This is a genomic window from Ruegeria sp. AP7, from assembly GCF_056539905.1.
The window spans coordinates 57672-168826 of the sequence record NZ_JBQFVT010000008.1 but is presented as its reverse complement, the minus strand read 5'-3'; the positions used below and the strand labels follow the sequence as shown (position 1 = coordinate 168826).

Annotated in this window: 115 protein-coding genes (2 of these 115 cut by a window edge); 47 read left to right on the top strand and 68 right to left on the bottom strand. The window is 56.9% G+C overall.

Annotated elements, in window-relative coordinates; genetic code table 11:
- Together ACR0KN_RS15355 and ACR0KN_RS15350 are read left to right on the top strand one after the other, a co-directional pair.
- On the top strand, window positions 1-1531 hold the 3' portion of the coding sequence (locus ACR0KN_RS15355) for a 2,4-dienoyl-CoA reductase FMN-binding domain-containing protein (protein ID WP_480654750.1). Its footprint begins 497 nt before the window's first position; the window shows 1531 of its 2028 coding nt (coding positions 498-2028); the start codon falls outside the window, past its left edge; its stop codon occupies window positions 1529-1531.
- A 100-nt stretch (window positions 1532-1631) separates the two neighbouring features.
- Entirely contained in the window at window positions 1632-2921 is a 1290-nt protein-coding gene (locus ACR0KN_RS15350; RefSeq protein ID WP_480654748.1) for an MFS transporter, read from the top strand.
- Window positions 2922-2925: 4 nt separating this feature from the next.
- Here the strand turns inward: ACR0KN_RS15350 and ACR0KN_RS15345 are convergent, their stop codons facing one another.
- Entirely contained in the window at window positions 2926-3246 is a 321-nt protein-coding gene (locus ACR0KN_RS15345) for an NIPSNAP family protein (protein ID WP_480654746.1), read from the bottom strand.
- A gap of 72 nt (window positions 3247-3318) precedes the next feature.
- On the opposite strand from ACR0KN_RS15345, the gene ACR0KN_RS15340 reads away from it, so the two are divergent.
- Window positions 3319-3999 carry an ArsR/SmtB family transcription factor gene (locus ACR0KN_RS15340; protein ID WP_480654744.1) on the top strand — a complete coding sequence of 227 codons (681 nt, stop codon included), beginning with the start codon at window positions 3319-3321 and terminating at the stop codon, window positions 3997-3999.
- A 3-nt stretch (window positions 4000-4002) separates the two neighbouring features.
- On the opposite strand, the gene ACR0KN_RS15335 is transcribed toward ACR0KN_RS15340, so the two are convergent.
- Window positions 4003-4443, bottom strand: coding sequence for a DUF4399 domain-containing protein (locus tag ACR0KN_RS15335; protein ID WP_480654742.1), 441 nt, complete (start codon window positions 4441-4443; stop codon window positions 4003-4005).
- A gap of 228 nt (window positions 4444-4671) precedes the next feature.
- Between ACR0KN_RS15335 and ACR0KN_RS15330 the strand changes: the two genes are divergently transcribed.
- Window positions 4672-5577 carry a LysR family transcriptional regulator gene (locus tag ACR0KN_RS15330; RefSeq protein ID WP_010438570.1) on the top strand — a complete coding sequence of 302 codons (906 nt, stop codon included), beginning with the start codon at window positions 4672-4674 and terminating at the stop codon, window positions 5575-5577.
- Between the two features lie 85 nt (window positions 5578-5662).
- Here the strand turns inward: ACR0KN_RS15330 and ACR0KN_RS15325 are convergent, their stop codons facing one another.
- The 5 genes from ACR0KN_RS15325 to ACR0KN_RS15305 form a co-directional block, all read right to left on the bottom strand.
- Entirely contained in the window at window positions 5663-6478 is an 816-nt protein-coding gene (locus ACR0KN_RS15325) for a DUF2189 domain-containing protein (protein WP_480654740.1), read from the bottom strand.
- Between the two features lie 148 nt (window positions 6479-6626).
- Window positions 6627-7529 (bottom strand): OmpA family protein, encoded by a 903-nt coding sequence (locus ACR0KN_RS15320; RefSeq protein ID WP_480654738.1) that lies wholly within the window; start codon window positions 7527-7529, stop codon window positions 6627-6629.
- A complete protein-coding gene (locus ACR0KN_RS15315) occupies window positions 7526-8140 on the bottom strand; it encodes a peroxidase-related enzyme (RefSeq protein WP_480654736.1) in 615 nt (204 codons plus the stop codon). The genes ACR0KN_RS15320 and ACR0KN_RS15315 overlap by 4 nt, the downstream gene beginning before the upstream one ends.
- On the bottom strand, window positions 8109-8819 hold the full coding sequence (locus ACR0KN_RS15310; protein WP_480654734.1) for a GNAT family N-acetyltransferase: 711 nt from the start codon (window positions 8817-8819) through the stop codon (window positions 8109-8111). Before ACR0KN_RS15310 ends, ACR0KN_RS15315 begins: the two co-directional genes overlap by 32 nt.
- Window positions 8816-9538, bottom strand: coding sequence for a competence/damage-inducible protein A (locus tag ACR0KN_RS15305; RefSeq protein WP_480654732.1), 723 nt, complete (start codon window positions 9536-9538; stop codon window positions 8816-8818). The genes ACR0KN_RS15310 and ACR0KN_RS15305 overlap by 4 nt, the downstream gene beginning before the upstream one ends.
- Window positions 9539-9589: 51 nt before the next feature.
- Here ACR0KN_RS15305 and sfsA point away from each other — a divergent pair, with 51 nt between their 5' ends.
- Window positions 9590-10300, top strand: coding sequence for a DNA/RNA nuclease SfsA (gene sfsA / locus ACR0KN_RS15300; protein WP_480654730.1), 711 nt, complete (start codon window positions 9590-9592; stop codon window positions 10298-10300).
- Window positions 10301-10341: 41 nt separating this feature from the next.
- Here sfsA and ACR0KN_RS15295 read toward each other — a convergent pair whose 3' ends face one another.
- Both ACR0KN_RS15295 and ACR0KN_RS15290 read right to left on the bottom strand, forming a co-directional pair.
- A complete protein-coding gene (locus tag ACR0KN_RS15295; RefSeq protein WP_480654728.1) occupies window positions 10342-10983 on the bottom strand; it encodes a GNAT family N-acetyltransferase in 642 nt (213 codons plus the stop codon).
- Between the two features lie 36 nt (window positions 10984-11019).
- Window positions 11020-11187 carry a hypothetical protein gene (locus ACR0KN_RS15290; RefSeq protein ID WP_480654726.1) on the bottom strand — a complete coding sequence of 56 codons (168 nt, stop codon included), beginning with the start codon at window positions 11185-11187 and terminating at the stop codon, window positions 11020-11022.
- Between the two features lie 88 nt (window positions 11188-11275).
- On the opposite strand from ACR0KN_RS15290, the gene map reads away from it, so the two are divergent.
- A complete protein-coding gene (gene map, locus ACR0KN_RS15285) occupies window positions 11276-12088 on the top strand; it encodes a type I methionyl aminopeptidase (protein ID WP_480654724.1) in 813 nt (270 codons plus the stop codon).
- Here map and ACR0KN_RS15280 read toward each other — a convergent pair.
- The 4 genes from ACR0KN_RS15280 to ACR0KN_RS15265 are packed head-to-tail and all read right to left on the bottom strand — an operon-like array spanning window position 12076 to window position 14683.
- Complete coding sequence (locus ACR0KN_RS15280; RefSeq protein ID WP_010438555.1) at window positions 12076-12255, bottom strand: hypothetical protein; 180 nt, start codon at window positions 12253-12255, stop codon at window positions 12076-12078. The genes map and ACR0KN_RS15280 overlap by 13 nt on opposite strands.
- 25 nt (window positions 12256-12280) lie before the next feature.
- Complete coding sequence (locus ACR0KN_RS15275; protein ID WP_010438552.1) at window positions 12281-12916, bottom strand: HAD family hydrolase; 636 nt, start codon at window positions 12914-12916, stop codon at window positions 12281-12283.
- Window positions 12909-13475, bottom strand: coding sequence for a 16S rRNA (guanine(966)-N(2))-methyltransferase RsmD (gene rsmD / locus ACR0KN_RS15270; protein WP_480654721.1), 567 nt, complete (start codon window positions 13473-13475; stop codon window positions 12909-12911). Before rsmD ends, ACR0KN_RS15275 begins: the two co-directional genes overlap by 8 nt.
- A complete protein-coding gene (locus tag ACR0KN_RS15265; protein ID WP_480654719.1) occupies window positions 13472-14683 on the bottom strand; it encodes an NAD(P)/FAD-dependent oxidoreductase in 1212 nt (403 codons plus the stop codon). The genes rsmD and ACR0KN_RS15265 overlap by 4 nt, the downstream gene beginning before the upstream one ends.
- Window positions 14684-14782: 99 nt before the next feature.
- On the opposite strand from ACR0KN_RS15265, the gene ACR0KN_RS15260 reads away from it, so the two are divergent.
- The 4 genes from ACR0KN_RS15260 (at window position 14783) to ACR0KN_RS15245 (ending at window position 16305) form a co-directional block, all read left to right on the top strand.
- Complete coding sequence (locus ACR0KN_RS15260; protein WP_170541899.1) at window positions 14783-15268, top strand: peroxiredoxin; 486 nt, start codon at window positions 14783-14785, stop codon at window positions 15266-15268.
- Between the two features lie 102 nt (window positions 15269-15370).
- The gene (locus ACR0KN_RS15255; RefSeq protein ID WP_010438542.1) at window positions 15371-15616 is read left to right on the top strand and encodes a glycine zipper 2TM domain-containing protein; all 246 of its coding nucleotides are present in this window, start codon (window positions 15371-15373) and stop codon (window positions 15614-15616) included.
- Between the two features lie 11 nt (window positions 15617-15627).
- Complete coding sequence (locus tag ACR0KN_RS15250) at window positions 15628-15975, top strand: EF-hand domain-containing protein (RefSeq protein ID WP_260023385.1); 348 nt, start codon at window positions 15628-15630, stop codon at window positions 15973-15975.
- Window positions 15976-15996: 21 nt separating this feature from the next.
- Entirely contained in the window at window positions 15997-16305 is a 309-nt protein-coding gene (locus tag ACR0KN_RS15245) for a hypothetical protein (RefSeq protein ID WP_170471619.1), read from the top strand.
- Here the strand turns inward: ACR0KN_RS15245 and ACR0KN_RS15240 are convergent.
- Genes ACR0KN_RS15240 through ACR0KN_RS15225 form a run of 4 tightly spaced genes read right to left on the bottom strand, consistent with a single transcriptional unit; the run spans window position 16288 to window position 19045 of the window.
- On the bottom strand, window positions 16288-16593 hold the full coding sequence (locus ACR0KN_RS15240) for a 4a-hydroxytetrahydrobiopterin dehydratase (protein WP_170471617.1): 306 nt from the start codon (window positions 16591-16593) through the stop codon (window positions 16288-16290). The genes ACR0KN_RS15245 and ACR0KN_RS15240 overlap by 18 nt on opposite strands.
- The gene (locus ACR0KN_RS15235; RefSeq protein WP_170471615.1) at window positions 16590-17777 is read right to left on the bottom strand and encodes a GNAT family N-acetyltransferase; all 1188 of its coding nucleotides are present in this window, start codon (window positions 17775-17777) and stop codon (window positions 16590-16592) included. The genes ACR0KN_RS15240 and ACR0KN_RS15235 overlap by 4 nt, the downstream gene beginning before the upstream one ends.
- Before the next feature lie 45 nt (window positions 17778-17822).
- The gene (locus ACR0KN_RS15230) at window positions 17823-18593 is read right to left on the bottom strand and encodes a glycerophosphodiester phosphodiesterase family protein (RefSeq protein WP_010438530.1); all 771 of its coding nucleotides are present in this window, start codon (window positions 18591-18593) and stop codon (window positions 17823-17825) included.
- Window positions 18590-19045: a RidA family protein gene (locus tag ACR0KN_RS15225; protein WP_010438528.1), complete on the bottom strand. Its 456-nt coding sequence runs from the start codon at window positions 19043-19045 to the stop codon at window positions 18590-18592. The genes ACR0KN_RS15230 and ACR0KN_RS15225 overlap by 4 nt, the downstream gene beginning before the upstream one ends.
- Window positions 19046-19341: 296 nt before the next feature.
- On the opposite strand from ACR0KN_RS15225, the gene ACR0KN_RS15220 reads away from it, so the two are divergent.
- Both ACR0KN_RS15220 and ACR0KN_RS15215 read left to right on the top strand, forming a co-directional pair.
- Window positions 19342-20157, top strand: coding sequence for an MlaA family lipoprotein (locus ACR0KN_RS15220; protein WP_010438526.1), 816 nt, complete (start codon window positions 19342-19344; stop codon window positions 20155-20157).
- Window positions 20147-20755 (top strand): MlaC/ttg2D family ABC transporter substrate-binding protein, encoded by a 609-nt coding sequence (locus ACR0KN_RS15215; protein ID WP_010438523.1) that lies wholly within the window; start codon window positions 20147-20149, stop codon window positions 20753-20755. The genes ACR0KN_RS15220 and ACR0KN_RS15215 overlap by 11 nt, the downstream gene beginning before the upstream one ends.
- Window positions 20756-20832: 77 nt before the next feature.
- Here ACR0KN_RS15215 and ACR0KN_RS15210 read toward each other — a convergent pair whose 3' ends face one another.
- Genes ACR0KN_RS15210 through ACR0KN_RS15195 form a run of 4 tightly spaced genes read right to left on the bottom strand, consistent with a single transcriptional unit; the run spans window position 20833 to window position 25002 of the window.
- Window positions 20833-21930, bottom strand: coding sequence for an ABC transporter ATP-binding protein (locus ACR0KN_RS15210; protein WP_010438520.1), 1098 nt, complete (start codon window positions 21928-21930; stop codon window positions 20833-20835).
- Window positions 21931-21935: 5 nt separating this feature from the next.
- Window positions 21936-22835, bottom strand: a complete 900-nt coding sequence (locus tag ACR0KN_RS15205) for a carbohydrate ABC transporter permease (RefSeq protein WP_010438517.1) — start codon at window positions 22833-22835, stop codon at window positions 21936-21938.
- Window positions 22828-23700: a carbohydrate ABC transporter permease gene (locus tag ACR0KN_RS15200; protein ID WP_170387762.1), complete on the bottom strand. Its 873-nt coding sequence runs from the start codon at window positions 23698-23700 to the stop codon at window positions 22828-22830. The genes ACR0KN_RS15205 and ACR0KN_RS15200 overlap by 8 nt, the downstream gene beginning before the upstream one ends.
- A gap of 57 nt (window positions 23701-23757) precedes the next feature.
- The gene (locus ACR0KN_RS15195; protein WP_010438511.1) at window positions 23758-25002 is read right to left on the bottom strand and encodes an ABC transporter substrate-binding protein; all 1245 of its coding nucleotides are present in this window, start codon (window positions 25000-25002) and stop codon (window positions 23758-23760) included.
- A gap of 216 nt (window positions 25003-25218) precedes the next feature.
- Here ACR0KN_RS15195 and ACR0KN_RS15190 point away from each other — a divergent pair, with 216 nt between their 5' ends.
- Together ACR0KN_RS15190 and ACR0KN_RS15185 are read left to right on the top strand one after the other, a co-directional pair.
- On the top strand, window positions 25219-25956 hold the full coding sequence (locus tag ACR0KN_RS15190; protein WP_010438510.1) for a response regulator transcription factor: 738 nt from the start codon (window positions 25219-25221) through the stop codon (window positions 25954-25956).
- The gene (locus ACR0KN_RS15185) at window positions 25953-27395 is read left to right on the top strand and encodes a sensor histidine kinase (RefSeq protein WP_170774698.1); all 1443 of its coding nucleotides are present in this window, start codon (window positions 25953-25955) and stop codon (window positions 27393-27395) included. The genes ACR0KN_RS15190 and ACR0KN_RS15185 overlap by 4 nt, the downstream gene beginning before the upstream one ends.
- 1 nt (window position 27396) lies before the next feature.
- Here the strand turns inward: ACR0KN_RS15185 and fliP are convergent, their stop codons facing one another.
- Genes fliP through fliF form a run of 4 tightly spaced genes read right to left on the bottom strand, consistent with a single transcriptional unit; the run spans window position 27397 to window position 30587 of the window.
- Window positions 27397-28125, bottom strand: a complete 729-nt coding sequence (gene fliP, locus ACR0KN_RS15180) for a flagellar type III secretion system pore protein FliP (protein WP_480654717.1) — start codon at window positions 28123-28125, stop codon at window positions 27397-27399.
- Complete coding sequence (locus ACR0KN_RS15175; protein ID WP_170541930.1) at window positions 28122-28409, bottom strand: FliM/FliN family flagellar motor switch protein; 288 nt, start codon at window positions 28407-28409, stop codon at window positions 28122-28124. Before ACR0KN_RS15175 ends, fliP begins: the two co-directional genes overlap by 4 nt.
- Window positions 28402-28998, bottom strand: coding sequence for an ABC transporter ATP-binding protein (locus tag ACR0KN_RS15170; protein WP_480654714.1), 597 nt, complete (start codon window positions 28996-28998; stop codon window positions 28402-28404). Before ACR0KN_RS15170 ends, ACR0KN_RS15175 begins: the two co-directional genes overlap by 8 nt.
- Complete coding sequence (fliF, locus tag ACR0KN_RS15165) at window positions 28998-30587, bottom strand: flagellar basal-body MS-ring/collar protein FliF (protein WP_480654712.1); 1590 nt, start codon at window positions 30585-30587, stop codon at window positions 28998-29000. The genes ACR0KN_RS15170 and fliF overlap by 1 nt, the downstream gene beginning before the upstream one ends.
- 119 nt (window positions 30588-30706) lie before the next feature.
- Here fliF and ACR0KN_RS15160 point away from each other — a divergent pair, with 119 nt between their 5' ends.
- Genes ACR0KN_RS15160 through ACR0KN_RS15140 form a run of 5 tightly spaced genes read left to right on the top strand, consistent with a single transcriptional unit; the run spans window position 30707 to window position 35325 of the window.
- The gene (locus tag ACR0KN_RS15160) at window positions 30707-31204 is read left to right on the top strand and encodes a flagellar basal body-associated FliL family protein (RefSeq protein WP_480654710.1); all 498 of its coding nucleotides are present in this window, start codon (window positions 30707-30709) and stop codon (window positions 31202-31204) included.
- 9 nt (window positions 31205-31213) lie between these two features.
- The gene (locus tag ACR0KN_RS15155; RefSeq protein WP_480654708.1) at window positions 31214-31675 is read left to right on the top strand and encodes a hypothetical protein; all 462 of its coding nucleotides are present in this window, start codon (window positions 31214-31216) and stop codon (window positions 31673-31675) included.
- Window positions 31672-32265 carry a MotE family protein gene (locus ACR0KN_RS15150; RefSeq protein ID WP_480654706.1) on the top strand — a complete coding sequence of 198 codons (594 nt, stop codon included), beginning with the start codon at window positions 31672-31674 and terminating at the stop codon, window positions 32263-32265. Before ACR0KN_RS15155 ends, ACR0KN_RS15150 begins: the two co-directional genes overlap by 4 nt.
- A gap of 46 nt (window positions 32266-32311) precedes the next feature.
- Complete coding sequence (gene motA, locus ACR0KN_RS15145; RefSeq protein ID WP_480654704.1) at window positions 32312-33181, top strand: flagellar motor stator protein MotA; 870 nt, start codon at window positions 32312-32314, stop codon at window positions 33179-33181.
- A gap of 8 nt (window positions 33182-33189) precedes the next feature.
- Window positions 33190-35325: a hypothetical protein gene (locus tag ACR0KN_RS15140; protein WP_480654702.1), complete on the top strand. Its 2136-nt coding sequence runs from the start codon at window positions 33190-33192 to the stop codon at window positions 35323-35325.
- 119 nt (window positions 35326-35444) lie between these two features.
- Here the strand turns inward: ACR0KN_RS15140 and ACR0KN_RS15135 are convergent, their stop codons facing one another.
- From ACR0KN_RS15135 to betB, 3 genes are all read right to left on the bottom strand, one after another.
- On the bottom strand, window positions 35445-36797 hold the full coding sequence (locus ACR0KN_RS15135; protein WP_480654700.1) for an MmgE/PrpD family protein: 1353 nt from the start codon (window positions 36795-36797) through the stop codon (window positions 35445-35447).
- Complete coding sequence (locus ACR0KN_RS15130; RefSeq protein ID WP_480654698.1) at window positions 36794-39235, bottom strand: GcvT family protein; 2442 nt, start codon at window positions 39233-39235, stop codon at window positions 36794-36796. The genes ACR0KN_RS15135 and ACR0KN_RS15130 overlap by 4 nt, the downstream gene beginning before the upstream one ends.
- A gap of 120 nt (window positions 39236-39355) precedes the next feature.
- The gene (betB, locus tag ACR0KN_RS15125; protein ID WP_480654696.1) at window positions 39356-40810 is read right to left on the bottom strand and encodes a betaine-aldehyde dehydrogenase; all 1455 of its coding nucleotides are present in this window, start codon (window positions 40808-40810) and stop codon (window positions 39356-39358) included.
- A 190-nt stretch (window positions 40811-41000) separates the two neighbouring features.
- On the opposite strand from betB, the gene ACR0KN_RS15120 reads away from it, so the two are divergent.
- A complete protein-coding gene (locus tag ACR0KN_RS15120) occupies window positions 41001-41330 on the top strand; it encodes a hypothetical protein (protein ID WP_480654694.1) in 330 nt (109 codons plus the stop codon).
- 6 nt (window positions 41331-41336) lie between these two features.
- On the opposite strand, the gene ACR0KN_RS15115 is transcribed toward ACR0KN_RS15120, so the two are convergent.
- Together ACR0KN_RS15115 and trhO are read right to left on the bottom strand one after the other, a co-directional pair.
- The gene (locus ACR0KN_RS15115; protein ID WP_480654692.1) at window positions 41337-41837 is read right to left on the bottom strand and encodes an ion channel; all 501 of its coding nucleotides are present in this window, start codon (window positions 41835-41837) and stop codon (window positions 41337-41339) included.
- Window positions 41838-41900: 63 nt separating this feature from the next.
- On the bottom strand, window positions 41901-42806 hold the full coding sequence (gene trhO, locus ACR0KN_RS15110) for an oxygen-dependent tRNA uridine(34) hydroxylase TrhO (protein WP_480654690.1): 906 nt from the start codon (window positions 42804-42806) through the stop codon (window positions 41901-41903).
- A 96-nt stretch (window positions 42807-42902) separates the two neighbouring features.
- Here trhO and pncA point away from each other — a divergent pair, with 96 nt between their 5' ends.
- Complete coding sequence (pncA, locus tag ACR0KN_RS15105; RefSeq protein WP_480654688.1) at window positions 42903-43496, top strand: bifunctional nicotinamidase/pyrazinamidase; 594 nt, start codon at window positions 42903-42905, stop codon at window positions 43494-43496.
- Window positions 43497-43499: 3 nt separating this feature from the next.
- Here pncA and ACR0KN_RS15100 read toward each other — a convergent pair whose 3' ends face one another.
- Entirely contained in the window at window positions 43500-44030 is a 531-nt protein-coding gene (locus ACR0KN_RS15100; protein WP_480654686.1) for a hypothetical protein, read from the bottom strand.
- Window positions 44031-44194: 164 nt separating this feature from the next.
- On the opposite strand from ACR0KN_RS15100, the gene pncB reads away from it, so the two are divergent.
- Window positions 44195-45487: a nicotinate phosphoribosyltransferase gene (pncB, locus tag ACR0KN_RS15095; RefSeq protein ID WP_480654684.1), complete on the top strand. Its 1293-nt coding sequence runs from the start codon at window positions 44195-44197 to the stop codon at window positions 45485-45487.
- Here pncB and ACR0KN_RS15090 read toward each other — a convergent pair.
- The 6 genes from ACR0KN_RS15090 to ACR0KN_RS15065 are packed head-to-tail and all read right to left on the bottom strand — an operon-like array spanning window position 45484 to window position 52897.
- Window positions 45484-46935, bottom strand: coding sequence for an aldehyde dehydrogenase family protein (locus ACR0KN_RS15090; RefSeq protein ID WP_480654682.1), 1452 nt, complete (start codon window positions 46933-46935; stop codon window positions 45484-45486). The two genes, pncB and ACR0KN_RS15090, sit on opposite strands and share 4 nt — an antisense overlap.
- A 40-nt stretch (window positions 46936-46975) precedes the next feature.
- Window positions 46976-48574 carry an ABC transporter ATP-binding protein gene (locus ACR0KN_RS15085; RefSeq protein ID WP_480654680.1) on the bottom strand — a complete coding sequence of 533 codons (1599 nt, stop codon included), beginning with the start codon at window positions 48572-48574 and terminating at the stop codon, window positions 46976-46978.
- A complete protein-coding gene (locus ACR0KN_RS15080; protein ID WP_480654678.1) occupies window positions 48571-49386 on the bottom strand; it encodes an ABC transporter permease in 816 nt (271 codons plus the stop codon). The genes ACR0KN_RS15085 and ACR0KN_RS15080 overlap by 4 nt, the downstream gene beginning before the upstream one ends.
- On the bottom strand, window positions 49383-50330 hold the full coding sequence (locus ACR0KN_RS15075; protein WP_480654676.1) for an ABC transporter permease: 948 nt from the start codon (window positions 50328-50330) through the stop codon (window positions 49383-49385). The genes ACR0KN_RS15080 and ACR0KN_RS15075 overlap by 4 nt, the downstream gene beginning before the upstream one ends.
- A 40-nt stretch (window positions 50331-50370) precedes the next feature.
- Window positions 50371-51390, bottom strand: a complete 1020-nt coding sequence (locus ACR0KN_RS15070; RefSeq protein ID WP_480654674.1) for a hypothetical protein — start codon at window positions 51388-51390, stop codon at window positions 50371-50373.
- Window positions 51391-51409: 19 nt separating this feature from the next.
- Entirely contained in the window at window positions 51410-52897 is a 1488-nt protein-coding gene (locus tag ACR0KN_RS15065) for an ABC transporter substrate-binding protein (RefSeq protein ID WP_480654672.1), read from the bottom strand.
- 170 nt (window positions 52898-53067) lie between these two features.
- Here ACR0KN_RS15065 and panB point away from each other — a divergent pair, with 170 nt between their 5' ends.
- The 3 genes from panB (at window position 53068) to glpK (ending at window position 56304) form a co-directional block, all read left to right on the top strand.
- Window positions 53068-53907, top strand: coding sequence for a 3-methyl-2-oxobutanoate hydroxymethyltransferase (panB, locus tag ACR0KN_RS15060; protein ID WP_170471560.1), 840 nt, complete (start codon window positions 53068-53070; stop codon window positions 53905-53907).
- Window positions 53904-54755 carry a pantoate--beta-alanine ligase gene (gene panC, locus ACR0KN_RS15055; protein WP_480654670.1) on the top strand — a complete coding sequence of 284 codons (852 nt, stop codon included), beginning with the start codon at window positions 53904-53906 and terminating at the stop codon, window positions 54753-54755. The genes panB and panC overlap by 4 nt, the downstream gene beginning before the upstream one ends.
- A gap of 70 nt (window positions 54756-54825) precedes the next feature.
- Window positions 54826-56304, top strand: a complete 1479-nt coding sequence (glpK, locus tag ACR0KN_RS15050) for a glycerol kinase GlpK (RefSeq protein ID WP_480654668.1) — start codon at window positions 54826-54828, stop codon at window positions 56302-56304.
- On the opposite strand, the gene smpB is transcribed toward glpK, so the two are convergent.
- The 10 genes from smpB to ACR0KN_RS15000 all read right to left on the bottom strand — a co-directional run bounded on the left by smpB (window position 56301) and on the right by ACR0KN_RS15000 (window position 64453).
- Window positions 56301-56783 carry an SsrA-binding protein SmpB gene (smpB, locus tag ACR0KN_RS15045; protein WP_170471555.1) on the bottom strand — a complete coding sequence of 161 codons (483 nt, stop codon included), beginning with the start codon at window positions 56781-56783 and terminating at the stop codon, window positions 56301-56303. The two genes, glpK and smpB, sit on opposite strands and share 4 nt — an antisense overlap.
- Window positions 56784-56827: 44 nt before the next feature.
- Window positions 56828-57370, bottom strand: coding sequence for an isopentenyl-diphosphate Delta-isomerase (idi, locus tag ACR0KN_RS15040; protein WP_170471553.1), 543 nt, complete (start codon window positions 57368-57370; stop codon window positions 56828-56830).
- 147 nt (window positions 57371-57517) lie between these two features.
- Window positions 57518-57931 (bottom strand): c-type cytochrome, encoded by a 414-nt coding sequence (locus tag ACR0KN_RS15035; RefSeq protein WP_010438429.1) that lies wholly within the window; start codon window positions 57929-57931, stop codon window positions 57518-57520.
- Between the two features lie 113 nt (window positions 57932-58044).
- On the bottom strand, window positions 58045-59058 hold the full coding sequence (locus tag ACR0KN_RS15030) for a P1 family peptidase (protein ID WP_480654665.1): 1014 nt from the start codon (window positions 59056-59058) through the stop codon (window positions 58045-58047).
- Between the two features lie 82 nt (window positions 59059-59140).
- A complete protein-coding gene (locus ACR0KN_RS15025) occupies window positions 59141-59887 on the bottom strand; it encodes an SDR family oxidoreductase (protein ID WP_480654663.1) in 747 nt (248 codons plus the stop codon).
- A gap of 60 nt (window positions 59888-59947) precedes the next feature.
- Window positions 59948-60367, bottom strand: a complete 420-nt coding sequence (gene arfB / locus ACR0KN_RS15020) for an alternative ribosome rescue aminoacyl-tRNA hydrolase ArfB (protein ID WP_480654661.1) — start codon at window positions 60365-60367, stop codon at window positions 59948-59950.
- Window positions 60368-60629: 262 nt separating this feature from the next.
- Window positions 60630-61277, bottom strand: coding sequence for a queuosine precursor transporter (locus ACR0KN_RS15015; RefSeq protein WP_010438419.1), 648 nt, complete (start codon window positions 61275-61277; stop codon window positions 60630-60632).
- Window positions 61278-61368: 91 nt separating this feature from the next.
- Entirely contained in the window at window positions 61369-62253 is an 885-nt protein-coding gene (locus tag ACR0KN_RS15010; protein WP_480654659.1) for an esterase-like activity of phytase family protein, read from the bottom strand.
- Window positions 62226-63089, bottom strand: coding sequence for a penicillin-insensitive murein endopeptidase (gene mepA / locus ACR0KN_RS15005; protein WP_480654657.1), 864 nt, complete (start codon window positions 63087-63089; stop codon window positions 62226-62228). Before mepA ends, ACR0KN_RS15010 begins: the two co-directional genes overlap by 28 nt.
- Window positions 63086-64453 (bottom strand): MFS transporter, encoded by a 1368-nt coding sequence (locus ACR0KN_RS15000; protein ID WP_480654655.1) that lies wholly within the window; start codon window positions 64451-64453, stop codon window positions 63086-63088. Before ACR0KN_RS15000 ends, mepA begins: the two co-directional genes overlap by 4 nt.
- Window positions 64454-64582: 129 nt before the next feature.
- Between ACR0KN_RS15000 and ACR0KN_RS14995 the strand changes: the two genes are divergently transcribed.
- From ACR0KN_RS14995 to yaaA, 3 genes are all read left to right on the top strand, one after another.
- Window positions 64583-64870: a YggT family protein gene (locus ACR0KN_RS14995; RefSeq protein ID WP_010438415.1), complete on the top strand. Its 288-nt coding sequence runs from the start codon at window positions 64583-64585 to the stop codon at window positions 64868-64870.
- Between the two features lie 78 nt (window positions 64871-64948).
- Complete coding sequence (gene recQ / locus ACR0KN_RS14990) at window positions 64949-66988, top strand: DNA helicase RecQ (RefSeq protein ID WP_480654652.1); 2040 nt, start codon at window positions 64949-64951, stop codon at window positions 66986-66988.
- 33 nt (window positions 66989-67021) lie between these two features.
- A complete protein-coding gene (gene yaaA, locus ACR0KN_RS14985; RefSeq protein WP_480654650.1) occupies window positions 67022-67792 on the top strand; it encodes a peroxide stress protein YaaA in 771 nt (256 codons plus the stop codon).
- Here the strand turns inward: yaaA and ACR0KN_RS14980 are convergent.
- The 6 genes from ACR0KN_RS14980 to ACR0KN_RS14955 all read right to left on the bottom strand — a co-directional run bounded on the left by ACR0KN_RS14980 (window position 67783) and on the right by ACR0KN_RS14955 (window position 77212).
- Window positions 67783-68244 (bottom strand): VOC family protein, encoded by a 462-nt coding sequence (locus ACR0KN_RS14980; RefSeq protein ID WP_010438409.1) that lies wholly within the window; start codon window positions 68242-68244, stop codon window positions 67783-67785. The two genes, yaaA and ACR0KN_RS14980, sit on opposite strands and share 10 nt — an antisense overlap.
- Before the next feature lie 9 nt (window positions 68245-68253).
- Window positions 68254-70467, bottom strand: a complete 2214-nt coding sequence (locus tag ACR0KN_RS14975) for a response regulator (RefSeq protein WP_480654648.1) — start codon at window positions 70465-70467, stop codon at window positions 68254-68256.
- A 67-nt stretch (window positions 70468-70534) separates the two neighbouring features.
- A complete protein-coding gene (locus ACR0KN_RS14970) occupies window positions 70535-72577 on the bottom strand; it encodes a hypothetical protein (RefSeq protein ID WP_480654646.1) in 2043 nt (680 codons plus the stop codon).
- Window positions 72574-75336, bottom strand: a complete 2763-nt coding sequence (locus ACR0KN_RS14965) for a DUF4159 domain-containing protein (RefSeq protein ID WP_480654644.1) — start codon at window positions 75334-75336, stop codon at window positions 72574-72576. The genes ACR0KN_RS14970 and ACR0KN_RS14965 overlap by 4 nt, the downstream gene beginning before the upstream one ends.
- The gene (locus tag ACR0KN_RS14960; RefSeq protein WP_480654642.1) at window positions 75333-76208 is read right to left on the bottom strand and encodes a DUF58 domain-containing protein; all 876 of its coding nucleotides are present in this window, start codon (window positions 76206-76208) and stop codon (window positions 75333-75335) included. The genes ACR0KN_RS14965 and ACR0KN_RS14960 overlap by 4 nt, the downstream gene beginning before the upstream one ends.
- Window positions 76205-77212 (bottom strand): AAA family ATPase, encoded by a 1008-nt coding sequence (locus tag ACR0KN_RS14955; protein WP_170774624.1) that lies wholly within the window; start codon window positions 77210-77212, stop codon window positions 76205-76207. The genes ACR0KN_RS14960 and ACR0KN_RS14955 overlap by 4 nt, the downstream gene beginning before the upstream one ends.
- 64 nt (window positions 77213-77276) lie before the next feature.
- Between ACR0KN_RS14955 and ACR0KN_RS14950 the strand changes: the two genes are divergently transcribed.
- Window positions 77277-77855, top strand: coding sequence for a DUF1285 domain-containing protein (locus ACR0KN_RS14950; RefSeq protein ID WP_480654640.1), 579 nt, complete (start codon window positions 77277-77279; stop codon window positions 77853-77855).
- Here the strand turns inward: ACR0KN_RS14950 and ACR0KN_RS14945 are convergent.
- Window positions 77813-78871: a DMT family transporter gene (locus tag ACR0KN_RS14945; RefSeq protein WP_480654638.1), complete on the bottom strand. Its 1059-nt coding sequence runs from the start codon at window positions 78869-78871 to the stop codon at window positions 77813-77815. The genes ACR0KN_RS14950 and ACR0KN_RS14945 overlap by 43 nt on opposite strands.
- A gap of 95 nt (window positions 78872-78966) precedes the next feature.
- On the opposite strand from ACR0KN_RS14945, the gene ACR0KN_RS14940 reads away from it, so the two are divergent.
- Entirely contained in the window at window positions 78967-79722 is a 756-nt protein-coding gene (locus ACR0KN_RS14940; RefSeq protein ID WP_480654636.1) for a hydroxypyruvate isomerase family protein, read from the top strand.
- A 71-nt stretch (window positions 79723-79793) separates the two neighbouring features.
- Window positions 79794-80024 carry a DUF2798 domain-containing protein gene (locus tag ACR0KN_RS14935; protein WP_010438389.1) on the top strand — a complete coding sequence of 77 codons (231 nt, stop codon included), beginning with the start codon at window positions 79794-79796 and terminating at the stop codon, window positions 80022-80024.
- 45 nt (window positions 80025-80069) lie between these two features.
- Here ACR0KN_RS14935 and polA read toward each other — a convergent pair whose 3' ends face one another.
- From polA to ACR0KN_RS14920, 3 genes are all read right to left on the bottom strand, one after another.
- Window positions 80070-82871, bottom strand: coding sequence for a DNA polymerase I (polA, locus tag ACR0KN_RS14930; protein ID WP_480654634.1), 2802 nt, complete (start codon window positions 82869-82871; stop codon window positions 80070-80072).
- Between the two features lie 104 nt (window positions 82872-82975).
- Window positions 82976-83641 carry a YrbL family protein gene (locus ACR0KN_RS14925; RefSeq protein WP_480654632.1) on the bottom strand — a complete coding sequence of 222 codons (666 nt, stop codon included), beginning with the start codon at window positions 83639-83641 and terminating at the stop codon, window positions 82976-82978.
- A gap of 41 nt (window positions 83642-83682) precedes the next feature.
- A complete protein-coding gene (locus ACR0KN_RS14920) occupies window positions 83683-83868 on the bottom strand; it encodes a zinc-finger domain-containing protein (RefSeq protein WP_170774615.1) in 186 nt (61 codons plus the stop codon).
- Between the two features lie 87 nt (window positions 83869-83955).
- Here ACR0KN_RS14920 and ACR0KN_RS14915 point away from each other — a divergent pair, with 87 nt between their 5' ends.
- Window positions 83956-84948, top strand: coding sequence for an ABC transporter ATP-binding protein (locus tag ACR0KN_RS14915; protein ID WP_480654796.1), 993 nt, complete (start codon window positions 83956-83958; stop codon window positions 84946-84948).
- Here ACR0KN_RS14915 and ACR0KN_RS14910 read toward each other — a convergent pair.
- The gene (locus ACR0KN_RS14910; protein WP_480654630.1) at window positions 84945-85412 is read right to left on the bottom strand and encodes a DUF1203 domain-containing protein; all 468 of its coding nucleotides are present in this window, start codon (window positions 85410-85412) and stop codon (window positions 84945-84947) included. The genes ACR0KN_RS14915 and ACR0KN_RS14910 overlap by 4 nt on opposite strands.
- A 197-nt stretch (window positions 85413-85609) precedes the next feature.
- Between ACR0KN_RS14910 and ACR0KN_RS14905 the strand changes: the two genes are divergently transcribed.
- Window positions 85610-86548, top strand: coding sequence for a DMT family transporter (locus ACR0KN_RS14905; RefSeq protein WP_480654628.1), 939 nt, complete (start codon window positions 85610-85612; stop codon window positions 86546-86548).
- 53 nt (window positions 86549-86601) lie between these two features.
- On the opposite strand, the gene ACR0KN_RS14900 is transcribed toward ACR0KN_RS14905, so the two are convergent.
- The gene (locus ACR0KN_RS14900) at window positions 86602-87714 is read right to left on the bottom strand and encodes an S-(hydroxymethyl)glutathione dehydrogenase/class III alcohol dehydrogenase (RefSeq protein ID WP_010438374.1); all 1113 of its coding nucleotides are present in this window, start codon (window positions 87712-87714) and stop codon (window positions 86602-86604) included.
- Window positions 87715-87843: 129 nt separating this feature from the next.
- On the opposite strand from ACR0KN_RS14900, the gene ACR0KN_RS14895 reads away from it, so the two are divergent.
- Complete coding sequence (locus ACR0KN_RS14895) at window positions 87844-88131, top strand: I78 family peptidase inhibitor (RefSeq protein ID WP_170471504.1); 288 nt, start codon at window positions 87844-87846, stop codon at window positions 88129-88131.
- A 2-nt stretch (window positions 88132-88133) separates the two neighbouring features.
- On the opposite strand, the gene ACR0KN_RS14890 is transcribed toward ACR0KN_RS14895, so the two are convergent.
- Window positions 88134-88859, bottom strand: a complete 726-nt coding sequence (locus ACR0KN_RS14890; protein WP_480654625.1) for an SDR family NAD(P)-dependent oxidoreductase — start codon at window positions 88857-88859, stop codon at window positions 88134-88136.
- A 183-nt stretch (window positions 88860-89042) separates the two neighbouring features.
- Between ACR0KN_RS14890 and ACR0KN_RS14885 the strand changes: the two genes are divergently transcribed.
- From ACR0KN_RS14885 to ACR0KN_RS14865, 5 genes are read left to right on the top strand one after another with little or no spacing between them, the layout of a single operon-like run.
- Window positions 89043-90371 carry an FAD-dependent oxidoreductase gene (locus tag ACR0KN_RS14885; RefSeq protein ID WP_170542064.1) on the top strand — a complete coding sequence of 443 codons (1329 nt, stop codon included), beginning with the start codon at window positions 89043-89045 and terminating at the stop codon, window positions 90369-90371.
- Window positions 90328-90864 (top strand): hypothetical protein, encoded by a 537-nt coding sequence (locus tag ACR0KN_RS14880; RefSeq protein ID WP_170542067.1) that lies wholly within the window; start codon window positions 90328-90330, stop codon window positions 90862-90864. Before ACR0KN_RS14885 ends, ACR0KN_RS14880 begins: the two co-directional genes overlap by 44 nt.
- On the top strand, window positions 90864-92087 hold the full coding sequence (locus ACR0KN_RS14875; protein ID WP_480654623.1) for an MFS transporter: 1224 nt from the start codon (window positions 90864-90866) through the stop codon (window positions 92085-92087). Before ACR0KN_RS14880 ends, ACR0KN_RS14875 begins: the two co-directional genes overlap by 1 nt.
- On the top strand, window positions 92084-92701 hold the full coding sequence (locus tag ACR0KN_RS14870; protein ID WP_480654621.1) for a DUF3833 domain-containing protein: 618 nt from the start codon (window positions 92084-92086) through the stop codon (window positions 92699-92701). Before ACR0KN_RS14875 ends, ACR0KN_RS14870 begins: the two co-directional genes overlap by 4 nt.
- Window positions 92698-93240 carry a DUF3833 domain-containing protein gene (locus ACR0KN_RS14865; RefSeq protein ID WP_480654619.1) on the top strand — a complete coding sequence of 181 codons (543 nt, stop codon included), beginning with the start codon at window positions 92698-92700 and terminating at the stop codon, window positions 93238-93240. The genes ACR0KN_RS14870 and ACR0KN_RS14865 overlap by 4 nt, the downstream gene beginning before the upstream one ends.
- Before the next feature lie 35 nt (window positions 93241-93275).
- On the opposite strand, the gene ACR0KN_RS14860 is transcribed toward ACR0KN_RS14865, so the two are convergent.
- The 3 genes from ACR0KN_RS14860 to ACR0KN_RS14850 all read right to left on the bottom strand — a co-directional run bounded on the left by ACR0KN_RS14860 (window position 93276) and on the right by ACR0KN_RS14850 (window position 96227).
- Window positions 93276-94064, bottom strand: a complete 789-nt coding sequence (locus tag ACR0KN_RS14860; RefSeq protein WP_010438358.1) for an ATP-binding cassette domain-containing protein — start codon at window positions 94062-94064, stop codon at window positions 93276-93278.
- Between the two features lies 1 nt (window position 94065).
- Complete coding sequence (locus tag ACR0KN_RS14855; RefSeq protein WP_010438354.1) at window positions 94066-95190, bottom strand: ABC transporter permease; 1125 nt, start codon at window positions 95188-95190, stop codon at window positions 94066-94068.
- Window positions 95191-95276: 86 nt separating this feature from the next.
- A complete protein-coding gene (locus ACR0KN_RS14850) occupies window positions 95277-96227 on the bottom strand; it encodes a sugar ABC transporter substrate-binding protein (protein WP_029621694.1) in 951 nt (316 codons plus the stop codon).
- 188 nt (window positions 96228-96415) lie between these two features.
- Here ACR0KN_RS14850 and ACR0KN_RS14845 point away from each other — a divergent pair, with 188 nt between their 5' ends.
- Window positions 96416-97414, top strand: coding sequence for a LacI family DNA-binding transcriptional regulator (locus ACR0KN_RS14845; protein WP_170703551.1), 999 nt, complete (start codon window positions 96416-96418; stop codon window positions 97412-97414).
- 2 nt (window positions 97415-97416) lie between these two features.
- Here the strand turns inward: ACR0KN_RS14845 and ACR0KN_RS14840 are convergent, their stop codons facing one another.
- The 3 genes from ACR0KN_RS14840 to ACR0KN_RS14830 are packed head-to-tail and all read right to left on the bottom strand — an operon-like array spanning window position 97417 to window position 100580.
- The gene (locus ACR0KN_RS14840) at window positions 97417-98550 is read right to left on the bottom strand and encodes a Gfo/Idh/MocA family protein (RefSeq protein WP_319545610.1); all 1134 of its coding nucleotides are present in this window, start codon (window positions 98548-98550) and stop codon (window positions 97417-97419) included.
- 13 nt (window positions 98551-98563) lie between these two features.
- On the bottom strand, window positions 98564-99457 hold the full coding sequence (locus ACR0KN_RS14835; protein ID WP_170471485.1) for a TIM barrel protein: 894 nt from the start codon (window positions 99455-99457) through the stop codon (window positions 98564-98566).
- A gap of 19 nt (window positions 99458-99476) precedes the next feature.
- Window positions 99477-100580: a Gfo/Idh/MocA family protein gene (locus ACR0KN_RS14830; RefSeq protein WP_480654615.1), complete on the bottom strand. Its 1104-nt coding sequence runs from the start codon at window positions 100578-100580 to the stop codon at window positions 99477-99479.
- Between the two features lie 129 nt (window positions 100581-100709).
- On the opposite strand from ACR0KN_RS14830, the gene iolD reads away from it, so the two are divergent.
- From iolD to ACR0KN_RS14795, 7 genes are all read left to right on the top strand, one after another.
- Complete coding sequence (gene iolD / locus ACR0KN_RS14825) at window positions 100710-102578, top strand: 3D-(3,5/4)-trihydroxycyclohexane-1,2-dione acylhydrolase (decyclizing) (RefSeq protein WP_480654613.1); 1869 nt, start codon at window positions 100710-100712, stop codon at window positions 102576-102578.
- The gene (locus tag ACR0KN_RS14820) at window positions 102578-103417 is read left to right on the top strand and encodes a phytanoyl-CoA dioxygenase family protein (RefSeq protein ID WP_480654611.1); all 840 of its coding nucleotides are present in this window, start codon (window positions 102578-102580) and stop codon (window positions 103415-103417) included. Before iolD ends, ACR0KN_RS14820 begins: the two co-directional genes overlap by 1 nt.
- On the top strand, window positions 103414-104391 hold the full coding sequence (iolC, locus tag ACR0KN_RS14815; RefSeq protein ID WP_170471478.1) for a 5-dehydro-2-deoxygluconokinase: 978 nt from the start codon (window positions 103414-103416) through the stop codon (window positions 104389-104391). The genes ACR0KN_RS14820 and iolC overlap by 4 nt, the downstream gene beginning before the upstream one ends.
- A gap of 12 nt (window positions 104392-104403) precedes the next feature.
- The gene (locus ACR0KN_RS14810; protein ID WP_170542102.1) at window positions 104404-105261 is read left to right on the top strand and encodes a 5-deoxy-glucuronate isomerase; all 858 of its coding nucleotides are present in this window, start codon (window positions 104404-104406) and stop codon (window positions 105259-105261) included.
- The gene (locus ACR0KN_RS14805) at window positions 105258-106088 is read left to right on the top strand and encodes a class II fructose-bisphosphate aldolase (protein ID WP_480654609.1); all 831 of its coding nucleotides are present in this window, start codon (window positions 105258-105260) and stop codon (window positions 106086-106088) included. Before ACR0KN_RS14810 ends, ACR0KN_RS14805 begins: the two co-directional genes overlap by 4 nt.
- Window position 106089: 1 nt before the next feature.
- Entirely contained in the window at window positions 106090-107079 is a 990-nt protein-coding gene (gene iolG, locus ACR0KN_RS14800) for an inositol 2-dehydrogenase (RefSeq protein ID WP_480654607.1), read from the top strand.
- A 1255-nt stretch (window positions 107080-108334) separates the two neighbouring features.
- A complete protein-coding gene (locus ACR0KN_RS14795; protein ID WP_170471469.1) occupies window positions 108335-110020 on the top strand; it encodes a tryptophan halogenase family protein in 1686 nt (561 codons plus the stop codon).
- 167 nt (window positions 110021-110187) lie between these two features.
- Here ACR0KN_RS14795 and ACR0KN_RS14790 read toward each other — a convergent pair whose 3' ends face one another.
- Both ACR0KN_RS14790 and phnE read right to left on the bottom strand, forming a co-directional pair.
- Window positions 110188-111126: a TIGR01459 family HAD-type hydrolase gene (locus ACR0KN_RS14790; protein WP_170471468.1), complete on the bottom strand. Its 939-nt coding sequence runs from the start codon at window positions 111124-111126 to the stop codon at window positions 110188-110190.
- On the bottom strand, window positions 111090-111155 hold the end of the coding sequence (gene phnE, locus ACR0KN_RS14785; RefSeq protein WP_170774569.1) for a phosphonate ABC transporter, permease protein PhnE. It continues 750 nt past the right edge of the window; the window shows 66 of its 816 coding nt (coding positions 751-816); its start codon lies off the right edge, out of view — the gene reads right to left on this strand; the stop codon is at window positions 111090-111092. The genes ACR0KN_RS14790 and phnE overlap by 37 nt, the downstream gene beginning before the upstream one ends.

Below are 111155 nucleotides of genomic sequence, written 5' to 3'. Positions count from 1 at the left end.
GTATTTCTTGAACCAATTCCTCGTGACCCACACCAACAAGCGCACCGACCGCTGGGGTGGGTCCTATGAAAATCGGATGCGCCTGCCCATCGAAGTGGTACGCCGTACGCGCGAAGCCGTGGGGACCGATTTCATCATCATCTATCGCCTGTCGATGATTGATCTGGTGCCCAATGGGTCGACCCATGACGAAGTCGTTGAACTTGCGCAGCGGATTGAGCAGGCCGGGGCCACAATCATCAACACTGGGATCGGCTGGCACGAGGCGCGGATTCCAACGATTGCCACCAGCGTACCCCGTGCGGCCTTTGCGTGGGTCACAAAGAAACTGATGGGCAAAGTTGGCATCCCGGTGATCACCTCGAACCGGATCAATACGCCTGAAGTGGCCGAAGAGGTTTTAGCGACCGGTTGCGCTGACATGGTGTCTATGGCCCGTCCGATGTTGGCCGATGCGGATTTCGTGAACAAAGCAATCGCCGGTGAGGCAGCGAAGATCGCCCCGTGCATCGCCTGCAATCAAGCTTGCCTGGATCATACCTTCAGCGGCAAGCTGACCTCGTGTCTGGTCAACCCGCGTGCCTGTCATGAGACCGAATTGGTGATCGGCAAGTCCGCGGTACGCAAGACCGTGGCCATTGTCGGCGCGGGACCTGCCGGTTTGTCGACCGCGATGACTGCCGCCCAGCGCGGCCATGACGTAACCCTGTTTGATCGCGCCGCCGAGATCGGCGGACAATTAAACATGGCCAAACAGGTGCCGGGGAAAGAAGAGTTCTGGGGACTGGTCGACTGGTACCGCACCATGATGGACGATCTGGGTGTGACGGTCGAACTGAACCGCGAAGTCAGCGCGGATGATCTCACCAGTTTCGATGAAGTGGTCATCGCCACCGGTGTCACCCCGCGCGATCCGCAGATCCCCGGACAAGAGCAAGACAATGTGCTCAGCTATATCGACGTGCTGCGCGACAAGGCCGAGATCGGCAAATCGGTTGCTGTGATCGGGGCCGGAGGCATCGGGTTCGACGTCTCCGAATTCTTACTGGAAGATGGCCACAGCCCGACCACGGACCTGCCTCTTTGGATGAAGGAATGGGGCGTCACTGACCCGGCCGAACATCGCTCGGGACTGGCACCCGAAGGTCCGCAGCCTGAGGTGCCCGCGCGGCAGGTCACGTTACTGCAACGCAAAGCACAGCGTCACGGCAAGGGGCTCGGCAAGACAACGGGTTGGATTCATCGTGCGACCCTAAAGATGAAAGACGTCAATTTCGTAGGCGGCGTGAATTACGAGCGCATCGATGATGACGGCCTGCATGTGAGCTTTGGCGAGGCCCACGAAGACCCGACTGTGATCCCGGCGGATACGATCGTACTGTGCGCGGGTCAGGTCTCGGACCGTTCACTGGCAGATGAGCTAATTGAACGCGGGATAACACCTCATGTGATCGGCGGCGCAGATGTGGCCGCCGAGTTGGACGCAAAGCGCGCGATCAATCAGGGGACGCGGCTGGCGGCAACTTTCTAAATTGCATCGGATTGGCGCCAATCCGGTTGCCAATCCTTGCTATAGTCTCCCGTTTATCGTGAAGTTGGCACGATCAACACACGTTGTTTGAAACGGGACTATGAGTCAGGAGCCGTTCGTACCGCGCCGCAGCAACCTGCCGATTATAGCCGGGCAAGGTGCGCTGTCCGTCATGGCCTGGTCCATGGCCAGACCGGCGATCGTATTGACTTTTCTTGCGGTGTCACTGGACCTGCCCGTCTTTTTGGCTGGCCTTTTGGTGACCATTCGGCACGCGGCGGGCACGCTTGCGGATATGTTCTTTGCACAGTCGATCACCCGACTTCCCCAAAAGAAGTCAGCCATCGCCCGGGCTGATCTGGCGGTTGCTATATGTTTTCTGATTGTCATTTTCGCCGTTACCTATGGCAGTAGACCGGTAACCATTGCAGCATTTGTTGTTGGGATATTCGTCATCGGCATCTTGGGAGAGATCAAGAGTCTGATGATCATCGATTTCATCAGCGACAATCTGACCTCAAAAGACAGGATGCGAATTAGTTATACGCAGAAGGCGCTTGGAGGCGCTGCAACGATTGCCATTGTACTGTTGCTGCATCAGCTATTTCAGGATACCCCCGCACTGACACGACACAGCACAGTAGTCGGACTTGGTGCCACGTGCTTCGTTTTCTCAGCCGTATTCATGATGACTCTGCAAGAGAGATCGCCGGATCCAGCCGCGAGCACTCCGTCGTCGGCCAACACACGTTCGGAGGCGATGAAGGCATATTGGCGAGAGGCCAAGGTGCTGCTTAAAGAACGCTGGTTTCAGAAATACGTTCTGATCCGGCTTGCTTTTGTTCTGACCGGCCTGTCGGTTCCGTTCTACGCATTGCTGGCGGCAGAGGCGCACCACAGCTCGTCGCAAGGTCTGACAGCGCTTGTTGTATCGTCGGCAGCCGCATTGTTGGTGGCGTCGCCCCTTTGGAGGGCGCTCAGCAGTTATTCCAATCGAGTCGTCATGGTGGCCGGGGCGTCGATGGTTGCCCTTACAGGGATAGGGTTGGTAGCGATCCATCGTTGGGGATTTGATCACAACGTGCATCTGCATGCCGTGTCGCTGTTTATCGTAACTGTAGCCGTCACCGGGCTGGGCAGTGCTCGTGGGCTTTATTTTATGAACGTCGCCCCAAAATCCCAACGGATCGCGGCGCAAGCGATCTCACAAACGCTGGTGCGGGTTGCCGTCGTCGCCATCTCAGCGGCTTTGGCTGCGATTGCCCACATGAATGAAATCGTATGGGCGGTCGCTGCCATTTCGGCCGGTAGCCTGCTTGCGGTTGTGGCGATTCTGTCCTTTGTCGAACCGAGTACTCCGAAGGGCGCGCGGCAGGAAGAAAAGGCGTAGTTCGTTACGTTCTATCATGCGGCACCGAGACACATCTGAGCCAAGTTCGATCCTCTCGTAGTATAAAGCCTTCTTGTTGCGCAAAGGCGTAGTTCTCCTGCCCAAGTGGATCAGCCGACAGACGAGCGCGGTAGGACTCATATTCAGCAAGACTGGGAATATTGTAGATTCCATAGGCTGAGGTCGATGACCCCTCGTGCGGTGCGAAACATCCGATCAGATCAGCCCCGCATCGCGGAATCGCCTGTCCCCAATTGCGCGCGTAGGTCTGAAACTGCTCTTTTTTCGTCGGATCGATCTGGTATTGGATTATACAAGCGAGCATAGACGCCTCCGGTTTATGATTGGCAAAGAATAACCTCTTGGACGCAGCTTATGTTTCGACTATGATCGAAGTATGCGAAACGGACCGGATATTGCACAGATCGCGGCGCTGATTGGCGATCCTGCGCGTGCCAATATGTTAACAGCACTGATGTCAGGCAAAGCGCTGACGGCTGGCGAACTGGCGCGTGAGGCCGGGATCAGCCCCCAAACCGCAAGCTCACACCTGAAAAAGCTGCTTGCAGGCAGCCTGGTCCGGGTGCGTGGACAGGGACGGCACAAATATTACGGACTGTCCGGAGAAGATGTAGCGCATGTGCTGGAAAACCTTATGGGGCTGGCTGCAGGGCGCGGCCATCTGCGGACGCAGACCGGACCAAAAGATGCGGAAATGCGGTCAGCACGGGTTTGCTACAACCATCTTGCGGGCAGCCGTGGGGTGCAGATGTTCACCGCCATGCAGAAACAAGGGTATCTTGAGGCAACGGAGGACGCGGTTCACCTGACCAAAGAGGGCACTCAATTCTGCACCGGCTTTGGCATCGATCTGGAAGGACTCAGCCGCAGCCGCGCACCGCTTTGCCGCCCCTGTCTGGACTGGAGCGAACGAGAAACGCATTTGGCCGGCAAGCTTGGGCGCGCCATGCTGACCCGCATGGAAGAGATCGGCTGGCTGGTGCGTATACCTGACAGCCGCATCATCCGCTTTACCCGAACAGGAGAAACTGAGTTCGACGCACAATTCAGCGCTTAACCACTACTCTACAGTGATTGTAATCACCTCTGAAACGATTGGCGTCGCGTGGGGCACATGACCCGCATCACCCAACACAAGCTGCAAAGTGTGTTCCCCCGGGCTCAATTCCAGCGTGACCTCGGTCTGGCCGCCGCCAAAGTGGATGTGGTTGTCATCTGCGGGCAGCCCATAGGCCAGTTCATCCGCGCCGTCTTCACCCTGCCCCAACGGAGGACGATCAACCAGAAGGTGATGGTGACCCGTGTTTTCCTTTTCGGTTCCGGCAGGAGCAACACCCATGCCACTTAGGCCAAACACGATCGTGACGGGTGATTGTACGGTGTCTCCGTCAGTCAGATTTGCGAAATAAACCCTGGCATCAGGGTTTGACGGCGTTTCTCCTCCGGCCGACGCGAGAGTTGCGGACAGGCACAGGACGGCAGCAGCAAATAGGGCTTTCATGATCTCCTCCATGGTCACAAAAATGCCATTCTCATCATAGCACGATAGAGAAAAAGTCCAGATATCGGTTATTTGTGTTGGGTGTTTGGAATTACAGCATGCCAACTTCGGCGTTTCCCAGTCGCAAACGATCCCTATCAAAACCCTGATATTATCTCATGTCTGCCCAGTTCTCGCCCAGATTGATCGCGATAAAGAGACAACGAACAGAAGACCTGGGGAACGAGAATGGATCGACTGACCGAAATGGAGGCCTTTTCCAACGTGGTGGACCAGGGTGGTTTCACCGACGCGGCCAAAAAAATGGGTATCTCCAAATCAGCCGTGTCCAAACACGTGTCGAGCCTTGAGGCGCGGCTGGGTGCACGACTGCTAAACCGCACCACACGCCGGGTTTCACCGACCGAGATTGGACTGGCCTATTATGATCGCGCCCGGCGCGTGCTCAACGATGCGGGCGAGGCAGATGCGCTTGTAACCTCGATGCAATCCGACCCTTCTGGTCTTCTGCGGATCAGTGTGGCGACGGATTTCGGTGTCAATCACCTGTCACCTGTGCTTTCGGAATTCCTGTCTGCCTATCCCGATATCACCGTGAACATGGTGCTGAACAACCGTTACGTCGAACTGATCTCGGAAGGCTTTGACGTGGCCGTGCGCATTGGGGAACTGGAAGACAGCACCTTGCGCGCCCGCAAACTGACCGAAACCGTAAAACGCATGGTCGTGGCGCCCAGCTATATCGAGCAGTTTGGGCGCCCGCAAAAGATCGACGACCTGAATGAACACAAGCTACTGCACTATTCGAGCCAGTCCTCGGGCAGCGTCTGGAAACTGACCGCGCCGTCGGGCGAGAAACGTCAGGTGCGCACCGCTGGTTGGTTAAGCGTAAATGACGGGCAGTCGCTGTTGAACGCCGCAATCTCGGGCCTTGGGATCGCACATCTGCCAAGCTACCTCTATGCCGACGCGCTGAAATCGGGCGAGGTGGTGGATGCGATGCCATCGCTTCCGGACGAGGTGCAAGGCGTTTACGCAGTTTATCCGCCGGGCCGGTTCACCCAGCCCAAGGTGCGTGCTTTCATTGATTTTCTAGTCGCGTCCTTCGCTGAAAAAGGCCCGATGGATTGGTAGAATTCTCCCAGTGGCACCTAAATGGCCCGCGCTGATCAGTGCGGGTCTTTTTTGTTTTGTCGCTCGTTCGATCTGAATCTGCCGGTCAAACCTCAGCAGGTGATACAGCCCGCTGATACAGGTGCCATGTGGTGTGACCCAGGATCGGCAGTGTAAAGACAAGTCCCAAAAACGCGGGTGCCAGCGAAATCAGCATGGTGACCGAAATGATCGCAGCCCAGCCGAGCATCACCACCGGATTCTCGGAGACGACGCGAACCGAAGTGAGCATGGCAGTGACGAAATTGGTTTCACGATCCAGCAGCATCGGCATGGCGATAACGGTTACCGAGAACAGCACAGCCGACAGAAACGCCCCGACGCAGGTGCCAATCGCAAGGAAGGTCCAGCCCTGCGGCGTGAAAAGCACGATGTTCAAGAACCCCTCAAAATCGGAAAATGACGCTTTTTGCAGAGTGATCGCCAGCCAAAGGCGGATTTGATAGGTCCAGACCCAGAATATGAACAGGGTGACGAAGGCCATCCAGCCCAGCTCACGTTTGCGTTGATTGGCCATGACGGTGAGGATTTCGGACCACCCGAAGTTTTCCCCTTTTTGCAAGCGACGGGACATCTCATAGAGCCCCGCGGCTGCGAAGGGCGCGACCAGCGGAAATCCTACCGCCGCAGGAATGATCATCCAGATCTTGCCAAGCCAAACCAGGCACCAGACGAACAGGATGCCGAAAACCGCATATAACAGGCCGAAAAAACCGCTCATGACCGGGCGTGCGAGGAAGTCGGAAAACCCGGCCTTGAGCGAAGCGGTGATATCTGCCGCTGTCAGCCTGTTGACCTCGGGCATGGCTGGTTGTGGGGCCATGTTGTCCGGCGGTGTGGAATCGTCGGTCCTGGAAGCCATGACGCACTCCTCCCAATGCATGGTGGCGGGTGGGACTGCCTTCCAACAAGTCCGACGGCAAGGCAGATGCCCCGTTCATCTGCAAGTGTGCATCAGGGTGCGGCATCAGGGCAAGAGGGGCGCAGAGCGGTTGCGATGCCTGCGCCCGTCAGTTGACCAGCAACACCGCCTCGACCCGGCGATTAATATCTCGGCCCTCGGGCGTGGCGTTCGAGGTGATGGGCGCAAGATAGCCCACACCCTGCGCCTCGATCCGGTCGGCGGCAACGCCATGCGCTTCAATCAGGCGCGCGCGCACGGCTTCGGCCCGTTTGGTACTGACCGCAATATTGGCTGGCAATGCACCCGTATCATCCGTGTGTCCAACCAGCGCCAACCGGGTCGATGGATTGTCGGCCAGATAACCAGCAAGCAGCGCCAGCGAGGCGAAAGGCCCCTCGCCCAGCGCGACTTCACCGGTGCGAAAGTGCAGGTCATCAAGAATGACATGTCCGGTGCCGCTGAGATCGCTGAGCAACCCGGCCGAGCCTTCAACGGTTTCCTCGGTCACCAATGGCGGCGCGGGCTGCGTGCCCAGTGGGGTCACCCGGATCATCTGCACATAGCCATCCGGCGGATTACGGCTGACCAGCAGGCTCAGCACCTCGTCGCCGCGGGCAGCGGACAGAAAGCGGTAATCGTGGATCGCCACATACATGTCGGGTGTCGGCACCACTTCGGTGCCAAAGCGGAAATCGAACCCGCCACAATTGCGCGCCTCGCATTCAAAAGCGATCTCGAAACCTTGCGCCTGAAGCTGATCCCGCACAGGCGCAAGGATTTGCAGCGTTGTACTGGACCCAGCCTGCAGCCGCCATGTCAGCCGCTCGACGCGCCCTTCGACAGTACGCGACGGGACCGAGCCATCGGCAAACACACCGGTCGGCAAGTCATAGCTGTCCAGCGCGCTGGTGCGGTCAGATATCTGCCGGGAGCCCGCAGGAAAGTTCAACTCCTGCGCCAAGGCAGGCACGGCCAGCAAAGCAATACAGATGAACAGGGTTCGGATCATCGGAACTGGGCGTGATACTCGGGGTTCGGGACCATCGCAGTGGCACTGGCCACGCGGTTGGTCATGTTGAAGAAACCGGTGACATTGGCAATATCCCAGATGTCGTGATCTGAGAAACCGACATCGCGCAATTGCTGGCGATCGGGCTCTTCGATTGTGGTGCTGGCAGTGGTCATTTTGGCGGCGAAATCCAGCATCGCACGTTGGCGCGCATCCAGTTTGGCGACGCGGTAGTTCATGACCAGCATCTCGCCCAGTTGCGGATCACCCGAAAGCTGCCGCACTGCCGCGCCATGGGCCACGAGGCAATAGAAGCATTTGTTGATCGAGGACACCACGACCGCGATCATCTCGCGCTCCAGTTTGGACAGCCCGCTGTCGGCCAGCATCAGGTCATTATACATCGAAGTGAAGGCGTTCAGCTTGTCGATATCGAAGGCATAGGCGCGCAGGACATTCGGCACCATTCCCAGTTTCTCGACACAGATATCGAAGTACTTCTGCGTCTCTGGCGGTAGAGGGTCCACCATTGGCAGATCCAGGGCAGTGGGCATGTCCTGTTTGGTCAATTCGCTCTCCTCAGACGCGCTGGCGATAGTGGTATTCTCCATCGATCTTCATCCCAAGCGAGTGGTAGAGGCCATTGGCCCCCGCGTTCGCCTTGGTACAGATCACGCTAAGCGTCTGCGCGCCATTGTCCAGCGCCCAAAAGGCCGCGGCACGCATGGCCCAGTTGCCCAACCCCTTGCGGCGGTGATCCGGCAGGATTTCCAACGCATGCACCATCGCGATACCGGCGTGGATCGCCACAAAACCCGTTCCTGCGGGTTGATCGCTTTGGCGCAACAAAAGGCCGGTCTTTGGGCCCGGTGCCCGGTACATGATGGCAATCCGCTCGGGGCCGATACCGCCCTGCGCCCAGATCTCGCGCATGATGGCCAGCGGTTCCCAGATGTTGAAAACAGTCACGCGCGGGATCGGGATATCGGTCAATTGCTGCGCCGGGCAGGAATAGATATTGACCGGATCGAGAATGTCGTAGCCGCGTTCGGCAAGCATCGCATCCAGTGCTTCATCTCTCGGTCGCAGGCAGAAGATGCGTTTCTGGCCCATCGCCTGCATGGCGCCTTCAGCCGCATCTATATCGGTGCTGGTTACCTCTCCGATCCGACTGGCGGCGGAAACGCGCGACCCTCCGCCCTGCCCTTGTCGCAGCCGAAAAGGGCCATGCGATTGATAGCCCGCAGCAGGCCATGTGCCGTCTACAACTGCAGCCCAATCGGTGCTCAAAGCTCAATCTCTTTCGCGAGGCGGGTAATGGCGGCATCGATGCGCCCGCCATCAGTGCCGCGCACAACCACATTCGCTCCGAACACACCATTTGTCTGAAACGGATAACATCCGATCGAGAGGTCGCTGAAATCTTTGGCGAGCGCGGCCAAGGTCGACGCTATATCGCCCTCACCTCTGTCCACTCGCAGAGTCTGCGACAACAGCGGGTTGCCTCCGGTAAGCAAAGGTAAAACACTCGCCACCATCGCCTGAAAAACCAACGGTACTCCGGCCATGACATGGACGTTTGCAATCGTAAAGCCGGGCGCGGTCGAGACCGGGTTGTCGATCAATTCCGCCCCGTCCGGGATACGCGCCATACGCAGGCGAGCGTCGTTCAGCTCCAGCCCGGACTTCTCGTAATGCGCTTCAAGCAGCGCCCGCGCGTCGTGGCGAACATCGATATGCGCGCCAAAAGCTCGAGCGATGCAATCGGCGGTGATATCGTCATGGGTCGGGCCGATGCCGCCACTGGTAAACACATGGTCATGGGCCTGGGTCAGCGCCCTGACTGCCGCCTCAATCGCGGGCGCATCATCACTGACAATACGCACCTCTTTCAGATCGATGCCGTGTTTGGTCAGCTCTCCAGCCAGATAATGCATATTGGCATCGCGGGTGCGGCCCGAGAGGATCTCATCCCCGATCACCAACATAGCAGCGGTTGGATTGGCCATGGCGCGCCCTCCCTCTTGATCGACCGTTAGGGCAGGTATAGGCCCTAGGCCATGCGATTTGAAACCCCCCTTGTCCCCGCCCGCCTGATCCGCCGCTACAAACGCTTTCTGGCCGATTGCACGTTGGAGGACGGAAGAGAGGTAACGGCCCATTGCGCCAATCCGGGCTCGATGATGGGTCTGGCGAAACCGGGCCAGAAAATCTGGCTGGAGCCCAACGACGATCCCAAGAAAAAGCTGAAATACGGCTGGCGGCTGGTCGATCATGAGAACGGGCATTTTACGGGGGTCGACACATCCGTCCCAAACAAGGCGCTTCGGGCGGCGCTTGAGGCACGCGAAATCCCCGAACTGTCGGCCTATGAAACCGTCCGCCCCGAGGTCAAATACGGTGAAAACAGCCGCATCGATTTCCTGCTGACCCAACCGGGTTTGCTAGATACCTATGTCGAGGTCAAAAGCGTCACCCTATCGCGCCAACCCGGTCTGGCCGAGTTTCCCGACAGCGTTACAACGCGCGGCACCAAGCATTTGGGGGAGTTGGCGGCCATGGCGGCGCAGGGGCACCGGGCGATCATGCTCTATCTGGTGCAGCGCTCTGACTGTGACAGGTTTGCTCTGGCTGCGGATATCGATCCGGCTTATGCGGCGGCATTTGAAGGGGCGCAGGCCAAGGGGGTAGAACGGATGATCTGCGGAACACGAATTTCTCCGGAAGGGGTTTGGGTCGCCTCAGGTTATGGACAAGCTTACGAGCGCTGACGGATTCTGGCCGCTTTGCTTATACACATCAAAAATCTAGTTTAAGCCGAAAGATCAAGTTCCATTAGCGCACAGGCCCCCTCGTCCTTGATATCCAGGAATGGCCGTTGCCCATTAAGTTCAAAGTCTTCGTAACCGATCGAGTGAATGCCGACAAAGCCTGCTTTTGAAAAAAGGCTTTGTGAAAAACTGTTTGTCGCTTCGGCGAAAGCAATCCGATAACCAGAATTCTCAGCTTGCTTTAGACATGAAACTAACAAGCTTTGTGCAATTCCTCTTCTTGAGAAATCATCACGCACTGCAATCATAAATATATGAAGGAATTTTTCTGCTTGAATGTCGTAGGCATTCGAAAAAACACTTTCCAACTCGTCAATTAGCGCGATGACGGGTTCAGAGTCTAAGTCCAGCGCATCAATCCCGTCGGGGGGTGGCTGACCGAAATCATGCGCTAAAACTGCGCCTACAATTTCACCAGTAGCTTGATTGAAAGCCACAGACGACAATCCTTCTTTTGCAGATTTTGATCCAAACAGCATGGCGATCTTTTCGAGCTTTACAGGCGAGAAGTTAGTTGCAACAGCGGGAGGATCCCGCCGGCTGAAAACATCGCCAAGCAGCTTGGACATTTCACCATTGTCTGCTTCTGACATACGCCTGACCACGATCACTGAACTAGCCATTGGATAAGTCTCCCAAGATAAAGGGCATTAGCGCCCTCATGCACGCACGGCGGTGTCGAACAGTTTCACTTTTGGCGTTAGCACCCGCATCGATCCGAATAGCATATACCAGTCTAGGCCATCTGTCCGCTTCGCCGCCAAATGCAGCACCCATCCCAATTTCACGTTGGCTTTAAGTCTTGAAGTCACCGATTCATTCGCCATCTTTAATTCGCGATCGCGCGCCCTCTGGTACTTTCTGCACAAGCAGCGTAAAAGAAGTGCTGCGTGAAATATTTGGAGTCTCGCACCGATGAAAGAACATCGTGGCCGTCTGACCAAGGATGGCATCCGTATCTACGAACAGAGTGACTTTGCCGGAATGCATGCGGCAGGGGCGCTGGCTGCGCAGATATTGGACGATATTGCTGATCATGTTTTTGTTGGTCAGACCACTGGTGCGATTGACGGGCTGATCACTCAGATGGTCGAGGACGCAGGCGCAGAATCAGCGACCATTGGCTATAAAGGTTATCAGCACGCAAGTTGTATTAGCGTGAACCATGTAGTCTGTCACGGCATACCCGGCGAGAAGAAGCTGAAGGATGGCGATATCCTGAATATCGACGTCACTGTGATCGTCGATGGCTGGTTTGGTGACACCTCGCGTATGTACGTGGCTGGTAAGCTTCCGCGTAAAGCCGAGCGGCTGATTCAGGTGACCCATGATGCGCTGTTCAAGGGCATCGATATGGTCAAGCCGGGTAATACCTTCGGGGATATAGGCCATGCCATTCAGGCCTATGTCGAGGCGCACCGGATGAGCGTTGTCCGCGATTTCTGCGGACATGGGCTGGGCCGTGTTTTCCACGCGCCACCAAACGTTCTGCACTACGGCCGCCCCGGAACTGGCGCCGTGTTGGAAGAAGGCATGTTCTTCACCATCGAACCGATGGTCAATCTGGGCCGCCCCGAAACCAAAACACTTGCCGATGACTGGACTGCCGTGACTCGCGACAAATCTCTGTCGGCGCAGTTTGAGCATTCGGTGGGTGTGACGGCCGATGGGGTTGAGATTTTCACTATATCACCGGGTGGCAAATATCACCCGACTTATTCGTCCTGATCAGTCGCCTGATCGCGTAAAAGTTTCAGCAACAACGTCTCATCGCGCCAGGGAATCACCGCGTCGTTGATAAACACCGGCGCGCGCATCGGTTTGGTCGGCGGCCCGGTGGTGGCGTCGCTGTCTGTCAAAAAGCCCCAAAACGGAGGTGTGATGGCGCGGTCCATGGGCCGACCTTAGCATATTTCTCGGTCAGAGTCCCAAAAGCCCCGGCACGTGTGACATATCCGTGAAGACCTCGGCCCCCAGCGTTGCCAGCCGCGCACCGTCGTCGTGGGCTGCATAGGCGAGGCAGCGCATATTGGCACGGATGGCGGCGGTGACGCCGTTCTCACTGTCTTCGATCACGACCGGCGATTTGGCGCCAAATTGCTGCGCCGCTGTCAGGAACAGGGTGGGGTCAGGTTTACCTGAGCCCAGCACATGGGCCGAAAACATGACCGTGCTGAACCGCTCCCACAGACCGTTCTGACCCAGAGTAATCTGCATTTTCTCTGGCCTGCCATTTGAGGCGACACAATAAGGAATGCTGGCTGCATCCAATTGCGTCAGCAATTCTGGGATGCCTTCAACCAAAGGAGTGCCCGCTCGCAGCCTCTCATAGATTTCCGAGTAGATTTGATCGGTCCAGTCGTCAGGCAGATCCGCACCGAGATCGCGCGCCTTGTCTCGGACACCAGTCATCGTACCACCGACGAAAAGAGACATGCACTCTGCAAGGGTCAGGTGCAGACCATATTGGGCCAGATTGTCGATCATGACCTGATTGGACAGAACCTCGCTATCAACCAGAACCCCGTCGCAATCGAAAATGACCAGATCATGCATATCGGCCCCCAGTTCGCCACATCAGCGAAATGCACGTGTCGCCATATTTTCGCGCGTCATGCAGAGTGAACCCATTTGGAGCAATCATGGGGGCGTTTTCCTCCCACACGATCAGGGCGTCCTGGGCCAGCCAGCCACCTTTGGTGGCCGCCGCCAGCGCCTTTTGACCCAGGTCTTTGCCATAAGGCGGATCAAGAAAGACCAGATCGCATGCGTCGCCTGGGTTTTCCCCCAACCGCGTTGCGTCACGTCTGATCAGAGTGGTCTGGTCCCGACTTCCGGTCAGATCGATATTCTTACGGATCAGACTCTGCGCAATTCGCCCATCATCGACAAACGTAACATGGGCCGCTCCGCGCGACAGCGCTTCAAGCCCCAACGCACCAGTACCTGCAAACAGGTCCAACACGTGCAGACCATCAATGTCGATCTGATGGTTCAAGACGTTGAAAAGGCTTTCCCGCACCCGATCGGTGGTGGGGCGCAGATGTGCTCCAGCATCGCCCTTGCCGACCGAGGCCAAAGCGCGGCCCCGGAAGTTACCGGCGATGATCCTCACGCTTTGAGCAGCGGTTTCAGTTCCGCTTCTGGGTCAGCCACCACCGTCGGATCGGCTGTTTTACCCGCATCGATCAGGCGTTTACCTACCATATAAGCGCGCGGGTCATTCATCGCGTCGACCGCAATCAGCTGATCGCCTTTATAGTACCAGAAGGACACCGTCGCGCCTTCACCCTTTCGGGTCACGACGCGATCATAGCCTGTATTTAGGCCCGCAATCTGCAGCTTGACGTCGTACTGATCCGACCAGAACCACGGCGTCGCGGTATAATCCTTGGCAGCACCCAGCATGTTCTGGGCCACAATCTCGGCCTGGTCGATGGCGTTGGGCACGCTCTCCAGACGAATGCGGCCCTCACCATGCGGGAACGAGGCACAATCACCCGCCGCCCAGATCGACGGGTCCGAGGTGCGGCCATGGGCATCGGTTTTGATGCCGTTGTCCAGCTCCAACCCCGCCATTTCAGCCAGTTGCGTTGAGGGCGCGATTCCGACCCCCACCACGACGAAATCCACCTTTAATTCAGTGCCATCGGACAGAATAGCACCCGTCACCTTACCATCTTCTCCAACCAAACGATCCAGCCCAACGCCTTCGCGAATGTCGGCTCCGTATTCCGTATGGAGCGCACGGAAATAGTCGCTGGTCTCTTTCGCGGCGACACGTTGCAGAATACGGTCTGCCATCTCAACCAAGGTCACCTTGACCCCACGCTTGGCACAAACCGCGGCGGCCTCGAGCCCGATATAGCCGCCACCGACGATCAGAGCACGTGCACCATCGGTTACCCGAGGCTCCATCTCGTCGATATGCGCAAGATCGCGCACCACATGGACGCCTTCAAGATCGCCACCTATTGCTGCGGGCAGCCGACGCGGATCAGAGCCTGTAGTCAGAGCCAACTCATCATAGGCGATCACGTCATCACCTATCGTTACCGTTTTGGCCTTGGGGTCAATTCCGGTCACACGCTGCCCCAGTCGCAGGGTGATGTTATTCGCGGCATAGAAGCTCTCGGGTCGAAGGAACAGGCGTTCCAACTCCATCTCGCCCAACAGGTAACCCTTGGACAAAGGTGGGCGCTGATAGGGCAGGTGCGGCTCGGCACCAATCAAGGTGATGTCGCCCTCAAACCCATCTTTGCGTAGCCGCGCCACGAGTGAAGCACCAGCCTGCCCTGCTCCGATCACGACGATATGGCTCATGTTGTGCTCCCCTGCAGAATTCCGATGGTCTCTTTCTTTCGACAACCTATATTGCGACAAAGCCCGACTCTGCAAATCCAAATGACAGGAGCTTAATAAATGATCTCAACAGGTGACATGCTGCCCGACGCGACGCTGATTCAGATGGGAGCCGATGGCCCTGAAGAGGTGCGGATTTCAGAAAAAACAAAAGGGCGCAAGGTGGTGATCTTTGCTGTGCCCGGCGCATTTACCGGGACCTGCACGACCGCGCATGTCCCAAGCTTCATGCGGACAAAAGGCCAATTCGACGCAAAAGGAGTTGATGAGATCATCTGTATTTCGGTCAACGATCCCTTCGTGATGGGCGCTTGGGGTGAAAGCACCGGAGCAACTGCCGCAGGACTGACCATGCTGGCTGACGCCGCATCGGAATTCACCAAGGCGATAGACATGGATTTCGACGCACCACCGGTTGGTCTGCTGGCACGGTCCAAGCGCTATGCCATGTTCGTCAATGACGGAAAGGTAATCGCCTTGAACATCGAAGAGAATCCGGGCGTTTGCGAGATTTCGGCTGGCGAAGGTCTGCTTGAAACCTTCTGATCCCGGTTGGCCCCGGCATCACCGGGGCCACATGAAACGCATTTAACTTGATGCAACGACCCGATGTGCCAATACTTGGACATACAACCCGGGAGTTCATTGATGCGACTGAAATTAATCACTTTGATTCTTGGAGGCGCCGGCGCCTTAGCCGCGTGCGGCCCTGCCCCTACACCCCAGCAACAAGCTGCTCGGCAACACGAGATCGCTTGTCTGAGCGGCACCATAGGCGGCGCATTGATAGGCGGAGTGATCGGCAATCAATTTGGCGGTGGATCGGGCAAAACTATTCTGACGGCGGCGGGCGCTGCTGCAGGTGGGTTGTCTGGCGAACGTTACGCATGCTGAGGAGATTGGATTTGAAACAAGCATTGATCATCATCGCTGTCATTCTGATGTCTGGCACCGCAAGCGCCGAAAGTGTCGCAGAACTGCACGAGGCCGAGCTGAACAATATCGACAAGAACAATGATGGGTTTCTGTCCCGGGACGAATTCAACGCCTTCTCGGATTATGCGTTTCAAGCGATGGACGAAGACAAGAACGGCACACTTGGCCTGGATGAAGCTAAACCGTTCCTAGACATCAAGCAGTTTCAGAATGTTGACCGCGATGGAGATAACACTATCTCACGGCCAGAATACGACGCCCAGATGGACAGCGATTTCACCTCGGCTGATCTGGATGGCAATGGGCAATTAAACTAGTGTTCAATCAGGAGGCGTAAGATGACGAGATGGATCAGCCTCGGCGCGCTTCTGGTGCTCGCGGCTTGTGATGTACCGCAATCACCTGTTGTTACCGGCCCAGACGGACAGACCCGCATTCAGATCAATACCGCCGGTTTGACCTGTTATGAGACACGGTGCCTCGACATCAACCCGTCGACCCGCAGCGTCCGCTCGGTCGGCAGCCGCACGATCAGAATTCCGGCCAACATCGATATCAGCGGAGGAACCATTTCTCCAGATGATTTCAAACAACTAGGAACCGCTGCGTTGCTGGCAGGTGGTGCAGGGTCAGCTGGCGACCGATAGAAGGCTATCCATCTTTCGCGCCAGCTTGGCGTCTTGTGCGGACAGGCCGCCAACATCATGGGTGGACAGCACCACCTCGACTGTGCGGTAGACATTCGACCATTCGGGGTGGTGGTTCCATTTCTCGGCCCAGATCGCCACCTGCGTCATCCAGCCGAAAGCGGCGACAAAATTATCGAAGATGAAGGTCTTTGTGATCGCATCGCGGTCCTCAACCATGGTCCAGCCATTTCTGAACAGCGGGTCCAGCAGCGGGCCGCGGGTCTCGGTTGACAGAAGTTCGGTCATTGCTGTTCCTCCGGGTTCGATTTCCTGAACGGGCCATAATCCGTCAGAATCTCGATCTCTTCTCCCACTGCGTGGGCTTCGGCGTCCAGATATTTCTGAACTGCATCAGCAAAACCCGGATCACCGACCCAGTGCAAGCTATGCGTGCGGGTCGGCATATAACCGCGCGCCAGCTTGTGCTCGCCCTGGGCACCTGCCTCAACCCGGGCCAGCCCTTCAGCAATGGCAAAGTCGATCGCCCTATAATAGCACAGTTCGAAATGCAGGCAGGGATGGTGTTCCACGCAGCCCCAATAGCGGCCATAGAGCGTTTCCCGGCCGATGAAATTCAAGGCCCCGGCTACCGGGTATCCGTTGCGTTCGGCCAGCACCAGAGCGATGTCATCTGTCATGGTTTCCTGAGCGATATCAAAGAATTGCCGCGTCAGGTAGGGTGATCCCCATTTGCGCGCGCCGGTATCCTGGTAGAATCGCCAGAAGGCATCCCAGTGCTCCGGCCGCAGATCATCGCCTGTGATCGTACGAATCTGCCCGCCGAAGTCACAGGCCTGCTCGCGTTCTTTCCGGATATTTTTGCGTTTGCGCGAAGATAGCGCTGCCAGAAACCCATCGAAATCAGTGTATCCATCATTGAGCCAGTGAAACTGCTGCGAATGCCTGACCATCAGGCCCATCTGTTCACCAGCCAGCGCCTCGGCCTCGGTGCAGAAGGTGGCGTGCAGTGAGGAGATGCGATTTTCGGCGGCTAGCTGCACCGCGCCTTGCACCAGCGCTGACATGCCCACCGCATCATAGCCGGGCCGCACCAGAAAACGTCGGCCTGTTGCGGGTGTAAATGGCGCAGCGATCTGCAGTTTCGGATAGTATCGCCCGCCTGCACTTTCATAAGCATGGGCCCAGCTGTGATCGAAGATGTACTCACCCTGCGAATGCGATTTGGCATACATCGGCGCCGCACCGATCAGCATTCCATCAAGATAAGCCGTCAGATATTGCGGCTGCCAGCCTGTGCCGCGTCCGACTGAACCGCTTTCTTCCAAAGCCAGCAAAAATCGGTGTGTGGTGAACGGATCATGCGGTCGCCCGCCATCAGCAACCTCAGGACAGGCGCAACTGTCCCAATCGCCCGCTGTTATCTGCGATAGCGATGTCAGAACCCGAACCTCAATCTGTGCCTGATCCATGTCCCCTCCGCGCTGCACCTTTATCTGTGATCGCGCGCGGCAGGATCAAGCGGGATATTCGGCCAGATAGCCTTCGAAGGTCACATTATCGGCAACCCTGCGCGCCTCGGCCTCTTGTTCAGGCGAGCGCACCGTCCAGCACAGGATCGGCACACCTTGCTCCTTCAGCTCGGCGACCCGGGGGCGGTCAAGATCAGAAGCTTCATGGCTGATGAAACTGGCCCCAACACGGTCAAAATCCGGGATGTTGCGCAGATGGTCGCAAATGGATTGCGGCAAAAGCTCGGCCTTTGGGTCGTAAGAGCCGGTAACGAGACCGCGCGGTAGGTGTGGCGCAAGGCGCGCGAGTTCGGCAACCGCGTGTGGGTTGAATGACATTAGTGCGACCAGTCCGACATAGCCTTTCAGCGCACTTACTACATCCGCTTCCAACGCACCGATATCAGGTCCCATTGCCCCATCCTGATCCTTAAGCTCAATCAGAAGAGGCACCCGACCGGCAACCATGTTCAACACCTCTTCGAATGACGGGATACTCTCACCGTCGGAATGCAGCAGAGGCTGCGCCTGAGCCTGCGCCGCAGTGATTTGCTGAATAGGTCCCGCGCGTCCGGTCAGGCGAGTCATGTCATAGTCATGAAACACCATCGCACGGTTATCGCGCGTGCGCTGCAGATCAATTTCAATGCCATATCCCGCGTCGATCGCAGCACGAATGGCGGACCGGCTGTTCTCGGGCCGCTGGTCTGCAACGTCATGCAGCGCCCGATGTGCAATCGGGCGCTTCAGAAACTCAAGGGGCAGCGAAGGTGTCATTGAACCTCGAAGATGCCTTCGATTTCGACCGCGACGCCCAGCGGCAGCGACGCCGCGCTGACGGCTGAGCGCGAGTGACGACCAGCCTCACCCAGCGCCTCAACCAGAAAATCGGACGCGCCATTGATCACCTGCGGTTGCGCGGTGAAATCAGCGGTCGAGTTGACGAAACCAGTCAGTTTGATCACCCGCACCAGTTTGTCGATATCGCCGTCGCACGCCGCTTTTACCTGAGCCAGCAGATTGATGGCGCAGACCTTGGCCGCAGCCGCACCTGCCTCAATATCCATGTCATCGCCCAGCTTGCCTGTGATCAGATCGTCCGCCTTGGAGATTTGGCCCGACACATAGACGATGTTGCCGATGCGCACGAACGGAACGTAGTTTGCTGCGGGCGCGGGCGCGTCCGGTAAATTGACACCCAAGCTGTCCAGTTTTGCTGCAATACTCATGTGGTTGATCCTCATCTCACAGTGATTCCGCGCGGACGCTAACCGGGAACGCAGGTTTCGGAAAGCGGGAAAGCGGTAATTTTCTTAAGGCCTGCGAACTGCGCGGGTGTTCTCCTGTTCAGGAAGTGTTGAATTCGTGTCACTTTACGACCTCCCACCTACTGAGGTAAACGCGAGTCGTTGTTTCATATTCCGCGCGAAACCTCTATGTGAGACGAATTGCGCACCATGAGCGCAATGGCCGTATTGATTGAAGGCCCGGCACACCACCGGGTATTTTTGGAGTAAAGAAGACAGTGCCAAGCTATATTCGCCTGAAGCACCTATTCATATTCGCCATCATGACGGTTCTGTCGGCATGCGCAACGCAGCCACAGGACGCTGCCGCGCGAGGTGAGATTTTCGACCCTTACGAAGGTGCCAACCGTGGCATTCACAAGTTCAATCTGGGCGTTGACCGGTTCCTGTTCCGTCCAGCCTCAAAAGGCTATGTGAAGATCGTGCCCGATCCGATGGTCACCAGCTTCAATCACTTTGCTGAAAACCTGACCATGCCAGGGCAGGCTCTGGATTATCTGTTGCAAGGCAATCTGAAACAATCGGGCAACGCGTTGCTGCGCTTTCTGATCAACTCGACCGTGGGTGGATTTGGCCTGTCCGCTCCGGCGGATGAATTGAACCTGCCGCCCGTCGACACCGATTTCGGAGAAACCTTGCATGTTTGGGGTGTCAGCGAGGGCGCCTACGTGGAACTTCCTTTCTATGGCCCGTCGACCGCGCGTGATGCTGTCGGCGTCGTATTCAATCTTTTCTCGAACCCAATTAACTTCTCTCCGGTGCGTCCGGTCGACAACATTGGTGTCTATGCCGAGGTTGTGCGGCGCATGGGGGATCGTGGACGGTTCTCGGATACGGTCGATTCAATTCTTTATGACAGTGCCGATAGTTACGCGCAGGCACGTACGATCTATTTGCAAAATCGCCGCTTTGAACTGGCAAGGGATGATGAAGACGCCTATCTGGGTCTGTATGACGATCCCTACGCCAACACCGGGACCGACCCTGTCAGAGACCCCTATCTTGACCCGTATGAGGACCCCTATGCCGAATAACCTGTTGAACAGACGCCGATTTGTAGCCGCTGCCCTGACCGGGATGACAGTTGCCGCATTGCCTCTGCCCGCGTTTGCGCTGACCGAAGCGCAGGCCAAGCAACTGGTCAACAGCGTGGTGGCCGATATCACGCGTATCATCGACTCGGGTAAATCCGAGAACGCGATGCTGCGCGATTTTCAGAAGATTTTCGTTCAATACGGTGATGTGCCGATCATGGCCCGCTATGCGTTGGGGGCGGATGCACGCTCAGCCTCGTCCGCACAACTGCGCCAGTTCACCAAGGCGTTTGAGGGCTATATCTCGCGCAAATATGGTCGCCGGTTCCGCGAGTTCATCGGCGGTGAGGTCACCGTGCGCAATGCGCGTAAGATCAAGACCGGCTACGAGGTCAGAACCTCGGTCAAACTACGCGGCTCATCTCCGTTCGAGGTGACCTTCCTGGTGTCCGACAAGTCAGGCCGTGGCAAGTTCTACAACATGTTCATCGAAGGTGTGAACCTGCTGTTGACCGAGCGCACCGAAATCGGCGCGATGCTGGATGCGCGTGGCGGTGATCTGAATCGCCTGATCAAGGACCTGAAAAACACCGGCTGATCCTGATATCCGAAAACGAGCGTGCCGCCGGTTAACACCGGCGGCACAGTGGTGATCCGTTCCCTGAATCCACGGAATCAATTCAGCCGTTCACCGGTTTCCTTGGCGAAATACGACACCTTGCTCATGTCGAAAGCCAGATTCAACATCTGGCCCGCCTGCGCGCTGGTTTCGGCATGCAGCCGAGCTGTGACCTGCTTGCCCCCCAGTTCCGACACCACATAGGTGTCGGCCCCGGCAGGTTCGACCATATCGACCATGCAGGCCGCCTCTTGCACACCTGCCCCGGCGCGGAAACCAGCCTCGGCGATATCCTCAGGGCGTAGACCGAGGATGACATCCTGCGGCAGTTCCGGTGCGCGCGCATCGGTTAAGACCAGCGTATCGCCGGTTTCTCGCGTGATCGAAATCTGCGTCCCCGAACCATTGTTCGATGCCTGTGCTGGGATCAGGTTCATCGCCGGAGAGCCCATGAAATCCGCAACGAAAAGGTTGGCCGGGTTGTTGTAGATCTCGGCCGGTGTTCCGATCTGCTGCACGATCCCGCCTTTAAGCACGACGATCTTGGTCGCCAGCGTCATTGCTTCGATTTGGTCGTGGGTCACGTAAACGATCGATGCGTCCAGCGTCTGGTGCAGCTTCTTGATCTCGGTCCGCATCTCGACCCGCAGCTTGGCATCAAGGTTCGACAGGGGTTCGTCAAACAGGAACAGCTTAGGATCACGCACCAGCGCCCGGCCCATTGCGACCCGTTGACGCTGACCGCCCGACAATTGGCTTGGGCGGCGGTTGAGCAGCGGTTCGATCTGCAGCAGCGACGCGACCTCTTTCAGCTTGGCATCCTGAGTGGCCTGATCGACCCCACGCACTTTCATGCCGAAGGTGATGTTCTTGGCGACCGACATGGTCGGGTATAGAGCATAGGACTGAAACACCATTGCGATGTCGCGGTCCTTGGGGCTGACATGGGTCATGTCGTTACCGCCGATGGACAGGGTGCCTCCGGTGATTTCCTCAAGCCCAGCAATGCAGTTCAGCAGGGTGGATTTACCGCAGCCCGACGGGCCGACAAGCACCAGGAAATCGCCCGGTTCAATCGAGATGTTGATGTCTTTCAGAATTTCGACAGGGCCGTAATTCTTGTAGAGTTTGTTGATATCAAGGATGGGAGCCATGGGTCTTATCCCTTCACTGAGCCAGCGGTCAGGCCGCGGATGAAATACTTACCGGCAACGACATAGACGAGCAGCGTCGGCAGACCCGCGATGATCGCGGCAGCCATGTCGACGTTGTATTCTTTGACGCCGGTGGTGGAGTTTACGATATTGTTGAGCGCCACGGTCACGGGCTGTGTGCCCGCCTGGCTGAATGACACGCCGAACAGGAAATCGTTCCAGATCTGCGTGAACTGCCAGATGACGGTCACCACGATGATCGGCAGCGACAGCGGCAGGAAGATCGACCAGAAGATTCTCATGAACCCGGCCCCATCGACACGCGCCGCCTTGGTCAGCTCGGCCGGAATGGTGACATAGTAGTTGCGGAAGAACAGCGTGGTGAAGCCCAACCCATATATCACGTGGACAAAGATCAGACCCGGAATGGTTCCTGCGATTCCCATGATGCCCAGAAGGCGCGCCATGGGCAGCAGAACCACCTGGAACGGGATGAAGCAACCAAACAGCATCAGCGAGAAGATGATGTTGGCACCCTTGAACCGCCACTGCGCCACGACGTAGCCATTCAGTGCGCCTAGAAGGGTCGAGATGGCCACCGCAGGGACTGCAATCAGGACCGAGTTCCAGAAGTAAGGCCGCAAACCTTCACACTGGATACCGGTACAGGCACCGGACCAAGCGGTTTTCCAGGCGTCGAAGCTGACTTCGCGCGGCAGGGAGATCAAGGACCCGGTGCGGATTTCCTCAAGGCTTTTCAACGATGTGGTCAACATCACGAACAGCGGCATCAGGTAATACAGCGCGAACAGGCCCAGCAGGACATAAAGCAACCAACGCAGGGCAATCTTGCCAGTGGCGCTTTGGGTACGGGTTTGGGTTTGGGGCATCGACAGATCAGTCATTTTTCGCCCTCAGCTCTGAGTAAAGATAGGGAACCACGATGGCAAAGACGACCAGCATCATGATCATCGCGGACGAAGCCGCCTGACCGATATCGCCGCGCGAAAACGCCATGGCGTACATATACGTGGCCGGCAAATCAGTCGCGTAGCCCGGACCGCCGCCGGTCAGTGCGATGACAAGGTCAAAGCTCTTGATCGCGAGGTGCGCCAGTACGATGAAGGCTGACAGGAAGATCGGGGCCATCGAGGGGATGATGATCGCCGTATAGATGCGCCATGTGGGGATGCCATCGACCTGCGCGGCCTTGATAATCTCGCCATCCACGGACCGCAGGCCAGCGAGGAACAGCGCCATGACGAAGCCCGAGCTTTGCCAGATCGCGGCCATCACGATGGTGTAGATGGCGTAATCGGGGTTCACCAACCAATCGAATTCGAAATTGGTAAAGCCCCAGCCCTGCACCATGGATTCAATGCCCAGACCCGGGTTTAATATCCACTTCCAAGCTGTGCCGGTCACAATCATCGACAGCGCCATGGGGTACAGGTAGATCGTGCGAATGGCCCCTTCGACGCGGATCTTCTGATCCAGCAGGATGGCCAGCAACAGGCCCAGTACCATCGCGATCACGATGAACAGCGCGCCAAAGATATACAGGTTGTTGATTGCCGTATCCCAGCGGGGAGAGTCGAACAGGCGTTCATACTGGATGAAGCCCTTGATCTCGTATTTCGGCAGTAGTTTCGATCGGGTCAGCGACACCCATGCGGTCCATCCGATAAATCCGTAGACAAAGATCAATACGGCGATGAACGACGGTGCCAGCACCACCTTGGGCAGGTGGTTTTCCAGCCATTCGGACATTTTAGCCTCCGGGGAAAAATGCTCTGCCCCTCAGTATAGGGGGCAGAGCGTATTGGATCAGTAGCTGTTTGCTACCGCGTCCGCCAGTTGCTGAACCGCGTCAGCCGAGGACATATCCGAGTTGAAATGTGCGGTCACAACATCGGTGATCGCACCGGACTGCGACCCGCGCAGCGCCATGCCATGGGCGTAAGACGGCAGCAACGAACCTGCAGCCGAGGTCGAGCCCATATCTTCGGCCGACAGGTTGGCACAGATGTCAAAATCTTCCAGACCAACATCGGTCCGCGCAGGGATCGAGCCTTTGTTCAGGTTGAACACTTTCTGGAAGTTCGGTGCAACGATCAGCTTGGCGAGCAGGTCCTGACCGGCTTTCTTGTCGTCGCCTTCCACGTCAAACATGGCAAAGCTGTCGACGTTGTACAGATACCCGTCGCCGGGGGTCGAGGCGCACAGGAAATCTTCGCCGGGCTTTTTGCCAGCCGCCAGGAATTCACCCTTTGCCCAGTCACCCATGATCTGGAACGCGGCTTCGCCGTTCATCACCATCGCGGTTGCGAGGTTCCAGTCGCGGCCCGAGAAGTTCTCGTCCACGTATCCGCGCAGGGTACGCATCTGATCAAACGCCTGCACCATGGTGTCCGAGGTCAACGCTTCGGGGTCCAAGTCGACCAGTGCTTTCTGGTAGAACTCAGGTCCACCGACGCCCAGCACAACTGCTTCGAATACGGTGGCGTCCTGCCATGCCTGACCGCCATGAGCCAGCGGGATCACACCGGCGGCTTGCAGTTTTTCGGCAGCGGCATTGAATTCATCCCAAGTGCTGGGCATTTCGATACCGTTTGCAGCCAGAACGTCCGCGTTGGCCCAGATCCAGTCAACACGGTGAACGTTCACCGGAGCCGCGCACCAGGTCCCTTCACACTTCATGTGGCCCGCGATCGACGCAGGCAGGACATCAGCCCAGCCTTCTGCCTCGGCCACGGCCGAGATGTCTGCCAGAACGCCTTCTTCATACCATTCCTGAATGGCGGGGCCTTTCAGCTGAACAGCTGTCGGCGCGTTACCGGCCAGAACACGTGCGCGAAGCGCAGTCATGGCCGCATCACCGCCGCCACCTGCGACCGGCATATCGGTCCATGTGCCACCGTTCGAGGCAAACTCCTCCTGCAGAACCGCGACTGATTTCGCTTCACCGCCGGATGTCCACCAGTGCAGAACTTCTGCCTGCGGTTCGGCCACTACCGACGACCCGGCCGCAATGGCAAAGGTCGACACAGTGACAAATGCAAAACGCTTCATATTTGTTCTCCTCCCTGAGAATTCGGTGCCACCCAATGGGCGGCGATGCTCGATATAGCGCTAACAGAATGCCGCATGGCAACGCAGAATGCAGAGCAATATCCTGACAAGGCGGAAATTTTCACCGCTTTTGTTACCGCGTGTTACTTTGGGCTTGAATCCGTTTCCATTCGTTACAATTGGCGGCAGCGGAGGAAGTTTGAGAGGAGGATCAGAGTGGGTATTCCCCGGCTCCTGGTGGTGGACGACGATTCTGAGATGCGTTCGATGATGACCCAGTTCTTTCAGCAGAACGGGTATATAGCGCTGCCTGCCAGTTCAGAAAGTGAAATACGCACGCATCTGACCTCAGGTCGGATCGACCTGATCCTGTTGGACGTGATGCTGGGCGATGAGAACGGTGTGGAAATTTGCGCCAGATTGCGTGCCGAGCAAGATGTACCGATCATTCTGGTCTCTGCCTTGTCGGCAGATCACCAGCGCATGGCGGGATATGAAGTTGGCGCGGATGACTACATTGCCAAGCCATTCAACCCGCAGCTTCTGCTGGCCCGCGTCCGTGCTGTGATGCAGCGCGCGCAACGCACCCCTTCGCTGGCTTATCGCCGCCGTACCCGTACATTTCACTTTGACGGCTGGGTCTTTGACGGCAAACGGGACGAGGTACATTCGCCCGACGGCTATTTAGTCTCGCTTTCACAGCGCGAGACCGCCCTGCTGAAAGTCTTGCTAGCAAATCCACACATCCCGCTAACACGGGATGAGATCGCCACCGCACTGGATGTCACCGGCGAGGCTGACAAGCCCGAGGCGCAAGGCCGCGCCATCGATATGCTGGTTGGGCGACTGCGCTCTAAAATTGAGGCTAATCCGAAAGAGCCTCAGATGCTGCGCACTGAGCGTGGGGTTGGGTACATATTTACCGCCGACATATCGGTAGATGAAGACGCATGACATTGCGCCTGCGCAGCTTTGGTTGGGTCTGGACGCTGTCAGCCTTCGCTGCAGGGCTGTTGGCAACCGCATTGTGGTTCACCTCTGCACAGGCTTGGAACCGTTTCCAAACTCAGGCATTTGTTGCGGGATTCACCGTATACGAGGATTTGCGGACGGGGATGGCACCGCCACCCGGCTTGCTGATCAATCCCTTGCCTGCCAAGGCCGCCGCACTTGCCGATAGGGGAGAATTCCAACAAATGCCCGGCTTTTCTGATCGCCGCTTTGTCACCAACCTGTCGATCCTGACCGACAGTTCAGCCCCCCTGAGTGGGCGCGAACTGACGCTGGCGGTATTATCGGATCGGCTAGTCTATCCGGTTTCAGACATCGTGTCCGGCAGCGATCAGACAGGTCCCGAGAAGATGGGCAATCTGACGCGCCTGCTTGCGACCTATTGCAGCGAACCGATCCTGATCGCGCAATTTGGACGTGGTGTCTGGCAACAGATTGATGGCACTGAAATCTGGGGGTGTAAGGCAGCTCCGATTGATCTGCGCCTGCCCGCGATATTGCTGGGTATCGTCGCGCTGGCCGCGTTGCTGACCTCTGTCGGTAATGTCTCGGACAGCTTCACGCGCTTTGCACAGGCACTTGGTGACCGCAAACGCCGCGGTGGGCCACAAAGTTATGATGCGGACGGGCCGGAAGAGCTGCGCGATATCGTGGCTGCGGTGAATGATCACCTTGAGGCTGAACGCGCGCAGCTTGAGAAACGCGCCATTGTGCTGTCGGGTGTTAGCCACGATCTGGGTACGCCGGCAACGCGTGTCCGGCTGCGTGCCGCCTTGATCGACGATGCCGAATTGCGCGAGAAGCTCGAAGCAGACGTGGATCAGATGACCGGCATGATCGAAAGTGTACTAACCTATACAAGGTCCGAGCTCAGTGTCGAGGAACCGCGGCAGATCTCGTTGACCTCACTGGTCGAGTCACTGGTCGCCGACTATCAGGATATGAACTTGCCCGTATCTTTGAAAGCGATTGAACCTGTCGCTGTCGAAGGTGCGCCGTCATTGTTCATGTCGCGCCGGGGGCACGGATCGCTGCCTGAGACACGGCGCATTCTGGTGATGGGTCGACCAATCTCGTTGAGGCGGGCGCTGTCAAATCTGATCGACAACGCCTTGAAATATGGGCGCCGGGCCGAGGTTGAGCTGGAAACCAATGCTCAATCCGCCACGATTATTGTCGAAGATAAAGGCACCGATTTGTCGGTTGATGATATCGAGGCATTGCTGGCCCCGTTCCAGCGTGGGTCAAACACCGGTTCGTCAGATGGCTTTGGGCTTGGCCTGACCATCGCACGCACCGTTGCCGAGCAACATGGTGGAACGCTGAGTTTTGAGGCCGGAGACCAAGGCTTGCGCGCCTGCCTGCAGATCACCCGGCAATAGATCAGGGCGAATAGCTGCGTACCAGCGCGCTTGCGATCAAAGCCCAACCATCTGCAATCACGAAAAATGCCAGTTTGAACGGCAGGGAAACCGTAGCCGGAGGCACCATCATCATACCCATCGACATAAGGACCGCCGCAACAACCAGATCGATGATCAGGAACGGCAAAAATATCAGAAACCCGATCTGAAAGGCCCGCGCAATCTCGGACAGCATGAATGAAGGCATCAGAACGGACAGAGGTGCCTCGGGTGACAGCTGCAAATCCACGCCATCCGGTCGCAATGCTGCCATCTCCTGGAACGTATCGACATCCAAACGCGCCGCCATAAAGCTGCGAAACGGCACCAACGCGCGTTCCAGCGCGGGCTCCACGTCTATTGTTTCCTCGACCATTGGCTGGATGCCGACTTCCCACGCTTCGGTGAAAACCGGCTCCATGATGAAATAGGTCAGAAACAGCGCAAGACTGACAATCAACATGTTGGGCGGCGATTGCTGCAACCCAATCCCTTGCCGCAGTATCGCCAATACGGTGATCAGAAATGGAAAACAGGTGATCATGATCGCCAGACCCGGTGCCAGGCTGAGCACCGTAATCAGCAAGATCAGCTGAATCGTCCGGGCCGGAATCGATCCATCGTCGCCCATAGACAGCGACAACTCCTGCGCCATGCCGCTGGTGGGAACGACCAGCAGAATTGCCAGCCAGATCAGATGGCGCATCATCCGATCCCGTTTTGCAGATCCGAGATCTCTGTCAGCCGCACAGCCAGCTGCCCAGCCTGATCTCCTTCCATTTCCTCCAGCAGCCCGCGCGCGACCAATTGGTCCCCGACATACAAGTCGACGGGGTCTTCAATACGTTTGTCCAGCGCCAGAACAGCGTTTTCGCCCATGTTCAGCAGATCACGGATCAAAGGTCGCGCCCGACCGACCGAAACTGTGACTTCGATCGGAACCGCTTCGAACGGATTTGGCTTTTCGGATTTCGGAGCTTGGGGATCACTCATTTGACAGAGCCTCTTTTGCTTCAAATAGATAGGCTTCGAAAGTTGCGGCAATGGACGCGAGCAAAGCGCTACAATCCACCTCTCGATAGGCGGTGCCCACTTGCAAACGCGCCTGTCCCGGCTGCAGAGAAGGGTCCTCGGCAACTTGTGGCAACGGCGTGAGATCTTGTGGAAGAACTGCCTGAACCTGATCGGCGGCACCGTCCGGAACGGTAAGTAGCATCGGCTGCCCGATCTGTTCCCGGGCCATCTCACAAAGCTGTTCAGTCAATCTGGCGGAAAAACCCAGTTCGACGGTTTCGGGCAAAACCACCTGTATCAGGCTCTGAAACATCGGTTCCAGCGACAATGTCATCCGGGTTAACGCCTCCTGATAGGTAAACGACAGGTCTGCTAGCGCTGCAGACAAGTCAGAGCTCAGCTGCGCCCCACCCTGTTCCCGCGCCTGCACCGCATCTTCCCAACCGGCACCATAGCCTTGCTCAAAGGCCGCAAGGCTTTGTTCTTCCAGTGCCTCTTCATCCAACAAATGAACAGCGACACCTGCTGCTGGGGCGGTGAAATCCTCAAGGAGATGAGCGATAGACATCACACCCTCTCCTCACCTTCTTCAAGCCAGCTTCGCAGGATCTCAACCGTCTCTTCCTGTTTGTCACCGATCATGGCGCGCAATCGGTCGACGGGGTCTTCACCATGGGCGCTGGCTATTACCGGAACATTTGTCTGGGTGGTCTCGGGAAGTGATGTGAACTCTTGCGCATCACCATTTGCGACCTCTCCCGTCAAATAAGTTGCAGGCTCCGCTTCCGGCGGTATGCCTGCCGGTAGCAACGCAGGTGCAGCAGATTGTGTCAAAATGGGTCGTATGACAAACAGACCCAAAACAAGGGATACCAGTGCCAAAACGAACATCTGAACCAGCGACATGGCATCAAGATGAATCTTCTGCCAGACCGACGACGACACCAATGTACCCTGCGGCTCAACAACAGGTAGATCAAGCGATTTAAGGGTAATGACGTCACCGCGTTCGGCATCATAACCTACGGCTGAGGAAACGAGCTCCTCCAATGCGTCAAGCTCTGGCTGCGGAATGGGTTCAAATCGTTCGACGCCTTCTGTATCAACCGTTCGGGCACCGTTAACCAGCACTGCGACGGTCAGACGTTTGATGGATCCCGGCGCTCGGTGAACCTCGAGTTCGGTCTCGGAAACCTCATAATTCACCCGCTCGCGGGTCTGGGTGGCATTTGAATTGGATTCGTCTCCGCCAGCGCCATCCCCATCCGGCAGATTTGACGCCACGGTCACGTCTGCAGACTGATTTCGCGCACTGTCAGACCGTTCTTCAACATCCGTACTGATCGCTACGCGACCTTTAGGATCGAAGCGGCGCTCACGGATCGACTCGGTTTCGGTCACCGTATCCACGCTGACCTCGACCACGGCATTACCGGCCCCGACGCGTGCTTCGACAAGTCGAAGAACTTTTTCCCGCAACTGGCGTGCTTTGTCGTCTGCAGTATTAGCGGCCACGGTTGATTCCTGTGCTCCGATCACAGCGCCGTTCGAATCGATTACGGTGACGTTTTCTGGTGCAAGCCCGCTGACAGCCGACGCCACCAGAAACCGGATCGCCTTGGCCTGATCTCCTGTGATCTGCGCACCCGATGGTACCAAATATACCGAAGCGGTCGGCGCAACACTACGTTGAAACGGGTTGGCCGAACCGTTGGCGATGTGTACGCGTGCCTGGCTGACATGTGAGCTGCCTACAATCGTGCGGGCCAACTCGCCCTCTTTTGCCCGCCAATAAGCAGCGTCAAACATCTGCGACGTCGTGCCAAATCCACTGAGTGAGTCCAGCAACTCGTATCCGCGGTTGCCGTTTGCTGGCAGTCCTTCACTGGCCAGCGTCATGCGCAACTCATCCCGTTGCGAGCCCGGTACATAGATCGAACCACCCCGGATTTCATACGCAAAACCGCGCTGATCCAGCGATCGCACGATATCACCCGCCGCACCGCTTTCGAGACCTGAATATAACAGCGTCATCGACGGTGCCGTCGCAATCCGTGACATCGCAAGCACGCCCAGAAACACCAGCACTACCGCACCGGCCACGAAAATTTGTTTGCGCTTGTCCAAACTTGCCCAGACAGTTCCGATCTGCTGCACACTCACCTCCGACTCACCGACATTCTGCTCGGCTCAACCCCTGTTTGGACGATTGCCCTTAACAATCGGTTAGTCCCTGCGGGGTTATGACAGTTGCCGAACAGATTCATGAGGACGGCATGACCGATGCAACAGCTGACGAAGTGGAAACCCCTAATAAATCAGGAAAAAAGGGCCTGATTCTTGGGATGATTCTGGCCGTGGCAGGCGGTGTTGGTGGCTACTTCATAACCGCCTCTGGCTTACTGCCAATTGGTAGCGGTGCCGAAGCAAAAGAAGAAGATAGCAATAGCAATAAAAGGCCAGCGACGGCGTTGCCAGACGTGAGCTTTGTTGATCTGCCGCCGGTGATCGTTTCGGTCAATGCAGGCGATTCACGGCATCTCAAGTTCCATGCACAACTCGAGGTGAACGCGGGCTACGCCGCCGAGGTTGAAAAGATGCAGCCGCGAATCATGGATGTTCTGAACAGTTATCTACGCGCGGTCGAGCTGAACGACCTTGAAGATTCACTCGCCTTGGTGCGCATCCGTGGGCACCTGCTGCGACGTATAGGAATTGTCGTAGGTGACGGCCGTGTGCGCGACGTTCTGGTGACAGAATTTGTATTGAATTAGGAGGCGAAGGTGGAACTGATTGCCGATATTCTGCTGGTAGCAGGCGCGCTTGGGGCAGGGCTGTACTGTTTCATTTTGGCGCGTCGTTTGCGTCGATTTACTGATCTTGAAAAGGGCGTAGGTGGTGCGGTTTCCGTTCTTTCGGCCCAAGCGGAAGAGCTGCGAAAATCGCTCGATAGCGCCCGTCAGTCTTCCGACGAGTCCGGGGTTGCCCTGCAGACTTTGACTGAACGGGCAGAGTCGGTAGCGCAGCGCCTGGAACTGATGATGGCCTCGATGCACGATGTCGTACAGGAAGACCAACCAAGCCCTGAGCAGCCCGAAGAGCACGCGCAGGAAAAATCTGACGTGGACGCTGTCGAAGAAACTGTTCCTGAAAATTCTGAGCCCATATCCTTAAAACCCGTAACAAAGCCCGAGGGCTTGATGTTCTTTCGGCATGCTGCAGCGTCAAGCAGGTCGGGCCAATGATCCGCCAAAGAAAAAAGAATTGTGACCAGCGCCCGCGCGGAGGAGTTCTGACCGTCATCTCCTTGCTGATGATCGGGTCTGCCATCATTCGGATCGGGCTTGAGGCTGGGCCTGCGGTGGCGCGTGGGACTGATCCGGCCTTGGTAGAGCAAATCAAGTCGGAGCGCATTGAGACCAGCGCCGCGGATCTGCAAGTTTTGCTAACAGAACTGCTACGCCGCGAAGTCGAACTGAATCAGCGGGAAAGCATGATTGTCGATCGGGAACACGCGCTGGACATCGCAGATCAGGCCATTGAGACCCGGTTGGCCATGCTGCAGGAAGCCGAAGAGTCGCTGCGTGAGACCGTCGCTATTGCCGAAACAGCCGCCGAAAGCGACCTGACGCAACTGACTGACGTTTACCAAAGCATGAAACCAAAAGATGCCGCGGCCTTGTTCGAAACGATGGATGCAGTATTCGCCGCCGGATTCTTGTCACGCATGCCACCGGAGGCTGCCGCCAATGTGATGGCCGGTCTCAGCCCCGAGGCCGCCTATGGTATCAGCGTCATCATGGCTGGGCGCAACGCCCGCGCCCCACAGGAATAATGCTGATGGGCAACCATTTCTCCCACCTTAACGCCGGAAATCACTTATGATCGGACTCATCGGAATTGCTGTTATCTTCGTTATGGTTTTTGGCGGATATCTCGCCGCTGGCGGCAAGATGGCGATTATCATGAAGTCATTGCCGTATGAAATGATGATGATCGGAGGCGCCGCGATTGGTGCTTTTATGATCAGTAACGACATGGGTGGGGTCAAACACACCGCGAAAGATATTGGCAAAGTGTTCAAAGGCGCGAAGTGGAAGCCCGAAGATTATCGTGATCTGCTTTGCCTGTTGTTCTCGTTGATCCGGATCGCGCGCGCAAACCCGGTTGAGGCCGAACAACACATCGAAGAGCCTGAAAAATCATCGCTTTTCTCAGCTTATCCCAAGATCAAAGCCGACAAAGAAGCCGTGGATTTGATCTGCGACACCATGCGCTCAGCCGCGATGAACTATGACGACCCGCATCAAGTCGAAGAGGTGCTTGAAAAACGGATGGAGGCAAATTTCCATCATGCCATGCACTCGAGCCATGCCTTGCAAACTGTTGCCGACGGCCTGCCTGCTCTTGGTATCGTAGCTGCGGTTCTAGGCGTTATCAAAACCATGGGTTCGATCGACCAGCCCCCAGAGGTGCTGGGAAAACTCATCGGCGGCGCGTTGGTCGGCACTTTTCTGGGCGTTTTTCTTGCCTATGGTTTGGTCGGTCCGTTTGCTGGCAAACTGAAAGCTGTAGTTGAAGAAGACAACCATTTTTATCAACTCATCAAGGAGGTTCTGGTCGCGAATCTGCACAATCACAACGCTGCGATGTGCATCGAGGTCGGACGCCAAAACACGCCAACCCACAACCGCCCAAATTTTTCGGAGCTTGAAGAGGTCTTGAAAGAAATCAAACAGGCGGCTGCATGATACGGGCTTTGACATTAATTTTATTGGCCCTTGGCACCAGTGTGTCAGCGCAGGTGCTGCGTGTTCGCTCGGGCGAACACGATGGATACACCCGTCTGGTGATACAAGTGCCTGCCGGCACCGATTGGGTTATGACTCCAAACGAACGCGGTGCTGATCTGAATATTGCTATCAAAGGCGCCACATTCGATACCGGAACCGTATTTGACCGGCTGACCAGCAAAAGACTTCAGTCTCTAACTCAGGCTAGTTCAGGTGGAGCTCTGAAGATGGTCTTTGGATGTGAATGTGTCGCCACCGCATTTCTGCATCAACAAACTATGGTGGTCGTGGACATCTCGCCCGGTAAATTCATTCCGGTTGCGGTTCCAAAAATCGACGTGGTGACAGACCTTCACCCGGACATCGCAAAGCAAGCTCCGCCTCCAGTACACATCCCTGCAACTGCGCTGACGTTGCCCTTGTTGCAAATGAGTCATCAAAACTTTGAGGACGAGCTGATATCCCGCATATTACAAAGCGCAGATCGTGAGGTTATTGACCTCACACTTGCTGGTATTGGGCGCAGACAATCCGCTCGTTTTGGACCCTTGAGAACCTCAGACGCACAAGCGCCCAATTTACGATTGTCTTCAGTTCTGGACGACGCCCGGGGTCTCGAAAGTCTGGCACTTCCAGAATTCGATGCCAAATTTGAATGCATCACCGATGCTGAACTGGAGTTCGACTCCTGGGCAGGCCCCGAACAATTTGTGGTGCAGGTAGCGCAACTGCGAACGGGGCTATTCCAGGAGTTTGATCGACTCGATCAGGAAAAGGCCCTGAATCTGGCCAAGCTGCACACATATTATGGATTCGGAGCCGAAGCGCTGCAGGTGTTAGATCTGCTGCCAGGAACGACGGCAGAGCAACAACGTATTTCGGCGATGGCGTCTACTCTCGATGGTTTGACTGCGTCTGAACCGCACTCATTCGAAGGTCAACAAAGCTGCGAAAGCGCTGCAGCGCTATGGGCACTTCTGGCCGAGGAGAAACTGGCACCGGAGGCACAGCTGAACATAATCGAGCAAGCATTCAACCGGCTTCCCGAACACCTTAGGCGGCAACTCGGGTCGACTCTGGCAGACTTGCTGGCAACAGCCGGGCGGCTGGAAGCAGCGCGGCGTATTTTGCGTTCGGTAGACCGAGTGATGACAGCTGAAACGGCCGACGTGACCCTGACCAAGGCCACGATCGCCGATGCCGAAGGCAATGCACATACCGCGAGTGCTCACTTGACTGAAGTCCTCGCCACCCCAAGCGCTACTAAAGAAGCGCCTCTGGCGCTGGCGCGGTTGATCGAAAAAAGATGGGCCGATCGGGGTTCGATACCACCCAAAGATCTCGATTTAGCGGCAGGTTACGCACGTGAACTCATAAACTCCGAACTCGGGCCCATGATGGCGCGCTCTCATGTGCTCGCGTTGTCGATGTCGCAGGAGTTCGATGGTGCCATGCATCATATCCAAAAAGCACCTGACGATAAGGATTGGCGCCGCACGCGAGATCAGGTGCTGCAACTGCTTGCTGAGCGGGCGGATGACATCACCTTCCTGCGCTACATAATCGGACTGAAGGAGAAAACTCGCATTACCCTGAGCCTGGATACGGCCACATCGGTGGCGCAAAGGTTGATCAATCTTGGATTTGCGAGCGATGCCCGGGAATGGACAGACCCATCGGGCGATCAGAACCATGCTATCGAGCGTGCCCGGATTAGGGCACGTTCAGCTCTACTAAGCGACCATCCTCGCCAAGCTTTGCTGGAATTGTCTGAAGATCCCTCAGACGACGCGCGAGTATTGCGGGCTCAAGCTTTGGCGCGGGTGCAAAACTTCTACGCCGCGGCGGAACTGTTGAGAGAAACTGGTCAGATCGAGGCTGCCGACCGCCTATCCTGGTTGGCGGGCACGAATGAGATTGATGCCGAGGATTCGAATGTCTTCAGCGATCTAAGTCGAATCAGAATATCGTTAGATCAACCGATTGAACGGCAATCTGACAAACCTCTGGCAGATGCCAAAACGCTTATTAAGGAGAGCGCCAATGCCCGCGCTCAAATTTCAGATATGCTTGAAATCGTGCAAACAAGCGGATTGAATTGATCGGACCCGCAGTGCCCAGTGGTTATGCTGTTTCAGAGTTGGTCATTCGCCTAACACCTTGGATCAGTCTCTAACTTGGCGATTCTCGATCATCCAATTTAATTCGGCGTGGCGCGGTATCAACATGCGGGTGGGTCGTATATCAGGGCAGACAGATTGGAAAAGCTCGACCCGGGTTGGGTCAACTTCAATGTGGCCGCAAGAATCTGGGCGGCCCGATCGCCCCCCACAGTTGGCGCTGCAAATTCGGTGAATTTATCGATGATCTCCTGTTTGCTCAGGGGATTTTCCTGACCACCGCGCGCGTTGATATCACCTGAATGATAAACAGATCCGTCCAAGGTTTCGATCTCGACATCTGCCCATCGTCCTGCTGGGAAACGGGCAGAGTGACGTGGGCTCTCTTTGACCTTAATCAGTCTTGTGATCTCTGCGACCGCTGGATCGGACAGGCCTTCGCCTGAGATATGTTCCACGCCAATGCGGCCGTGAACTGCCTGAACCGCTAAAGCAAATGGCAACGAGTATTGAGCCTGTGAGGTAGTCAGAGGATGGCCAGAATACAAACAAGCTGCTTCTTTAAAGCTGTTGATACGGATGGCTGCGATCTGTTGATATGTCAGCTTGTGTTCCTGCATCAGCATCCGAACACCGTCAATTGATGCATGTGCCCAACGGCAGATTGGATAGGGTTTGATATATTGCTGCTCAACTTGCCAGACCCGGCCAAGATCGTCCCAAAATGGAACAGCCTCTTTCGCCTCGATCGTGATTGCAGGTGCTCCGGTAAATCCGCGCTCAGCCAGAATGGCAGAAGACAGCCCCACCAGGGCACCCCAACCGGAACCGTCGTGCAACATTGTTGGATTTGCAATCTCGCGCATCATTTGGCTGCGTGGCCCGTGGAATTCCGCAATCCCCAACGCCTGTCGCAGTTGATCTGGGGCATGACGGCGCAAACGCGCCGCCACAGCAGCGACGCCCAGCGCATTCCAAGCACCGGAAGTGTGATAGTCACTGACCGTTGCGTGTAGGGTCAGGCCAGCCCGACCCGCCATTTCATACCCGATGATCATAGCCGCCAGAGCCTCACGACCCGACAGATCCGGGCATTGTTCGGCCAACGCAGCAAGCGCCGGAACAATGGCAACTCCGATGTGGCCTTTGACGGGATTGAACCCGTCATGGGCATCCAGATTATCGGTTTGGCTGGCAGTTGCATAAGCTGCACCTGCAAGACTGGCGCGCCGCCCGTCGAACAGCATCCGAGCGCTAAAATCAGGCTCTGAACTTGCAAAAAGCAACGCTGCGGTATCCCGGGCGATCCCACCGGCCTGCATTGATCCTGCAGCGATCAGAACACCCATCGTATCCAGCAACAAATACGCAGCTGTCTCGCGGGCTGTGTCGGGAATGTCTTCGGCGGTACAGTTCAGAGCAAACTCGGCAACCCGGTCAAAAACGTTGGTCATTTCACTGGCTCCGCAACGGCTTTCGTATCGCGTAATCTGTTTCCGGCGGGGTCGAACGGTGGCTTTGAAAGGAATTTAGCTTTGTGTGGTTTTCCAAGGATGAAGATGTCGACCGTGTCTCCGGGTTTTGCGGCTTTGGGGTTGGCGTAACCCAGGGCCAGGGATTTGCCGACCGAATACCCATATGCGCCGGAAGTTACCCGGCCCACCGGGGTACCGTCGGGGGTGAAGATCGGTTCGCCGCCAGTGGCGTCGGCTTTGTCCGCATCGACCTCGAATATCGAGAGCACCTCGCGCGGGGCGTTACCCTTGACCCGTAGATAAGCATCTTTGTGCAGAAATTCTTTGTCCAGCTTGATCAGACCTGACAGGCCAACCTCTTGTGGCCAGTATTCCTGAGAATACTCTCGCCCCCACGAGCCATACCCCTTTTCGATGCGCAAAGATCCCAGTGCGCGACCGCCAACCGGGCCACCGCCCAAGTCTATTGCAGCCTCTAATAGCGCTGAATAGAGTCTGGTTTGATCTGATTCCGCGCAATGCAACTCCCACCCCAGATCACCAGTAAAGCTGACGCGGATGGCCAGGCAATTTATGCCCACCACCTCGATGGTGCGCGAGCGCATAAAGCGGAACGCGTCGTTTGAAAGGTCCGCATTGGTCAGCCGCTGTAACAATTCGCGCGACTTTGGCCCAGCCACGTTGAAGCCTGCGATGCGATCAGTGGCGACCTCGAACGTGGTGCCTTCTGGCAAGCCGATCATGTTGAAGAACCGCTGATGATAACGCTCGGCCATACCCGAGCCGATCATCATATACTCTTCATCAGCTACCTTGGTGATGGTAAAGTCACCAGCCACGCCGCCGCGAACCGAAATCAGGGGTGTCAGGCACGAACGACCTACCTCGGTCGGGACCTTGTTGGCCACCAGACGATCCAGCCAGTCATAAGCACCTGGGCCTTTCACGACGTAATTGGCGAAATTCGAGATGTCGATCACACCCACATGATCGCGCAGCATCTGCACCTCGCGGCCCACCGATTCCCACCAGTTCTGACGGGTGAACCCATTGGTTTCTTGTACACCGGGCTGATCGGCAAACCACAGCGGATGTTCCCAGCCGCAGTTCAAGCCAAAGACAGCGCCCATATCCTTTTGCATTTCATAGGCGGGGCGGACACGCGCGGGGCGTCCCGCGCTGCGCTCCTCATTGGGGAAATGGATGGCGAAACGGTGGGTATAGACGTCCTCGACCCGCGCCTTGGTAAAGGCCTTGTCGGCCCAGTCGCCGAACCGGGCTAGATCCCAGGCAAACATGTCGTATTGCGGCTCGCCTTCTATCATCCATTGCGCAGACAGCAGACCCAGCCCGCCCGATTGCGAGAAGCCCGGAATGATGCCGGTGCAGCAGAAGTAGTTCTGCAATTCGGGCACTGGGCCCCAGATTGCGTTTGAATCAGGAGACCAGATCATTGGCCCGTTGATCACTCGTTTGACGCCCGCCGTGGCAGCAACCGGGACCCGTTCTGTGGCGCGGATGACATTTTCCATGATCCGGTCCAGATCGTCTGGGAACAGGTCATGGGCAAAATCCAGCGGCGTGCCGCTTTCGGCCCAAAACCGCATGTCTTTCTCGTAGGCGCCGATCAGAAGTCCGTTGCCTTCCTGGCGGAAGTAATATTCTCCGTCCCGGTCAGCGATCGAGGGTAGGCGGCGCCCAAGATTAGCCACTTCGTCGATGGCTTCAGTGACGAAATACTGATGCTCGGTCGGTTGCAGTGGCAGTTCGATGCCCGCCATTGCAGCCACTTCGCGCCCCCACAGGCCCCCCGCATTCACAACCCATCGAGTGTGAATGTCCCCCTTATCCGTGCGCACGATCCAAGAGCCATCGGATTGCTGTTCAGTCCCTATTACAGGGCAAAACCGCTCAATTGTGGCCCCCATTGCCCGCGCACCCGCAGCGTAGGCGTGGGTAACCCCGGACGGATCGACATTGCCACCATCGGGTTCGAACATGATGCAACGGATGTCGTCAAACTGCGCCAGCGGGTGAAGTTCACTCGCCTGTTCGCGGCTGATCTCATAAAAGTTCAAACCGTAGAATCGGGCTTTTGCCTCCTGCAGACGTAGCTGATGTTCGCGATCTTCGGTTTGCGCCAGATACAACGAACCAGATTGGAAAACCCCGCAGCCCTGCCCGGTTTCCTTCTCCAGCTCTTTATACAGGTTCATCGTATAGTGCTGGATGCGGGTGATGTTGTTGTTGTCATGCAGGCCGTGGATGTTCGCTGCCGCATGCCAAGTTGATCCCGAGGTCAGCTCATCGCGTTCCAACAGAACCACATCGGTCCAACCAAGCTTGGCCAAATGATAGAGGATTGAGCAGCCAACCAATCCTCCTCCGATCACGACGGCCTGAGCGTGGGTCTTCATGGTCTGATCTCCTGTCCGCGAACTTAGTGCTCTCAGGAAAGTCAGCCACAGCCAAATGTCAGGTTATGCTCTGTTCCCGACGCGAAATGTCGGGAACAGAGTCTGAATGACCGGTTTTGATCAGTAAGGGGCCTCGACATCGTTCATCGAAACGTAAACTGTCTTCATCTCGCTGAAGTGGTTGATCGCCAGTTTCGAGTTCTCGCGCCCCACGCCCGACATCTTGGACCCACCGAACGGGGCCTCAACCGGGGCGAGGTTATAGGTGTTGATATAGCAAGTGCCAGCTTCGAACCCCGCCACAATTCTATGGGCGCGGGTCAGGTCATTGGTGAAGACACCGGCAGCCAGACCGAATTCGGTATCATTGGCACGCGCCAGCACCTCTTCTTCGGTTTCAAAATCCAGCACCGACATCACAGGTCCAAAAATCTCTTCTCGTGCGATTGTCATATCGTCGGTGACGTCGGCAAAAACTGTGGGCTGCATGTAGAACCCGTCACCTGCGATCCTGTCGCCGCCGTAGACCAACCTCGCACCCTCGGCTTTACCTTTTTCGACATAGCCCAGCGCAATATCCATCTGGTTTTCGCTGACCATCGGGCCAAAATTGACCTCCTCATCCAGCGGATCACCAATTTTCGCAGTGGCCAGACGATCGGACAAACGCGAAAGAAATGCTTCCTTGATACCCTTTTGTACAAAGACGCGAGTGCCGTTGGAACATACCTGCCCCGAAGAATAGAAATTGCCCAAGATCGCACCCGAAACCGCATTATCGAGATCTGCATCGTCAAAAACGATCATCGGGGACTTCCCGCCCAGCTCCATGGTGACGTGTTTCATGCCATCGGCTGCCGCCGCATAGACCTTGCGGCCCGTTGGAACCGACCCAGTCAACGAGACCTTGGCTACACGCGGATCGGTAACCAGGCTGGCCCCGACATCACCATAGCCTTGCACCACGTTGTAGATACCTTTTGGCGCGCCCGCCTCGATCAAGATTTCGGCCACCTTCAAAGCTGACAATGGTGTGGTTTCAGACGGTTTGAAGACCATCGCATTGCCGCAGGCCAGCGCTGGGGCACCTTTCCAACAGGCGATCTGGGTCGGGTAGTTCCACGCACCAATGCCGACACAGACACCCAATGCCTCGCGGATCGTATAAACGAAATCTCCACCCCCCAGTGGAATATGTTCGCCGGTCAGAGACCCTGCCAAGCTACCAAAATATTCCAAAGCATCTGCGCCGCTTGTCGCATCTGCCACAAGTGTTTCCTGCAGTGGTTTACCGGTGTCATGGGTTTCGAGAACTGAAAGCGCCCGATTGCGATCCCGCATGATGTCCGACGCACGCCGTAGGACCCGGCCCCGTTCCGTGCCCGACATGGCGGCCCAGCTTGCCTGAGCCGATTTTGCGCTGTTTAGAGCCTGTTCTACGATTTCAGGTGTTGCAGAATGCAACCGCGCGATAACCTCACCGGTGGCTGGATAGATAACGTCGATTGGGGTGCCTCTGGTATCTTCAACATAATTGCCGTTGATGAAATGGCTGGCCTTGGGCTGAAATTTCATGCCGAATCCTTCTCTTTTCGGATCACCCCTGCGCAAGGGGAGGTGTGTGTTGCTGACAGATTTAGCTTTCATTGATTGACCAGTCAATAAATCCAGTGATTGGCAGGTTCTCGCCGAATCCAAATAGCCTTCTCTTGAAATGAAAGGTCAATGTTCTATTTATGTTCTACATAGTCAGAGGATAACCCCGATGGCCCAGAACATGCGAAAAGCCGCACTTGGCGGCACGTCAAACGATTATCACCTGTTACCTGTGACAGATCGGCAGATGCGCTATGCCCGCGCGATTGCACAAAAGTCCGCACTTGAGATTCCTGTCGAGGCGCAACACGACCGTAAATCATTGTCAGACTGGATATCGGCCCATAAGCCGCATGACCCGTCGCCTTTCGCAAACTACCCAACGGGCAAGCAAGTCGCGTTTGCGGAGCGTATCTCGCGCATTAAACGGCGTCCGATCCCATCCGAGTGTTTCCGCGACAGACAATTGATGTCTCGATGGATCGATCACAACAAATAAGCTGGTCTACTTGCTGTGGTGGCGCGCGAATAGCGCCACGGCTGCGGCTACAAACATGCCCAACAGGATATAGCCCGTAACCGCCTCGGCCACGGCCAACCCACGGCACAGGCCGGTCGGGGACATGTCGCCATATCCGACCGTGGTGAAAGTGACGTACGAAAAATACAGAATATCTGCCGGTCCTTTGGCGCCGACAACACAATGATCCTCATACCCGAAGGCGCCGTAGACGGCGGCAAATAAGAACGGCACAACCTGAATGAAGGACACCCCCATCAAAAACAGCATTCTGCGCGGGGATTTCACCTGGGTTATGTAGTAGTAGGATTGCGAAACCATCCAGACCACCAGCCCAATCGATGCAATCGTACCGATCGTGTCACCTGCTGTGGTTTCATTCAGACGCGACAAACCGTACCAAGCGAGGAAACTGGCCAGAACCAGACCTAAGGCTGCCAATAGGGTGGATTTCCATTCTTCCAGGGTTCTGGGTTCGTGAGTCATATCCGCTCCATCAGGCAGGCCCAAAGGCATCATCCGTTTTTCGGCATAGCCTGCAAGATGAATTCAATCTGACCCTAGATGTTCCTCACCTCGCGCGCGGGCCAGCTGGATTTGTCTCTGCCGCTCGCGAAACCGTGCCTTGTCCTGTTCGGACGTCTCATCAACACATAGATGGCAAGATACACCATGTTCGTATTCAGGGCGCTTTACATCTTCAGGCAGGATTGGGCGGCGGCAGCCATGGCAAAGCTTGTGTGGGCCTTCGACCAGCCCATGACCAACTGAAACGCGATTGTCGAAGACAAAACACTCACCCTGCCACGTGCTGTCTTCGCGTGGCATCTCCTCGAGATAGCGCAGGATGCCACCTTTCAGGTGGTAGACATCCTCGACGCCCTGCCCCAGCAGATAATTAGTGGACTTCTCACATCGAATTCCGCCGGTGCAGAACATGGCGACACGCTTGTTGTGAAATCGCTCTTTGTTTTCTTCCCACCATGCTGGGAAATCGCGGAAACTTGCCGTGTTTGGATCTATTGCGCCTTCAAACGTGCCGATTGCAACTTCGTAATCATTGCGCGTATCGATCACCACCACATCGTCCGAGCGGATCAGATCGTTCCAGTCCTCGGGCTCGACATAGTTTCCGACACTGGCACGCGGGTCGACATCGGGCTGCCCCATCGTCACGATCTCTTTTTTCAGACGCACCTTCAATTTACCAAAGGGTGGGTGGTCTGAGGTTGCCTCTTTCCATACCAGATTGTTGCAACCCGGAAGCGCGCGGATATGCGCCAGCACCGCATCAATCCCAGCGCGAGGGCCGGCTATGGTGCCGTTGATCCCCTCGTGCGCCAGCAACAGGGTTCCTTTCACCGATTGCGCGCGGCAAAGCTCGTGCAAGGCAGGGCGCAATGCATCAGGATCAGGGAAGCGTGTGAAATGGTATAGGGCAGCGATTGTGTACATGTCCGCGATCTAATGCGCCTGATGAAAACACACAAGAGACAGCATTGACGATCCACGCTGCGCGCCATACCGATTATGTAACTGAAGGAGACCAACATGTCCCAAGCGCTGCTCGTCATCGATGTTCAGAATGATTTCTGCCCGGGAGGCGCACTCGCCGTTGCGGGTGGCGATGAAATCGTCGCTCCGATCAACGCGATCATGGGCGATTTCGACGCGGTGATCCTGACTCAGGATTGGCATCCGGCGGGGCATTCGTCTTTCGCCAGCTCACATGACGACAAATCCCCGTTCGAAATGATCCAGATGCCCTACGGCGCTCAAGTCCTGTGGCCTGATCACTGCGTTCAAGGCTCGGATGGCGCGGCCTTTCACCCGGACCTGCGTACCGATGGCGACCTGATCATCCGAAAAGGCTTTCGCCGCGACATCGACAGTTATTCGGCATTCTTCGAAAATGATCATTCCACTCCGACTGGTCTGAAAGGCTATCTTGAGACGCGCGGGATCGGACAGTTGACGATGGTTGGACTGGCGACAGATTTCTGCGTCCATTATTCGGCGGTAGATGCGGCACGTCTTGGATTTGACGTTACTATCAGAACCGGTCTGTGCCGTGCGATAGATATGGATGGATCATTATCATCCGCCGAGAAATCAATGCGCGAAGCGGGTGTCAAATTGGCCTAACGATCAATTCGCTGCGCCGTACTCCGCCAGGAGCTTCAGCAACACAAACAAAATCACAGCAAGCCCCAACGCAAATCCCAATCGCCCAACCAGGGTGCGCCGTTCCGGACGTACCGGCTCGGGGCTTTGGGATTGTACAGGTCGCGCAGGTGCCGGGCGGAGAACATGACCGGGCTTAGCTGCCCTGATGTGCGCCAGGAAGTGATGAAAATCAAACTCGCCGCAATATTCGCCCTGAACACCCATGTTCCGAATGTTTGCAAAAAGCCGTTTCAGAATTACGACGCGATTCTCGGAATCCTCGGGCCGGTAATATCCGGTGGACCGATTGTCACTCACCGTATCCAGACTGAAGCCAGATTCCAGAAATATGCGACGTATTTTAGGCGAAGCTGCCCGCAAGGCATCTGCAGTCTTGATATTCCTGAACTGCGCGCGCACCGGGGGTCGCCCTGTTACCGCTGTGTGTCCATGTTCCGGATCAACCTCATCCGGAGCAATCGCCACTATGTCAAAGTCGTACTCGAGACTCATTCACCAAATTCAACCTCTCAACCATCCCCACCCCCTCACTAAAGCGTGAAGGACACTCATAATATGCCCGCAATGTGACTTGTCATGGGCATTGTTACCAATCCAGCGACTCTTGCCAATCAGCGCGCTGATTGATCTAACAACGGAAATCGCAGGAGGTCCCCATGGTCGACATCGCGACGCGGGTCTACAATCACAAATGGAAGATTGACCCAATTGTGCGGTCATTAATAGACACAGACTTCTACAAACTGCTGATGTGCCAGTCAGTGTTTCGAAATAAGCCCCAAACAGACGTGGTTTTTTCGCTCATTAACCGGTCGAATCACGTTCCATTGGCCAAATTGATCGATGAAGGTGAGTTGCGTGAACAGCTGGATCATATCCGCTCCCTCAGTCTCAGCCGGGGCGAAAGCACCTGGCTGCGCGGCAATACGTTCTATGGCAAACGCCAGATGTTCCGTCCTGATTTCATGGAGTGGTTCGAAAATCTGCGTCTGCCGCCTTATCATCTGGAACGCAAAGGCGATCAGTATGAACTGACCTTCGAAGGCAAGTGGCACGAGGTCATGTTGTGGGAAATCCCAGCATTGGCTGTGCTGATGGAGCTCCGCTCGCGCGCAGTTCTAAACGGGATGCGCCGGTTCGAGCTTCAGGTGCTGTATGCCCGCGCAATGACACGCGTTTGGGAAAAAATCGCCCAGCTTCGCAACATTGAGGGGCTGGGGATTGCGGATTTCGGCACACGACGGCGGCATTCGTTTCTGTGGCAGGACTGGTGCGTGCAGGCGATGATCGAAGGTTTGGGACCATCTTTCACCGGTACGTCCAACTGCCTGATTGCGATGCGCCGCGAAGTAGAGGCTATCGGCACCAATGCACATGAATTACCCATGGTCTATTCGGCTCTGGCTGAAGATGACGCTGCGCTCGCCCAAGCGCCATATGATGTGCTTAGCGACTGGCATGAAGAACATGACGGTAATCTGCGTATTATTCTACCTGATACCTATGGCACCAAAGGGTTTTTAGACCGCGCGCCCGACTGGCTGGCAGGCTGGACAGGAATACGTATCGACAGCGGCGATCCTGCAACCGGGGCCGAAATTGCAATTGATTGGTGGAAATCTCGAGGTGAAGACCCCACTCAGAAACGCATTATCTTCTCGGACGGATTGGACGTGGACAAAATTCGCGAGCTGCACGCCCAGTTTGCTGATCAGACTAACGTATCGTTTGGCTGGGGCACTCTGCTGACCAACGATTTTCGCGGGCTTGTTCCAAATGACGCGCTGGCCCCCTTCTCGTTGGTCTGTAAGGCAGTGTCCGCCAATGGCAAACCAACCGTGAAGCTGTCTGACAACCCGGAAAAGGCAATGGGGCCAACAGATCAGATTGAGCGGTACAAGCGGGTTTTTGGCGTCGGAGCGCAGAAAGCGATCGAGGTGATCGTTTAGCCGTGATAGGCAGCGACCGTCTTAAGCTGTGAGAACCCGTACAGCGCTTCGAAGCCTTTTTCGCGGCCGTGGCCGGATTTACCAACACCTCCAAAAGGCAACTCAACACCGCCGCCCGCACCATAGTTGTTGATGAAGACTTGCCCCGACTGCAGCCCCTTGGCCAGTCGCATCTGGCGTGCCCCATCCCGCGTCCAGACGCTGGCGACAAGGCCATAGTCGGTGCTATTCGCTATGCTTAGAGCCTCTTCCTCGGTTTCAAACGGTATCAAAACCTGAACCGGGCCAAATATTTCATCCCGCGCAAGCACATGGTCAGGAGGGACGTCAGCAAAGAGTGTGGGCAGGACATAAGCCCCATTTTCTGGGGCGTTTTCCACGATTTGCCCCTGTCCGGCGATGGTCAAATCCGCGCCCTTCTCAAGAAAACCGTTTACGATCTGTTTTTGCCGTTCCGAGATCAACGGCCCGACGCGCGGATCGTTCATCGCCGGTCCCACGGATAGCTCGCTATATGCGTCGGCCATGCGAGACTTGACCTGCTCATAAACGCCCCGCTGAACCAAAATGCGAGATGAGGCCGAGCAGGTTTGGCCCGCATTCTGAATGCCCGCATTCACCAGAAACGGCAGCGCGGCATCCAGATCGGCATCATCGAAGACCAGTTGCGGCGACTTGCCGCCCAATTCCAGCGTCACCGGGACAACATTTCGACCAGCCGCTTGCTGCACAAGTGCTCCCGTCGCGACCGAACCGGTGAAGGAGATATGATCGACATCTGGGTGTGCCGATAGCGCCGCGCCTGCTTGGGCTCCCAGTCCGGGCACCGCATTCAAGGCTCCGGGTGGCAAGCCCGCTTGAATAGCCAGATGAGCGAAGGCCAATGCGGTCAGGCAGGCTTCTTCCGCCGGTTTCAGAACGCACGCGTTGCCCATCGCCAGCGCCGCCCCGACCGAGCGGCCAATGATCTGCATCGGATAGTTCCACGGCACGATATGGCCGGTCACACCATGCGGTTCGCGCAGCGTGTAAACGGTGTAGCCATCAAGGTAGGGAATGGTCTCGCCCATCACTTTATCCGCAGCACCGCCGTAAAACTCGCAATACCGCGCCAAGGCAACGGCATCCGCCCGTGCCTGGGTCAGCGGTTTGCCGACATCCATCGCCTCAAGCTGTGCCAGATCATCCACCCGTCCCAGAACCAGTTGCCCCAACCGGGTGAGAACACGCCCCCTTTCCAGCGCGGTCATGCGACCCCATTCCTCATCGCGCGCAGAACGGGCGGCCTGCACCGCAGCATCTATATCGCGTTCGTTACCCCTTGCGATCTGGCAGATTTCAGAGCCGTCCGAGGGATTAACAAGCGTCAAGCATTGCCCTGACACAGGTGTTTTCCATTCACCACCAATCAGACACAGGCTGGGATCGAACCAGAGGGGGTTAGACATCAAAAACTCCTAAAGTAGGCTCTAATAAGGCACTTATGGATCACGCAGCCCCCTGTCCGATCTCTGGCAGACTGGGCGCTGCATCGATTAGCGTTCGCGTGTAAGGGTGCTGTGGCCTGGTAAATACCTGCTCGGTTTCACCCTGCTCGACAATCTTGCCGGCCTGCATCACGAGCACGCGGTCGGTGATCGTACGAACCACACTCAGATCGTGGCTGATAAACAGATATGTCAGATCGTAGGTCTCACAAAGCTCGACCAAAAGATCGAGGATCTGGGCGCGTACCGAGACATCGAGGGCCGAGACAGCCTCATCGAACAGGATCAACTCGGGCTGGATGATCAGCGCACGGGCGATGGCGATCCGTTGGCGTTGCCCGCCCGAAAACTCGTGGATATACCTGCTTGAGTCATCCGGACTGAGGCCAACCGCAGTAAGCATTTCGGCGATGCGATCCTGCCGTTCGGACCCGGTTGGCGGGGTTTCGAGTAGGTGAAACGGCTCGGTGATCAGACGCGTAACCCTGTGGCGCGGATTGAAACTGCCGTAGGGGTCCTGAAACACCACCTGCATTTTGCGACGTACTGCAAGATTGGGTTTATGGCCTGTAAATACAGGCTGACCATCCAGAGATATTCGGCCTTGTTGTACCTCTTCGAGACCCAATATCGCCCGTGTTAGGGTCGATTTTCCACAGCCGGACTCACCAACCAACCCCAATCGTTCCCCTCGGTTCAGCGTAAAGCTAACCTGATCGACGGCCCGGTGATGGCCAGGTGCTTCGAACAAGCGCTTTCTGGGCAGGCGGTAGTCCCGAACCACATTGTCGACTTCCAGCAATGGCCTTGGCTCTGGGGCTACCGGCAGGTTGACCTGATGCCCCGAAGCCTCGAACAGCGTGCGGGTATAGGGGTGTTGCATATGGCGTAGCAGATGTTCGGTTGCGCCGGTTTCAACCACCTCGCCATGCCGCATAACCACGATCTGATCCGCCATGCCAGCAACCACTGCCAAATCATGGGTGATCATCAGCAGACCCATGCCGTATTCCGTCACCAGCCCTTTGAGCAAGTCGAGGATTTGTGCCTGCGTCGTCACGTCCAGCGCCGTTGTCGGCTCATCTGCGATCAGTAGCCGGGGGCGCAACGCAATCGCCATGGCGATCACCACACGCTGACGCTGTCCACCCGACAGCTCGTGCGGAAAGCGTGTCATAGGGAACCGGTCGGTGGGCAATCCGACCCGCGCCAAAACCTCTTCGGCCCGTGCGCGCGCCTGGGCGGGGGGCATGGCCTTGTGGATCAGGATGGTCTCCATCACCTGATCGCCAATTGTCTTCACCGGGTTCAAGGCAGTCATCGGCTCTTGGAAAACCATTCCGATCGCGGCACCCCGCAGGGCGCACATCTCTGCTTCTGACTGATTCAGCAGGTTCTGACCGTCAAGCTGCAGCACCCCTTCCGCATCAGCCCCGTTGGGTAGCAACTGCATCACGGCAAGGGCGGTAATAGACTTGCCTGAACCGCTCTCGCCCGTCACAGCCACAATCCTCCCCGGCGCAAGTGATAGGTTGATCCGTTTCAGGATTTGAGTGCCGTGAATGGTTAGCGAAAGGTCCTTGATCTCAAGTAAGCTCATGCGCGGGCCACCCGTATCCGAGGGTCCAACCAGTCGCGCAAGCCATCACCCAGAAGGTTCAGACCTAGAACCGTCACGATGATCGCCAAACCCGGAATCAGAGCCAAATGCGGGGCAAAACTGACCATAGTCTGCGCGTCGGCCAGCATTCTGCCCCAGCTTGGTGTGGGCGCTTGCGCGCCTAGTCCGACATAAGACAGCCCGGCCTCGGCCAGAATACCCAGAGAGAATTGAATCGTTCCCTGAACGATCAGCAGATTGGCGACATTGGGCAGGATGTGTTCAGCCGATATGCGTGCCGCCCCTTTGCCTGACACGCGGGCGGCGAGGATGAACTCGCGCTCCCACAGCGACAGGGCCGCACCTCGGGTGATGCGCGCAAAGACAGGGATGTTGAAGATACCGATGGCGATGATCGCGTTAATGGCCCCGGCACCAAAGACAGCGGTGATCAGAATGGCGATGACAAGAGAGGGGAATGCAAAGACCAGATCGTTGCCGCGCATGATGACTTCGTCCAGCCACGACCCTTTGCGCGCGGCAGCGGTAAGGCCCAAGGGGACGCCCAGCGCCATGCCGATCCCGACGGCCACCAACGCTACCGCAATCGAGGTACGAGCGCCGACCATGATCATAGAGAACATGTCGCGCCCGAAATGATCGGTGCCGAACCAGTGTTGCGCGTTTGGCGGTTGCAGCTTGGCCGGAATATTGAGCGCGGCATGGTCATATGGCGTCCAGACAAACGATACGAGCGCTGCCAGAAGCACCAGCGAGGACAGTGCGGCACCAAGGATCAGGTTGCGGCTCATGTCCTGCTCCTCAGTCTTGGATCGACGGCGGCATAGGCCAAATCGACCCAAAAGTTCACCATGATGACGGCGAAGACCAGCAACATGACGACCGATTCCACTACGATCAGGTCACGTGCAGAAATCGCTTGAAACACCAGCCGTCCGAGGCCTGGCAGATAGAAAACCTGTTCGATGATGATTGAGCCTGCCAGCAGGAAGGAAAATTGGAGCCCGATGATCGTCAGCACAGGAATCAGAGCATTCCGCACCCCGTGTCGCCACAGTGCCTGACGGCGTGATAGGCCCTTGGCGCGGGCAGTACGCATAAAATCCTCGGCCAGAATGTCCAGCAATGCTGATCGCATAACCCGCGCAAGAATAGCCGCCTGTGGCAGGGCTAGGGCGATCGCAGGCAGGGTCAGAGAATGCAGGCCGGTCCAGACGCCGTTTTCCCAACCCGCGAACCCGCCGGCATTGAACCAGCGCAGATTGATCGCAAATATCAGCACCAGCATCATTGCAAACCAGAAGTTCGGCACTGCTATCCCGAGTTGCGTTGCGCCCATTACAGCCAAGTCACCCGGTTTGCCACGCCGTGCCGCTGCATAGATACCAGCGGGAAACGCAATAAGCGTGGACAGGGTCAGTGCGTACAACGCCAGCGGCAACGACACCCATAGTCGATCCGTAATCATCTGCGACACCGGCGTGCGATAAGTGTAGGATGTGCCGAAATCCCCAACCAGCATCCCGCCGACCCAGTTGAAATACCGTTCGACTTTGGAGACATCGAGACCCAATTCAGCCCGCAGGGCGGCCAAAGTGTCTGCCTGCGCGTTCACACCCAGCATGAACGACGCCGGATCACCGGGCGCAATCTCGATCACCGCGAAGATGACAACCGAGGCGACGGCCAGACTCAGGATCAGCGACAGCAGGCGTTTGAGGGCATAACGTAGCATTGGTAACAGGTTAAGTGTCTGGATTGCGCGGGTCCAGCACCTACTCGTAGGCCTGTCGCTCGTCGTTGACCAGTTTGATCGCACAGGCCGAGAGATTGGCGGCAGGCTCAGTCTCTGACAGCCATTCAAGATTGGTTTCAGTACGAGCCAGCGCGGCGCGGCGCAGGACCATCAACCGGGCGCGTGGGCTATCCAGAAATTCATTTTGCGGGATCACCGTTTCAAGCGGGCTGTCGATACGGATGACCTCGAAGTACCCGCCCGTCAGCGCCAAAAACGCAAAAGCGCAGGCCGGTGCGTCATCGGCACATTGCTGATTGCAAAGTTGCGCAATGGGGTGTGTTGCTTCAGAAGACATCAGCCAGTTCTCTACCGATTGACGCCACGGGTTGTCCGGTGAGATATCGCCGTACCCTAACCCAAGCGCCAGCAGACCCGCCATACCCAGCGCCTGGTCCGAGCTTGCGTCGACCGGATCAGATTGAATATGACGCAACGCCGCAAGCCCGTCTCCGCGTGGTTCTGGAGTTTGGGACAGATAGGCCAAGTAGGGTTTCAAGGCCTGCATGACTTGATCGTTGGCCTGCAGCGTCTCACGCATGCTGGCGTTACCATACAAAGCCACGATGCGCGTTGGATAATCCGTGGCCTGATGCTCACCAAGCGCGTTGAGTTTTGCGATCAGGTCAAGATCGGGGTTCGGATGCTTGGCCTGGAGTAAGATTTGCGCCAACTCGTTTCCAGCGCGTGCCTCGACCGTTAACCACGACTGCCCAAAGGCCGACCAATCTTTCTGGCGAAAAAGCTTTCGCGACTGTTTGGGTCCCAGCGATTGACGATATGGCGACGGCCCCAGATCCGATGTTTCGATCCGACCCAGTAACAGGCGCGCTTCTACGTCACCTTCAGCGGCAAGCTCTGCCAACATGGGCAGGGCCTGCTCATCGTCGCCTTGCAGCCACAACTCAACCGCCTGGCCAAGCGATGAGTCGGCCCGAGCAACAGGTGTAATAGCGATCTGCGCCGCGAGGGTAAGAGCGACGAAGATTGACTTGACCATGCACGGACCTCCCTAGGGTCTATTCGTCCCAGCTGATGGCAGTCAGGTCGATCGCTGCGGTGGGCGCGTTTTCCCACAGACCCTGAACACCCGCCTTGGCAACCCCGAGCTTGGCAAGCTGAAACAGATACCCGTTGACGTAATCGGTTGCGATCAGGCGCTGCGCCTCCCCCAACAGACGAGCGCGTTCATCAGGGTCGGTGGTGGAATTCAGCGTGTCCATCAAAGCCTGAAAATCGGTGCTGTCATATTGGAAATAATAGTCAGGACGCGCATAGATACCGATATCCATCGGCTCGGTGTGGCTGACGATGGTCAGGCCGAACTCCTTGCCTTTGAACACGCTTTCCAGCCATTGCGCCCATTCCACATTGATGATCTCGGCTTTGATGCCAATCTCGGCCAGCTGAGCAGCGATGATCTCACCCCCGCGCCGAGCGTAAGAGGGCGGTGGCAGATGCAGCGTAGTCTCGAACCCGTCGGGATATCCGGCCTCGGCGAGAAGGGCCTTAGCTTTCTCAGGGTCGTAGGCCGAATTACCAGTCAGATCAACATAAGCCGGGTTGTGCGGCGCGAAATGGGTGCCGATGGGCGTGCCATAACCGAACATCGCGCCGTCGATGATGGCTTGCCGGTCGATGGCATGGGCTAGGGCCTGCCGCACGAGTATGTCGTCAAAGGGTTCTTGTTTGTTGTTGGTCGATAAGATTGTCTCACCCTCAGTCGAACCGACAAGGACCTGAAAGCGCGGATCGGCCTCGAACTGAGGCAGGTTCTCGGGCGCAGGGAAATTGTCGAACACGTCCACATCCTCGGCCATCATGGCGGCGAAGGCGGCGGTCGGGTCCGAAATAAATTTGAACGTTGCAGTCTCTAACGCGGGCTGATCGCCCCAATAGTCGGGATTTCGATTCAGGGTGATGCTGTCCCCTTGCACCCAATCGGCAAAGGTGAACGCACCCGTGCCAACCGGGTTGGTCTTAATATTCTCGATACTTTCCGGAGCAACGATGACCGCGTCACCCCAGGCAAGGTTGAAGAGGAAATTACCGTTCGGTTCCTTCAACGTCACCTGAACGGTCAGAGGATCTACAACTTCGACAGTCTCAATCCCAGCGAACAGAGCCTTTTGTGCATTGGCGCTGTCTTCCGCAGTCGCCCGGTCGAGGCTGAATTTGACGTCCTCGGCATCCATCGTGGTGCCGTCATGAAAAGTCACGCCATCGCGCAGTTTGAATGTGTAGACCGTGCCATCATCCGAAATCTCCCAACTTTCAGCCAACCCGGGAACAACCGATCCATCGCCCATAAAGCGGGTCAGACCTTCGAAGATGTTGGTGTAGACAACCGAATCGATTGCCTGAGCGGCGGCGCTGGTTGGGTCCAGATGCGGCGGCTCTAGCTGCATGGCGATGGTGATGTCGGATTTAGCCAGAGCCTGCGTGGCAAACAGGCTGGCACCTAGGGCCAAGGCCGACGCGAATGAGCGAAAGCGCTGCTTTGTCATGAAAATCTCTCCCCACATTATACGACTATTCCGCTGACTACGGATCGTTCTGAGACCGATCCTGCCAGAAACCCCGGGTCAATCAAGGGATTGTTGGCGCAACCGGGGTTTCTTTGCATCTGCCGCATCTGCTATGCCGCACTGCAACATGAACCCTGCGAGGAGTGATCATGAGCGCCACCGCCCACAAGAAAGCCCCGAACGCTGAGGATATCCGTGCCCGGAAAGGCACTGAACCTCTGGTCTCGCTGACTGCCTACACGACGCCGATGGCGCGGTTGATGGATGCGCATTGTGACTTTGTTCTGGTCGGTGACAGCGTCGGAATGGTACTGCACGGGCTGACCTCGACCCTCGGGGTGACGATGGACATGATGATCATGCACGGCCAGGCCGTCGCCCGCGGGCTGGACAGAGCCATGATGGTGATCGACATGCCTTTCGCCAGTTACGAACACGACCCGGCGCAGGCCTTCCGCAACGCGGCCCGCTTAATGTCCGAAACCGGTGCAGGCGCGGTCAAGCTGGAAGGCGGCGTGGAGATGGTCGAAACCATTCGGTTTCTCGTCAAACGCGGCATCCCGGTGATGGCGCATATCGGTTTGACACCGCAATCAATCAACACGCTGGGCGGCTACAAGGTACAGGGGCGCGACAAACAGGCCGATGCCGTACTGGCCGACGCCCGTGCCGTTGCCGAGGCCGGTGCGTTTTCCGTCGTGTTAGAGAAGGTTCCGCAAAGCTTGGCTGACCGGATCACGTCCCAGATTGCGATCCCCACCATCGGCATTGGTGCTTCGGCCGGGTGTGATGGGCAAATTCTGGTGGTAGACGACATGCTGGGCTTTTTCACTGCTTTCAAACCAAAATTCGTCAAACGCTATGCCGATCTTGGCCCGCTGGCCGAAGCAGCAATTGCAGAATACGCAGCCGAGGTTCGTGCCCGCAGCTTTCCGGCAGACGAACATGTCTTTGCAGATCAGACCCCTTCAAAAGGGTCCAAGTCATGACCGCGCCTATTCTGCGTCGGTTGGCGGATTTGCGTGCACTGACCCGTGAATGGCGCCAAAAGGGCGAGGTGATCGGAGTCGTCCCGACTATGGGCGCGCTGCATCAAGGACATCTGTCACTGGCCGAAGCCGCCAAGGCGGATTGCGACCGGGTGGTCGCGACAATCTTTGTGAACCCCAAACAGTTCAACAACCCAGAAGACCTTGCCAACTATCCACGCACCGAACAGGAAGACGCGAAAAAGCTGGCCCCTTATGACGTTGATGCGATTTACGTACCCGACCCTCAGGAGATCTATCCCGAGGGATTCGCCACCACAGTCTCGGTCTCGGGCCTGACTGACACAATGGAGGGTGAATTCCGCCCGGGTCATTTCGATGGCGTGGCGACCGTTGTCGCCAAACTGTTCCTGCAAATGCAGGCGGATCGAGCCTATTTTGGGGAAAAAGACTATCAGCAGCTTATGATCGTCCGACGGATGGCCCGCGATCTGGATATTCCGATCAAGGTGATTGGTTGCCCGACGGTACGAGAGCCCTCGGGTCTTGCCATGTCTTCGCGCAACCAGAGACTGTCAGATCGGGGGTTGGTAATTGCGGCTAAAAAACATCGCATCATGCGCGCACTTGTTCAGGCTCTGGAGAATGGTGAGGCGTTCAACTCGCTGGTGACGCAAGCCCAGGCTGAATTGCTGGCCGCCGGTTTCGCTGAGGTGGAATATCTCCAACTCCGCTGTGCCGATACGCTGGACCCGCTAGCCCACGCCGACCGCCCGGCGCGCTTGTTCGCGGCGACCATGCTTGAAGGCGTGCGGCTGATCGATAATCTGCCGGTGTCAAAGGTCTGATTTCCCCTCTGGCACGTTTGGCATTGTTTGCGCTAAAGTCCCGCAAAACCAATGCGGGAGGGGCGCAGTCATGACCTATATTCTGGCAATCGATCAGGGCACCACATCGTCTCGTGCGATCCTGTTTGACGCGCAAATGCAGCGCGTCGGCACTGCGCAGCACGAGTTTACGCAGCATTTCCCGCAGGAAGGCTGGGTCGAACATGATGCCGAAGAAATCTGGGACAGCGTCCTGACCGTTTGCCGGGAGGTGTTGGAAACCACGGGTGTTGCCGCCAGCCAGATCGCCGGAATTGGGATCACCAATCAACGCGAAACCACAGTTATCTGGGATCGCGCCACCGGTGCCCCGATTCACAACGCGATTGTCTGGCAAGACCGGCGCACTGCTGAAATTTGCGAACGTCTTCGCAAAGCGGGGTGCGAAGATGACGTGACCGCCCAGACGGGGCTGCTGCTGGACCCTTATTTCTCGGGCACAAAGGTCAAATGGCTTCTGGATACCGTGCCAGGCGCGCGCGACCGTGCCGCCGCGGGAGCGCTGCTGTTCGGCACAATCGACACCTTCCTGATCTGGCGACTGACCGAAGGGCGCATGCACGCCACCGACGCCACCAACGCCGCTCGTACATTGCTGTTCGACATTCACAAGGGGGAATGGAGCAGCGAGATTTGTGACTTGCTGGACATCCCCCAGGCCTTGTTGCCCGATGTGCGAGATTGTGCCGCAGATTTCGGATCAACATCCCTGTTTGGCAGTGAAATCCCGATTCTCGGCGTGGCAGGGGATCAACAGGCTGCCACCATCGGGCAGGCCTGTTTCCAGCCGGGCATGATGAAATCCACCTACGGCACGGGATGTTTCGCGCTGCTCAATACCGGTGCGCAGCCGGTTGAATCGAAGAACCGCCTGCTGACCACCATTGCCTATCAGCTGGACGGGCAGAAAACTTATGCGCTTGAGGGCTCGATCTTCATCGCCGGTGCGGCAGTGCAATGGCTGCGCGATGCGTTGCAAATCATCGAAGCCGCACCGCAAAGCGGTGAACTGGCCGCGCAAGCTGATCCAAACCAACATGTTGTCCTTGTGCCTGCCTTTACCGGGCTCGGTGCGCCCTATTGGAAACCCGATTGCCGCGGTGCAATCTTTGGCCTGACCCGCAATTCCGGCCGCGCCGAAATCACGCGCGCCACGTTGGAAAGCATCGCGTTCCAAACCCGCGACCTATGGCACGCAATGCAGGGCGATTGGGGGGCCGAGGCTGACGTGATCCTGCGCGTCGATGGCGGAATGAGCGCATCGGACTGGGCCATGCAGGGGCTTTCGGACATTCTGGGCGCGCCCGTTGACCGCCCGGTGATGCAGGAAACCACCGCGCTGGGTGCCGCCTGGCTGGCGGGAATGAAAGCAGGTGTCTACCCGGATCAGGCAGGATTCGCCGAAACCTGGGATCTTGACTGTCGGTTTGAACCCCAGAAGGCCGAGGCCGACCGAGACGCGGCCTATGCGCGCTGGCAGCGAGCCGTTCAGGCGACCATGGCGTTCTAGCTGTGGTCCTTCATCAGACGCTGTTTCTGGCGTGACCAGTCGCGCTTGGCCTGTGTTTCGCGCTTGTCGTGCAGTTTCTTACCCTTGGCGATGCCGATCTTCAGCTTCGCCCGGCCTTTGTGGTTGAAGTACAGCACCAACGGCACCAGCGTCATACCCTTGCGCTGAGTCGCGTTCCACAGGTTTGCCAACTCTTTGCGCGACACCAGCAGCTTACGGCGGCGGCGCTCTTCGTGCTTGAAAACCTTGGCCTGCTCGTATGGCGCAATATAGCTGTTTATCAGCCACAACTCTCCGTCATCAACCGACGCATAGCTTTCAGCAATGTTCGACCCGCCTGCGCGCAGAGATTTGACCTCGGACCCTTCCAGTACGATGCCGCACTCGATATCGTCTTCGATCGCGTAATCGAATCGTGCACGCCGGTTTTCGGCAATCACTTTGTAATTCGGGTCAGTTTTCTGCTTTTGCTTGGCCATGACGCGTTGATGTATTCCGCTTGCGAGCGCCTTGCAAGACAGGGTTACGATTTGGCTGAGATAATCAAGTCAGGCCCAAAGATCGTATCCGCGTGGTTGTGCAGATAAATCTTGAGCCATGGCGTAAAGCGGTTCGGGTGCCGTTTCACCTCAGCCAGCAGATCGTGATAGTCGACCCAACGAATATCCATCACTTCGTCAGGATTAGGCTCGATTTTCAATGGTCCACGCACGTGCGCCAGAAAGACATCGACCACCTCGTTCTCAACCATGCCATTGCCAACGTCGGCGTGATATTCAAGCTTGTGGCGATATTCAGGATATAGCCCGGTAATGCCCAGCTCCTCGCGCAGACGACGTACCGCGCAATGCGAGGCGCTTTCTTCCCAATCTGGATGTGTGCAGCAGGTATTCGCCCAAAGACCCGGCGTGTGATATTTGCCCATCGCCCTGCGCTGCAGCAAAATCTCGGTCCCGCGCACAACGAAGACAGATACCGCCTTGTGCTTGAGGCCTTTTTCGTGTGCCTCAAGCTTGTCAACGGGGGTCAGTTCGCCTTCAACCCAGGCCGGGATCATGATTCCCATCTGTCGTCTCCTGTTGGCGAATCCCGGTGCTCAAAGTCATACCGGTTTTTATCCAAAGTGACGCCGATGGAGGCATCATTCAACCGCACGAAAGGCCGCAGGGGCTGCGGCCTTTTGCACTTTTATACATGAACTAGACGAACCTGGTTATTCGCCCGAAACGCTCACGATATAAGCGTAAACGTCTTCAGCGCCCTTTTTCAGTTTAAAGGTCATTTTTGACTTGGCCGAGGTTTCACCCAGATAGTCTTTAAGAAACGCTTTGGGGTCCTGGGCGTAAGAAACAAAAGTCTCTTCATCCCAGACCAAGCCGTTTTCACCCGCTTCGACAATGCTGTCGCCGTATTTGAACCCTTCGACAGTGCCGGCGGTACGACCCGCAACACCATAGAGGTTCGGTCCGGTCTTTCCGCCTTTGACGATCACTTCACCGGCGGGATCAGCGATCAGGTGACAGGATTTGCATTTGTTAAAGGCTTTCTTGCCAGCTTCGGCGTCACCTTCAGCATAGGCGGGAAGGGCCAGCAGACCAGCAATTGCGGTGGCAAGGATACGATTCATAGCTTTTGCTCCGATACGAATTGGCTGCACAGAAAGGACCTTTGGCGCAGCAGAGAGTCAACGCGCAGATTGCCGCGCGAGGGCACTGTGTCACAGCAGAGACTAGTTCGTCCTTAACTTAAGTCATGTACGGCAGACCAGCAGGGCAGAAGATCGCCTGCACTGGGTGAAGCCAAATAGACCGCGCGCGCAATCGCCCGCGCCAGACAGATTGAGGCCGCGTGGCCGATCATCGCCATTGCTTCGGCCTCAACTTCACGGGCAGTTGTGCTGAGGCCAAATACAAGATCTCCATCGCCGGGCGTGTGCGCGGGAACAATGGCGCGGGCGATGCCATCATGGGCAGCCACCGCCATTCGCTGGCATTGCGGTTTGGTCAGTGCAGCATCGGTTGCAACGATAGCAATGGTTGTGTTTGTCCGATCTGGCTGGGCTGGTTTCATAGCCTCCGCCTTGCGGCTGGTGTGGATGCGGCCAAGATCCGAGGCCGGATCCGGACCATGCCCGCCAAACTCGGAACCGATCTCGAATGGTGCCGCCCAAAAATGGCGATCTCCGGGCGTACCCACACTGCCCAGCGGGTTGGCTGCAACCAGTGCTCCAACAGTTGTTCCATCCTCAATTACTAGCGAGGCCGAGCCCAGTCCTCCCTTATGCATTGCCGCCAATGCACCGGTTCCGGCCCCGGCAGTCCCCAGTTCAAATTCTGGTGAGGCGTTCAGATATGCGGCATTCCCCAGCGCGCGATAGGGGTTTTCGACCCAGTCCTTATCTCCGCCATTAAGCAAATCGAACAGAATCGCCCCCGGCACTATCGGGACGATCGCCGAACCAGCTACATAACCGCGCCCCTCTGCGCGCAAGGCATCGGATACACCCGAACAGGCATCCAGCCCAAAGGCCGATCCACCGGAAAGCGCAATCGCATCAACCCGGTCAACGGATTTGTCGGCCGCCAAGAGATCGGTTTCACGCGTGCCCGGCGCCCCGCCCATGACATGCACCGAAGCCGTGAAAGGGTGATCCGCAGTCAATACAGTCGTGCCCGATTTCAACGCCTCGTCCTGCGCATTGCCGACCTTCAGGCCCGGGACATCGGTAATCAGGTTTTTGGGGCCGGGTGTCATCGAAACCTCTGATGTTGGGCAAAAAAGCGTGCCGCGGCGCGCTGCCTCCGGTGGAGATATTTATGGCCAGATGAAGAGCGGATCAGATGCATCGGCCCCCATCCACCTCAAGCGCGGTGCCTGTGATCATGCTGGCCTCGTCCGAGCACAGGAAACAGGCGGCGTTGGCCATGTCTTCAGGGGTCGAAAAGCGGCCCAGCGGGATGGTCGAGAGGAACTTGGCGCGGATTTCCGGTGTGTCTTCGCCCATGAAGGATTTCAGCAGAGGCGTTTCTCCTGCCACCGGACAGATCGCATTGACACGCACGCCCGATGGGGCGAGTTCCACCGCCATCGTTTTTGTTGCCGTGATCATCCAACCTTTGGACGCGTTATACCAGTTCAGATTGGGGCGCGGCGACAGACCTGCTGTTGAGGCCACGTTCAGGATCGCGCCCATACCGCGCGCCTTCATGCCCGGCACAAAAGCGCGCGCCGTCAGGTAGACAGATTTCATGTTCACTGCAAAAACCCGGTCGAAGTCAGCTTCACTGACGTCTTCTAGTGGCGTTGGCATATGAGTCACGCCCGCATTGTTCACCAGAACATCAAGCGATCCGAAAACACTGTGTACGACATCAGCCATGGCCTGAACGGAGTCCACATCCGAGACGTCAACTTGCTGAGAAATGGCATCCTGGCCTAATGTAGCGGCCATATCGCGGGCGGCATCGCCATTGATATCGGCAATCATAACGCGGGCACCTTCAGAAAGGAACTTTTGCACAATTCCCGCACCGAACCCGGATGCACCACCGGTCACGATTGCGGTTTTACCCTCCAGCCTCATGTTGTTGCCCTCCTGCCCTTGTTGCGGGTCAGACTATCAACCAAGAGCCAAGATGCCAGTTCATTCTTCGGACACTTTGCCCCGTAGCGCCTTGACATCACCGCGTGCTTTTTTGGCTGCCAATCGACGCTTGACCGAGCCATAGGTCGGTTTCGTTACAATCCTACGCTTGGGTTTGACCAAGGCGCGGGCAATCAGCTCCCCCAGCCGGGCGCGCGCAATCTCGCGGTTGCGGGCCTGGGAACGGGTTTCTTCGCATTGGATGACAATCGCTCCGTCCTTAGTCCATCGCCGCCCAGCTATACGTTTCAATCGATTTTTGACCGGGTCGGGCAAGGAGGGTGAGCGCGCTGCTTCGAACCGCAATTCAACCGCTGTCGATACCTTGTTCACGTTCTGCCCACCCGGACCAGAAGACCGCACAAAGCTTTCCGTCATTTCCCAGTCTTGGAGGGTGATATCGTCGTTGATGCGCAACATGGGTCAGACCATACTAGGCACAGGTAAAAACAGAAAGGGCCGCCCCGGTGGGACGGCCCTTCGAAAGTTCAGGAGGTGGGGTCGGTTAGATCAATCGACCAGCCGGAGCGAGCGCTCCGCCAAGGGCTGCCTTAACAGGCGATCCCCCCGGTTGTTCCGACACCTCTCTCCAATCTCTTTCTCGACACTGGATCACCTCCTTTTCTATCTGTTGCGGTTAGAAAGGAGCGTGACACAACTTGTGCCAATCTCAAAGAACTTTTTACGCGGGCTGTGCAGCGGTCAAGCGGGCAACGATCACTTTGAACGGAATCAACGCGATCAAAGCCAGTGACAGTTTCACAAGCCAATCAGCAAAAGCCAGTGTCACCCAGAGCGGCGCCATCGGGCCAGACAGCATGAATGGCACAGGCTCCCACGCCCAACTGATCGCGGCGTCAGCATTGGCACCAAAGAAGGTGACCGAAGCCGAGAAGGCGATGGTGAAGAACAGCGCGGTGTCCAGTGCGGACCCAACCAGCGTCGAGACCAGCGGTGCGCGCCACCAGCGTCCGCCACGCAGCGAATTGAACACGGTGACATCGGTCAGTTGTGCGATTAGGAACGCGGTGCCCGAGGCGACGGCAATCCGCAGCGGTACGGCGGCATAGGTGAAGCCGTCACCCTGCAGCATGATCTGGCTGCCGATCAGCGAGCATATGATACCGGTGACAAAACCGGCAAACACGACCTTGCGGGCTGGACCTACACCATAGACGCGATTCATGATGTCCGTGACCAGGAAGGCCAGCGGATAAGTGAAAGCACCCCAGGTCAACAGCCCATCAAAGATGAGGAACTGGACCAGGATGTTTGAGGCCACGACAATGGCGGCCATGGCAATGATGCCGGGAATAAAGCTGCGTTGCATTTTCAGATGCCCGTTTTGACAAGGTAGCGGCGACTTGGCCCCAGGTTCATCCCAAGGCAGGCCGTGCGTTTAGACCTTTGATAACGACCTGTCAATCGGGCAACAGGTATTCAACCACTTCTGTCCGTTGCAGCGCCAGAAAGTTGTCGTCCGAGATCATCGTAGCGCGCAAACGCATCTGACCGTCGCGCCAGATCGACAATCCTTCGAGGTTGTCGTGAAGTCCGGTGCCGGTTTCGAGTAACACTTCTTCGGAGTGAGGGACATCATTGACAATCTCCCATCGACGCAGGCGCGTTCGAAAGCCAATGAATGCGACGGCACGCTCAAGTACATAAAACCTCCCGTCAGGACCGAATTCAGCGGCAACTGGTAGGAACTTTCCGCGCGCGGGCAGAACAAAGGGCATTGACCAGCGGCTGCCATCCCAACGATAGATCGGGATATCCCCGCGAAGGGTTCTGCTTTTTTCAGTCAGTGTATAAAGCCGTCCCCGATTGTCGATCGCCAGCGCCTCGAATGACCCGTTGCGGTCCAAATTCAAAAACTCTCGTGGACGCGGCAGAACCCGTGTATTTGTGTTGTGCGCCGTATAATGTGCGATGCGGTGAACACCTTCGAACGAGATGTAGATACTTTCATCCGAGGCAACCGCAATCCCTTCGGAATCCCCTGCCCGTCCCTTCAGGACGCGCCCGTTGCTGGACAGGATTGGCCATTGCCCGAGAATTTCGATACCGATGATCTTATCACCGTCCCGATTGACCCGCGCTGTGATCAGCCTTGACCGGTCACTGATCGCGATCAAACGTTCGCCGCCTTCTGCGATGTGAATCGCCGAAAATCCACCAAACCAATCAGAAGTGTTGCGCCAGACGTAAGTATCCAGCAACGAAGCCCGCTTTAGCTCGACTGCCCAAACCTGCCCTGTTAGCAGCAGCGCTAATATCAGTTGGCTTGCAAAACAGCGGTACATTGCTGGGGCAAGTCAGCCAGACGGTATTCTCGTCGTTTCTTTGGTGGAGGCGCATTTGGGTCGGGTGGAGGCGGATTGAGGATATTGCGGACCCATTGTTCCGCTTCTGCACAGCCATCGCCCTTGGGAGGTGGATCCTGATTGACGCAGCCTTTCGATCCCCTTGGGCATTTCAGACGCACATGAAAATGATAGTGATGCCCCCACCACGGTCGAATCTTGCGCAGATAGGCTTTGTTGCCCTTCTCGTCATTGCACATCTGCACCTTGGCACCAGGGAACACAAAGATCCGGGCAACGCGCTTGTCCTTGGCGGCTTCGCGCAACACCGCATGATGCTGCTTGGTCCAGTTGCCGTTCACATAGGCGCCGTTCGCGCGGCGTAAGGATATGGACGAGAGATTCTCACGCGCTTTACGGCTAAGGCGCATGTTGTCACCCGGCAGCATCCAAATATCGATATCCAGACCCAACTGATGCGAACGATGGCCCGATGTCATCGGCCCGCCCCGTGGTTGGCTGATATCCCCGATATAGAGACCATTCCACCCTGGCTGTTTGGCGGCAAAACGGCTGAGGTTCTGCACATAGTCTATCGCCTGAGGATGCCCCCAGTTGCGATTGCGCGACAGGCGCATCGCCTGCCATGTTGGCCCAGTTTCGGGCAATTGCACCGACCCTGCAGCGCACCCGCGCGAATAACTGCCGAAAGCCGCTGATTTTTGCTGAGACCCCACCTTCTGGGCCCCGAACAATTGCTTGGCCAGCGGTTGCGCACCTGCCGTGCCTGCCAGTGTCATCACCGTTAAGACGGCTAAAAAACGTAATAAAATCATCTGCTCTGATCCCCTTCCGGTTTCACCCAGCGCATCAGGACTAGTCCTAGAATAAACAACAGAATGATCGGTGACACCCCCAGTCTTGCACTACCGGTCACTGCCGTTGCTATTCCGATCAAAAGCGGCGCTGCAAAGGCCGTTGCCCGACCCGAAAGCCCATAAAGCCCAAAACTTTCAACCGGGGTGGCGGGATCAGTATGGCGCACCATCATAGATCGGCTGGCCGATTGCAGGATGCCTCCCATACCGCCGATGAGAACTCCGCACCCGAAGAACACCATATCCGGCAAGCCAGAGCCTTCGGGCAATGAAATTCCGTAGATCTGAGTTCGATCCATCGACACAACCGTCAGGCAGACAAAGATCAAAACCCATATGGCGACCAGTATCACTGGTTTAGGGCCGTATTTCCGATCCATCTTACCGCCGACCCATGCGAAGATGGCCGAAGCCAGTACGCTGACGATCCCGAACACACCGATCTTGACGATATCCCATTCCAGGACCAGCGCAGCGTATGTTCCACCAAACGTATATAGCCCGTTCAATGCGTCACGGTAAAACATCGATGACCCAAGAAATGTCGCCAGGCTCACCCGATGACGCAAGGCAGCGACGGATTTTCCCAGCAACCGCAAGGCTTCGCCCACGCTGCCTTGTTTATCAGTATTCGGGTCGTCCCTGACCCAAAGAAAATACGGCACCATGAACAGGATGAACCACCCGGCTGTGAAGGGCCCGACAAACCGAGTACCTTCCTGCGTTGCCGCATCCAGACCGAACATCGGGTCTATCCCGATCAGGGTTTTGCCATTGGGCTGCTCGACGAACAGTGCCAGCATAATCGCCAGCGACAGCAGTCCTCCGAAATAGCCAAACGCAAAACCTGATCCCGAGATCTCACCGACCTCACTGTCATCCCCCAAATCAGGCAGCTGAGAATTGATGAAGATGAGCGCATATTCGGCCCCCACAAAGCCCAGCCCAAAGGCCGAAATCATCAGCCACATATTCGAGCCATCAGGCATCGTGTACCAAAGCGCCGCGGATCCCACCGCGTACATCAGCGAAAATCCAAATATCCAAGGGATACGCCGTCCTGAGACATCTGCCATGGCGCCCAGCAATGGCGCACCAAAGGCAATGATCAGCCCAATAATGGTCATGCCGTTCGCCCAGACAACCTGCGCCTGCGCCTTGGCAGCCTCCTCCACCAGACCTGATGTCAGATAATACTGTGCAGCAACACTTACGAAATAGGGGCCAAATACAAAGGTCACCAGCAAGGTGTGATAGGGCTGCGAAGCCCAGTCGAAAAACCACCAGCCCCAGATGCGCTTGCGCTTGGAAATTTCCGCCATTTCTGCCCCTGTTCTTGTTGAATTCATAAGAGGGGGCTTTGCGGTAATTCGCAAGCGTTGTGTTGCTGCAGACTTGCTCTTTGGCGCAGGCGCGCTTAGGTCTCTGGGCAATTGACGAACGGAGTGCCCATGCTGTCGCTGATCCAAATCCTGCTTTTGATCCTAGACATTGTCTGGTTCATCATTCTTGCCCATGTGATCATGAGTTGGCTGATCAACTTTCAGGTTCTTAACCTACACCAGCAACTGGTGGCGCAAATCTGGTATGGGCTGAACCGGATATTAGAACCGATCTATAGCCCCATCCGTCGCATCCTGCCCAACATGGGCGGTCTGGATCTGACACCTCTGGTCGTGCTGATCGGGGTCTATGCCCTGCGGATCATCCTGATCAACAATGCGGTCTATTTCTACTGACCTCTTGTTCACCGAATCTTAGTATGTGATGGTCCTGTCTTAAGAGCAGATAAACCTTAATACAGGACCATCCGGCGCATGTTCGACTCCGCACCCTTGTTGCGAGACGTCTTTGGATTCGACGACTTCCGCCCCGGGCAGGAAGAGATTGTCGATGCCGTGGCCGCGGGCGAAAACGTGCTGGCCATCATGCCCACCGGCGGCGGGAAATCCCTATGTTTTCAATTGCCTGCGCTGTTGCGCGACGGGGTAACTGTGGTGATATCTCCGCTCATCGCCTTGATGCGCGATCAGGTACGTGGGCTGCAAGAGGCCGGTGTCGAGGCAGGCACGCTCACCTCGGGCAATACACCTGAGGAAACTGATGCCGTTTGGGATGCTATAGAGGGTGGTCGGCTCAAGCTGCTTTATATGGCGCCGGAACGGCTGGCTGCAGGGTCTGCACTGGGAATGCTACGTCGGATCAACGTCAATCTGATTGCCGTGGACGAGGCGCATTGTGTTAGCCAATGGGGCCATGATTTTCGCCCTGATTACCTGCGGATCGGAGAGCTGCGTCGCACGTTAAATGTACCGCTGGCCGCTTTTACAGCAACAGCGGATGCGGAAACGCAGGAAGAGATCGTCGAAAAGCTGTTCGACGGTGTTGAGCCGCGTAAATTCCTGCGCGGGTTTGACAGACCCAATATCCATCTGGCCTTTGCGGCCAAGGATGGACCGCGCAAACAAGTCCTCGATTTCGCTGCCGCCCGAAAGTCCCAATCCGGCATCGTCTATTGCGGCACCCGCAACAAGACCGAAGTGCTTGCGCAAGCCCTGCGCGCCGAAGGTCACACGGCCTGCCACTATCACGGCGGGGTGGAGGCCGAAGATCGCCGCATCGTCGAGACCCGCTTTGCGCGCGAGGATGGGCTGATCGTCGTCGCCACTGTCGCGTTTGGCATGGGCATCGATAAGCCCGACATCCGCTGGGTTGCTCATGCGGACCTGCCTAAATCGATCGAAGCTTACTATCAGGAAATCGGCCGTGCCGGGCGCGATGGTGGTCCTGCCGAAACCCTTACGTTGTTTGGCCCTGACGATATCCGACTGCGCCGGGCGCAGATCGACGAAGGGCTGGCCCCACCTGAACGGCGGATGGCGGATCATGCACGCCTGAATGCGTTGCTTGGATTGGCCGAAGCCCTAAAATGCCGCCGCCAGACCCTGCTGGGATATTTCGGAGAACAGATCGAACCTTGCGGCAAATGCGATCTTTGCGACAGTCCTCCTGAAGTGTTCGATGGCACCACGCCGGTTCGCATGGCCCTGTCCGCTATTCTGCGCACAGAAGAATGGTTCGGCGCGGGTCATCTGATCGACATCCTGTTGGCCAATGAGACCGACAAAATCCGCGCGCGGCGACACGACAACCTGTCAACCTACGGCATCGGCAAAGACTGGTCGCGCCCGCAATGGCAGGCGATCTTTCGGCAGATGATGGGCCACGATCTGGTCCGTCCCGACCCCGAGCGCCACGGTGCCTTGCGTATGACCGAATCCGCCAAACCAATCCTGAAGGGTGAGGCGCAGATTGACCTACGTAAAGACACGATCCGCAAAGCCACCCGTCGTCCCGCAGTCAAGGCGATGGTGTCCGAGGAGGACGCGCCGCTGCTCTCGGCGCTCAAGGCCAAGCGGCGCGCACTGGCCGAGGCCGCGCGGGTTCCGGCCTACGTCATCTTCCCAGATCGCACCCTGATCGAGATGGCGGAAACCCGACCTGCAAATCTGGACGATATGGCCCGGATCAGCGGCATTGGGGCAAAAAAGTTGGAGCGCTATGGTGCGACCTTCCTTGAGGTGCTGATCGGCGCGGTAGAAGAGCTGCACCCGGCACGGCGCAAGCTTGCCGGCCGCGATCAGGGCGACATCTACGATCAGTTGCTTGAGGTTCAATCACAATTGTCGCGGGGCCCCGACGGGATCGACAAACCGCTGAGCTGTTCGGCATCGCAACTGGCCAAGGTGGCGCAATTGCGCCCGGATGATCCACGAGCGATGGAGCAAGTTCTGGGCGACCGTCGTCACGAAAGGTTTGGCGCGGCGTTTCTGGACGTGCTGCAGCAAGCGGGCTAGATACGCCTGAGCAGGCGAGAAACGAGGGTGGATATGCTGGTAGTGATTTCCCCGGCCAAGCGGCTGGATTGGGCAGAACGAAACGTCGAAGTCACCCAACCCGATTTTCAGGATGACGCGATCCGCTTGTCGAAGACCGCCCGCAACCTGACCTTGGGCGATCTGAAAAAGCTGATGGACCTGAGCGACGACTTGGCCCGCCTGAATCGGGACAGGTACCGGGTATTTTCAGACGCGCCGGAAGCAGATGCAACGCGCCCTGCCGCTTTGGCCTTTGCAGGCGATACCTATCAGGGGCTTGAGGCCGCATCGCTGGACGCCGACGAAATGGCCTGGGCACAAGATCATTTGCGCATCCTATCTGGGCTTTATGGTGTATTGCGCCCACTGGATGCCATTCAGGCCTATCGGCTTGAGATGGGCAGCAAACTGAAAACCCGACGTGGCAAAAACCTTTATGAATACTGGCGCGATCAACTGAGCAAGGCGCTGAACGCCCAAGCTGCTGAGGCTGGCAGCAAAGTTCTGGTGAACTGCGCCAGCCAGGAATATTTCAGCGCAGTCGACCTGAAAGCGCTGAAGCTGCCCGTTGTGACCCCGGTATTCATGGAGGACAAGGACGGCACCCCCAAGATCGTCAGCTTCTTTGCAAAGAAGGCGCGTGGTGCGATGGCCCGGTACATCATTCAACATCGACTGACCGACCCCAAAGGCCTGCTGGATTTTGATAGCGGCGGGTACGAATACCGGGCCGATCTGTCGGAAGACGACAAACCCGTGTTTGTACGCTCCTATCAGGCCTGATCAAGCATCGAAGGATCGTAAGCCACAAGTTCCACCGTGTTCCCCTCGGGGTCTTGAGTGAAGATGCCGCGCCAGCCGATCCAGCCGAAATGCTCAACCCGATAGGGCTGCCCGATTTGGTCGTACCAGCGCATGACCGCGTCCTGCTCGGCAAAGGGCACCGACAGCGCGATATGGTGCAGGGCCGAAGCGCCCCCTGTTACCGGCACTGTCTCGCCAGTCTGCTCTGGTCCACGCTCAGAGCCAACTGATTGGTGAAACAGGGCCAGCACCTGTGTATGCCCGCCGAACCCTTCGGCGATCCGAAAAAAGGTGATGGCGCTGTTATGGTCGCCTTGCAGCCGCTGCAACCCGATCACCTTCTCATAGAATTGCACCATTGCCGCCATATCGGCGCAGCGAATTGCAATCTCACCCAATCCTCGGGGGCGAAAACCGCGCTCATCTGACATCAATCGATCCTATGCTGTGCCTTCACTGCCTGCACCGACCGCACGAGCCTCAGCAGGCCGATGTTCCAGTATCATCTTGTGGATCAGTTTCTTGTGCAACGGTTTGGTCAGGTAATAGTCAAGCCCCGCCGCCAGTATCCCCTGGTCATCCCCTGTCATGGCATGGGCCGTCAAGGCCACGATGGGAACATGGCGATCTGTTCCGATCTCGCGTCGCCGGATTTCACCTGTCGCATCTTTGCCATCCATCTTCGGCATCGAGATATCCATGAAGATCAGATCCGGATCAAAGCTGGTGAAGGTTTCGACCGCCTCCAACCCGTTGGAGACGAATTTCAAATCGATGTTCAGGTCCTTGGTCATCTTTCGAAGGATCAGCTGATTGGTTCGATTGTCTTCGGCTGCCAGAACCCGCATCAGCCTCTGCTCCTGCGGAACTTGTGCATTAGTCTCGAGATTAGAGGCGCAGTCGTCACTGCGATCCGGCTTGAATACAGGCGCGCCCAGCGCCATCAGCCGCGAATACAGCTCGGCGCGCGGGATGGGTTTTTGCAACACACCATTAATGAGCCGATGGGCCGGATCGGCGTGGATCACACCGGGATTGGCCGACATCACTACGATTGGCAGATCACCCCATCCTTTGTCACGCAGAGTGGTGGCAAGCTCCAACCCATCCATGTCTGGCAGATCGTGATCGCACAGGACCAGATCAATGGTTTTGTCCATTGCAGACAGCGCCTCGGCCCCCGTCGAACAGGTCAGCGCCTGAGAGCCGAGGCGGTCTAATTGCTTGGTCAGGATGGCACGGTTGACGGCCATATCTTCGACCACCAGAACACGCCCCAATTGCCCCGCCAAATCGGGTGGAACAGGTTGCGGACCTTCAGCAGTGGGCAACGATATGCGGAAACCGAAGCAAGATCCTTTGCCCGCATCGCTTTCGACCCAAACGGCACCGCCCATCATCGAGATCAGACGCTTGGTGATCGCCAGCCCCAGACCCGTGCCTTCGAACTGGCGGTTTTGCGCATCTTCGACCTGATTGAATTCACCAAAGATGTGCGGGACCTTGTCAGCCTCAATCCCGATGCCCGTATCCTCGATGGCCACGTGGATATCGCAGCGTTCTGTGGTCATGTCTGGTACGCCTGTCACACGGATCAATACATGGCCTTGTGCGGTAAACTTCACCGCGTTCCCCACGAGGTTGGTCAGAATCTGACGAATCCGCCCCGGATCACCTACAAAAAGCGTGGGCAGGAACAGGTCATAATCCACTAACAAGGTCAGGCCTTTGTCGCGTACGCTAGGCTGCAACAGCATAGCGACCTCGAGGATACAGCGTTCAAGATCGAACTGCTCGGGGTGCAGCGTGAGCTTGTCGGCCTCAATCTTTGAATAGTCGAGAACATCGTTGATGATGACCAGCAGCGCCTCGCCTGAATTACGAATTGTGCTGACATAGAGCCTTTGTTCTTCGTTCATCGGGGTTTCGGTCAGCAGTTCGGTCATGCCGACGATCCCGTTCATCGGAGTGCGAATCTCGTGGCTCATATTGGCCAGAAAGGCGGATTTGGCGCGGTTGGCAGCCTCGGCGCGTTCACGCGCGGCGTTCAGTTCGGCCTCATGCCGGACCGAGGCGGTGATGTTCAGCGCAAGGCTCAGCACGTCGCCGCCGTGGCCCCGCTGATCGATCAACCGGATATATTGGCCGTTCCACAGCTGGATCACCTCGGGTTCGGGGTGCGGTTGCGCCCAGCGTGCGAACATACGGGCCTGCCAGTCCGCGATCTTTTCCGCGCCGATATCCACGATCCCCTCAAGGGTCAGAATTTCAAGAATACGCGGATAGGTAATCCCCGGCGCGACCTCTTCCAGCCCATCGAAAACGCTAAGGTAAGCGGCATTGGCACCGATTAGTGTGTTGTTGCCATCGAAAAATGCAAACCCGTCGGGGATGGTCTGGATCGAGTGCCAAAGGCGACGTTCAGCCACCTCTATCTTGGCATTGGCTACGGTCAGATCTGATTTGACCTTTTCGTTTTCATCGCGAACCGTCGCAACCTCGGCCTGAGTCTCATCGATCTGACGTGTCAGAGCGATGGCATGACGCCCCAGTTTGCGGTTGGCGGCAGAGAGCTCGGCCTGTTTCAGATGCAACAGGCGCTCAGCAGCCAATCGCGCGCGCCGTTCCCGCGCCAGTTTCTCAGCAAGACTCATGTAAAAATTTCCCGCGATAATCTGTCCAGAGCATCGCGGGAGAGCATGAAAAAGTGCTTAAGCCGCGCTAGCGACGCCCCTCGCGCAACCAACCGGCCAAGAGGAACCCACCGGCCAGCAGCAACACCAGCCAGGGGGGAAGCAACCCGGCCTGTGTAACATCGCGGGTTTCGTAGGCGTCGCGCGGTGTCAGCCCAATCCAGCCCCGTCCTGCTGCCGGTCGGCCCACACGGACGTTTCGGATTGAGGGCAGGCCCTCTTCCACCCGAATCGTACCCCCGCGCAGGCTGGCCAGAACCGGGCTTAGGATTTCACCGGTTGCGATCGTGCGCTCGAATTCCTTGGGTGCGGCAGGGCCAAGACCAATCACGGCGGAATGCTCACCCTCTTCCAGACGGTAAAGGCCAATTTCGGGGCCGAAATACTGCGCCTCAAACCGACCAGGCGAGACCTCGTTCAGCGTGATATCCAAGGTGTCGCCGTTAGGGCGGGTGACGGTGACGGGGCCAACCTCATCCTCCAGCGTCTGGCGGATGATACGCATCGACTGGCCATTCGCTTCGGCCCACAGCGCCTCTTCCTCAAGCTCAGGTTCTTTCATCATCCAGTGGGCCAGCCTGCGGAGTAGCTCCAACTGGGGGCCACCGCCCTCAAAACCGCGACTCCACAGCCAAGCGTGATCAGAGGCCATCAGCGCCACACGTCCTTCGCCGACGCGATCCAGTACTAGCAACGGACGGTCATCCACGCCGGTCATTAGCATGTCGCCGGATAGCTGGCTGACGTCAATCTGGCGCAGCCATGCGCCCCATGTTTCAGAATCGCCCAGGTCGGTAGTCACTGGGTGACGCTGGCCCAGATCGGTAACCATAGGCACATACCGTTCCTCATAGACCCGTGCGCTGGGTTTTGCAGGCAGGACCGGCCCAAGCGGAGAGCGGAACAGGCTGTCCGCAGTGGCAAAATCGGGGCCAGCCGCGACCAACACCGCGCCGCCGTTGACGATATAGTCGCCCACGTTGTCCAGATAGATCGCAGGTAGGATGCCACGCCGCTTGTAGCGGTCAAAGATGATCAGGTCGAAGTCATTGATCTTTTCCAGAAACAGCTCACGCGTCGGAAAGGCAATCAGTGAGAGTTCATCCACCGGGACGCCGTCCTGCTTTTCCGGTGGCCGCAGGATGGTGAAATGGACCAGATCAACCGAGCTGTCGGATTTCAACAGATTGCGCCACGTGCGCCCGCCGGGATGCGGCTCGCCCGACACCAGCAAGACGCGCAGACGATCCCGCACGCCGTTCATCTGGATAAGGGCGGTGTTGTTGCGTTCGGTCAACTCGCCTTCGGCCTGCGGAACCGAGAACTGGATGACGTTTCGCCCACCATGCGGCAAGGTAATCGGCAACTCTACGTCCACACCGATGGGAATGGTGAAGCGCTCAGGCTCAGCACCGTCGACCGAGATCTCAAGCGGCGCGTTTGTGACACCGACAGGCGCTACGCCGGTATCCTCGACGCGCAGGGTAAGCGTTACAGGCTCTCCGATTATGGCGAAGGCAGGTGCATTGCGCACGATCAGCCGACGATCCCAATCACTCGCACGCCCTGTCTGTAACAAGTGCATCGGCGCAGGTAGGTCAGGAGCTTGGTCTGCGTCGTGCACTATACCGTCTGAAACCACGATGATGCCTGCAATCCGCGCCCGGGGTTCTTCGGCGAGGGCCGCGTTCAGAGCGGCCATGACTTGCGTGCCCTCATCCCCGTCGCCGTCATCAACCCGAATGCGGCGCAGCTCGGTATTGTCGCGGGCTTCGATTTCAGCCGCAAGCTCGTTTGCGGCCTGAATGGTCTGTTCAGCACGATCCGACAGGGTTTGGCTGGCGCTTTCATCTTCGATCATCAGCACGATATCCGTCAGCGGCGCGCGATCCTCGACCTGATAAACTGGGCCGCTAAGTGAGGAGAGGACAACCAAAGCAGCCAAACCACGCAACGCCCAACCCGACAAGCCACGCCAGAGCGCCAGCACTACCCCGGCAAGCGCGATGGCGGCGACAACGGCCAAGACGGGCCATGGGATCAGCGGATCAAAGATGACGGTACCGGTCATTGCCCCAACCTATCCAAAAGGGCGGGCACGTGGACCTGATCGGATTTGTAGTTTCCGGTCAGTACATGCATCACCAGATTAACGCCGAAGCGATGGGCCAGTTCACGTTGCCGTTCGCCAGCATAGCCGCGACCCACAGGCAACAGGGACTGACCGTTGCGATCCACCGCCCAGGCCCCGGCCCAGTCATTGCCCCCGATCACTACCGGAGTCACGTTGTCATTGAGATTGCGGAACGGCATCCCCTCGATCTGCTCGGCATTCGGCGGCGCAGCTTCGACCCAGACTTCGGTGCCGGAATAGCGACCGGGGAAATCCTGCAGCAGATAAAAGGCGCGAGTGAGAACATGATCACGCGGAACCGGCTCTAATGAGGGGATATTTAGCGGCGCAGCCAATTGCTGCAGCTTGCGCCCATTGGGGCTTGACGCCCCGAAGCCAGCGATGTCGGCGTCGCGTGTGTCAAACAGGATCATCCCGCCTGATCGCAGATAGGCGTTGAGCTTGGCATAGGCCTCGGCCGAAGGTTGCGGCTGATCGGTTGTGATCGGCCAATAAAGCAGTGGAAAGAACGCAAGCTCATCGCGTTCCAGATCGACCCCGATGGGATCAGCAGGCTCGACCGAGGTGCGATAATGCAGCGTTTGAACGAGCCCGCGCAGCCCAGCCAGCGCGATATCATCTACTTGCGCATCGCCCGTCAGGACATGCGCCAGTACGAGTTCCTGCGTCGCATTCAGCGCGAAATCGGTATCATCCGGCGTCTGCGCCTGCGCATCCGGAACAACCAGCAATGCGCCCAGCATCACGGCTGCCGCGCGCGCCAGACCCAAACGTCCGGAAAGAGCCAATGACGCGATCACGTCAATCGTCAACAGCACAAGCGAAAGGCTAAGCAACAGACCCGCCAACGGCGTCTCTGTTGTGATATCCTGCCCCCGGATCGGGACATCGGTAGGCCAAACGGCTGGCGTCAGCACCGCATCCTCGGCCAACACATTCCGTGCAAGTTTCTGCTTGCCGCTTTCATATAGGCCCGGGCGCAAGTCTGGTCCGATCTGGCCCGAGACCAGCTCGACCCCATCCACGCCGGCCAATGTTCCGGCATCGGTCAGAGTACCAAAACCATCCAGTATCTGAACCGGCTCCCACACTGTTCCCTGCATCTGCGCCTCTTGCCGAGATTTGGCGGCTGAAGCGACGGCCAACCGGTCCAACATCTCCACAAATAGGCCAGATAGTGGCAGGCTTGACCATTCCGCATCCGCCGTAACATGGAACAGCACCACCTGCCCCAATCCTAAGGGTTTGCGGGTAACCAAAGGCGTACCATCGGAGAGTGACGCAATCACCCGATCGGCCAGATTAGGGTCTGGTTGTGCCATCACCTGAGTTGTTACCGTGACATCCTCGGGTATGGTTAGCCCGTAGAATGGCGAGTTTTCTGAGAACGGCGCTAAACCTTTGGCCTCGCCCCAACTCATCGCGCCGCCGACGGAACGGCCACCGCTACGCAGACGCACCGGCAGCAAATCATCTTCTTCATCTCGACCCAGATCGCTTGCGGCCATACGCGGTCCAGCAAAGCGCAGCAGAAGGCCGCCTTGTTCAACCCACTCAATGACCTCAGCCTGTTCTGAATCAGAAAGCCTCGCCACATCCGCGAGCACGATCACATCCGGGTTGGCGGGGAGGACTTCAGTCAAACCTCCTTCGACAAAATCAGCGGTTGGGATCAACACCTGTGTCAGATAGTGGAGCGGTGAAAGCAGCTCTAACCCTTCACGGTTCAACGTGCCCGCAATCAGCGCCACTTCGCGCCGCCTCAGGCTGTCATCTGTTAGGGTCACCGCACCGGCAGAGCGCTGGCCCTGAAGCTCGAACCGTGTAATTCGAGCGCGCAATTCCGAGGGCAGCGCGAGATCGATTTGCGCCTGTGTATAGCCGCTTTCAAACTCCAGTGACGTGGATTGCAGCACGCGCATCGCGCCCGCTGGATCGCGCCCTTGCGCCAGCACAGTAACGCTTTCGGCTGGGCCCGGATTGGCACGTAGAACGCGAAGCTGGATCGCTCCGTCCTGATACGTTGCAGGCAGGATCGCGGTCGCGGATGCGGGGGATTGATAAACGATCACTTCGCCCCGCCCCTGCAGGGCCGAAACCAGACGATCATGACCCTCAAACGCCAACTGATCGGAGAACCAGTGGGTGTCAAAACCACCTTCTACCTGCTCCAGTGCGGCCAAAGTTTGGGGAATCTGTGCTTCGGTAGGTTGCCAAGGCATCGGTGTAAGACCTGGCAATCGCCCGCGCCAAGCTTCGGCGGCCTGAAACACAGGTGGCTCAGGTTCGGTCAGGCGTAAGATCGAGACCGGGCGACCAGCACGGCCGGCTTCGGTCAGTTGTGCATCGATCTGATCCAGCGTCGATGACCAGCGCGTCGCACCTGCCCAGCTGGCATCCAGCACCAGCAGCAACGGCCCGGATCCAGTTTCATCGCGCGAGGGATTCAGTACCGGCCCTGCCAGCCCGATGATGATTGCCGCTGCCGCCAGCATTCTGAGCAGCAACAGCCACCATGGCGTGCGGTCCGAGACACTTTCGTCGTCCTTCAGGCCCAACAACAACGTCACAGCCGGGAACAGGCGACGGATTGGCGCTGGTGGGACAGCGCGCAGGATCAACCAAAGGATCGGCAGGGTCAGAAGCCCCAGCAGCACCCAAGGCGCGGTAAAGCCAATGCCCGCCAGAACTGTCATTGCGCACCCCCATCCAAGGCGCGATAGAGCCACAATAGAGCCGATTGTGCACTGTCACCCGTATGGTGCAGCCCCATCTGCCAGCCGGTCGCGCGGCAAAGATGCGTCAATGCGTCTTTACGCCGTGCAAGGCGATCCAGATAGCGATCTCGTAGGTCTGCAGCTTTCAAAGTCTCATGCCGGGCAGTGCCGCCGACGCTTTCAAAGATGGTACGCCCGGAATAGGGAAAGGATTCCTCGCTGGGATCCAGAAGCTGCATTAGAACGCCGCGAACACCTCGGTCGGCTGCTTTGGTAAGCGCCAACTCAACCTCATCCAGCGGTCCCAGGAAATCCGAGATAAACACTGCGCGCGCATGCGGAATCATCGCGCGGTGTTCGGGTGGAGCATAATCGGTTTGCGAATCCTCAGACCAGGCCTGCGCCAATCTTATGATCTGTGCATTGCCCCTGCGTGGGGGCAGGGTTGTTCCCGTCAAACCAACGCGTTCACCGCCTCGCACCAGCAGGATGGCCGTTGCGAGCCCCAGCAGGCGGGCGCGGTCGATCTTGGTTGGCAAGGTCTTGTCTGAAGCAAACCGCATCGACGCACCCTGATCGACCCAAAGCATGATCGACTGCGCAATCTGCCATTCACGCTCACGTACAAATTGCTGATCTCCGCGGGCCGAGCGGCGATGGTCGATCATCCGGCGACTGTCGCCGATCTGCGCAGGGCGGTATTGCCAGAAATCATCCCCCAGACCCGAGCGTCTGCGCCCGTGATCTCCCAACAACACGGTTCCGGCCAGATGTTCGGCGCGCGCCAAAAGGGGTGGCAGCCGGGACGCCTCGGCCTCGGATCGTTCGCGTAGGGTCTGGGCGGCGTTCACGCCGCAGCCTCGGTGCGGACCAGACCGGCAGCGGTGGATTCGATCAGGTCAGACAGGCTGTCGCCTCGTGCTCGGGCTGCAAAGTTCAGCGCCATGCGGTGGCTGAGAACCGGACGCGCCATGGTCAGCACATCCTCGGCATTGGGGGCCAGTCGACCTTCCAGCATCGCATTGGCACGTACGGTCATCATCAGCGCCTGCGCAGCACGCGGGCCGGGTCCCCAAGCGACGGTTTCCCTCACCCGCTCGGACGCGCCTGCCTCATCCGGGCGGAAGGCACGGACCAGATCGAGGATCAGTTCGACAACCGACTCTCCAACCGGCATCCGGCGCAACAGAACCTGTGCGGCCAGTAATTCTTCCTTAGTGAAAATCTGATGCGCCTCTGCTTCTTCGACACCGGTTGTGGCCAGCAGAATGTCGCGTTCGGTCTGGCGATCCGGATATTCCACATCAACCTGCACAAGGAAACGGTCAAGCTGAGCTTCGGGCAGCGGGTAGGTCCCCTCCTGCTCAATCGGGTTCTGCGTGGCCAGCACATGGAATGGCACGCCCAAGTCCCTATCCTCTCCTGCAACGGTCACCGTGCGTTCCTGCATCGCCTGCAGCAGCGCTGATTGGGTCCGCGGGCTAGCGCGGTTGATCTCATCTGCCATCAGCAGCTGGCAGAAGATCGGGCCGGAAATGAACCGGAAATGGCGGCTGCCATCCTCGGCTGTGTCCAATACTTCGGATCCCAGAATATCCGCTGGCATAAGGTCCGGGGTGAACTGGATGCGATTGCCATGCAGGCCCATGACCGTCGACAGCGTCTCGACCAGCCGTGTCTTGCCAAGCCCCGGCAATCCGATCAACAGCGCGTGACCGCCGCACAACAAGGCGGTCAAGGTCAGATCGACGACCTTTTCCTGCCCGATAAAGCGGCGGGTGATCGAGGCTTTGGCCTCTTGCAGCTTGTTTTCCAGCGCTTCGATCTCGGACACGAGGTCGGCAGGTTCGGACATGAGGTTCCCTTCCGTGGACTGTTATGATTGAAGTGTATCGCGCTGAGAGGAAATGGCAAAAGCAATGAGCGGACAAAAACCCGTGACCCCCTCGCCCGACGGTCTGGCGGCATCGGTCAAAGCGGCCCAAAAACAGGGTTTACCGCCTGTTCACCTGTGGAATCCTCCGTTTTGCGGCGATCTGGACATCCGGATCGCAAAAGATGGCTCTTGGAGTTATCTAGGGTCACCCATCACCCGGTTCGAGCTTGTGAAGCTATTTTCCTCAATTCTTAAGAAAGAAGAGGGCAAGTATTTTCTGGTTACCCCGGTCGAAAAGGTGGGAATCACCGTCGAGGATGCGCCGTTCATCGCCGTCGATTTCGATCAGGATGGTGAGAGTTACGCCCAGCGCCTGACGTTTACCACGCAGGTGGGCGATACAGCCACTGCTGGGCCCAATCACCCAATCCGCATTGTATTTGATGCGGAAACAGATGAGCCGTCACCATACATATTGGTTCGCGACAACCTAGAGGCGCGCATCGATCGCAAGAGCTTTTACCGATTGGTTGAGATCGGCAACCATCATGACGGTTGGTTCGGTGTCTGGTCTGAAGGTCAGTTTTTTCCGCTGATCGCCTCTGCTGCACTTGAAGATTGAACCGGTCGCGGCTTGCGGTCTTGTGCCAACACCACCGCCAGCGCCACGATCGCCGCACCCAGCGCACGGGTCCAGTTCCACTCTTCTCCCAACGCCATCATGATCACCATCACATAAAATGGCGCGATGTTGATATGGAATGAGGCCAGCGCCACTCCCAATTTCCCAACAGATGCGATGAAGAAAAATTGGCTCAGGCCCAGTGAGAACAAAGCATAGAAAACCAACATTCCCATCTGTGCTGCGTCGACCGGCCGAGTGAGCATGACTTCAAACCCCAAAAAACCGGCCACCGGCAACAGTACGACCGCGGTCAGCAACCCTCCGACAAGCGTAATTGTGCAACGGCCCAGCTGGCTGAGCTCGGGGAAATCGCGCGCCGTTGCCATGCTGGCCCAACAAAACAGCGCGGTCGACACCACGGCGCAAACCGCACCGATCCCCAACTGCGCAGGTGCGACGGCGCTGGTCGCAATCAATCCGCCTAGGATCGAAATTCCCATACCTATCGCAAATTTCCACCGCAATCGTCGTGTCCCTGCTGCCAGTTCCAACAGCGTCGCGATCAGAGGTGCGCAAGAAGCGATGATTGCAACCGTGACCGGGTCGGTCAGCTTTTGCGCGACCAGGATTAGAAACATCCCTGTTCCAATCCCCAAACCGCCAACAAAAAAAGCATGCCCCCAGCGGGCGCGCAGAACGCGCGCTGGCCCATCCAACAGTATCCAGATCGGCATCATCACCAGAACCGCAAGCATCATACGCGCCGCAAACAGCGCTATTGGCGGCCAGGTTTGCAGTAAAACTTCAGCGGCTGGAAAACCCGCCGCCCAGGTCAACATTGATGCAACCGCTAACGTGTTCCCGGCAAACGCGGCTTGACTGTTATCGGATACAGCAAGGGTGTTCCCGCGCGCGGGTTCAGGGCTCATTGCCATCGTATTCAGACCTTTTGTTGACGCAGCCCCCTGCACCGAGGCACCGCTTGAACCAAAGGTTTTCTGATTCGAAGCCATTGATCTGGCCGATTTTCGACAAACTGTCGTTTTCCGTCTCTTTTAGCCGCCTAACTTGGTCGATATGCTCAGACACTCAGGAGACCGCGCACCCAATGCCCAAATTTGCCGCCAATCTTTCGCTGTTATTTACAGAGTTGCCCTATCTCGACCGGTTTTCAGCCGCCGCACAGGCCGGGTTTACGGCGATTGAAATTCTGTTTCCTTACGATCTGGCCGCCAAGGAAACCCGCAGGGCGCTATTGGCGAACGGGCTTGAACTGGTGCTGATCAACGCTCCACCGCCAAACTATACTGGTGGCGAGCCGGGATATGCGGCCGTTCCCGGTGGCACAGCCCGATTTCAATCCGACATCCGACGCGTTCTACGCTATGCCAAAGTTCTAAAGCCTCAATATATCCATGTAATGGCGGGATACGCCTCGGGAGAAGAAGCACTTGCGTGCTTTGTTGAAAACCTGCAATGGGCCGCAGATTTCGCGCCCGACCAAATGTTCACGATCGAGCCACTCAATCCCGTTTCACAACCTGACTACTTCTTGAATGACTATGAGCTTGCCGCAGACGTTCTCGATCACGTTGAACGGTCAAATGTTGGCCTGCAATATGACAGCTTTCACGCGCAAATGATCCATGGCGACGCACTTACAATCTGGGACCGCTTCAAGGCTCAGATCGTCCACGCACAGATTGGGGCCGCGCCAGATCGCTCGGAACCCGGACGAGGTGAAATGGATTTCGCGGCCCTGTTTAAGGCGATGGATCAATCTGATTATCAGGGTTGGGTCAGCGCCGAATACACGCCCTCAACCCGGCGAACCGAAGACACTTTGATCTGGTTACGTCAGTAAAGCCATGAAGAAGGCTGGATTTTCTTCCTGAAATGTCGCAATTAAAACGTCGACACCCAAGGACAGCACTCATGATCCCCGCCCGATTTGCCAATGCTTTGTTCGCCCTGATCATGTCGGGCCTGATGTCTTGCGTCGTCACGGGTATCGCAACGGTCAAGGCTATTGGCTTCGGTCCGTCGACATTCGCGGATTGGATGGGTTCATGGGCATTTTGCTGGCCAATCGCCTTCACAGTAATCCTGACGCTGGGACCATCCGTAAAACGACTAATCGCGCGCCTGGTCAGGCCCGAGGCCTGACCCGCTGCAAAGAGGGCCTGCAGGGCCTGATGAGCAGCGCCGCCCTTAGTGCGCTTCGGCCCAGTTTGCACCCTGACCGGCGTCGACAGACAGTTTAACGTCCAGTTTGACAGCTGGGTCCGACGCCCCCTCCATCACATCGCGCGCGATTGAGATCGTTTGATCCACGGCATCCTCAGCCACCTCGAACAACAATTCGTCATGAACCTGCAGCAACATTTTGGCGGGCAATCCGTTGATCGCATCAGGCATCCGCACCATCGCGCGGCGGATCACGTCCGCTGCCGTACCCTGAATTGGAGCGTTAATCGCGGCCCTTCTTGAGAAGCCTGCATGCGGGCCTTTTGCGTTTATTTCTGGCGTATGGATCTTCCGCCCGAACAGGGTCTGCACATAGCCATGTTCTTTGGCGAATGCGACAGTGTCGTCCATATAGGTCCGAATACCTGGGAAACGTTCGAAATAGCGGTCAATGAATCCCTGCGCCTCGGCGCGCGGTATGCGCAGATTACGGGCCAGGCCAAAACCCGAGATACCATAGATCACACCAAAGTTGATCGCCTTTGCCTGACGACGGATATCAGGCGTCATCTCATCCAACGGCACATCGAACATCTCGGATGCGGTCATGGCATGAATATCCAAACCATCCGAAAACGCCTGCTTCAGGGTCGAAATATCCGCAATATGAGCCAATATCCTCAGCTCGATCTGGCTGTAGTCCAAACTGACCATCACATTGCCCGGTTCGGCAATAAACGCCTCACGAATGCGACGCCCTTCTTCCGTTCGTACCGGGATGTTCTGCAGGTTGGGATCAGTTGAGGCCAGACGGCCGGTGTTCGCCCCGGTGATCGAATAAGACGTGTGCACCCGGCCTGTATCCGGGTTGATATGTGTTTGCAGCGCGTCGGTATAGGTTGACTTCAGCTTGGAGAGCTGCCTCCAGTCCAACACCCGACGGGGAAGTTCATGTTCGGTGGCAAGATCCTCCAAGATATCGGCCCCGGTCGAATATTTCCCGGTTTTGCCCTTCTTGCCTCCCTCAAGACCCATCTTGTCGAACAGGATCTCGCCCAGCTGAGCAGGCGAACCAACGTTAAAGCTCTCACCGGCCAATTCGTGAATTTCAGCCTCTAATCCGGCCATTTTCTGGGCAAAGGCGTTGGACATGCGGCTAAGAACATCGCGGTCGACCTTGATGCCGTGCATCTCCATTTCTTTGAGAACCGGCACCAATGGACGTTCGAGGGTTTCGTAAACCGTGGTCACCTGCACCTGATGCAGTTGAGGCTTGAACAGCTCCCACAGACGCAGGGTGATATCCGCGTCTTCGGCAGCGTAGGCCGTAGCCTCGTCAATCGGAACCTTGTCGAAGGTGATCGCCGACTTGCCGGATCCCAGCAGTGGCTTGATCGGGATCGGCGTGTGGCTCAGATAGCGTTCTGACAGCGTATCCATGCCATGCCCATGCTCACCGCCGTGCATGGCGTATGACATTAGCATCGTGTCATCGATGGGGGCGACGTCGACGCCGTATCGCTTAAAGATCTTGGCGTCGTATTTCATGTTCTGTCCGATCTTCAGGATCGATGGATCCTCAAACATCGGTTTCAGCAGGTTTAAAGCCTCATCCATCGGCATCTGTCCATCGGCCATCGCGTCGGAGCCAAACAGATCATCGGTCGCGCTTTCGCGATGGGTCAACGGGATGTAGCAGGCCTCACCGGCCTCGACACATAGCGAGATACCCACCAGATCGGCGATCATTTCATTCAGGCCGGTGGTCTCTGTATCTACCGCGATCCAGCCACGCTCATAGGCCTGATCGATCCATTTCTGCAAAGCAGCAGCATCGCGCACGCATTCGTATTTCGAGGCGTCAAACGGCAGGGCCTCGGCCTCTTCCGCTTCAACAGGCGCAGGGGCATCTGCGATCACCGGGGCTTCGGCCCCCAGCTTGCCGGCGATGCGCTTGGTGAGGGTGCGGAACTCCATCTCAGCGAGAAAACCCAGCAGGGTCTCTGCATCGGGATCTTTCACCTCCAAGTCATCCAGCGTGAAATCTAGTGGGGTGTTTTCGTCCAACTGCACCAGCTTCTTCGACAGCTCGATCTGGTCGCGCTTTTCGATCAGGGTCTGACGACGCTTGGGCTGTTTGATCTCTTCCGCGCGATCCAGCAGGGTTTCCAGATCGCCATATTCATTGATCAGCAGCGCGGCCGTTTTAACGCCAATGCCCGGGGCACCCGGCACGTTATCCACTGAATCCCCTGCCAAAGCCTGCACATCCACAACTCGTTCGGGCCCGACGCCGAACTTCTCGACGACTCCATCGTGATCAATGCGCTTGTTCTTCATCGCATCCAGCATCTCAACACCGCCGCCCACCAGCTGCATGAGATCCTTGTCAGAGCTGACAATGGTCACCCGCCCACCGGCCTCACGCGCCTGAACGGCGAGGGTGGCGATGATGTCATCGGCCTCGTACCCCTCAAGCTCTTTGCAGGCGATATTGAAGGCCTTCGTTGCCTCTCGGGTCAGCGGCATCTGCGGGCGCAAATCCTCGGGCATCGCCTCACGGTTGGCTTTGTACAAGTCGTACAGATCATTCCGGAACGTGTGCGAGCCTTTGTCAAAGATCACCGCCACATGAGTCGGCGCATCAGGACCGGAATTTCCTTCGACATATTTCTGCAGCATATTGCAGAATCCCGACACGGCCCCAATCGGCAACCCATCCGATTTCCGCGTTAAAGGCGGCAGCGCATGATAGGCGCGGAAGATAAAAGCTGATCCATCAATTAGATGCAGATGGCAGCCTTTTCCGAATTGGGTGCTAGTCATATGAGGCTCCTGCGCTGGGTTGCGCCAAGTTGTACAGAAGGGCTGAACGAAAGACGAGGCCGCTTGGCCAATTCGTTCCGACCTATTACGCCAGAAGACTGGTCTCAGCTATTTGAAAAAGCGCGCTGGTCCGCATTCCAGGTCAAACCTGCTTTTTGCGCAATCATCGCAAACTGTTTGTTCAGCGAGCGATCATTTAGATGTCGGGACAAGCTGCGCAGCGGGATGAGGTTCCGCTCCCCATATCCGTCGATCAGAAAACAGGCTGGGCCTGCGCCCCGCGTCCCGAATACGATATTCGAGCGTTTAATGTCGCGCGCGACAATATGAAGGTCGAACATCTGCCCGACAAAGACATTCAGCGCCTCCAACGCCGTGGCGTCCAACCCGCCGCGACTGACTTCACTAAGCTTGGGCGCAAGCCCGCCATCAAGGCCTGCGATGCGCTCCACAACCACGCCCGCCCCGCGCGTGGTCTGAACCACGCCCAACATTCTGGACAAGGGGGAGTGTTCAATATCCGCCCCGAGTTTCAGCGACACGCGAAGCTCGCATTCCAGTTCTTTCAGGGTGCTGCGATATTGCGCCTCGGGGAAAAGTCTCCACACGAGTCGCTTGCCAAGCCTGTGCGAAACGCGGTCTTGAGATCGGGTGAAAACCTTGATCAGAAGGTCGGGTTGTCCGGGAAAATCAAAGACACTGCGAACGGTCCCGTTGGCAATTGGCTGGCTCTCGGAAAGGTCAATCGTTTTGGCTGTGAACAGCATCATCTATCCTCGCCAATTACGACCGCACGCCTTCCTGGCCGCCCTTAAGCGCCCTGGCCAGAGACCGCTCCGCGCAGCACGTACTTGCAATCGCAATAAGGGCACTCGACCCAGCCGGTGTCTTCAGGGATCTGCAGCCAGACACGCGGATGGCCCAGTGCACCCTCTCCGCCATCGCAGGCGACGCGGGTTGTGTCGACAATCTTGGTTTCCGGCGCTTCGATGGTCACGGCTGGCGATCCTTCTTTGGTTGTCGGCCTCGCGGGCATGTATTAGGTGCGTTTATGAGCGATGAGCAATCCGGGGGCAAGGGCCACATGGCCGATGCGGCAATCACAATCAACGCGCTGCGCAAGACCTATCGCGGCAGCAAGGGTCAGCCCGAGAAACAGGCGCTGAAAGGTATCGATCTGACAGTGCCCCGGGGATCAGTGTTCGGCCTGCTTGGCCCGAACGGCGCCGGTAAATCGACTCTGATCAACATTCTGGCGGGGCTGGTGGTCAAAACCTCGGGCAGCGTCTCGATCTGGGGCTTTGATCAGGATCGGAACCCGCGCCAATCCCGCGCCGCCATTGGCGTGATGCCGCAAGAATTGAACCTGGATCCGTTTTTCACACCGCGCGGCGCATTGGAGGTTCAGGCCGGACTGTACGGTATTCCCAAGGCAGACCGGCGCAGCGACCAAATCCTCGACCTCGTAGGGCTTGCCGACAAGGCCGAGGCCTATGCCCGCACGCTGTCGGGAGGCATGCGGCGGCGTCTGCTGCTGGCAAAGGCGTTGGTGCATCATCCGAAGATTCTGGTGTTGGACGAGCCGACCGCGGGCGTGGATATCGAACTACGGCAGATGCTGTGGGCCAATGTGCGCAAGCTGAACGAACAGGGCATGACCATCATCCTGACCACGCATTACTTGGAAGAAGCGCAGGAGATGTGTGATGAGATCACCATCATCAATCACGGCGAAAAGATCGCGCAGGACAGCACCGCCAATCTGTTGGGCCGCATGGACAGCAGGACAATGGTGATTGTGCCGGATCGCCCTATTCAGGCTCTTCCAACGGCAGAAAACGTGACTGCGGCACAACGTGAGAATGGCGATCTTGTGCTTCAGTATCACAGCAATCTGACCACGGCCGAGCAGGTACTGGAGGCAGTACGTCAGGCCGGTATCCGCATTCAGGATGTGCGGACCGAAGAGGCCGATCTTGAGGATGTGTTCCTAGCTCTCACTTCAAGCCGGGCCGACGACCTGCCAGTCGACGACCCGAACCAACCACGTCGCGGGATGCATCGCGTCAAGCTTTAGGCACGATCAATCCGCGCGTGATAGCAGTTGTTCAGCGCTGATCGGACATGGATGTATGCAACGTCAGCACGATCAAATATGTTCGCGACCGCTTCCTGAAACTGCGCTTGAGGCGCAATGATGCCGGTTCCATAGACGATACGATCGTCCGATCCATACCCTTTGATCAAGTAGTTCGGCGAGCTGGTCAGCGTTTCGGGAACCCCATCTTCATCCTCGTGGCGCGCGCAAGGTTCAGCACATAGAAAGATCGGACCGGTTTCCGCATAGGGCTGAGTTTCCGCAAAGGGCCTGTGCGCCAGTACCAGCATTTCTTTGCCCTCTGGTATGTATTTCAAGCAATGACGGCAAGGATTTCCCCCACCGTCAGAAATTGCGCGCTCTGGCTGGTTTCCATAACCATCAGGCCCGCCGGAACGGTAGGCCTGAACTTGTTCGGTCGGTAACGCTGCAATCCTGTACATGATGTATCTCCTTGATTTTGAGAGATCATGACCATCACTTACCGCTGGTTCGACCCGTTTCCTGCGCATTGCAAAATTTGCAATGCAGCTTGCCAAGATATGTTAGCGGTAAAATTAGGGCTACCCGTCGCGGCAAATTGAGTCTAAGCAATCATCAAACACCCCAAACGAATTCTTCCGTGATTGAGGCCTCTGATATGAGCGCTCAGAACTCCACCCTTCGTGGGCTAGCCTTTGCGTTCCTGGGCTTTGCCGTCTTTGCCACCCATGATGTGTTCATCAAAGTGTTGGGCGGTACCTATTCGGTATTGCAGATTATTTTCTTTGCCACTTTGTTTTCGTTTGTTCCGATGGCAGTGACTATTCTGGCTGACAGAACGACTGGCAACTTCGTGCCGCACCACCCGTGGCTGGTGCTGCTGCGATCCGCCTTGATGGTCACTGCGATGTCCTGCGCGTTCTACGCCTTTTCGGTCCTGCCGTTGGCCGAGGTCTATTCGCTGCTGTTTTCCTTCCCTCTGATCGTTACCGTCCTCTCGATCCCAATTCTTGGCGAAGTGGTCCGCGCTCAGAGATGGGCTGCAGTCGGTGTCGGCCTGATCGGTGTCCTGATCGTCCTGCGCCCAGGCGCAACCGATATTACATTGGGCCATCTGGCAGCCCTGTCCGCAGCCTTCTGCAGCGCGTTCGCCTCGGTTCTGGTCCGCAAGATCGGCAATGAAGAGCGGTCGGCTGTTCTGATCCTCTACCCGATGCTGCTCGCCATTGTGGTCATGAGCATCGCCCAACCAGCAGTGTATCAACCACCCTCACTGCTGCATCTGGCGATGATGGCATTAGTCGGCGTGCTCTCAGTGATTGCACAGCACCTGATCATCCTCGCCTACCGAGCCGCTCCGGCAGGGGCCGTTGCCCCCAGTCAGTACAGCCAAATCATCTGGGCTACGATTTTCGGCGTAATATTCTTTGGCGAACACCCGGATATCTGGGTCGCGGTCGGCGCAAGCATCATCATCGCTTCTGGTGTTTTTGTGGTTTGGCGTGAAAGCCGGGCGAACACGACTTCGGCCAATACGCCGGTATTGCGCGTGCGATCCCCACGCTCGGACACAGGCGCAACACGACCGGGAGAATGAAAGCGGCGCGCCCGAAAGCGCGCCGCATCTGCTTGTTCGATTGGTTTAAAGCCTTAGTAAACGACGACCGATCGGATACTCTCGCCCTTATGCATCAGGTCAAAACCATGATTAATATCGTCCAGGCCCATGGTGTGTGTGATCATTGGATCAATCTCGATTTTTCCGTCCATGTACCAATCGACGATCTTCGGAACGTCGGTCCGGCCACGCGCGCCGCCAAATGCGGTACCACGCCAAGAACGACCGGTGACCAGTTGGAACGGACGGGTCGAGATTTCGGCACCTGCAGGCGCCACGCCGATGATGATCGATTCACCCCAGCCTTTGTGGGCCGACTCAAGTGCAGCGCGCATCACGCCTACATTACCGGTGGCGTCAAAGGTATAGTCCGCGCCGCCCTTGGTTAGGTTAACCAGATAAGGCACCAGATCACCTTCCACTTCGGACGGATTGACGAAATCAGTCATGCCGAACTTGGTGGCCATTTCCACCTTGGCCGGGTTGAGGTCGACACCGACGATCTGATCGGCTCCGGCTAGGCGAAGGCCCTGAATGACGTTCAGGCCGATACCACCCAAACCGAACACGATGGCACGGCTGCCGATTTCCACCTTGGCGGTATTGATCACCGCACCGATGCCGGTCGTCACACCGCAACCGATATAGCAAATCTTGTCGAAAGGCGCGTCCTCGCGCACTTTGGCCAGCGCGATTTCCGGAAGAACCGTGTGGTTCGAGAAGGTTGAGCAACCCATGTAATGCAGGATCGGATCACCATCCAGCGTCGAAAAACGCGAAGTGCCATCGGGCATGAGGCCTTGGCCCTGCGTCTCACGGATTGCCTGGCACAGATTGGTTTTGGGGTGCAGACAATATTCACACTCACGACATTCAGGAGTGTAAAGCGGAATGACGTGATCACCCGGCTTTAGGCTGGTCACGCCCGGACCAACCTCGACCACCACACCTGCACCTTCGTGGCCCAGAATGGCGGGAAACAGGCCCTCAGGATCCGCCCCAGACAGGGTGAATTCATCGGTGTGACAGATGCCTGTCGCCTTGATCTCGACCAGAACCTCACCCGCTTTGGGGCCTTCAAGGTTCACGTCCATCACTTCCAAAGGTTTGCCTGCCTGAACGGCAACGGCTGCACGGGTTCGCATGGTGCATATCTCCCTGTCTGTTTTGCCCGACCCTGCGTCAATTGCAGGGTTTTTTCAACTGCACTTTCGTGACAGGTTGGCTAAATCTTTGATATTTCAGAAACGACACCACCAGAAAGTCCTGCGCCAATGTACCGTTTTTTTCCGCTCGTGATCCTACTAACCGCTTGTACCGAGGGCTCTGTTCCGCAAAATGAAACGCTTGCATCGGAAGATGTGGCTGTCGATTTGGCCTTCTGTAAGGGTGAACCTTTTGCTGATGCAATCGGCCAGCCGGTCTCAACCATACAGGCGCAACTTCCCGAACGGTCACGCGTTCTGGGCCCGGATGATATCGCCACTCAGGATTATCGCATCGATCGGCTGAACGTCTATGTGAATGGCTCAGGCACCATTCAAAGACTTACCTGCGGATGAAATCACTTGCCCCGATAGACCAGAATGTCAGGCACGTAGTCGATCAGGCGGATAATCCAAGAAAATGGGGCCGGAAAATCGGTACGGAATCGGCGATGGGACATCGCCCGGACCACCCGATCAGCAGCATCTTCGGGCGTCATTATCATGGGCATGTTAAAACTGTTCTTGTTGGTTAGACGGGTTTTGATGAATCCCGGATTGACGATCCGGACAGTGACGCCTGTACCTGCCAAATCATGGCGCATCGTCTCGGCCAGCGAGATCAGGGCAGCTTTGCTGGAGCCGTAAGAGATCGCATTGGGAAGCCCATGATACCCGGCTAGCGATCCGATCAGGGTGATGTCTCCATTTCCCTTTTGAACTAAGTCAGGCACCGTTTCGCCCAGAACACGCAATGCGCCGAAATAATTAACGTCACTGATCGCCAAGGCGGCTTCGGTGTTCCAATCGGCCGTATTGATCGGATCATAGGTGCCCGCATTGTAGACAAGCCCATCAAATGCGCCGACCTCAACCACAGCACGGCAGACAGCATCAAGATCGGTCACATCAAATGGGACAGCACGTGTATTGGGCAACTTCTCACAAATCTCGGCCAGTCGTGACGCATTGCGCGCCGACAAGATAAGACGCGCCCCTTGACGGCTAAGCGCCTCGGCCAGCGCTTTGCCTAGCCCTTCGCTGGCACCAATGATCCAATAGGTCTTTCCGTCAAATTTGCTCATTTAAGGACCTTTTTCGCACCGCTGAGTTCAATACGGCGCGATGATTATTTTGGATCACGCGTAGTGTTCTGAGCATAGGGCAGTCATCATCACGTAGTGCGATGGAAAAAAACTTCTACCCCGGTTGATCCAGTACACCATTCCCTGCGTATCCTATTGTAAAAGCCGAATAACGAGGATGGAATGTTCGACGAAACCCGGTGCGTACGCAAGAAAATCGCAGTTATTGGTGCAGGCATTTCAGGTCTCTCCGCAGCTTATTACCTTTCTGAAAACCACGATGTCACTGTATTCGAGGCTGAACCTCGACTTGGTGGCCATGCCCGTACGGTAATGGCCGGTAAGAATGGTGATCAGCCGGTCGATACCGGTTTTATCGTCTTTAACTACGTCACCTACCCTTATCTGACGCGATTATTCGATGAATTGAACGTGCCCGTCACAAAAAGCGAAATGAGCTTTGGCGCCACCATCGACAATGGCCGCATCGAATACGGGCTGAACAACCTGCGCACACTGACGGCGCAGAAACGCAATCTTGCGCGTCCAGCCTATTACAAGATGATCGCCGACATCCTGCGCTTTGGAAAAGAAGCTCCCGAAGCCGCGCAGGACGATGACACCACGATCGGAGAACTGGTGGATCAGCTGCGCCTCGGCCACTGGTTTCGGCACAATTACCTGATGCCGATGTGCGGCGCGATCTGGTCAACACCGGTTGAGTTTGTCGATCAATTCCCCGCCCGCTCTTTGGTCCAGTTCTTCCGCAACCATGCTCTGCTGGCTTCCGGCCGCGCCAATCAGCATCAGTGGTACACCGTGAAAGGCGGCAGCATCGAATATGTCCGTCGGATCGAGGCAGCTTTGCGCAAGCGAGGCAGCGATATTCGTCTAGCTTCACCCGTACAAGGGATTGAACGGCATGATCTGGGCGTCACCGTACATGCAGGTGGCGAGACTGATTTGTTTGATGAGATCATTATGGCCACCCATTCAGACCAGTCCCTCGCCATTTTAGGTGATGCGGCGACAAAGGCGGAAAAACATGCTCTCGGTGCGATCAAGTATCAGCCGAACAAAGCCATTCTTCACTGTGATCCCCGCCAGATGCCACGGCGGCGTGCCTGCTGGTCCAGTTGGACCTACCGGTCACAAAAAGGCAATGTTGGGGTCACATATTGGATGAACCGGCTACAGAACATCCCCGACAGTGATCCGCTGTTCGTGACCTTGAACGCCGCATCAGACATTCCTGCCGACAAAATCTATGACGAGGTCGAATTCGCACACCCGGTATTCGACAAAGCCGCCTTGCGCGCTCAAGGGCAGATTCGTCAGATTCAGGGACAGAACCGAACCTGGTTTGCTGGTGCCTATAACCGGCATGGCTTTCACGAAGACGGGATCGCCAGTGCCATGCACGTGGTTGAGCGCATAACTGGCACCCCGCAGATAATCGGAGCTGACAATGATATCTCTGAAAAAGAAATCGCCGTTCCTGCCTCAGCCTAAACTCGCCGCGACACTGGTGTCGCTGGTGCTGTTAGCCCCCGGAGGACTGGCAGCGTCACCCGTTTTTGGTGCCCTAAACGATGCTGAGTTACGCGGCTCAGCGACGTTCCGCTATTTGGGATTCCCGATATACGATGCGCAGCTGTTCACCCCAGGCGGCACGCCTCTGAACTGGAGCCAGGATTTCGGGCTTGAACTGCGCTATCGCCGAAACCTGTCCAAAAAGGCTCTGGTGAACTCCACATTGGACGAGATGAAGCGGATCGGACGCGCCGCCCCCGTGCGCAGCCAACTTGAGGTCTGTTTCGACGCCGTCAGCAAAGGCGATCGCTATCTTGCAATATCGCAAGGGCCAAACAAGGTTGGGTTCTGGCTGAACGGGCGCAAAGTTTGCACCATGTCCTATCCGGGCATCAAACGCAGCTTCATGTCGATCTTTTTGGGCGACAACACCCGGTCGGCATCATTCACCCGGACATTGCGAGGCAACTGATGCTGTATCCGCGGGTCAGCCTCTACGCGTTGATGCTGGCTGCGGCGGGTATTCCGCTTTACATCCATCTTCCGCGGTTTGCGGCCGTAAATCTTGGTATAGGGCTAAGTGTGATCGGGACCGTTCTGCTGGTCATCCGGCTAGTCGATCTGGTGCAGGACCCGCTGATCGGCTGGGCGATTGATCGCTGGCCGGGCGGGCAAACCCTGTTCGCCACGGTCGCTGCGCTGGGTCTGGCGGTCGGGTTTCCATTACTTTTCGGACTGCCGGAAGGGGCCAGTATCCCTGTATTAGTGTCGATTTTGATCCTTTTGTTTTCAGCCTACAGCCTCGGAACCATCCTGCTCTACGGACGCAGCGCAACGCTTGCAAAACAGGCCAACCCGAAAGAGTTAATGACTCTGGCTGCCTTCCGAGAGGGTGGGCAACTGACCGGCGTGATAATCGCCGCCGCTGCACCCGCCCTGTTCGTAGCCGTTGGTGCTGGTGCACAAGGATATCCGGCCTTTGGTGTGTTCCTGGGAATTCTGGCGGTCGTGACATTGGCCGTGACATTGCCAATGTGGCGACGCACTCCAATCACTGGGCACGGGCTGTCCTTCGCGGGCCTTGGGCAGGCGGGGGCTTTACGTCTACTCGCTCTGGCGTTGGTGAACAGCCTACCCGTTGCGATCACCTCAACCCTGTTCCTGTTCTTTGTCGAAGACCGACTGCAACTGCCAGGCAAAGCGGGGCCTTTATTGATCTTGTTTTTCCTCAGCGCGGGACTCAGCGTGCCGTTCTGGGCAAAGCTCAGCAACCGAATTGGCCCGAAACAGACTCTGATGATTGCCATGCCGCTGGCCATTCTCGGTTTTGTCGGGGCCGCGCTTCTGGCCCCCGGTAATCTGGCCGGTTTCGCGATCATCTGCTTCGCATCCGGCGCGGCACTTGGGGCAGATATGGTTGTCCTGCCAGCCATGTTCTCGGTCGTTCTAACCCGCGCCGGGTTGAACGCGTCAGCCGCGTTCGGCATCTGGTCCTTCGCAGGCAAGCTTGGGCTCGCGCTGGCTGCCTTTTTCACTCTGCCGCTGCTTGAACGCAGCGGCTTCACCCCCGGACAGGCAAATTCGGCTGAGGCTTTGAACACACTTACCCTCGCCTATGCTGTCCTGCCCTGCATTCTTAAACTTGGAGCGTTTGGCTTGGTCCTGACGCTCCCGACAGAGGTCTCTGCCAAATGAAAACGCTCCTGTTCTGTCTTCTCGCCATATTTGCGGTGTTCGCTGTGAAGAACCGTTTCCTCAGCTTCCGATCGCAATCACCATCCGACTACAGCGGGACCGGGCCTGAGTTTTCGCTGAAGAAGAACCTGAATGGAGAGATCCTATCGGAAGGGCTGATCTATGGCCCGAACGGCAAGATGTCGAACAGCTTTGTTGCGCGAATGTTCGGCGAATGGGAGGGTAACACCGGCACGTTGTCCGAGTATTTCACTTATTCCAATGGCAAACATATGACCCGCAAATGGTATCTGACGCTAGGCACCGGGAACACCTTCACCGCCACGGCCGATGATATTGTGGGCGAGGGCAAAGGGGTGATCTCGGGCGCAACCGTCAAGCTGACCTATCGCATCATCCTGCCCGAAGATGCGGGCGGGCACACACTGGATGTGACGGACTGGATGTACCTGACTGAAAATGGGGTGATCATGAACCGTTCCGAAATGCGCAAATTCGGGATCAAGGTTGCCGAGTTGGTCGCCACGATGCGCCCGGCCCCCGAGGTCAAGTCGACCCATCTGCATGGCGCAAATGTGCATGATTCAGACTCTGATCTGCGGATTTTGCAATGATCACCCGCCGCACTCTTGTTGCGATCGTCGCCCTCGCGGGGCTGGCGACGCTTGCCGCCTGCGCGGGTAAACCCCGCGTCCCTAACACGTTCCTGTCAGACCGCCAGTTGAACCTTGAGGAATTCTTTGAAGGTAAGACCGTCGCCTACGGCCAGTTTCAGGATTTGCTGGGCAACGTCCCTCGTCGCTTCGCGGTCGATATCGACGGCAAGTGGGACGGTGAGACCCTGACGCTTGTTGAGGATTTCGTCTACGACGATGGCGCCACCGAGCAACGGATTTGGACACTGACCAAAACCGGCGAAGACACTTGGACCGGCACCGCGCCCGGTGTGCTGGGCACTGCCAACGGGGTTGAGCGAGGCGATACGTTCAACTGGAAATACAAAATCGATCTACCGATTAAAGACGGCACCATGCGGGTCAATTTCGATGACTGGATGTGGCTCTTGTCCGATGACCGGCTGCTGAACCGAGCCTATGTCTCACGTTATGGTGTGAGGTTGGGTGAGGTCATTCTGTTCTTTGAGAAAAAGTAGCGACCCCGCCAGTCAGCCAGCGGGGTGTAATATGCTCAAACCGTTCCGCCCAGACTGCCTTCCAGCTCGACCATCTCCTGGCCACCGGCCATCAGGTCCTGCAGTTCTTCAGGGGTAATCTGACCACGCTGCGCAGTACCTAGCGTCTGGCCACGGTTTAGGACCGTGAAACGGTCACCCACCGCCAATGCATGACGAACGTTATGGGTGATGAAGACAACGGCAATACCTTGCTTGCGCACTTTGTCGATCGTCGCCAGCACGTTGGCCGTTTGGCGCACACCAAGGGCCGAAGTCGGTTCGTCCAAGATCAACACCTTAGCCCCGAAATGCACAGCACGCGCAATGGCAACAGTTTGGCGTTCACCACCCGATAACGTGCCAACCGCTTGATCGGGTCCACGTAGGTTGATGCCCATCTTCTTCATTTCTTCCATCGTGACCTTGTTGGCATAGTCATGATCGAAAAGCTGGATAGGACCGACCTTCTTGACCGGCTCGTTGCCCATGAAGAAATTGCGAGAAACCGACATCAGAGGGATCATCGCCAGATGCTGGTGGACTGTCGCGATCCCGGCTTCTATTGCATCGCGCGGGTCCGCGAAATGCATGGGGTGGCCTTCAAACAGAATCTCGCCATGCGTGGGCTGGTGTACCCCGGACATAGTCTTGATGAAGGTCGACTTACCCGCGCCGTTATCGCCAAGAAGACAATGACATTCACCGGGGAACACATCCACCGAGACACCTGCCAGTGCGATCACGCTGCCGAAGTGCTTTTCGATGTTCTTCATCTGGATGATGGGTGCATGTTCCGGATTCATATCAACGCTCCCCTGTGATGATGCGGCGAATATAGGTATTAAGGATCACGGCCCCCAGCAGGATCACCCCCAAGAACACCCGGAACAGTGAGCTTTCGACTCCGGCAAAGAACAAGCCCTGCTGCACGACGCCAAAGATCAACGCGCCAAGTGCTGCGCCCAGAACCGAACCGTAGCCTCCGGTCAGAAGCGCACCACCGATGACCACTGCAATGATTGCTTCGAACTCTTTCAGCAGACCCCGATCGGCACCAGCAGATCCGAACTCCATGACCTGACAGACGGCGAAGATCGTGGCGCAGAAGGCGGTGAACATGAACATCAGGATTTTGACCCGGTTCACGGGAACACCCGAGTTACGGGCCGCCTCAGCATCACCACCCGACGCGAAAATCCAGTTTCCGAATTTGGTTTTGGTCAGCAACACATGGCCAAAGATGATCAACACGATCGCCCAGACAATCAGCATCGGAACCCCATCCACGACGGGCTGACCCTGACGCGTGCCACGTTCGAACACGGCGATGATCCCGGCGTCCCCCATCCACTGAAAGAAACCTTGCAGGATTTTGCCGCCAAAGATTGGCGCCAGCCAATCACCCTCGGCCGCGTCCTTTACACCACCAATGATGGTTTTGCGTTCGATCACCTGTGGCAGGAAGATTGTGAAACCACGCAGGATAAACAAGAAGGCCAGGGTGACAATGAAGCTGGGAAGCCCAGTACGGATCACGATCCAACCATTCAGCGCCCCAATTGCCAATGCCATGGCGAAGGTAACGATGATGGCCATCCAGACCGGCCAGGCCAGTGTGACCGAAAAGATTGCGATCATCATCCCTGAAAAGCCGATCATCGAACCGACCGACAGGTCAAACTCACCGGCGATCATCAGAAGACAAGCACCCACGGCGATGATCATGAACTGCGCTGATACAACCGACCAGTTCATCATGCCCTGTGCGTTAAACATTCCGCTGTCGAAAGCAAACAGCAGGAAAAAGGTGAACACAGCGACCGTGCCGACCATCCCGCCAAGTTCTGGCCGGATCAGCGCCTTGCGCAGCGGAGAAATCTCTTTGATCCGTTCGTCGGTTACAGCCGTATTTTGAGCAGACTCGCTCATAAGAACGCCCCTCCGAGTTATGCAGTGATTTTGCGTCTGAAAGTCAAAACGGGCACCCCATGCTCAGGGTGCCCGCGTTTAAAGAATTAGCGGTACTCGCCAGCGAATTCTTCGATTTTGCTCAGACCGTCTGCAGTTACGAAACCGGGGCCCGAGTTGATGTTGTTGCCTGGCAGAACGCCGTAGCGGTGGTAGTTTGCCATGACAACAACCGGCAGATATGCCTGCAGGAAGGGTTGCTGGTCGATACCCCACTGGATCACGCCGGACTTGATGCCTTTGACGATTTCACCACCCAAATCGAAGGTGCCGAAATAGATGTCACCAGCCATGCCGTTTTCTTCCAGCGCCAGGATGGTCGGATCAGCCGAGGTCGGGCCAAGCGTCAGCACGGCATCCGTATCCGGATTCGCCGATAGATAGGCCAGCACGCGGTTTTTGATTTCGGCAGGGTCCTGACCGGCGTCAATCATCTGATCGCCCAGTTCGATCCCCAGACCGTCTGCAAAACCCTGGCAGCGTTCCTGGCTGGAGGGTTGCACGATATAGTGGTTCACGCATAGGAATGAGCCGATTCCGTCGCCTTTGGCCCGCTGGCCTGCGGCGAATCCGGCGTCATATTCGGGCTGACCAACATACATCAGCGCGCCAACTTCACGCGCTTGATCCGGGGTGCCGGTATTCATGATGATCACGTCTACACCCGAATCCACGGCCGATTTGATTGGACCACTCAACACGTCATAGTCCGCCAGCGTGGTAATGATCCCATTCGGTCCCGAGGCCGCGGCCTGATCGATGATCCGCGCCATATCGGCAAGGTCGCCGGTAGGCGGGTTGCGATATTCAACCTCGACACCCATCTGGTCGCCCGCAAGCGCGATACCATTCTTGATGGTATTCCACCAGCTGTCGCTGTCAGGGGCGTGGCTAACCAGAATGTATTTCTCACCCTCAGCCGCAGCGCTCGTGGCTGCGATCAAAGGCGTCGCTGCGACGACAGCGGCCAGTGCCAGCTTCTTCGTCAGTGAAGTCATAATGTCCTCCCAAAACATATCGTTTTCCCGGAACGAGGTTTTTTCTCCGAACCTCTCCGACTCGATTTAGAACATATCTGATATCTTTTTGCAACCGGTTGCAAAACATATTGGAAGTGTTTCATACTGTATCTGCCAGAGAATACGGGTAAAAGGGCTGCTAAAAACTTAGAAAGGTCAGGCGGAATATGGCTGTCACATTGAAAGAGGTTGCAGAACGCGCGGGGGTTTCCCGGTCCGCTGTGTCGCGCACTTTCACCGATGGAGCCTCGGTTTCCGACAAAATGCGTCGCAAGGTTGAGAAGGCCGCGCGTGAGCTGGGATACAGCCCAAACGCCCTGGCATCCTCGCTGACAACAGGACGTACAAAACTGATCGGACTGGTCTCGAACAACTTTCACAACCCTATTTTTCTTGAAGTCTTCGACCTTTTTACCCGCGGCCTGCAGGACCGCGGCCTGCGCCCGTTGCTGGTGAACCTAACCGATGAGGTAGATCCGGCAAACTCGGTTCGTATGCTGCGGCAGTATTCGGTTGATGGCGTCGTGGTGGCATCCTCGACGCTGCCACCTGGTTTTGCCAAAGCGTTTCGCGATGCAGGTGTACCCGTGGTTCACAGTTTCGGCAGGTCCTCTTCGTCACCCCAGGTTCATGTTGTGGGCATCGACAACGTGGAATGCGGGCGCATGGCGGCGCGCGAACTTGTTGCACGCGGATATGGAAAGGTGGCCTTCCTTGGCGGACCCGAAGCCGCAACTTCTACACAAGATCGCCATGCGGGCTTCATGTCAGAAATGTCGCTGCACCCTCAGATCACTGTGACCTGCTCATTTGCCGAGGCCTACTCATTCGACGCAGGTCGTCAGGAAATGCTGAGCCTTTTGAAATCTGAACGGGCTGATGCCTATTTTTGCGGTGATGACGTATTGTCCATCGGGGTGTTGTCCGCGATTCTGGATAGCGGCCTAAACGTGCCCGAGGATATCGGCATCATTGGCTTGAACGACATGGAAATGGCGCGGTGGGAGAATATCGACCTCACCACGATCCATCAGCCAATCCGCCAGATCGTCAGTTCCTCGATCGAGTTGATGGTGGCGACCCTGAACGAGCCTGACCGATACCCTGAAGCGCGCATCTTTCCCTGCTCGGTGGTGGAACGGGGCACGTTGCGCCCCGTCCCTTAAAATTATCGGAACATCGGTGGGCGCGCATCCATCCATGCACTGCCCTGTTTTGCCGACTCGACTGCAGTATGCACCGCTGCCATCGACCGAACGCCGTCTGCAGCATTAGGCAGACCGTCACGGGTTTCTCCAGATATGGCATCCGCCAGATCGCAATAGATATTCGCAACAGCCAGAGGGAACCCTTCGGGATGCGCAATAGCCACGCGGCTTAGGCGCTGAGCCTCTTCGTGCAAACCGCCCTCACCTTTTTCGATGATCTGCATGCGACCGCCAACAGGCGTATAGATCAACTGGTTTGGCTGCTCGGACGCCCAGCGCAAGCCGCCTGTTTCCCCAAACACCTGAATGTCAAACCCGTGCTGCCGACCGATGGCGACAGACGACGTCCAAAGCCGACCGACCGCGCCTTTTTGCGTCCTGAAATTGACCATGGCGTCATCTTCCAGTTCGCGGCTACCAATGGTGGATGCGAAATCCGCCGACAGAGTCTCAACCTCATCATCGGCGATAAAACCAGCCATATGCATTGCATGGATTCCACAATCGGCGAACTGCCCGGACACGCCCGCCATCGCCGGATCATAGCGCCAGCGGACGCGCGGATTGTCGGCATCAGTGGCATCCCCATGATGGCCATGGCTGAAATTAGTGACGACAAGACGGACCTTTCCAATCTCACCGGCGCGCACCATCGCACGGGCCTGACGCACCATCGGATAGGCCGAATAGCAATAGTTTACCGCGCAAATCTTGCCGGATTTCTCGGCAACTTTGACGATCTCTTCGCCCTCCTCCACGGTCATGGTCATGGGTTTTTCGCAAAGCACATTGAATCCGGCCTCAAGGAATGCCTTGGTGATCTCAAAATGCGTGGCATTGGGCGTGGCCACGGTGACCAGATCGATCCGGTCTTCGCGTCCGCGCTCACCTGCCAACATCTCGGTCCAATCGCCATAGGCACGGTCTGCCGCGATGCCCAACCTTTGCGCGTATTCGCGACCAACATCGGGCCGGTGATCCAGCGCCCCAGCAGCGAATTCGAAATGCCCGTCCGCCAGCGCGCCCAAGCGGTGCGCCGGTCCGATCTGGCTGCCTTCGCCGCCGCCAATCATGCCCCATTTCAGCTTGGTCATCGTCTTGGCCTCCTCAATTGAAACCAATGGATTCGAGGTATTCGCGGTTCTTCCGCGCGTCGCCGACTGGATCAGGATCGAGTGTAGGATCGCAGTCCTGTTCAACCGTGCACCACCCGGTGAAGCCTGCATCCAGCAGCACCTGACGGACCGACGGGAAGTCCACGTCGCCTTCACCCAGATTGCAGAAAATCCCCTGCCCGCAGGCATCGTAAAAGCCCGTCCGGTTGGCAATGACATCCGCCTTCACGGTTGGCGAAATATCCTTGAAGTGCATATACGAGATCCGATCAACGTAGCGCTGCATGAAGCCAACCGGATCAAACCCGGCATAAGAATGATGCCCGGTGTCGAAGCAGATTTTCAGAAGGTTCTCATCGACTTCATCCAGCAATCGAATGAGTTCCGGCTCAAAGTCCATGAAACCTGCCGCATGGGCGTGCATGCCCACCGTCAGCCCGTATTCTTCCGCGCCAATGCGTGCGCTTTCGGCGATCCGGTCGCGATATGCCGTCCACTCGGCCTTATCCATCTGCTCGGCTTCATCGGCGCGACCTGCGGTTGGTGCGCGACGGGGTGAGATCGCATCGATCAACACCAGATGCTGCGCCCCATGCGCCTTCAACGCGCGGGCGGTACGATGAGTGGCATCCAGCACATCCTCCCACGCGTTGGGGTCATGATAGTTGCGGAACACCACGCCCCCGATCAATTCCAGATCATGCTCGGCAAGCGCATCGGCCAGAACTGCTGGGTCTTCAGGCATAAAGCCCACTGGGCCCAGTTCGATGCCCTTGTACCCAGCCTCGGCACAGTCGCTGAGAACGGTTTTCCAATGCGGATTGCGCGGGTCCTGCGCGAATTCCACGCCCCAGGAACAGGGCGCATTACCAATTCTGATGCTCATCTTGTCTTGTCTCCGATGCTCAGAAATCTTCGATGTTTTTCCAGTTTTCATCCGCCGACGACGCCAGCGCCGCAGCAACGATCCGGTTGACCTCATGCCCGTCACGGAAGGTCGGCCAAACCGGCTTGCCTGTCTCGATCGCGCGTAGGAAATCACGCGCTTCGATGATGATCTGATCCTGATAGCCCGTGCCATGGCCAGGGCCCTGACAGAACGGCTCATAGTCTGGATGGGCGGGGCCGGTCAGGATTTTGCGGAAGCCGCGTTCGGACTCGGGGCCTTCCATGCGGTAGAGCCACAAAGCGTTCTGATCCTCCTGATCAAACCGGATCGCACCCTTGGTGCCGCTGATCTCGTAGGCGTATCCCATCTTGCGCCCGGTCGCGATGCGGCTGAAATACATCGATCCCATCGGTCCATTCGCGAAGCGTACCATCATCTGGGCGTGATCGTCGTTATCCACTTCACCACCCGGGCGGGTTTTATGAACCGTTTCGACCTCGGCCATCACGCGCTCGATTGGCCCAATTAGGGCTAGCGCCGCGTTTATCATGTGTGGCGCCAGATCGCCCATCGTCCCGTTGGACATTCCAGATGTGCGCCAGGTCGCCGGTGCCTGCGGGTCGGCATAAAAATCTTCGGTATGCTCACCGCGAAACCATGTGACGTCACCGATCTCACCATTGGCGATCAACTGACGGGCATGTTGGCTGGCGGGTGTGCGTATATAGTTGAATCCGACCATGTTGGTCAAACCTGAGGCCTCAGCCGCAGCCACCATGGCATCGCCATCTTCCATCGATGCACCCAGGGGTTTCTCGCATAAAACCGGCTTACCCAGCGCAAAGGCTGCCAGAGCAACCTCGCGATGCGTTTCCTGAGGGGTAGCGATCACGACCGCCTCGACCTTTGGATCGCTCACAAGCTCGCGCCAGCTATCTGTCGAACGCGCGAATCCATAAGACTGACGATAACGCTCAGCACTTTCTTGAGATGATGCGCACACCATCTCAAGTCGCGGGCGCAAAGCGGTGTTGAACACTGCCCCGACTGAAGACATGGCGACCGCATGGGCCTTACCCATATACCCGCCGCCCAGAATGCCAATGCCGATATCTGCCATTCCGACGCCCTCCTCCGCTTTTTCTTGAAAACCATTTGCAACCGGTTGCAAAACTTGTATCGTGAGAATAGGACTCTCGCAAGCTGCATTCGGCATTGCACCTCAATTTTCCTAAAGGAGCCCGCAGACATGTCCGCGCAACATGACACTGTTTACCTGACAACGGCGCAGGCGATCATTCGCTGGCTGTCGAACCAATTTATCGAGATCGACGGACAGGAATATCGTTTATGTGGCGGGGGTTTCGGGATTTTCGGCCATGGCAACGTGACCTGCCTGGGAGAGGCCCTGAATACCGTGCGGGATGAGTTGCCACTCTATCGTGGGCAGAATGAACAGAGCATGGGATTCGCGGCCGCAGGCTATGCCAAACAATGGCTGCGTCAGCGATTCATGTTCTGCACCGCCAGCGCGGGGCCCGGCACTGCGAATCTGCTGACCGCAGCCGGACTGGCCCATGCCAATCGCTTGCCGATGCTGATGCTGTGCGGGGATACATTCATCACCCGCTTGCCTGACCCGGTTCTGCAGCAGATGGAAAACTACTATGACCCGACCTTCGGCGTGAACGACGCCTTCAAGCCGGTCAGCCGCTATTGGGATCGCATCACGCATCCGGCACAGGTCATTCAATCTCTGCCCGCCGCCATTGCGACGATGCTGGACCCGGGCGATTGCGGGCCTGCTTTCCTCGGGTTGCCGCAAGACGTGCAGGGTTGGACCTATGACTACCCGGTGAAGTTCTTTGAAAAGAAAGTCCACCGCATTCGTCGCCAATCGCCCGATGCGGATGAGATCGCTGATGCGGTTGCCGCGCTGGCAGGCGCGAAACGCCCGATGATCATCGCAGGTGGCGGCGTTCAGTATTCCAAAGCAGTCGCCGAACTGACTGAGCTTGCCGAGAAGCACCAGATCCCGGTCGTCGAAACCATCGCAGGTCGCGCCAACATGCTGGCAACCCATCCGCTGAATATCGGCCCGATTGGCGTGACGGGTTCAGACAGTGCCAATGCGATTGCAGAAAAGGCCGATGTGATCGTCGCAGTCGGCACGCGGCTACAGGATTTCACAACCGGATCGTGGACCGCCTTTGACAAGGACGCTCAGTTCATCTCGATCAACGCAGCGCGGCATGATGCGGGCAAGCATATGTCGTTGCCGGTCGTGGGGGATGCCAAGCTGTCAATTCAGGCTCTAACACAGGCGGTTGATTACACTGCGCCATCCGATTGGGTATCCCTGGCACAGGACGAACGGCACAAGTGGGATGCCTATGTGGCCGAGAATGTCTCCTACGGAAACCGTCCGAATTCCTACGCTCAAGCCATCGGCGTCGTGAACGAACTGTGCGACACGCGCGACCGTGTGGTTGCCGCTGCCGGGGGATTGCCCGCCGAGGTTACAGCCAACTGGCGCACTTTGGATATCGGTACAGTCGATGTCGAGTTCGGCTTTTCCTGCATGGGCTATGAGATCGCAGGCGCCTGGGGTGCGCGCATTGCCCAATCCGAGCGCGAGCCTGAGAAAGACACCATCACCTTCTGCGGTGACGGCTCGTACATGATGTTGAATTCAGACATCTATTCCTCGGTCCTGAGCCGTAAAAAGATGATTGTTCTGGTGCTGGACAATGGCGGCTTTGCAGTCATCAACAAGCTTCAGAACAACACAGGCAACGAAAGCTTCAACAATCTGCTGGAAGATTGCCCGACCATCCCGGAACCCTTCGGGGTTGATTTCACGGCCCATGCCACCTCGATGGGAGCGACGGCCGAGAAGGTGGCGAACCCAGCGGAGCTGGCCGAGGCATTCAAACGCGCCAAAGCCAGCGACAAGACCTACGTGATCGTGATGGATGTGGACGCCTATGAAGGTTGGACAACCGAAGGCCATGCCTGGTGGGAGGTTGGAACCCCTCATACCTCGGCCGATGAAAACGTGCGCAATGCCCATGTTGAATGGGAAACCACTCGTGAAAAGCAGCGTAAGGGTATCTGATGAAACGGTTTACAGCAGAGACAGCCGATCCTGACGTCGTCGTTGATGAGTTGCTGAATGGCGGCGGAGCGGTTGCCATATCAGGCCTGTTCACACGCGAGGAAATCGCTGAGGCCCGCGCGATCGTCATGGAGCATTCCGAGGCGGCGGCCGAGAAAGTGACCCACTTTCAAGGTGCTGCGGAAGAGGATGGCAAACTGAACCTGCAGCGACGGGTTTGGAATCTGTTGGCGAAGGGTGAGGTGTTTTCCCGCATGGCGGCGCATCCGGTTTTGATGAAGATCCTCCGCAAGTTTCTGGGGACCGAGTTCATCATGGGCTCGATCGCTGCCAATCGCATCCTACCAGGCGGTCCGGGGCAAGAGCCGCATGTCGATTATCCCTATTGGGATTTTCACAGCCCCGAAACGCATCCCATGGGTCTGAATGGGTCATTTCCGATGAACGCGCAGGTCTCGGTTTTGCTGGACCCGTTCACTAAGGAAAGCGGCGCGACCGGCTATGTACCCGGATCGCAGAAAGAGCTGCGGTATCCCACACCTGAAGACAAGTTCTTCGACAAATGCGAGCAGATGACCGGTGAGCCCGGTGATGTCGCTCTGTTCTATGGCGTGACGTGGCATTGCGCGATGCCGAACAAAGCGGATCACGACCGCAGCGCGATCCTGATCCAGTATCTGCCCAAATGGGTCAAGCCGATGGAAGATATGCCTGCTGCGCTGCCACAGGACTTCCTTGATCAGGCAAGCCCGGATATGCGGCAGTTGCTGGGTCTGAACTATCCCTACCCCGAGGTGCTTGATGCAGCGCGGGCAGGCAATACCGAGGGACGCACGTGACTCTGATCGAAGGTATAAAAGGTAACCGCTTTGCCGTGTTCGGCAGGGCCGGAATGGACATGTTTGCGGATCGGGTCGGAACCAAAAGCGAAGACGCAAATGTGTTTCGCGCCGATCTGGGCGGATCGAGCGCCAATATCTGCGCCGGACTGGTGAAGCTGGGATCGCAAGCGGCGCTGGTCACCTCGGTCTCTGATGATGCTGTGGGGCGGTTCTGCGTAAACCGGCTGCGGGATTATGGCGTGGAAACGCGATATGTCCGTGCTGTGGGTGGCGAGGCACGTACGTCCTTGGCTGTCTACGAAAGCTGCATCGAAGATTTCCAGAACGTTATCTACCGCAACGGTGCCGCTGATTTCCAAGTGACCGATGCGGATATGGATGAGGTCGACTATAGCGCTTTCTCGGCCCTGATCACGGCGGGCACGGTGTTTGCGGCGGAACCTTCACGCTCGGCTACGTTCCGCGCGTTTGAAAATGCGCGCGCTGCAGGATTGCCGGTAATCTTCGACATCGATTATCGCCCCTATAGCTGGCCATCGCCCGAAGTGGCATCAGAAGTTCTGACCCGCGCAGGTAACGAAAGTGATCTGATCGTCGGAAATGACGAGGAGTTCGGCTTTATGGCGGGCGGCATTGAAAAGGGATTGGACAAAGCTCGCGAACTGGCCGCCCACGGCAAGATGGTGGTCTACAAGATGGGCCATGAGGGGGCCATCACCCTGACCGACGGGCAAGAGATCCGCACCGGCATTTACCCGGTCACCGCCGTGAAACCCAATGGCGCAGGCGATAGCTTCTTGGCCGGTCTTCTCGCCTCGATCGCCGCGGGGCATGACTTGCGTGACGCGGTGCTGCGCGGCTCGGCCTGCGCGTCCATTGTCGTGTCGAAACCCGGTTGTGCCGGGGCCATGCCGACAACGCCCGAACTGGACGAATTTCTGGCCCGACACCCGGGCCCCACGGATACCTGAAAGGAGACGCAGATGCATATCGCGCCCCATGACAACCAGAACAAACCCATCGTCGACGCCGACAATGATCTGGTGCCGCTGAACTATTTCAACATCGTCAAACTGAAAAAGGGTGAAGTGTTCGAATACGCCGTGCCAGGCTATGAGACTTGCATTGTGCCTGCGACCGGCACTGTGGATGTGGATGTGGACGGCGCGATTTATACCAACCTCGGCAACCGCACCATCGACGTCTGGGATGGCGACCCCGAAGGTGTCTATGTACCCGTCGGCGCCAAAGTTCGTGTCACGTGCGTGACGGACGAGACCGAGACCTTCATCGCGGGCGCGAAGTTCGACCGCGTGCTTGAGCCTTTTGATGTCCGCGTGCCCGAGCTGGATCTGGTTCAATACGGTTCTGACGACACCAAAACGCACCGCAAGATCAAACACATTCTTGGCGCAAACCACCACGACAAGGTGGGTCGCCTGCTGGTGTCTGAACTTTTCACCGTGGGTCAAGGCGGTTGGTCTGGCTTTCCTAGCCACAAACACGACACCGACCGCAAAGGTGACGATGGCGAGATGATCGAAACCCGCCATGACGAGACCTACAATTTCCGCTTCCGGCCCGACTATGGCTCGGGCATCCAGATGCTCCAGCGTGAGGACAACAAGCCGGGCGATGCCTATCACATCATGGATGGTTCAACGATCATGATCGACAAAGGCTATCACCCTTGCGCGGTTCTGCCGGGGTACGAGATGTACTATTTCACCATCCTCGGCGGCCTCAGCCAGCGCTCGCTAAAACAGTACTTCCAACCGACGCATGCAGCCCAGCTGCACACCATCCCCGGAATCATGGATATGGTGGCCAAGTTCAAATGAGCCTTGTGACATTATCGGACGCGCTGCAACCCGCGCTGCGTGGCGGCTATGCCGTGGCCGGGCTGGTGACTTTGGGCTGGGAGGATATGCGCGCCTATGTGGCCGCCGCCGAAGCCGAAGGCGTGCCTATCATCCTGCAAGCCGGTCCATCCTGCCGCGAACACACGCCGCTGCCGGTTCTGGGCAAGATGTTTCGCCATTTGGCCGAGGGGGCAAGCGTACCTGTCGTGGCCCATCTGGATCACGGCTACACCCATGAAGACTGCCGCATCGCCATCGACAGTGGCTTCACCTCGGTCATGTTCGACGGCTCGCGCAAACCATTGGCGCAGAACATTGCCGAGACCGCAGCGATTGCCGAAATGGCGCATGCCGCCGGTGTTTCCTGCGAAGGAGAAATCGGCTTTGTTGGCTATTCCGGCGGCGAGGGCTCGGACGGCACCGATCCGGATGAGGCCGCACAATTCGCCCGCGAGACCGGCGTGGACGCGATGGCCATCTCGGTCGGCAACGTCCATCTACAGCAGAATAAAGAAGGTGGCTTGGACGAGGCCCGCATCCGCGCTATCGAAGCCGTTACCGAGATACCGCTGGTGATCCATGGCGGTTCGGGCGTGCCCGTCGCGCAGCGTACTGCTCTGGCGCGCGGGTCGAAAATCTGCAAATTCAACATTGGAACCGAATTGCGGATGGCCTTTGGGAATGCCCTGCGAACGGCCGTGAATGCCGATCCGGACAGGTTCGACCGCGTTCAAATACTGAAAGATACACACGAGCCGGTAGTCGAGGCGACCCGCCGGGTTCTGCAAGCATTCAAAGGGGCATGATATGCTGAATATCGGATTACTGGGCTGTGGTCGCATCGGCCAGGTCCACGCACGGTCCATCGGGCAGATCGACGGCGCGCGTGTCGCAGCCGTGGCGGACGCCTTCGAAGAGCCCGCGCAGATGCTGGCCGCCAAAACCAGCGCGATGGTTCTGTCGGCAGAAGAAATGATCGACAGCGCTGATGTCGACGCGGTGGTCATCGGCACCCCGACCGATACCCACTACGATCTGATCCACAAAGCCGCGAATGCTGGCAAAGCTATCTTCTGCGAAAAGCCAGTTGATATGTCCGCAAACCGCATCCGCGACTGCATCAAAGTTGTCGAAGCCACCGGCGTGCCCTTCATGACTGCCTTCAACCGCCGCTTTGATCCCAGCTTTGCCAATATCCAGTCCCGCATCGCCAACGGCGAAATCGGAAACGTCGAGATCGTCACCATCCTGTCCCGCGACCCCTCGCCGCCACCAATCAGCTATATCGAAAGCTCGGGTGGGCTGTTCCGCGATATGATGATCCACGATCTGGATATGGTGCGCTTCCTTCTGGGTGAAGAACCAATCAGCGTCTACGCGGTTGGCTCTTCGCTGGTCGACCCCGAGATCGGCAAGGCCGGAGATGTCGATACCGCTGCTGTCACCTTGACCACGGCGAGCGGCAAGATTTGCCAGATTTCAAACTCGCGCCGGGCAAGCTATGGCTATGATCAACGCATTGAAGTTCATGGTGAGAAGGGCATGTTGCGGGCTGAAAACATGCTGGAAAATGCGGTCGAGATTGCGACACCTGCCGGGTTTCAGAAAGCCCCCGCGCAACATTTCTTCCTTGAGCGATATGAAAGTGCCTATCGGGCAGAAATGGGACACTTCGTTGATGCGGTGTCTCGCGCATCCTCTCCCTCTCCGGGTATCGTTGACGGGTTACGGGCGCAGGAACTGGCAGATGCGGCAGACACTTCCTTGAAGCAGGGATCGGTTGTGAAGCTCGCGTAATGCCTCACACACTGAAATGAGGGATAAGGTACGACGCGCTGCACTCGTACCCCCTCAAGAAATCATCAGACATCCTCCAAGCGCGCCGTAACTGTTTAGTATCTGCGTGAGATGTCCGGAATGTGTCTGAAAGATTAAATTTTTCGGACGTTGGGAAAACCGATATACTTGGTTACTCGCTTCAAGCACGCGGCTCGCCTTGGGGCCAGTGTTGCGATCTTTTTCAGATACAGAGCCAATTTTTGCGGGATGAACGTTCGGGTGTGAAGGAGCTGCGAACGCAGCGGAACGAGAACAACTGTCTGTGACGGATGTTGGAGGCTGTCATGCTAGATAACGGGGCAATGAAGGTTCTTTCGACAAAAAAACTTAAGGCGATTTTTCGTCCTCCGTTGATCCAAGGACAATAGTCAGGCGTGTGAACTGAACGGCCTGTTTAGGTCAGTCTTCCAATACCAGATACAATACCGGGGTAGTGAAGTCCTTCGCGAGCAATAGCGGGAATTGGAGAATGAACGTCGCCAGTCCGACTATCCATTTGCCATTAGGTGATCGCCTGAAATCACCTTAAAGCGTCGTCTGGACATTCTGCCGTCTACGCCAATCTCAACCGTGCCACCCAGACTGCTTCTCCTGAGCAACTCAAGGGCTCCATTCAGCAAGCCTCGACCGGCCCTCTAAGCTACAGAAAGAAATGAGGATTGATGCTACATCCAGTCGGCCCGGATCAACGTGCTGAATCACGCCATAGGAGACCCGGCGCGGAACCAAAGCTGATCTCAAACTGCCTACAAGACCTTGAAGGGTTGGCCACTTTGGTTCCAATAGATTCAAATTACGGGTTCGTTGGGCGGCCCTTCTCGTGTTACAAGCTATTAGTTCATTGCTGTAATTCCGAAATATCAACTGGGAGACATGGCAAGCCTCAACAGTGGAGCTTGCAAATATGATCGGGCTAACAGCAGAATAATCCATGCTTGCAATTATCTCGCAAAACTTTGGGCGACTACGCTTGAATTTCCTAAGTGCAATCAAACAAAAATGAACGTCTCTTCACAAAAATATTATTAGGCATTTTAGGGATCTGGCACCGGATCAGCGGAAGTGCAGGTCGAACGAATTGCCATAGACTCTGGCTGTACGCAGGAAAGCTGTTATGTTTCCCCCAAGCCAACGGGGAACGCTTCCAAATATACATCAGTACAAAACAAGAAGCAGCCGCAATTTCCCCTCGAGCCAACAGGGACAAATAAACATGAATAATCGTTTGCGCAAAATCACCATCGTTGGGGGTGGTACGGCAGGTTGGATGACCGCGCTGATCTTGGACATGGTGTTTTCACGCACTTCGGCGCCTAAGGATCGTCCGCGTATTTGCCTGATCGAGAGCCCCAATATCTCAACCGTGGGCGTTGGGGAAGCGACTGTACCGCGTATGCCGGTCACGCTCCGCCAGGCGGGTATTGCCGAGAGGGATTTTTTCCGCGAAACCAACGCGTCATTCAAGCTGGGTGTGAAGTTCTGTAACTGGAACAACGACGCAAAGGGCAATCGCATTGATTATGTAAACCCGTTTGCGCATGGTCAATTGCTGGAAGGGTTGGAAGCAGCCGAGTATTTCCTACGATTTGGCAATGGCGATCGGGATTTTACGCAATCGATCTCGCCGCATGATGATCTTGCTCGCCTGTGCAAAGGGGCGCGGCCCTTAGGTGCGCCCGAATTCGAGCAGCGGTTTGGCTATGCCTATCATCTGGATGCCGTGAAATTTGCGGGTATGTTGACCAAAGTCTGCACCAAGCGTGGCGTTGAACATATTCAGGACGAAGTTCAATCGGTCGAGCTGGATGAACACGGTAACGTCAGTCATTTGATGTTAGAGCGCAAGGGCCGCCATGACATCGAGATGGTCATTGATTGCACCGGCTTCCGCGGGTTGATCATCAATCAGGCGCTGGGCGAGCCATTTATGGATTATTCCGAATACCTGCCCAACGATCGCGCCATGGCATTGCAGATCGAACATCCCGATCCGGAGAAGATCGAAAGCGTCACGCGGTCGACGGCGCTTGGTGCAGGTTGGACGTGGCGGGTGCCACTCTACAATCGCGTGGGCACGGGCTATGTGTATTCATCGGCGCATCGTACCGATGATCAAGCGGCGGATGAATATCTGGAGTGGCTGGGTGATAGCGGCAAGGGTCTGACTCCCCGCGTGATCCCGATGCGCGTCGGCCGCGTACGCAATGCATGGGTCAAGAACTGTCTTGCGATCGGTCTGTCCGGTGGCTTCATAGAACCGCTTGAAAGTACCGCAATCCATATGATCGATCATGCAATACGCTGGTTCGCTGAGCATTTGCCGACACGCGATATCGAGCCAGCGCTGCGCAATCGGTATAACCGTCAAATGAACAAGCTCTACGACGAAGTTCTAGATTTCATCTGTCTGCACTACCGATTGGGCAACCGCACCGATGATCAATACTGGATCGACGCCCGCACCGAGATGAAAATCCCGGATCGGTTGGCTGAGAACCTAGAGCTGTGGCAGCACCGTCTGCCGATGGAACACGATATCGAGTTTGCAACGCTGTTCAACTTCCGCGTTTATCAGACCGTCCTTTTGGGCAAGCAGGTTTATGATACCGGCTATGGCACGGGCATACGCGATCGCATTCGGCCGTTGAAGAAACCGATTTGGTTCCAGTGGTGGAAAGGTGCGAAAATGGACCTCGCGCAGATCCTCAAATCAATGCCAGATCACAAAACGTTGCTGCGCGATATCCGAGGAGAGCTGGAGAAACCCGCCTTTGGTAAAGCGGCTGTTGCGAAACCAACAGTCGCGATGCCGGGCACCGCTCCGGCTCCTGTGGTTGTGCAGAACATGCCGAACTTCGCCGAAATTCAAAGTGGCGCGAAGGACTTGCAGCTATTCTAGGGCAGTATTGAAAACGCAGTAGAGCGTCTTCCAATACGTTTTAGCGGCACGCATAACCCACCAATTGTTGGTCAGGTTCTATTTTTGCGAATAGGCCTCTGACCAGCTCTTGGTTTGGTATGTCTTAGCGGTCCTATGGATAGCATTCGATGGGGTTTCGGCCAGTTTCAAGGACGGCTTACGATGATGTCCGGAACGATACCGGCCTTGTCGATTGCTGTTTCAATATCATGTCCGGCAAAAAAACCGTAACCTGAAACCAAAGCCGACGCGATCCCTGCTGCATTTGCGCCCAAAATATCTGTATGCAAGCTGTCGCCGACCATCAGAACGCGGGATTTGTCGATGGATCCCAGCCGTTTGAATGCCAGATCGAAAATGTTGCCGAACGGCTTTCCGAAGAATTCAGGGACCACACCTGTTCGGTCGGCGAGGCGATGTGCGAACAGGCCAGGTTCAATTGAAAAGCCACTTTCTCGGGGGGCAACAATATCCGGGTTGCCGACCAATACAGGTCGCTGCCGCTTTGACAGAGTAGACTCCAACAATGCCTGCCGCGCTTCGGTCCAGGCGGCAGACCCAATCATCAAAAATCCGTCGACCGCATCATAGGGTGTTGGATCTTCTTCCAGATAGGTCAGATTCAGACCTTCCAGATCGCGAAGGCCCGTGCTTGGTGTTGCCATCAACCCCCAGTGCAGATCGCGTTGCAAATCAAGATTTGCAAGCAGCGTTGCGCGGCTGGTGATGACATCCTGCGAAGCAAAATCATAGCCAAGCCGAGTGTATTTCTCGATCAATGCCGCATGAGGGAACCCGGCAGCATTCGAAACCACAAGAACGCGCTTTCCCATGGCCTTTAGATTTGCGACCCGTTCAGGCGTACCGGGGATAGCGGTTTCACCAATGTTAAGAACTCCGAACGCATCCAAAAGGAAGACGTCAAACTCATCAGCTACATCTTCGAGTGTTTCCACCCGACGAAAGGACTGGCCAGTAGCGGCAGCAGAGGGCAGACGATGCCGCGCAGCTTCGTACGCATCGAACGCCTCTTCAATCGAGATTTGGCTCAAATGATCGCCCCCCGCACTTTGGCAGAGACCCATTCGCTGATCATCACGGCAATCAGGATGAC

Coding starts and splice junctions, on each gene's coding strand:
- ACR0KN_RS15350 (WP_480654748.1), top strand. CDS start 1,632: ATGAGTCAGGAGCCGTTCGTACCGCGCCGCAGCAACCTGCCGATTATA.
- ACR0KN_RS15345 (WP_480654746.1), bottom strand. CDS start 3,246: ATGCTCGCTTGTATAATCCAATACCAGATCGATCCGACGAAAAAAGAG.
- ACR0KN_RS15340 (WP_480654744.1), top strand. CDS start 3,319: ATGCGAAACGGACCGGATATTGCACAGATCGCGGCGCTGATTGGCGAT.
- ACR0KN_RS15335 (WP_480654742.1), bottom strand. CDS start 4,443: ATGAAAGCCCTATTTGCTGCTGCCGTCCTGTGCCTGTCCGCAACTCTC.
- ACR0KN_RS15330 (WP_010438570.1), top strand. CDS start 4,672: ATGGATCGACTGACCGAAATGGAGGCCTTTTCCAACGTGGTGGACCAG.
- ACR0KN_RS15325 (WP_480654740.1), bottom strand. CDS start 6,478: ATGGCTTCCAGGACCGACGATTCCACACCGCCGGACAACATGGCCCCA.
- ACR0KN_RS15320 (WP_480654738.1), bottom strand. CDS start 7,529: ATGATCCGAACCCTGTTCATCTGTATTGCTTTGCTGGCCGTGCCTGCC.
- ACR0KN_RS15315 (WP_480654736.1), bottom strand. CDS start 8,140: ATGGAGAATACCACTATCGCCAGCGCGTCTGAGGAGAGCGAATTGACC.
- ACR0KN_RS15305 (WP_480654732.1), bottom strand. CDS start 9,538: ATGGCCAATCCAACCGCTGCTATGTTGGTGATCGGGGATGAGATCCTC.
- sfsA (WP_480654730.1), top strand. CDS start 9,590: ATGCGATTTGAAACCCCCCTTGTCCCCGCCCGCCTGATCCGCCGCTAC.
- ACR0KN_RS15295 (WP_480654728.1), bottom strand. CDS start 10,983: ATGGCTAGTTCAGTGATCGTGGTCAGGCGTATGTCAGAAGCAGACAAT.
- ACR0KN_RS15290 (WP_480654726.1), bottom strand. CDS start 11,187: ATGGCGAATGAATCGGTGACTTCAAGACTTAAAGCCAACGTGAAATTG.
- map (WP_480654724.1), top strand. CDS start 11,276: ATGAAAGAACATCGTGGCCGTCTGACCAAGGATGGCATCCGTATCTAC.
- ACR0KN_RS15280 (WP_010438555.1), bottom strand. CDS start 12,255: ATGGACCGCGCCATCACACCTCCGTTTTGGGGCTTTTTGACAGACAGC.
- ACR0KN_RS15275 (WP_010438552.1), bottom strand. CDS start 12,916: ATGCATGATCTGGTCATTTTCGATTGCGACGGGGTTCTGGTTGATAGC.
- ACR0KN_RS15265 (WP_480654719.1), bottom strand. CDS start 14,683: ATGAGCCATATCGTCGTGATCGGAGCAGGGCAGGCTGGTGCTTCACTC.
- ACR0KN_RS15260 (WP_170541899.1), top strand. CDS start 14,783: ATGATCTCAACAGGTGACATGCTGCCCGACGCGACGCTGATTCAGATG.
- ACR0KN_RS15255 (WP_010438542.1), top strand. CDS start 15,371: ATGCGACTGAAATTAATCACTTTGATTCTTGGAGGCGCCGGCGCCTTA.
- ACR0KN_RS15245 (WP_170471619.1), top strand. CDS start 15,997: ATGACGAGATGGATCAGCCTCGGCGCGCTTCTGGTGCTCGCGGCTTGT.
- ACR0KN_RS15240 (WP_170471617.1), bottom strand. CDS start 16,593: ATGACCGAACTTCTGTCAACCGAGACCCGCGGCCCGCTGCTGGACCCG.
- ACR0KN_RS15235 (WP_170471615.1), bottom strand. CDS start 17,777: ATGGATCAGGCACAGATTGAGGTTCGGGTTCTGACATCGCTATCGCAG.
- ACR0KN_RS15230 (WP_010438530.1), bottom strand. CDS start 18,593: ATGACACCTTCGCTGCCCCTTGAGTTTCTGAAGCGCCCGATTGCACAT.
- ACR0KN_RS15225 (WP_010438528.1), bottom strand. CDS start 19,045: ATGAGTATTGCAGCAAAACTGGACAGCTTGGGTGTCAATTTACCGGAC.
- ACR0KN_RS15215 (WP_010438523.1), top strand. CDS start 20,147: ATGCCGAATAACCTGTTGAACAGACGCCGATTTGTAGCCGCTGCCCTG.
- ACR0KN_RS15210 (WP_010438520.1), bottom strand. CDS start 21,930: ATGGCTCCCATCCTTGATATCAACAAACTCTACAAGAATTACGGCCCT.
- ACR0KN_RS15205 (WP_010438517.1), bottom strand. CDS start 22,835: ATGACTGATCTGTCGATGCCCCAAACCCAAACCCGTACCCAAAGCGCC.
- ACR0KN_RS15200 (WP_170387762.1), bottom strand. CDS start 23,700: ATGTCCGAATGGCTGGAAAACCACCTGCCCAAGGTGGTGCTGGCACCG.
- ACR0KN_RS15195 (WP_010438511.1), bottom strand. CDS start 25,002: ATGAAGCGTTTTGCATTTGTCACTGTGTCGACCTTTGCCATTGCGGCC.
- ACR0KN_RS15185 (WP_170774698.1), top strand. CDS start 25,953: ATGACATTGCGCCTGCGCAGCTTTGGTTGGGTCTGGACGCTGTCAGCC.
- fliP (WP_480654717.1), bottom strand. CDS start 28,125: ATGATGCGCCATCTGATCTGGCTGGCAATTCTGCTGGTCGTTCCCACC.
- ACR0KN_RS15175 (WP_170541930.1), bottom strand. CDS start 28,409: ATGAGTGATCCCCAAGCTCCGAAATCCGAAAAGCCAAATCCGTTCGAA.
- ACR0KN_RS15170 (WP_480654714.1), bottom strand. CDS start 28,998: ATGTCTATCGCTCATCTCCTTGAGGATTTCACCGCCCCAGCAGCAGGT.
- ACR0KN_RS15160 (WP_480654710.1), top strand. CDS start 30,707: ATGACCGATGCAACAGCTGACGAAGTGGAAACCCCTAATAAATCAGGA.
- ACR0KN_RS15150 (WP_480654706.1), top strand. CDS start 31,672: ATGATCCGCCAAAGAAAAAAGAATTGTGACCAGCGCCCGCGCGGAGGA.
- motA (WP_480654704.1), top strand. CDS start 32,312: ATGATCGGACTCATCGGAATTGCTGTTATCTTCGTTATGGTTTTTGGC.
- ACR0KN_RS15135 (WP_480654700.1), bottom strand. CDS start 36,797: ATGACCAACGTTTTTGACCGGGTTGCCGAGTTTGCTCTGAACTGTACC.
- ACR0KN_RS15130 (WP_480654698.1), bottom strand. CDS start 39,235: ATGAAGACCCACGCTCAGGCCGTCGTGATCGGAGGAGGATTGGTTGGC.
- betB (WP_480654696.1), bottom strand. CDS start 40,810: ATGAAATTTCAGCCCAAGGCCAGCCATTTCATCAACGGCAATTATGTT.
- ACR0KN_RS15120 (WP_480654694.1), top strand. CDS start 41,001: ATGGCCCAGAACATGCGAAAAGCCGCACTTGGCGGCACGTCAAACGAT.
- ACR0KN_RS15115 (WP_480654692.1), bottom strand. CDS start 41,837: ATGACTCACGAACCCAGAACCCTGGAAGAATGGAAATCCACCCTATTG.
- trhO (WP_480654690.1), bottom strand. CDS start 42,806: ATGTACACAATCGCTGCCCTATACCATTTCACACGCTTCCCTGATCCT.
- pncA (WP_480654688.1), top strand. CDS start 42,903: ATGTCCCAAGCGCTGCTCGTCATCGATGTTCAGAATGATTTCTGCCCG.
- ACR0KN_RS15100 (WP_480654686.1), bottom strand. CDS start 44,030: ATGAGTCTCGAGTACGACTTTGACATAGTGGCGATTGCTCCGGATGAG.
- pncB (WP_480654684.1), top strand. CDS start 44,195: ATGGTCGACATCGCGACGCGGGTCTACAATCACAAATGGAAGATTGAC.
- ACR0KN_RS15090 (WP_480654682.1), bottom strand. CDS start 46,935: ATGTCTAACCCCCTCTGGTTCGATCCCAGCCTGTGTCTGATTGGTGGT.
- ACR0KN_RS15085 (WP_480654680.1), bottom strand. CDS start 48,574: ATGAGCTTACTTGAGATCAAGGACCTTTCGCTAACCATTCACGGCACT.
- ACR0KN_RS15080 (WP_480654678.1), bottom strand. CDS start 49,386: ATGAGCCGCAACCTGATCCTTGGTGCCGCACTGTCCTCGCTGGTGCTT.
- ACR0KN_RS15075 (WP_480654676.1), bottom strand. CDS start 50,330: ATGCTACGTTATGCCCTCAAACGCCTGCTGTCGCTGATCCTGAGTCTG.
- ACR0KN_RS15070 (WP_480654674.1), bottom strand. CDS start 51,390: ATGGTCAAGTCAATCTTCGTCGCTCTTACCCTCGCGGCGCAGATCGCT.
- ACR0KN_RS15065 (WP_480654672.1), bottom strand. CDS start 52,897: ATGACAAAGCAGCGCTTTCGCTCATTCGCGTCGGCCTTGGCCCTAGGT.
- panB (WP_170471560.1), top strand. CDS start 53,068: ATGAGCGCCACCGCCCACAAGAAAGCCCCGAACGCTGAGGATATCCGT.
- panC (WP_480654670.1), top strand. CDS start 53,904: ATGACCGCGCCTATTCTGCGTCGGTTGGCGGATTTGCGTGCACTGACC.
- glpK (WP_480654668.1), top strand. CDS start 54,826: ATGACCTATATTCTGGCAATCGATCAGGGCACCACATCGTCTCGTGCG.
- smpB (WP_170471555.1), bottom strand. CDS start 56,783: ATGGCCAAGCAAAAGCAGAAAACTGACCCGAATTACAAAGTGATTGCC.
- idi (WP_170471553.1), bottom strand. CDS start 57,370: ATGGGAATCATGATCCCGGCCTGGGTTGAAGGCGAACTGACCCCCGTT.
- ACR0KN_RS15035 (WP_010438429.1), bottom strand. CDS start 57,931: ATGAATCGTATCCTTGCCACCGCAATTGCTGGTCTGCTGGCCCTTCCC.
- ACR0KN_RS15030 (WP_480654665.1), bottom strand. CDS start 59,058: ATGACACCCGGCCCCAAAAACCTGATTACCGATGTCCCGGGCCTGAAG.
- ACR0KN_RS15025 (WP_480654663.1), bottom strand. CDS start 59,887: ATGAGGCTGGAGGGTAAAACCGCAATCGTGACCGGTGGTGCATCCGGG.
- arfB (WP_480654661.1), bottom strand. CDS start 60,367: ATGTTGCGCATCAACGACGATATCACCCTCCAAGACTGGGAAATGACG.
- ACR0KN_RS15015 (WP_010438419.1), bottom strand. CDS start 61,277: ATGCAACGCAGCTTTATTCCCGGCATCATTGCCATGGCCGCCATTGTC.
- ACR0KN_RS15010 (WP_480654659.1), bottom strand. CDS start 62,253: ATGTACCGCTGTTTTGCAAGCCAACTGATATTAGCGCTGCTGCTAACA.
- mepA (WP_480654657.1), bottom strand. CDS start 63,089: ATGATTTTATTACGTTTTTTAGCCGTCTTAACGGTGATGACACTGGCA.
- ACR0KN_RS15000 (WP_480654655.1), bottom strand. CDS start 64,453: ATGGCGGAAATTTCCAAGCGCAAGCGCATCTGGGGCTGGTGGTTTTTC.
- ACR0KN_RS14995 (WP_010438415.1), top strand. CDS start 64,583: ATGCTGTCGCTGATCCAAATCCTGCTTTTGATCCTAGACATTGTCTGG.
- recQ (WP_480654652.1), top strand. CDS start 64,949: ATGTTCGACTCCGCACCCTTGTTGCGAGACGTCTTTGGATTCGACGAC.
- yaaA (WP_480654650.1), top strand. CDS start 67,022: ATGCTGGTAGTGATTTCCCCGGCCAAGCGGCTGGATTGGGCAGAACGA.
- ACR0KN_RS14980 (WP_010438409.1), bottom strand. CDS start 68,244: ATGTCAGATGAGCGCGGTTTTCGCCCCCGAGGATTGGGTGAGATTGCA.
- ACR0KN_RS14975 (WP_480654648.1), bottom strand. CDS start 70,467: ATGAGTCTTGCTGAGAAACTGGCGCGGGAACGGCGCGCGCGATTGGCT.
- ACR0KN_RS14970 (WP_480654646.1), bottom strand. CDS start 72,577: ATGACCGGTACCGTCATCTTTGATCCGCTGATCCCATGGCCCGTCTTG.
- ACR0KN_RS14965 (WP_480654644.1), bottom strand. CDS start 75,336: ATGACAGTTCTGGCGGGCATTGGCTTTACCGCGCCTTGGGTGCTGCTG.
- ACR0KN_RS14955 (WP_170774624.1), bottom strand. CDS start 77,212: ATGTCCGAACCTGCCGACCTCGTGTCCGAGATCGAAGCGCTGGAAAAC.
- ACR0KN_RS14950 (WP_480654640.1), top strand. CDS start 77,277: ATGAGCGGACAAAAACCCGTGACCCCCTCGCCCGACGGTCTGGCGGCA.
- ACR0KN_RS14945 (WP_480654638.1), bottom strand. CDS start 78,871: ATGGCTTCGAATCAGAAAACCTTTGGTTCAAGCGGTGCCTCGGTGCAG.
- ACR0KN_RS14940 (WP_480654636.1), top strand. CDS start 78,967: ATGCCCAAATTTGCCGCCAATCTTTCGCTGTTATTTACAGAGTTGCCC.
- ACR0KN_RS14935 (WP_010438389.1), top strand. CDS start 79,794: ATGATCCCCGCCCGATTTGCCAATGCTTTGTTCGCCCTGATCATGTCG.
- polA (WP_480654634.1), bottom strand. CDS start 82,871: ATGACTAGCACCCAATTCGGAAAAGGCTGCCATCTGCATCTAATTGAT.
- ACR0KN_RS14925 (WP_480654632.1), bottom strand. CDS start 83,641: ATGATGCTGTTCACAGCCAAAACGATTGACCTTTCCGAGAGCCAGCCA.
- ACR0KN_RS14915 (WP_480654796.1), top strand. CDS start 83,956: ATGGCCGATGCGGCAATCACAATCAACGCGCTGCGCAAGACCTATCGC.
- ACR0KN_RS14910 (WP_480654630.1), bottom strand. CDS start 85,412: ATGTACAGGATTGCAGCGTTACCGACCGAACAAGTTCAGGCCTACCGT.
- ACR0KN_RS14905 (WP_480654628.1), top strand. CDS start 85,610: ATGAGCGCTCAGAACTCCACCCTTCGTGGGCTAGCCTTTGCGTTCCTG.
- ACR0KN_RS14900 (WP_010438374.1), bottom strand. CDS start 87,714: ATGCGAACCCGTGCAGCCGTTGCCGTTCAGGCAGGCAAACCTTTGGAA.
- ACR0KN_RS14895 (WP_170471504.1), top strand. CDS start 87,844: ATGTACCGTTTTTTTCCGCTCGTGATCCTACTAACCGCTTGTACCGAG.
- ACR0KN_RS14890 (WP_480654625.1), bottom strand. CDS start 88,859: ATGAGCAAATTTGACGGAAAGACCTATTGGATCATTGGTGCCAGCGAA.
- ACR0KN_RS14885 (WP_170542064.1), top strand. CDS start 89,043: ATGTTCGACGAAACCCGGTGCGTACGCAAGAAAATCGCAGTTATTGGT.
- ACR0KN_RS14880 (WP_170542067.1), top strand. CDS start 90,328: ATGATATCTCTGAAAAAGAAATCGCCGTTCCTGCCTCAGCCTAAACTC.
- ACR0KN_RS14875 (WP_480654623.1), top strand. CDS start 90,864: ATGCTGTATCCGCGGGTCAGCCTCTACGCGTTGATGCTGGCTGCGGCG.
- ACR0KN_RS14870 (WP_480654621.1), top strand. CDS start 92,084: ATGAAAACGCTCCTGTTCTGTCTTCTCGCCATATTTGCGGTGTTCGCT.
- ACR0KN_RS14865 (WP_480654619.1), top strand. CDS start 92,698: ATGATCACCCGCCGCACTCTTGTTGCGATCGTCGCCCTCGCGGGGCTG.
- ACR0KN_RS14860 (WP_010438358.1), bottom strand. CDS start 94,064: ATGAATCCGGAACATGCACCCATCATCCAGATGAAGAACATCGAAAAG.
- ACR0KN_RS14855 (WP_010438354.1), bottom strand. CDS start 95,190: ATGAGCGAGTCTGCTCAAAATACGGCTGTAACCGACGAACGGATCAAA.
- ACR0KN_RS14850 (WP_029621694.1), bottom strand. CDS start 96,227: ATGACTTCACTGACGAAGAAGCTGGCACTGGCCGCTGTCGTCGCAGCG.
- ACR0KN_RS14845 (WP_170703551.1), top strand. CDS start 96,416: ATGGCTGTCACATTGAAAGAGGTTGCAGAACGCGCGGGGGTTTCCCGG.
- ACR0KN_RS14840 (WP_319545610.1), bottom strand. CDS start 98,550: ATGACCAAGCTGAAATGGGGCATGATTGGCGGCGGCGAAGGCAGCCAG.
- ACR0KN_RS14835 (WP_170471485.1), bottom strand. CDS start 99,457: ATGAGCATCAGAATTGGTAATGCGCCCTGTTCCTGGGGCGTGGAATTC.
- ACR0KN_RS14830 (WP_480654615.1), bottom strand. CDS start 100,580: ATGGCAGATATCGGCATTGGCATTCTGGGCGGCGGGTATATGGGTAAG.
- iolD (WP_480654613.1), top strand. CDS start 100,710: ATGTCCGCGCAACATGACACTGTTTACCTGACAACGGCGCAGGCGATC.
- ACR0KN_RS14820 (WP_480654611.1), top strand. CDS start 102,578: ATGAAACGGTTTACAGCAGAGACAGCCGATCCTGACGTCGTCGTTGAT.
- ACR0KN_RS14810 (WP_170542102.1), top strand. CDS start 104,404: ATGCATATCGCGCCCCATGACAACCAGAACAAACCCATCGTCGACGCC.
- ACR0KN_RS14805 (WP_480654609.1), top strand. CDS start 105,258: ATGAGCCTTGTGACATTATCGGACGCGCTGCAACCCGCGCTGCGTGGC.
- iolG (WP_480654607.1), top strand. CDS start 106,090: ATGCTGAATATCGGATTACTGGGCTGTGGTCGCATCGGCCAGGTCCAC.
- ACR0KN_RS14795 (WP_170471469.1), top strand. CDS start 108,335: ATGAATAATCGTTTGCGCAAAATCACCATCGTTGGGGGTGGTACGGCA.
- ACR0KN_RS14790 (WP_170471468.1), bottom strand. CDS start 111,126: ATGGGTCTCTGCCAAAGTGCGGGGGGCGATCATTTGAGCCAAATCTCG.